This window comes from Dankookia sp. GCM10030260 (genome assembly GCF_042666655.1).
Taxonomy (GTDB): Bacteria; Pseudomonadota; Alphaproteobacteria; order Acetobacterales; family Acetobacteraceae; genus Paracraurococcus.
This window is the reverse complement of the sequence record NZ_JBHTDE010000001.1, coordinates 716,388-825,433: the sequence shown is the minus strand read 5'-3', so window position 1 is coordinate 825,433 and position 109,046 is coordinate 716,388. Positions and strand designations below refer to the sequence as shown.

Genomic DNA, 109,046 nt, shown 5'->3' with positions numbered 1-109,046 from the left:
GTTCAGCCCGCGATTCGGCTCGCCCACCAGCTGCGCCTCGGCGCCCTCGAACAGCATGACGCAGGTGGGCGAGGCATGGATGCCCATCTTCTTCTCGAGCCCGCCGCAGCGCAGCGCGTTGCGCGTGCCGTCGGGCAGCAGCTTCGGCGCGGCGAACAGGCTGATGCCCTTGGTACCTGCCGGCGCATCCGGCAGCCGCGCCAGGATCAGGTGCAGCGTGTTGGCGGTGAGGTCATGCTCGCCCCAGGTAATGTAGATCTTCTGCCCGGTGATGCGGTAGCCGCCCGTCCCGTCTGGCTCCGCCTTGCTGCGGACCTGCGACAGGTCGGAGCCGGCCTGCGGCTCGGTCAGGCACATGGTGCCCGTCCATTCGCCGCTGACCAGCTTGGGCAGCCAGGCCTCCTGCTGGGCCGGCGAGGCGAAGCGGGCGATCGCCTCGATCGCGCCGATGCTGAGCAGCGGGCAGAGGCTGAAGGACATGTCGCCGGCGGTCACCAGCTCGGCGACGGCCAGCCAGAGCGCCTGCGGCAGCTCCTGCCCGCCGGTCTCGATCCCGTTGACCTCGGCCGGGGCCGCCAGGCCCTGCCAGCCGCCCTCGATCCAGGCCTGGTAGGCTGGCTGGTAGCTCGGCGGGGTGCGAACCACGCCGTTCTCGTAGACCGCGCCATGCCGGTCGGCGGCCATCGCATGCGGCCAGAGCAAGTCGCGGGCGAAACGGTCGGCCTCGCCGATGATGGCGGCGATGTCCTCCGCCCCCAGAGGCGCGCTGCCGGCGGCGGTCAGCCCGGGCAGGTCGATGACGCGGGTCAGGCCGAAGATGAGGTCCTCGGCGGCGGTGGTGGCAGTCATGGCGGTGTCTTGACCCCTGCAGCGGCACATGTGGGCGAGCCCCGACGGGGTTCACCATGGACCACGCAGTGCGGCAAGCCAATGGAGTGTAAAGCCGCGTAGACGCCGCCATGTCTTCGCGCCGGGGTTGCTGGAGGAGCCCCGCGTAACGCATCTGGGGAAGTCAACCGCCGGGCCGGCCGAGCGGCCCGGCGGTAGCCGTCCGGTCAGTCGCGGCCGCGAGTGGGACTGCCGCGCCGGGTGCCGCTGCTGGCCCGGCCCCCCTTGGCCGCCGACGGGGTGCGGCCCGCGGCGCCGCGCTTGGGGCTGGCCGGCTTGGCGGTGACACGCTTGGCGCCATTGGCCGCGGCCCCGGTGGCGCGTTTCGGCGCCGCGGCGTTGCGCTTGGTGGCCGCCGGCTTGGTCGCGGCGCCGGCGGTGCGCTTGGTTGTCGTCGTGGTGGCACGCTTCGCCGTCGCACCAGTGGTGCGCTTGGCGGTCGCACCGGTGGCGCGCTTGGCGGTCGTACCGGCGGTGCGCTTCGTCGTCGCACCGGCGGTGCGCTTCGTCGTCGCACCGGTGGTGCGCTTCGTCGCTGCACCGGTGGTGCGCTTCGTCGCTGCACCGGTGGTGCGCTTGGCGGCCGCGCCCGTCGCGCGCTTGGTGGTTGCAGGCTTCGCCGTGCCGGAGGCCCGCTTCGTCGTCGAGGCACGCTTCGCTGGCGTGCCGGCAGCACGCTTGGTGGTCGCCGGCTTCGCAGTCCCGCTGGAGGCGCGCTTCGTGGCCGTCCCGGCGGTGCGCTTCGTCGTGGTCCCCGCAGCGCGCTTGGACGTCGCGGCCGCCGTCCGCCGCGTGGCGGCGCCGCTCCCCCGCGCGGTGCTGCTGCGTGCCGCGCCGCCCTTGGCGCCGTTGCTGCGCGCCGCGGCGGCCTTGCGCGGGGTGCTGGCGCTGCCGCCCTTGCGGCCACCGTCGCTCTGCGCCGCCCGACCAGCCGCGCTGCGGGTGCTGGCGGCGGTGCCGCGCTTGGCCGGAGCCGCCTTCGCGGTGCTGCGCTTCGCCGTGCCGGTGCTTGCCCGGCCAGGCTTGGCCGCCGTGGCGGCGCGCTTCGCGGTCGCGGATGTGCGGCGGGCGCTCGGCGTATCCTCGTTGGCGCGGCGGGCGCGGGGCTTCCGCGGCGTCGCCTCCGCCGCGTCGGTCTCCGGCTTGGCGCGACGGGCGCGACGGCGCGGTGCCGTTGCCTCCGGCGCATCGTCCGGCTGCATCGCCGCGTCCTGCGCCGCCTCCTGGTCGTCCGCCTCCGGCATGGCGTTGCCTTCGGTCTGCGTGTCGCCGTCCTGCATCGGGTCGTGTCCCCAGTTCATCAGTGAATACCGCCAGCGCGTCTGCGCGATGTCGCCGCCCGGCCGCTGTGCCAGATGGCGACGGATGTAGCCGACCACCTTGTGCTGGAAGGCCGCGTCCGGCGCCTCGCCTTCGAGGATGGCGAGGATCCGCCGGCCCGACTGGTGGCCTACCGCCTCCGTCTCGCCGTCCTGTGTCATGCCGACGCCGCGGCTTTCGTCGGTGTCCAGCCAACGGCGCAGCGCGGCCGCCTCCATGTTCACCAGGTCATGGAAGGCCCGCGCCGCGTCATCCTCGGAATCCGCCATACCGTGTCCTTTCCCTGTGGTCTTGTGTCGCGCCGCCGCGGCCTTGGCCGCGACATCGGCGGGCTGGGCGGAGAACTGCCGGCCCGCCGCCAGGTCGCGACGCTTGGCGGCGGTGGTGCGGTCGTACTCGTCGGCCGACAACCGGGCGCGCGCCGCCTTCGGCAGATACCGCTCACCGGTCTCGAGCGAGTCTTCGCCGGAGCGCGTGCCCCAGTCCTCGCGCGTCCATGCCGCCAAGTGGTTGTCGGCCGACTTCGGTCCGAGATAGCCGCCGCCGCGGCGGCGGTATTCGGCGGCGGCGAGTTGCGCCTTGCGCGCCGACCATTGGCCGGGCCTGCCGCCCTTGTCACCCGCGGTGATCGCGGACTTCACGCTGTCCCAGAGTGCGGGATCGGACTTCTGCGCGGCGCCGGCCATTCTGCATCCCGTGTGTGGCGGTTGCGGCTGGCAACGTCACGCCACGGCAAGCGTTCCCGGGCGCGTCCCTCAGCCGATCGCGGCGATGCGCAGCGCGGCCTGCACCGACTCGCCGGGCGCGAGCAGGGACAGCGGGCCGAAACGCGCGAAGTCCGGCCGGTTCGGCGCATCCGGCACATGGCTGACCGGCTCGACGCAGAGGATATGGCTGCCGCCCGGCGCGAAGACCTGCAGGTTGGCGGCCCAGGCGCCTGCGGCCTCCAGCCGCAGCGTCAGGTCCGGGCGGGCGATCTCCGCGGCACCGTCCCAGCCGGCGAAATGCGTGTCGAGCCCTTCATAGTCGCGCTCGGGGCCATCAATGCCGGGGCTCGGCTGGGCGGCGATCGGCAGGCAGCGGGCGTCGCGGGCGAACAGCGTGGTGGCGGCGAAGCGCAGCCGGGTGCCGGCCGGCCGGGCGAAGAAGGGATGCCAGCCGCAGCCGAAGGGGAAGGGCTCCGCCCCGGCATTGGTCAGGCCGAGCGTCAGCCGGGCGCCATCGACGTCCAGCGTCACCTCGAGCCGCGCCTGCCAATGCCAGGGCACGCCGGCGGCCGCGGCATCGCCCTGCTGCACCAGCACGGCATGGCCGGCCCTGACCTCCGCCACCGTCCAGGCGGCGTCGCGCACCAGGCCATGGATCGCGGTGGCGTCGGCCGGGCGGTTGACGGGCAGGTACCAGTCGGTGCCGCCGACCCGCAGCCGGCCCTCGTCCAGCCGGTTGGTCCAGGGCGCCATGATGAAGGCGCCAGCGAAGCTGGCATTGGGGTCCGCGCCGAGCGGCAGGGGCGCCAGCACCTCGATCCCCCGGAAGGCGAGGCGCGCGAAGGCAGCGCCCTGCCCCGGCAGCAGCACCGCCTCCCACCCATCCCCGGCAAGCGCGAGTGCGCCCGATGCCCGCGTGCCGTCCATCAATCGAGGTCGAAGGCGTCGGCCGCCGAGGGCTTGGTGCGGGAATAGTCGATCGCGGTATAGCCGCCGCCCTGGTAGCGCTCGATCACCGGGTTGCCCGAGGTGATGTGGCCGACCTTGTCGCGGTACGCCTCGGCGCTGTCCCGCGGCTGCCAGCCGATGCGGTCGCGGTGGTCGCGGCCCCAGAAGCTGGCCGGGTTGTTCGAGCAGGCCCAGATGACGCAGTGGCCGGAGCGCGGCGCGGTGACCGCGGCCTCGCACAGCCGGACCAGGTCGGCGAAGGACAGCCAGGTCGCCAGCATCCGCGCCTCGACCGGTTCCGGGAAGCAGGAGCCGATGCGGAAATTGACGTTCTCCACCCCGTGCTTGTCCCAGTAGGTGCGCCCCATCAGCTCGCCATAGGCTTTCGAGAGGCCGTAGAATCCATCGGGCCGGAAGGCGCAGTCCACGTCCAGCTTCGCGGCATTGCCCTGCGGGCGTTCGTGGAAGCCGATGGAGTGGTTCGACGAGGCGAAGATCACCCGCGCCGCTTCCCGCCGGGCCGCTTCGTATACGTGATACAAACCCTGGATGTTCGGGCCGAGCACGGTGCCGAAGGGCTGCTCGACGCTGATGCCGCCGAAATGCAGGATGGCACCGCAGCCTTCCGCCAGCCGCAGCAGCCCGACGCCATCGGCCAGGTCCATGCGGGTGAATGTGGCGCCGTCCGGCACCGGGTCCGGGAAGGCGGCGATGTCGGTCAGCCGCAGGGTCCAGCCCAGCGCCGCAAGCTCCCGCGCCAGGACACGGCCGAGATTGCCGGAGGCGCCGGTGAGCAGGACGGGTTTCGCAGGGGCTGCTGGCATCGGATCGGGCTCCTCGGTAGGGGCGCAGAGTGCACCGCGGCCGGGACGCGGTGAAGGGCCGGCCGCGCCACCGCGGGATGCAACCGATGCGTCCTTGTCGACAACCGAACTTTCGGACATATGATTACGGTAGCCGTAACGTCGGCTCCAGGGAGGCTAATCATGGACCGCAGAATATTCCTCGGCGCTGCGGGTGGCGCCGCGGCGCTGGCCGCGCCCGCCATCGCGCAGACCCAGAACCCGGAAATCCGCTGGCGGATGCCGAGTTCCTTCCCCCGCAACCTCGATGTGCTGTACGGCAGCTGCGAGAAGCTGAGCCAGCGCGTCGCGCAGCTGACCGACGGCAAGTTCCGCATCACCCCCTTCCCGGCCGGCGAGATCGTGCCGGCCTTGCAGGTGCTGGATTCGGTGCAGCAGGGCTCGGTCGAATGCGGCCATACCCCGGCGCTGTTTTACTACGGCAAGGAGACCGCGCTGGCCTTCTTTACCTGCGTGCCCTTCGGCATGAACCGCCGGCAGATGGCCGCCTGGATGCGCTACGGCGACGGGCAGAAGCTGGCGGACGAGATGTTCGCCAACTTCAATTGCATCTTCATGAACTTCGGCGACACCGGCACCCAGATGGGCGGCTGGTTCCGGCGGGAGATGAAGTCGCTCGAGGATGTCAAGGGCCTCAAGTTCCGCATCTCCGGCCTCGGCGGCCTGCTCTTCGAACGCCTTGGCGCGGTGCCGACCCAGATCGCACCGGGTGACATCTACCCGGCGCTGGAACGCGGCGTCATCGACGCCGCCGAGTTCATCGGCCCCTACGACGACGAGAAGCTGGGTCTGAACCGCATCGCCCGCTTCTACTATGCGCCGGGCTTCTGGGAGCCCTGCTCGATGGGCGGCTTCATCGCCAACAAGCAGGCCTGGGCGACGCTGCCGGCACAGTACCGCGCCGCGATCGAGGTGGCGCTTGCCGAGATCGACACCGACCAGAATGCACGGTTCGACGCCTGGAACCCGCCGGCGCTGCGCCGCCTGATCGCCGGCGGCGCCCAGCTCCGCGCCTGGCCGCGCGAGATCCTGCAGGCCGCCTGGCGGGAGTCGCACGGGCTGTACGAGGACCTGTCGGCCAAGAACCCGAACTTCAAGAAGGTGTGGGAGAATTACCGGGCCTTCAGGAACGAGCAGTACCAGTGGTTCCGCGTGGCGGAGAACCCCTACGAAACCTTCGCCTTCGCCGAAGCCGCGCGGAGCTGAGGCGCGGCGCCCCGGGCGGTATCCCCCGGGGCCTCGGCGGGCTAGCCTGCCGGCATCGTGCGCGACCAACCCGACCTCCCTGCCCCGGCCGTCAGCTTCAGCCCGAGCGAGGTGCGGCTGATCGTCATGGGGCTGATGCTGGCGCTGTTCCTGTCCAGCCTCGACCAGACCATTGTCGCCACCGCGCTATCGACCATCGCCGGCGACCTCGGCGGCTGGTCGCTGATGCCCTGGGTGGTCAGCGCCTATCTGATCGCCTCCACCGTCACCACGCCGATCTATGGCCGGCTGTCGGACCTCTATGGCCGGCGGCCGGTGCTGCTGGTCTCGATCTCGATCTTCGCGCTCGGCGCCGTCTGCTCGGCCCTCGCCCCGTCGATGGGCGCGCTGGTCGCGGCGCGGGTGCTGCAGGGCCTCGGCGGCGGCGGGCTGCGGGCGATCTCGCTCGCGGTGGTCGGCGACATCCTGCCGCCGCGGGAACGCGGCCGGGTGCAGGGCTACCTGTCCGCCACCTTCGCCACGGCGAATATCGGCGGGCCGGTGCTGGGCGGCCTCTTCGTCGAGTACCTGTCCTGGCAATGGATCTTCTGGATCAACCTGCCGCTCGGCGCCGCCGCCTTCGCCGCCACCTATTTCCAGCTGCGGCGGCTGCCGCGGCCCGACAAGCGGCCGCGGATCGACTGGCTGGGGGCGCTGCTGATCCTGCTGTCCTGCACACCGGTGCTGATCGGGATCACCCTGGTGCAACGCGCCGGGCATTGGGCGGCGCCCGAGGCCTGGGGCTGCTTTGCGCTCGGCGCGGTCTTCCTGGTCTGGCTGATCGCGCAGGAAAGGGTGGCGCCGCAGCCGATGCTGCCGCTGCACCTGTTCGGCAACGCCATCTTCCGCATGGCGATCGCGGTGACCGGCCTGGCCTCCATGGTGATGATGTCGCTGACCGTGCTGGTGCCGCTGCACTATCAGATGGTCGGCGGGCTCTCGGCCAAGGATGCCGGGCTGCGGATGATCGCGATGACGCTCGGCAGCGTCACCGGCAGCTTCCTGGCGGGACAGGCGGTGACGAAGACCGGCAAATACCGCTTCCTGACCCTGATCGGGTCGTCCACCGCCACGCTCATGTGCCTGCTGATCGCCTGGGTGGGGCTAGGCCATTCGCTGCTGCTGGACACCGGCGCGACGCTGCTGCTCGGCATGGCCTTCGGCTGCCAGTTCTCCCCCATCACGGTGACCATCCAGAATGCGGTCGATGCGCGCGACGGCGGCATCGCGGTGGCCTGCATGATGTTCTTCCGGCTGATGGGCGGTGCCTTCGGGGTGGCGATCCTCTCGGCGCTGCTGCTGGGGCGCTTGCCGGAACACGGCGCGGCGGCCGACCCGGCGGAGGCGGCGCAGGCCTTCTCGCTGGTCTTCCTGGCCGCCGCCGGCTTCGCGGCGCTCTGCCTGGTGGCGGCACTGCGGCTGAAGGAGATTCCGCTCCGCGGGCGGGATTGACCCTCGGCATGGCCTGGACGGCGACGGTTCGTGCCTGCTCCGGCGCCTCGCGGCGGTGCGACGCCCAAGCACCCGTTCCACCGTCGCCATGCGCCTGATGCCGAAGGGAACCCGGCATCAGGCGTCAGGGCAGCTCGGCGATCTCCCGCCACGGCATGCCCCGCAGATCGCAGGCTGCGGAGGCGACGATCCCCAGGACCGGTCGGGTCGGCACCCGGCGGCCCACGTAATAGTTCAGCACCTGCCAATAGTGGTGCACCCAGGGCGGCCATTTCGGCTGATCCTGGTAGATCGTCGCATCGAAGACGAAGAAGACCTGGTCGCCAGCCGAGGCAAACTGATGGGTGATGTCGCGGTGCCACCCTTGTGGCGCCGCGAGTACCGTCACGAGACGACACCCGCCGGACGTGGCCAGCACGAGCGGGACGTCCGGCATGCTTTCGACCTCGCCCACCCGGAAGCCCTGACGCTCGAGGAAGCTGGCCACCCGTTCCGCCCCCATGGCGGTGTTCTTCAAGGCCTCCTCGACACCGGACAGGGACTGGGTGCCGGCAACCACCTTGCCGGCAACGCTCACGACGAGCAGCAGCAGAAAAAGGCTAAGCCAGAGCGGCGCGCGCACGACGCGTCCCCCACATGCAGATCCCGAGCACCGCCGCGACGCTCAGCCAGCTGGCGACGGCAGCACCGACCGGCCCATGGATGAGATCGAACTGCTCCTTGTGCAGGACCATCAGGCTGATGCGGGTCACGTTGATGACCACGACGGAAAGCGCGGCGAGGAGGCACCAAGCCGTGGTCCGCAGGGTCCATGCCAGGCCGCGGAACTGCGAGAACATGACCCAGCATAAAACAGCCAGGGAGATGTTGCTGATCGACGAGCAGTAGGGCGCGATCCAGACATAACCCTCACCGTCTGCGAAGCGCACCGTGTTGCCCGCCGTCTCCACCCCGGCGAGCCAGCCGACAAGCTGGGCATCGGCCCCCAGGACCGGCGCGCTCGCGGAGAACAGCAGCACGCGCCCCCAGAACATCGAGCCCGTGATGGCCAGGAGGATCCAGGCCCCGCGATGCGCGGAAGACGGGGGCACGGCAGACCGGGAACGAGCGCGGTCCGGCGCGAAAGGGTTGAGCAGGATGTAGAGTGCGAGCGCGGTCAGCGCGACCCAGCTCAGCGGGGCGATGGGCAGCATGACCGAGGCGAGGACGCCGGCCGCCACCATCAGGTCGAGCCGGCGTGGTGCCTCCCGCGGTCCACGGAGGAACATGACCGGGCAGGCCAAGAAGGCGACCCAGACGATCGCACTCGTATCGAAGGTACCGGCAAGCGCCAGTGCCAAACCTTCTTTCAGGAGCGAGCCCTGCACGCGGCCGGTGATCCCGTTCGCAAAGCCCAGCACGCTCAGCGCGGCGAACAACTCGCCGCGGGAGAGGCTGACCGATGTCGCGACACGGTCAGCCCCTGCGCCGTCGCCCCCGGTTGGGAACGTCGGAGCTGCGGACAGATGCATCAGCGCTCGACGCGCGGTCGTTCAGCGCTGTGCTTGCTGGCCTTGTTCCTGGCGATTGTCTTCCCGCCGCCAGCGGATCAGCTTTCCGGCGCCAGCCGCAGCGGCGATCAGCAGGAAGGGCAGCCCGGCCCCGGCAAGCGGCCCCGGGGCACCGCGACCACCACTGCCGATCCCGTTTCCGCCACCACGGCCGAAGTCGGAGTTTCCCGGCCCCGCAACGGCAGGCGCAGCAGCGACGACGCACAGCAGCGCAGCTGCCGCCAGCACATTTGGTTTAATGACTTTCATCGACCGCAACCCTTAATCGCAGTAGTCTTTTTAGTCCCGGCGGCGACATTCATTCACCGCATCGAATATATCTCAATATCCATTATTGTATCGACTTCGCATCAAAACAGACGATTGGGTGGGCCGCACGTCGGAGAGGGGCGGCTAGAGACCTGTAATTTCGCCGAATTCACGTCGGCATGGGCCGCTGGGGCCACCGTGGAGCACTCGGGTGTCACAAATTAATGTAGCATATGCAGCTAAATCACGGAACCGTTATTACTACTGAGCTTTTAACCACAGGTTGTGTCCCGGACGCCCTCTCACCCCAAAGTCTTCCCATGGACATGGCCCGGCGTTTCGGTCGGTCGCCGCTCACCGATGTCGGGGCGCGGGCACGCGGGAAGGCAAGGCAACTTGTGGTGCGGATGGCGTGAGCGCGTGCACGCGCGGACGCCTGGATCTGCGCTGGAAGAAGGAGGCTGCAGCGGTGCCGCGTTCGCTTCCGGACGGAAACAGCGGTGGCGTCGGCCTTCGTCGGTGCCATCGCCGCCGCCTGCCTGCACGTGGCACTTCTCCGTGCCTGCCTGTTCCATCCGGCCGGGCCATGTCCGACCAGGCCAAGCCCACCGTGCCTCTCGCCCGCCAGCGTCCGATGCCGCCCGTCCGAGCCCGGCATCATCGCTGCCGGCGGCTCCGAGGGCAGGCCTGCCGCCTTCATGTCAGCTGGCCGGGCGGTCCGCGGTAGGGGCAGGGCCAACGGGCAGGTCCACCGACGGTGGGCGCGGTGACGCCCTTCCGGGCCGGGCGAGCGTTGCGCGGCCGGCGCAATGCACTACTCTCCCCGCGCAAGAAGACCGGGGAGCAATGCGTTCATGAATCGCCGATCCATCCTCGGCGCGGCCGCCGCCGCGCCCGCCCTCGCCACGCCCGCCCTTGCCCAGACGCAGAACCCGGAAATCCGCTGGCGGCTCCAATCCAGCTTCCCGAAGAATCTCGACATCCTGTTCTTCGGCGCCGAGACGATCAGCAAGCGCGTGGCGGAGCTGACCGACAACCGCTTCCAGATCCGCGCCTTCTCCGCCGGCGAGATCGCCCCGCCGCTGCAGGTGCTGGACGCGGTGCAGAACGGCACCATCGAATGCGGCCAGACCGCGCTGTACTACTATATCGGCAAGGACCCGGCGCTGAGCTTCTTCACCTCGATGCCGTTCGGCGGGAATTACCGCCAGCAGGGCGCCTGGATGAAGCGCGGCGGCGGCAACGAGTTCTGTGCCGAGATGCTGAAGGAGTTCAACTGCGTCGGCTTCCTCTGCGGCGATACCGGGACCCAGATGGGTGGCTGGTTCCGCAATGAGGTGAAGTCGCTGGCCGACATGCAGGGGCTGAAATTCCGCGTCGCCGGGCTCGGCGGCCGGGTGTTCCAGCGGATCGGCGCGGTGCCCACCCTGGTGCCGGCCTCGGACATCTACCCCTCGCTCGAGCGCGGCACGATCGACGCGGCGGAATTCGTCGGGCCCTACGACGACGAGAAGCTCGGCTTCCATCGCGTGGCGAAATACTATTACGGGCCGGGCTTCTGGGAGCCCTGCGCCCGCGGCCACCTGGTGATCGGCCAGAAGGCCTGGGACCCGCTGCCGGACGCCTACAAATCCGCCATCCAGGTCGCCTGCATCGAGACCGAGCTGGAGATGATCGCGCGCTACGACCACCAGAACCCGCTGGCCCTGCGCCGGCTGGTCGCCGCCGGCGCCCAGCTGCGGGCCTGGCCGCGCGACGTCATGCAGGCCGCCTGGAAGTCGACGCATGAGATGATCGAGGAAATGGCCGCCAAGGATGCGCGGTTCCGGCGGATCTGGGAGAGCTACAAGCCCTACCGCGATGACCAGTTCCAATGGGCGCGGATCGCCGACAACGCCTACGACAACTTCGCCTTCACCGCGGCGGCGCGGTAGGCGGCGCCTCGAACAGCCGGGCCAGCGCCTGCCACATCGGCTTGCGCCGGCCCTCGGCATCCAGCGGCAGGCCGCGATGGATGCCGCCATCCTTGCGGGCGACGTCCTTGTCGGTCGCCAGCCAGCTGTCCTTGTCGGACAGGCCCCAGGTCAGCACCGTGCGGCAGCCTTCCGCCAGCGCCGTGCCGACCACCGCCTCGACCCGCGCCGCCACCGCCGCGTCGCGCGCCGCGAGGTCGAGCGGCACCACCGCCGCTTCCCGCACGTCGAGCTCGGTCAGCAGGACCGACAGGCCGAGGGCGCGCACCTGGCGCAGGAATGCAGCGAAGGGCTCCGGCCGGAACGGCTCGTCCATGATCAGATGCGCCTGGATGCCGAGCGCATCGACCGGCACCCGCGCACCCACCATCCGTCGCAACGTGCGCAGCACGCGCTGGCGCTTCTCCTCGGCGAAGGGCGTGTCGCCTTCGATCCCGTAGTCGTTGTAGGTCAGCCGCAGGGTGCGGTCGCGTTCCCGTGCCAGCTGGAAGGCCAGATCGATGTAGCCGGGGCCAAGCGCCCGCAGCCAGGGCGTGTCGCGCAGGTCGCCGATCGCCGGCGTCGGCGCGACGAAGGGGCCGCCGGCATTGGCCACCGCCTCGTTCACCACGTCCCAGTCGCGGATCACCGGCGCGGTGCGGGCCAGCACGGCATCGACATGCGCGGCGAGCAGGGCGCGGGCGCGCACCGGCCCCTCGGCCAGGGCGGGGGCCAGCCAATCGGGCATCGCCTGGTGCCAGACGAGCGCGTGCCCGCGGACCTGCTGGGCGTTGCGCGCGGCGAAGTCCAGCACTGTACCGAGCGGGGCGAAGTCGAACCGCCCCTCCTCCGGCTGCAGGGCGGCCCATTTGGCCTCCCATTCCGGGACCAGGATGCGGGCTTCGGTCGCCATCTGCCGGGCATAGGCGGCGTCGGCCAGGCGGGCGGTGTTGATGGCGGCGCCGAACAAGATGCCCTGCGCCCGGGCCCGTGCAGCCAGGCCACCCGCCGCCTGCGCCATGGCGCCGCGGCCGAGCAACGCGACCCCCGCGCCGGCAAGGAGGGAGCGGCGGCGCGGGCGCAGCGTCAGGCGGCCTGGGCCAGGGCGGGGGCGGCTTCCTGGAGCAGCGCGGCACGGAACCGGTCCCGCCGCCAGCAGAGCAGCCGCCAGGCGCCGCGCGCCGCGAGCGCCGAGAGCCTGCCGCGCGGTTCAAGCCCGACCGATTTGAAGACCATGCCCATGCCGCGTTCAATATGCCGAAAACGATAAAAATTCATTGCCCGGCCCATATAGCCGGCGATGCAGCGGTCATGGCTGTAGGGGGTCGAGGGATCCTCGTTCGAACAGTGGAAGGCGAAGGCGAGCTCGTCGTCCTCCGACTCGCCGATCCGCCCGGCGGCGACCTTCAGCCGCTGCAGGAATGACAGGTCTTCCCGCGCGAGGTAGCGCTTCATGTGGTCGTAGAAGAGCTTGAAGTGGCGGTACTCGTCGGCCGCGATCAGCCGGCAGACTTCCTTCAGGACGGGCTCCTCGGTCGCCTCGGCCAGGGCGGTGTAGTAGCTGCTGGTCCCGGTCTCGACCATGCAGCGGGCGATCAGCTCGCCGGTGCGGGAGCCGCGGATCGAGGCGTCAGCGTTGATGTCGATCTTGTAGCCGGCGCGATAGCGGGCGAAGGCCTCGGCGTAGTTCCAGCCCGGATCGGCGATCTCACCCCAACGGCCGAGCGCATCGCCGTGCTGGACCTCCTCCAGCGCCCAGTTCTCGGCGGCCAGATGGAAGTCCGGGTCGCCACGGAAGACCCGCTTGAGATAGATCGCATAGTCGTCACCGTTGCGCTCGACCATCGCCGCCGCCTTGACCAGCGGGACGATCTCCGGGTCCACCTTCGACGGATCGAAGCGGTCCCAACTCACCTGCTCGACACGCCAATGCTTCATGCTGTCCCCGCGGCCCGCTGCGGGCCGAACATCCCCCATGATGCGCGCTGGAGGGCCGTCGCGCGAATTCACGGCCATCCTGCCGTCGCTTCCATGTTCGCCAGGGCGGCAGCGGATTCAAGCCATGTGGCATGCCGGGCACAGCGTTGCGAACAAAAAAGCCTCAGTGTGGCGGGGGCGCTATGCCGCCGACACGAAAAGGGCCGGGGCGTCGCCGCCCCGGCCCGGTCGGTTCAACCGCAGCGCCCGGGCTCAGGCCGCCTGGGCGGCGTCCAGCATGGCGCGGGCCGAGCGCAACCGGTCCAGCGCTAGGTCGCGCTTGGCCTCGGTATCCTCAGGGGTCACGGCCTTCAGCGCCGCCTCGGCTTCCACGATGCGGCGCTCGGCGGTCGCGCGGGACAGGCTGGCGAGCGGCGTCGCCTCGTCGGCCAGCACGGTGACACGCTCCGGCGAGACCTCGGCGAAGCCGCCGCCGACGAAGAGCGTCTCGGTCTCGGCCCCGTTCTCCCGCACGCGGATGACACCCCCGCGAAGCGTCACGATCATCGGCGAATGGCCGGGCAGCACGCCCATCTCGCCTTCGGCGGCGGGGATGGTCGCCATCTCGACCTGGCGGGAGAGCAGCAGCTTCTCCGGCGAGACGAGTTCGAGCAGGAAGGTGGCCATGTCCTAGGGTCCTTACTCAGCCAGATCAGCCAGCGGCGCGGGCCGGGGCCCGCGCCAGGGCCGCTTAGGCGGCGGCCTTCAGGGTGTCGCCCTTCTTCACCGCTTCCTCGATCGTGCCGACCATGTAGAAGGCGGCTTCCGGCAGGTGGTCGTATTCGCCGGCGCAGATCGCGGCGAAGCTGCGGACGGTGTCCTCCAGCTTCACGAAGACGCCCGGCGTGCCGGTGAAGACCTCGGCCACGTGGAAGGGCTGGCTGAGGAAGCGCTGGATCTTGCGCGCACGCGCCACGACCAGCTTGTCCTCCTCGGACAGCTCGTCCATCCCGAGGATGGCGATGATGTCCTGCAGCGACTTGTAGGTCTGCAGGATGCGCTGCACCTCGCGGGCGACGCGGTAGTGCTCGTCGCCGACGATCCGCGGGTCGAGCGCGCGGGAGGTGCTGTCCAGCGGATCGACGGCGGGGAAGATGCCGAGCTCGGCGATCGAGCGGTTCAGCGTGGTGGTCGCGTCGAGGTGGGCGAAGGAGGTCGCCGGCGCCGGGTCGGTCAGGTCGTCGGCCGGCACGTAGATGGCCTGGACCGAGGTGATCGAGCCCTTCTTCGTCGAGGTGATGCGTTCCTGCAGCGCGCCCATGTCGGTCGCCAGCGTCGGCTGGTAGCCCACCGCGGAGGGAATGCGGCCCAGCAGCGCCGAGACTTCCGCGCCCGCCTGGGTGAAGCGGAAGATGTTGTCGATGAAGAACAGCACGTCCTGGCCCTGCTCGTCGCGGAAGAACTCCGCGACCGAGAGGCCGGACAGCGCGACCCGGGCGCGGGCGCCCGGCGGCTCGTTCATCTGGCCATAGACCAGCGCCACCTTGGAGCCTTCCGTGTTGCCGTCGCCCAGCTTGATGACGCCGGCATCGACCATTTCATGATACAGGTCGTTGCCTTCGCGCGTCCGCTCGCCCACGCCGGCGAAGACCGACACGCCGCCATGGCCCTTGGCGATGTTGTTGATCAGCTCCTGGATGGTGACCGTCTTGCCCACGCCGGCGCCGCCGAACAGGCCGATCTTGCCGCCCTTGATGTAGGGCGCGAGTAGGTCGATGACCTTGATGCCGGTGACGAGGATCTCGGCCGCGGTGGCCTGGTCCTCGAAGGCCGGGGCCTCGCGGTGGATGGTGTAGGTCTTCTCGTGCGGCACCGGGCCACGCTCGTCGATCGGCTCGCCGATGACGTTCATGATGCGGCCGAGCGTGCCGGCGCCCACCGGCACCGAGATGCCGGCGCCGGTGTCGACCACTTCCTGGCCGCGGACCAGGCCGTCGGTCATGTCCATGGCGATGCAGCGGACGGTGCGCTCACCCAGGTGCTGGGCGACTTCGAGGACCAGCGTGTTGTCGCCGTTCTTGGTGGTCAGCGCGTTCAGGATGGCCGGCAGCTCGCCCGGGAACTGCACGTCCACCACGGCGCCGAGGACCTGGGCGATCTGCCCGACATTGTTCTTCATCGTGCCAATCCCTTGTCTATCGGTTCTGCGATTCACGTTCCGCGCCTGCGGCGCTCCACGATCGCATCACAGCGCCTCGGCCCCGGAGATGATCTCGATCAGCTCGCGGGTAATGTTGGCCTGGCGGGTGCGGTTGTAGTTCAGCGTCAGCCGGTTGATCATGTCGCCGGCGTTGCGCGTGGCATTGTCCATCGCGGTCATCTGGCTGGCATAGAAGCCGGCGGTGCTTTCCAGCACGGCACGGTAGATCTGGATCGCCAGGTTGCGCGGCAGCAGCGAGGCGAGGATCGCCTCCTCGTCCGGCTCGTAGTCGTACAATGCCTGCGGGCCGGTCGCGGCCGCCGCCTCGCCTTCCGGCAGCGGCGCCGGGATTAGCCGCTGGTCGGTCGGGATCTGGCTGATCACGTTCCGGAAGCGGTTGTAGATCAGCGAGCAGACGTCGAATTCGCCGGCCTCCAGCATCTCGGTCACGCGGACCGCGATGGCCTCGGCATCGGTGAACTCGACCCGCTTCTTGCCCATGAAGGTGATCTCGCCGACGAAGCGGCTGGCGAATTCGCGCTTCAGGTAGGAGGCACCCTTGCGCCCCACCGTCAGGATCTTCACCACCTTGCCATCGCCCTCGAGCGCCCGGATGCGGGCGCGGGCAAGACGCCCGACATTGGTGTTGAAGCCGCCCGCCAGGCCACGATCGGCGGTGACGACGACCAGCAGGTGCACCCGGTCGGCGCCGGTGCCGACCAGCATCGGCGGGGCGCCCGGCGTCGATGCGACCGCCGAACCGAGCGAGCCGAGGATCGCCTCGGTCCGCTCGGCATAGGGGCGTGCCGCCTCGGCCTGTGTCTGGGCGCGGCGGAGCTTCGCCGCCGCCACCATCTTCATCGCCTGCGTGATCTTCCGCGTGTTCTTCACGCTGTTGATCCGCATGCGCAGATCCTTGAGGCTCGCCATCGGCTAAGTCCCTTCTGCCTGCGGCCTCAGGCCGCGAAGGACTTGGCGAAACCGTCGAGGAAGGCGACCAGCTTGTCCTCGGTCGGCTTCTTGATCTCGCGGTCGGTGCGGATCGCCTCGAGGATCTCGGGTGCGGCCGACTTCAGCTCACCCAGCATCCGCGTCTCGAAGGGGCCCACCGAGTTCACCGGGATGCGGTCGAGGTAGCCGCGGGTGCCGGCGAAGATCGCCACCACCTGCTCCTCGACCGGCACCGGCTTGAACTGCGGCTGCTTCAGGAGTTCGGTCAGCCGCGCGCCGCGGGCCAGCAGCGCCTGGGTCGAGGCGTCGAGGTCGGAGGAGAACTGCGCGAAGGCCGCCATCTCGCGGTACTGCGCGAGCTCCAGCTTGATCTTGCCGGCGACCTGCTTCATCGCCTTGATCTGCGCGGCGGACCCGACGCGGGACACCGAGAGGCCGACGTTCACCGCGGGGCGGATGCCCTTGAAGAACAGCTCGGTCTCCAGGAAGATCTGGCCGTCGGTGATGCTGATGACGTTGGTCGGGATATAGGCCGAGACGTCGCCCGCCTGAGTCTCGATCACCGGCAGCGCGGTCAGCGAGCCGTTGCCGAAATCGTCGTTCATCTTCGCCGCGCGCTCGAGCAGGCGGCTGTGCAGGTAGAAGACGTCGCCCGGATAGGCCTCGCGGCCCGGCGGACGGCGCAGCAGCAGCGACATCTGGCGATAGGCGACGGCCTGCTTCGACAGGTCGTCGTAGAAGATGACCGCGTGCATGCCGTTGTCGCGGAAATACTCGCCCATGGTGCAGCCGGTATAGGGCGCCAGGAACTGCATCGGCGCCGGGTCGGAGGCGGTGGCGGCGACGATGATCGAGTATTCCAGCGCGCCGTTCTCCTCCAGCGTGCGGACCAGCTGGGCGACGGTGGAGCGCTTCTGGCCGACCGCGACGTAGATCGTGTAGAGCTTCTTGCTCTCGTCGGTCCCGGCGTTGATCGGCTTCTGGTTGATGATGGTGTCGATGATGACGGCGGTCTTGCCGGTCTGGCGGTCGCCGATCACCAGCTCGCGCTGGCCGCGGCCGATCGGGATCAGCGCGTCGATCGCCTTGATGCCGGTCTGCATCGGCTCATGCACCGACTTGCGCGGGATGATGCCGGGGGCCTTCACCTCGACGCGCATGCGGGTCACGTCGGTGAGCGGGCCCTTGCCGTCGATCGGGTTGCCGAGGCCGTCGACCACGCGGCCGAGCAGGCCGCGGCCGGCCGGCACGTCGACGATGTCGCCGGTGCGCTCGACCGTGTCGCCTTCCTTGACGCCGCGGTCGTCGCCGAAGATCACGATGCCGACGTTGTCGTGCTCGAGGTTCAGCGCCATGCCCTTGATGCCGGCGCTGGGGAACAGCACCAGCTCGCCGGCCATCACGTTCTGCAGGCCGTAGACGCGGGCGATGCCGTCACCGACCGAGAGGACGGTGCCGACTTCGGCCACATTCGCCTCGGTGTCGAAGCCAGCGATCTGCCGCTTCAGGATTTCCGAGATCTCTGCGGGACGGATGTCCATGGTCAGGCGGCCCCCTTCATAGCGTACTGCAGTCGCTGCAGCTTGGATTTGATGCTGTTGTCATAGAGCCGGGAGCCGATCCGCAGGATCAGTCCGCCGAGGATCGTGGGATCCACCTGCTCCGAAAGCTTGACGCCGGAGAAGCCGGCTTCGGTCAGCCGCGCACTGAGCTGGGCGCGCTGCGTGTCGCTCAGCGGATGCGCGCTGGTGACCTGGGCGAGCTGCTGGCCACGCCGCGCCGCGAGCAGCGTCCCGAAGGCCTGCGCGACCTCCGGCAGGCGGCCGAGCCGGCGGTTGGCGATCAGCACGCCGATAAGGTTGCGGACCTCGGCGCCGATCCCGACGCGGTCGAGAACGGCGAAGGCGCCCTTCTTCTGCGACACGCTGTCGAGCCGGGGATCGGCGACGAAGGCGCGGAAACCCTCGTCGTCGCGCCACAGCGCGAAGAGGCGTTCGAGGTCGGCGGCGATGCGGTCCACCGTCCCGGGATCCGTCTGGCGACGGTCATCCGCGAGACCCAGCAAGGCGAGCGCATAGCGCCCGGCCAGGCCGGATGGGTTGGACGCAGAGGCGGAAATGGTCTCGGCGGAGGCCACGGGCTTTCCCGGTCCTGTTCCTGAAGGTGCGCGTGCGCGGGTCCGCCACCAAGCTTCACAACCGGTGCGGCGCGAGGCCTTTACCATGGGGTTCACGCCCCCGCAATCTGGCCGGGCCGGGTCAATTCGCCCCGCGACGAAGCCGGGAAAGCCGCGGCCGTGTCAGGCTTCGCCGCGAATCAGGGCCGGAACGGGTGGGGAGGATCGCCGAAACATGGCGCAGCGCGCGGGGGTCTTCTTCGGCTGGCAGGTGGTCGCGGCGGCCTTCGTGGTCGCGGTGTTCAGCTGGGGAATCAATTTCTACGGACCCTCGGTCTACCTGCATGCGCTGCATGCGCGCGAGGGCTGGCCGCTGTCCCTGATCTCGGCGGCGATTACCCTGCATTTCCTGGCCAGCGGCGCGATCGTCACCCGGCTGCCGGGGCTGCACCGGCGCTTCGGGCTGGTCGCGGTGACGCGCACCGGGCTGCTGGCCTGCGCCGCCGGCGCACTGGCCTGGGGCCATGCGACGGCGCCCTGGCAGATGCTGCCGGCGGCGCTGCTGACCGCGCTCGGCTGGGCGCTGACCAGCGGCGTCGCCATCAATGCCATGGTGGCACCCTGGTTCGACCGCCGCCGCGGCGCCGCCTTGTCCATGGCCTTCAATGGCGCCAGCTTCGGCGGGGTGCTGTTCACCCCCTTCTGGGCGGCGCTGATCGCCGCCTGCGGCTTCGCCGGCGCCTCCGCCTGGGTGGCGCTGCTGGTTGCCGCCGTCGGCTGGGTGCTGGCCGGGCGTTGGCTGGGCGCGACTCCGGCGGCGATGGGGCTCTACCCGGATGGCGCGGCGGGGCCGCCGCCTGCGCGCCCGCTCGCCGCGCCGGCCGGGCCGCTCTGGCGGCAGGGGCCGTTCCGCAGCCTGTCGCTGGCCTTCGCCCTCGGGCTCGTTGCGCAGATGGGGCTGCTGACCACGCTGTTCTCCATCCTGGCCCCGGCGCTGGGGGAGGCCGGGGCGGGCGTGGCGATGAGCCTGGCGACCGCCTGCGCCGTGGTCGGCCGGACCGTGGTGGGGGTGGCCTTGCCGCCCGGGCTGGACCGGCGGCTGGCCGGCAGCGCCAACTTCCTGCTGCAGGCGGCGGGCTGCCTGGTGCTGGTCCTGGCCGGCGACGGCGCGGTGGCGCTGGTCGTGGGCGTGCTGCTGTTCGGCCTCGGGATCGGCAACCTACTGTCGCTGCCGCCGCTGATCGCCCAGGCGGAATGGCCGGCCGAGCAGGTGGCCGCGGTGCTCGCCCTGCTGACCGCGGTGAACCAGGCCTTCTACGCCTTCGGCCCGGCGATCTTCGGCGCGGCGCTGCAGGGCTGGGGCGCCGCGGCGCCGCCCGCCCTGGCGGCGGGGCTGCAATTGGTGGCGGCCTGGGTGCTACTGCTGGGGCGGCGCAGCGCGACTGCCGCTCGGCGTTAGGGTGCGGCCGGCGCCGCGCGGATGCGGTCGAGCAGCAGCGCGGCGCCGAAGCGACGGTCACGCAACTCGGCGTTGGTCAGTGGCACCGCCTCGGGCAAGGGTAGCGCTTCCCGACCACCCATCGTGCCGATCGACAGGACGTCGGCCAATGCATCGGCATAGAGGATCGCCGGGTCCACATGCTGCTGCATGCCCGGCTCGAAGCGGTCCCGGGCATTCGCCAGGAAGGTTGCGACCTCGCCCTTCCAATGGTCCACCGCGATGTTGTCGGGCCAGGCGCCGGCCTTCAGCGCATGGGCGTTCGCGGTGCGCAGGTTGGAGGTGATGGCGCGCAGCTCGGACTTCCCCACATCCTCGACCTCATGCGCCCAGTCGAGGTCGTTCACCCGCTCCCCGGCCGCGACACGGCGCAGGCGGTCCGCCTGGGCCTGCGACCAGGCGAGTATGTCGGTGTCGTAGAGGTCGTCGGGCATCGCTCACCCTCCCGCGTCGCAGCCCAGAAAAGATCGCGGCCGGGCGTGAACGCCGGGACGCGTGAATCTGCTCTTAAGACAAAGAGATACAGCGGTGCCGCGTTCACCTTCGAACGCAAACCGCTGTAGCTCAGAGGAACCCCACCGGGTCCACATCCACCTGCACCCGGACATGGCTCGGGACCGGCACCCGCGCCAGCCATTCCCGCAATATCGGCTGCACCGCGATGTCGCGCCTGGTCTTCAGCAGCAGCCGGCGGCGATGGCGGCCGCGCAGCAAAGCGAGCGGCGCCGGCGCCGGGCCCAGCACCTGCACCCCCTCCCCGCCCGGCGCCGCCAGGCCGAGGTCGCGCGCGGTGCGGTCGGCCTCGCGCTCGTCCTCGGCCGAGACGATCAGCGCCGCCAGCCGGCCGAAGGGCGGCCAATGGCCGGGCCGGCGCATCGCCGCCTCCTCCTGCATGAAGCCGGCGAGGTCGCCGGAGATCAGCGCCTGCATCACCGGGTGCTCGGGCGAGAAGCTCTGCAGCAGCACCCGGCCCGGCGCCTCCGCCCGCCCGGCACGGCCGGCGACCTGGTGCAGCAGCTGCACCGTGCGCTCCGCCGCCCGCAGGTCGCCGCCGGCCAGGCCGAGATCGGCATCCACCACGCCGACCAAAGTGAGGTGCGGGAAATGCCAGCCCTTGGCGACGATCTGGGTGCCGATGATCAGGTCCACCTCGCGGTCCTGGATGGCGCGCGCCGCCTCGGCTGCAGCGGCGGGACCCGGCAGGGTATCGGAGGCCATGACCAGCCGCCTTGCGTCAGGCCAAAGCGCGGTCGCTTCCTCCATGACACGCTCCACCCCGGGGCCGACCGCCGTCAGGCTGTTGGCGGTGCCGCATTCGGGGCATTCGGCGGGCGGGGGTTCGGCATGGCCGCAATGGTGGCATTGCAGCAGGCGCTTGGCGCGGTGCTCGACCAGCCAGGCCGTGCAGTTCGGGCAGCGCATGCGGTGGCCGCAATGCCGGCAGAGGGTCAGCGGGGCATAGCCGCGGCGGTTGAGGAACAGCATCGCCTGCTCCCCCCGCTCGATCGTCGCGGTCACCGCCTCGACCAGCGGCGGCGCCAGGAAGCGGCCGCGCTCGGGTGGGGTGCGGCGCAGGTCGATCACCTCGACCGCCGGCAGGGTGGCGCCGCCATGGCGCTCCGGCAGGTCGAGCGCCTGGTAGCGGCCCGCCTCGACATTGGTCAGGCTCTCCAGGCTCGGCGTGGCGGAGACCAGCACGCAGGCGGCCTGGGCCAGCCGGGCACGGACCACCGCCATGTCGCGGGCGTGGTAGACCACGCCCTCCTCCTGCTTGAAGGCGGTCTCGTGCTCCTCGTCGACCACGATCAGGCCGAGTTCCGGGAAGGGCAGGAACAGCGCGCTGCGGGCGCCGACCACCACCGGCGCCGCACCCTCCGCCACCGCCCGCCAGGTGTCGCGCCGGGTGCGGGCGGTAATCTCGGAATGCCACAGCGCCGGCGCCACGCCGAAGCGCTTCTCGAACCGCTCCAGCCACTGGGCCGACAGCGCGATTTCCGGCAGCAGCACCAGGGCCTGCCGGCCGGCGGCCAGGCATTCCGCCACCGCGTCCAAATAGACCTCGGTCTTGCCGGACCCGGTGACCCCGGTCAGCAGCGTCACGCCGAAGCGGTGCGCCGCCACCCGTTCCCGCAACGCGGCGCCGGCGGCGGCCTGGACGGGACCCAGTGCCGGGCCGGGATGCGCCGGATCGGGCCGGGCGAAGCGGCTGGGATGCGGCAGCAGGGCCGGGCGCAGCAGCCCGTTCTCCGCCATGCCGCGCAGCACGCCGAGCGAGACGCCGGCCGCCTGGGCCAGCAGGGCGCCGGCATGCACCTCCCCCATGCGCAGCACATCCAGCACCCGCTGGCGTTCCGGGGTGATGCGCGGCCGGCTGTTGCCGGGCGGCGCCAGCGTCCAGCCGGCCTGCGGCGCCGGCGGCTCGAGCGCGCCCGGGACGCTCATCGCCATGCGCAGCACGGCACCGGGCGGGCTGAGCGTATAGGCCGCCACCCAATCGATGAAGCGGCGCAGGCTGGCGGTCATCGGCGGCGCCGGCAGGACCGAGGCGACCGGCCGCAACCGCCGGTCCGGCACCGGCTTGGCCTCGGTCGCCTCCGGGGCGTCCCAGACCACACCCATTACTTCTCTTTGGTTGAGCGGAACGGAGACGAATTCCCCTGTACGGAGTGCCATGGAAGCAGGCACTGCATAGTCGTAAGCCCCGGCCAGTGGCAGGGGCAGCAATACGGATACGCGTGTCCTAGCCGACACGGTGGGCGTGTCTTTCATACCGCGGTGCTTTCCCGGGTGGGTGAGCATCGGCTATCCTGGCAAACAACAGATGCGCAATAATATGCCGTGGCATCGATTATCGCGCACGACATTAAAGGATTTCCCCAGCCATGAAATTCTTCGTGGACACGGCCGAGGTGTCGGAGATCCGGTCGCTGGCCGAAGCCGGCTTGGTCGATGGCGTCACCACCAACCCTAGTCTGATCGCCAAGTCCGGCCGCAAGATGGCCGAGGTGATCGCCGAGATCTGCGGCCTCACCCCCGGCCCGGTCTCGGCCGAGGTCACCGCGACCGGATACGACGACATGCTGGCCGAGGGCCGGTACCTGCGCGAGATCGCGCCGAATGTCTGCGTCAAGGTGCCGCTGACCGAGGCCGGCCTGCGCACCTGCCGGGCCTTGTCCGGCGAAGGCACCCTGGTGAACGTCACCCTTTGCTTCTCCCCTGCCCAGGCACTGCTGGCCGCCAAGGCCGGCGCCACCTTCATCTCGCCCTTCGTCGGCCGGCTCGACGACATCGCCACCGACGGCATGCTGCTGATCGCCGACATCCTGAAAATATACCGCAACTACCCACACATTAAGACAGAAGTCCTTGTGGCATCCATCCGCCATCCGATCCACCTCATCGAGGCCGCCAAGCTCGGCGCCGAGGTGGCGACCCTGCCGCCGGCGGTCATTCGCCAGTTGCTCAAGCATCCGCTGACCGACAGCGGCCTCGCGGCCTTCCTCGCCGATTGGCAGAAGACCGGGCAGAGCATCCTGTGAACGCGACGCTCCCCGGCGCCAGTCCCCAGTCGGAGGCGGAGATGGACCTGCCGACGGCGGATGCGGTGGTGGCCTTCCTGCACGCGCATCCCGAATTCCTGGCCGAGCGCCCCGACCTGTTCCGCAGCCTGTCGCCGCCGCGCCGCATCCATGGCGAACGCGTCGCCGACCACATGGCGGCGATGCTGACCGCCGAACGCCGCCGGGTCCGCAGCCTGGAGGCCGAGGTGGATGCCGCGGTCACTGCCGGCCGCGCCGGCTACGGCCTGACCATCCGGGTCCGGCTCGCGGTGCTCGCCCTGATGCGCAGCACCGACGTGATCGAGACGGTGACCCAGGAACTGCCCGCCTTGCTGGGCATCGAGACCTGCAACCTGTTGAGCGAGAAGCCGGACCGCCGCGGCATGATCCATTTGCCCCGCGGCGCCGTCGCCCGGCTCATGGGCCCGGGCCGCGACGCCGTGGTCCGCGCCGCGCCGACCGAGACCGAGACGCTGCACGAGGAAGCCGCCTCGCTCGTCGCCCGCGACGCCCTGGTGCGGGTGCCGGTCTGGACCGGGACGCCGACCATCCTCACCCTCGGCGCGCGCGACCCGCATGCCCTGCCGGCGCGGCAGGCGACCGCGACCCTCGCCTTCCTCGGCCGCGCGGTGGCGGCGGCGCTGGCCCGCTGACGCCGGCCGCCGCATGACCGGCGCCGAGGCGCGCGCCCGCTACCTCGACTGGCTGGCGCGCGAGCGGCGCGCGGCGGCCAATACGGTCGAGGCCTATGGCCGCGACCTCGGCGATTTCCTCGGCTTCCTGGCCGGCCATCTGGGCGAGGAGCCGGGGCTGGAGGCCCTGGCCGGGCTGCGCGCGACCGATATCCGCGCCTGGCTCGCCGCCCGGGCCGCCACCGGCGCCGGCGCCGCGACCCGCGCCCGGCAGCTCGCCGCGGTGCGCGGCTTCCTGCGCTTCCTGGCGCGGACTGCGGGGATCGAGCCGGTGGCGCTGGCGACGATCCGCGGCCCACGGCTGAAGCCTCCCGTCCCGCGTGCCCTCACCCCTGGCCAGGCGCTGGAGGCCGCGGCCAAGGTCGGCCAGGTGCACGACCCGGAGCGCGCGATGCGCCCGGCCGAGCAGGCCGCCCGCGACTGTGCGCTGTTTACCCTGCTCTATGGCTGCGGCCTGCGGATCGCCGAGGCGCTGGCGCTCGATATCCGCGATGCGCCGCTGCCTGGCGGCGAATCCGCCCTGCGGGTCACCGGCAAGGGATCCAAGCCGCGGCTGGTGCCGGTGCTGCCGGCGGTGCGGCAGGCGATCGCCGCCTACCTGGCACTGCGCCCCGGCGCGGCGGCGGGGGAGCCGTTGTTCCTCGGGGCACGCGGCGCCCGGCTGGACCCGGCCGTGGCGCAGAAATCGCTGCGCGACTACCGCCGCCTGGCCGGCCTGCCGGAACACGCGACGCCGCATGCGATGCGGCACTCCTTCGCCACCCATCTGCTGGGCGGCGGCGCCGACCTGCGGGCGATCCAGGAGTTGCTGGGCCATGCCAGCCTGTCCACCACCCAGCGCTACACCGCGGTGGATGCCGCCGGGCTGCTGGCGACCTGGAAGAAGGCGCACCCGCGGGCCGATTGAGCGGCGGTTGAAGGCCCGCCGGCCGGGTCCTCAGGCCGCGACGCGGCCCCGGTTGAGCCGCAGCAGGGTGAAATTCAGCCAGCCGGCGAAGCTGACCCAGGCGACATAGGGCACCATCAGCCAGGCGGCGCCCTGGTGGACCGGGGCGAAGGCGACGATCGTGGCGACGATCGCCAGCCAGAAGACCACGAGTTCGGCCAGCGCCAGGTCCATCCGCTTCAGCCCGAAGAACAGCCAGGACCAGGCGGCGTTCAGCCCGAGCTGGAGGAACCAGAGGCCCAGCGGCAGGGCGGCGCCGGCGAAGCCGGCCTCCCGCCAGACCAGCCAGGCGGCGACCGCCATCGAGATGTAGAGGACCGCCCAGGCCGGCGGGAACAGCCAATTGGGCGGGTTCCAGGATGGCTTCGCCAGCCCGGCATACCAGGCCCCCGGCTTGAAGAAGGCGCCGGTGGTGGCGGCGACGAAGCAGGCGCCGAGAAAGCCGAGCAGGCCAAGGGTCGTGGTCAGGTCCATCCTCTCCAGATGGCCCGTAAGCCGGCAGGAGTCGAGGGTGGCGGGGAAGACGGCAAGCAGGGTTGGGCAGGGAAACGCGTTCCCTTCCCGAGCCCCTCCCTTCCTTTCCGTGGGCTTGGCGCCTGCCGCGCGTCGGGTGCCGACTCACAAAAACAGAGGAGGGTTGGACGCCTGCGTCCGACGGCAGGACGCCGCCTCCCTGGCCTTGCCTTTCATGGCGCCTTCGCCAGCCATTCCGCCGCGGCCGCGTCCGCCCCGGAGGGCAGCGGCGCCCCCGGTGCCGCCAGCCAGGCGAGGATGTCCCGCGTCACCACGTCCCGCTGGAGATCGCGCAGCAGCAGGTGCCAGCCCTCGGGGTAGTAGGCGACGCGCTCCGCCTGGTCGTCGCGCATGCCCTGCACCACCCGCCGCGCCACGCGGGTCGGGATGATGCTGTCCTTGGCGCCGAGCAGGATCAGCACCGGCGCCGGACCGGGCCGCAACGCCGTGCGGCAACAGGCCGGCACCGCGGCGACCGCCGCATCCATCAGGTCGACCAGGCCGCTCGCGGCATCGACCCGGGTGAGCTTGAGGGTCAGCGGGTCGCGGCCCCAGCGGCGCAACGCCTCCTCGTTGTCGCTCGCCTTGATGCCGCCGGCGGTGCCGGGGAAGCCGACCAGCGGGATGGTGCGCGACGCCAGCCAAAGCCCCCAGCGCATCGGCCCCGGCATGTCGTCGCGGCCCCAGAAGGCCGGGGCCATCAGCACATAGCCATCGGCCGGCGGCGGCGCCGCGCCGGTGGCGGTCAGGACCAGCACGCCGCCCCCCATGCTCTCCCCCAGCATGACCAAGGGCAGGCCGGGATGCCGGGCACGGACCAGCCTGGCGGCGGCGGTCGCATCGGCCGCCAGGGACGCGGCGCCGGCCCAGATGCCGGGATGCGGCGCGGCGCCGAAGCCGCGCTGGTCGTAGGCATAGACGGCGATGCCGGCGGCGGTGAAGCCGGCGGCGGACTCCGCCATGAAATTGCCGGCGGCGTCGTTGAAGCCGTGCAGTGCCAGCAGCACGGCGCGCGGTGGCCCGTCCGGCAGCCAGCGATGCAGCGGCAGCCGGGCGCCGTCCGGCATCAGCAGCGCGTCGTCGGTGATGGCGGGCGTGGTCACCGCCGGCCCGGCCGGGATCACCACCGGGGTGCAGGCAGCGATCAGGAGCAGCAAGGCCAGGAGGCGGTGGGCGGTCACGCGCGGGCCATCTGCTCCTCGCTCGCCGGCCTATCTGGCCGATGGCGGCGCCGCCGACTATGTTGGGGCCGACCCCGCCTTGTCCATGCCCGCCCTGCCCATGAAGGAAAGCCCGATGCGCGACGGCAACCAGACCGGCTATGCGCCGAAGCCCATCCAGGGCGTCACGCCCGAGCAGCGGATCGAGGTCACCTCCCGCAGCGTGCCCTGCGACGGGGAGGTCGGCGTCGGCGGCCTCGGTCATCCGCGGGTCTGGCTGCCGATGGCGGCCGGGGAGACCCAGGTGACCTGCCCCTATTGCTCCATCACCTATGTGCTGCAGCCGGGTGCGGGGGATGACGGCCATCACTGAGGACGCGGCGCCTCCGGCGGCCGGCCGGGCGCGTGGCCCCGCCGCGCAGCGGCCAGCCGGCAACGCCCTGGCCGAGGCCGCCGCCGCGGCGGAAGCCGTGCCGGTGACGCCGCCCGGGGCGAAGCACCTCGTCCTGGTGGATGGCTCCGGCTACATCTTCCGTGCCTTCCACGCCCTGCCGCCGATGACCCGGCCGGACGGCACGCCGGTGAATGCCGTCTTCGGCTTCACCCAGATGCTGAGCCGCTTCCTGACCGACCATCGGGGCAGCCACCTCGCGGTGGTGTTCGACGCCAGCCGGCTGACCTTCCGCAACGACTTCTACCCCGCCTACAAGGCGCACCGGCCCGATCCGCCGCCCGAACTGGTCCCGCAATTCGCCCTGATCCGGGAAGCCACCGAGGCCTTCGGCGTCGCCCAGGTGGAGCTGCCGGGCTTCGAGGCGGACGACATGATCGCCGCCTATGCCAAGCATTTCTCCGAAGCCGGCGGCGAGGTCACCATCGTCTCCTCCGACAAGGACCTGATGCAGCTGGTGCGGCCGGGCGTGCAGATGCTCGACCCGATCAAGCAGAAGCCCATCCGCGAGGCCGAGGTCTTCGAGAAGTTCGGCGTCACCCCGGACAAGGTGGTGGACGTCCAGGCCCTGGCCGGCGACCCGACCGACAACGTCCCCGGCGTGCCGGGGATCGGCATCAAGACCGCGGCGCAGCTCATCGGCGAATACGGCGACCTCGAGGGCCTGCTGGCGAACACCGCCAAGATCAAGCAGCCGAAGCGGCGCGAGGCGCTGGAGCAGAATGCCGAGAAGGCGCGCATCTCGAAGCGCCTGGTCACATTGGACGAGAACGCCCCGCTGACCCTGGCGATCGAGCAGCTGGAGGTCCGCGCCCCCGACGCCGCCACGCTGACCAAATTCCTGCAGGACCAGGGGTTCCGCAGCGTCGTCGCCCGCATGGGGCTGGGCGACGCGGCCGGCGATGCCGGGACGCGGGCGCGCAACGGCGCCATGGCGGCGGCCCAGGCCGCGGCCGCCCTGCCGGCGGCCGATCCGGGCACCGCGCCCTATGGCAGCTACGAGACGGTGACCACGATCGAGGCGCTGCAGGGCTGGATCGCCGAGGCGACGAAGGCCGGCGTGGTCGCCCTCGACACCGAGACCGACAGCCTGAACGCGCTGCGCGCCAACCTCGTCGGCGTCTGCCTGGCCACCGCGCCCGGCCGCGCCTGCTACATCCCGCTGCGGCACGTCGCCGCCGGCGGCACCCAGGGCGACATGCTGGCGGCAGCCGACGCAGCGCCGGCGCAGATCCCGTTCGATACGGCAATGGACGCGCTGCGCCCGCTGCTGACCGACCGCAGCGTGCTGAAGGTGCTGCAGAACGCGAAATACGACATGGAGGTGCTCTGCCGGGCGGAGAACGGCGGCATCGCCGTCGCCCCGGTCGACGACACCATGCTGATCTCCTACGCCATGGAGGCCGGCAAGCACGGGCATGGGATGGACGAGCTCGCCGTGCTGCATCTCGGCCACAAGCCGATCTCCTTCGACGAGGTGACCGGCACGGGCAAGGCCCGGATCAGCTTCGCGCAGGTGCCGCTCGACCGCGCCACCGCCTATGCCGCCGAGGATGCCGACGTCACGCTCCGGCTCTGGCACCTGCTGAAGCCGCGGCTGCGGGAGGACCGCTCCCTCGCGCTGTATGAGCAGGTCGAGCGCCGGATGGTGCCGGTGCTGCGCGACATGGAGATTGCCGGCATCAAGGTGGACGGCGCGGAACTGGCCCGCATCGGCGAGGATTTCGCCCAGCGCATGGTGACGCTGGAGCAGCAGATCCACGAGCTGGCCGGCCGGCCCTTCAACGTCGGCTCGCCCAAGCAGCTGGGCGAAATCCTGTTCGACGAGATGAAGCTGTCCGGCGGCCGCCGCAGCAAGGCGACCGGTGCCTGGGGGACCGACGCCGCGGTGCTGGAGGAGGTCGCCACCCAGGGCAGCAACATCGGCGCCGTGCTGGCCCGCACGGTGCTCGACTGGCGGCAGCTGGCGAAGCTGAAATCGACCTATGTGGACGGGCTGGCGGCGGCGATCGACCCGCGTGACAACCGCGTCCATACCGATTTCTCGATGGCCAACACCTCGACCGGGCGGCTCGCCTCGACCGAGCCCAACCTGCAGAACATCCCGGTCCGCAGCGCCGAGGGCCAGCGCATCCGCCAGGCCTTCGTGGCGGAACCCGGCCATGTGCTGATGTCGGCCGACTACAGCCAGATCGAGCTGCGGCTGCTGGCGCATCTCGCCGACGTGCCGGCGCTGCGGGAAGCCTTCGCCACCGGCCAGGACATCCACAGCCGGACGGCGGCCGACATCTTCCACCTGGCTCCAGACGCGGTGGACAAGGAAGCCAGGCGCCGCGCCAAGACGATCAACTTCGGCATCATCTACGGCATGTCGGCCTTCGGCCTGGCGGGCCGGCTCGGCATCGGCCCGGGCGAGGCCAAAGGCATCATCGACGCCTATTTCAGCCAGTATCCCGGCATCCGCGACGCCATGGAGCGGCTGAAGGAGGAGGCCCGGCTGCAGGGCTACGTCTCGACCTCCTTCGGCCGCAAGCTCTGGATCCCGGATATCGGCGCCCGCGACATGGTCCGCCGCGCCGGCGCCGAGCGCGCCGCGATCAATGCCCCCTTCCAGGGCGGCGCGGCCGAGGTGATCAAGCGCGCCATGGTCCGCGTGCCCGGCGCGCTGCGGCAGGCCGGCCTCGCGGCGCGCATGCTGCTGCAGGTGCATGACGAGCTGGTCTTCGAGGTGCCGGAGGCCGAAGTGGCGCAGACCTCGGCCCTGGTGCGCGAGGTGATGGAGGGCGTCGTCAGCCTCCGCGTGCCGCTGGCGGTCGAGGTCGGCACCGGTCGGAGCTGGGCCGAGGCGCACTGACGCCCGGCCCGGTGGCTCAGCGCGGAACCTGCGGCTCCACGCCGCCCTGCGGGCCATGGCCGCGCGCCCGCATGCAGTCGCGATAGGCGCGGCCCTGGGCGCGGTTGACCTCGCCCTTCATGCGGTCGACGTTCAGCTGGTTGGGCTCGTAGAATTGCCGGGCCAGCGCCTGGACCTCCGGGCTGTTGCGCGCCTCGGAGCGGCAGGCCTTGGCATCCGGCGACTCGTCCTCCGGCGGCAGCGGCGGACCGGGCGGGCCGAACAGGCTGCAGGCACCCAGCAGCAGCAATCCGGCGATCGGCAGCAGCGGCCTCATACGTGGGCGAGCCAGTCCTCGATAAGCCGCCGGGCGATGGAATCCGCCCGCGGCAGGGCGAAGCCATGCGCCGCCGGGTCCAGGCACTGCGCCCGGCTGAACCAGCGGGCATCGGCTAATTCCTCCGGGTCGATGGTGATCGCCTCGGACAGGCCCTCGGCATGGAAGCCGAGCATGATCGACGACGGGAAGGGCCAGGGCTGGGACGAATGGTAGCGCACCGCGCCGACCTCGATCCCCGCCTCCTCCAGCACCTCGCGCCGCACCGCTTCCTCCAGGCTCTCACCCGGTTCCACGAAGCCGGCGAGCGTCGAGTACATCCTGGTGTTGGGGAAGCGTGTCGAATGACCGAGCAGGCATTCGTCGCCGCGCACCACCAGCATGATGACGGCCGGGTCGGTGCGCGGGAAATGCTGCGCGTTGCAGTTCGAGCACACCATCGCATGCCCGGCCGAGCGCGGCGCGCAGCCATGCCCGCAGATGCCGCAGAAGCGGTGCTTGGTGCGCCAGTGCATCAGCCCGCGGGCATGGGCCAGCACGCTGGCCTCGCCGGCCGGCAGCAGGCCGGCGACGGCGCGAAGGTCGGTGAAGCCGCCCATGCCGTCCGGCAGCAGCGGCAGCGGGTCGTCGGCGTCCGAGCAGTCGACCGCGAAGACCGGGCGTTCGTCCCAGATCCCGAGGAAGGCCCAGGGGCCGCCGGCCATCCGCACCGCCTCGGCCGCGGCGCCGGTCAGCAGCACGGCTTCGGGAGTGCCCTCCTGGACGCCCTTCATCAGGCTGCGGCTGCGCCAGACCGGCGTGAACAGGGTGTCCGGATCGGCCAGGGCGGCGGCGATCCAGTCGGCATCCTCCCGGCGCAGCGCGGCGCGGTCGAGGGGGCTGCCTGTATAGGCGTTGGGCCGGCTGGCGGGGATGGAGAGCATGCGGTGCGGACCCTGCCATGCGGGCGCCGGGCGGGCAACCATGGCCGTGAAACCAGGAAGGGCCCGGACGACTGCCATGGGCGGAGGGTGCCATGCCGGACGATCTCTACCACCGCGACATCCTGGCCTGGTCGACCGCCCAGGCGGAGCGGCTGCGCCGGGTCGCGGCCGGGGGGCGGGTGAACGACCTCGACTGGGCAACCGTGATCGAGGAGGTCGGATCGGTGGGGCGGGGCGAAGCCCAGGCGGTCGATGTCCTGCTGCGCCAAGCGATGGTTCATGCCCTGAACATCGCCGCCTGGCCGGGTCACAGCGCGGCGCGGAAATGGCGGAACGCGATCACCGTCTTGCTTGTCGGCGCGACGCGGCGCTTCAGCCCGAGCATGGCGCAGTACCTCGACGTGCCGGACATCCACGCCGCGGCACGTCGGCAGGTGCTCGACCTCGACATGCGCGCCCTGCCGGAGGCCACCGACCTGCCCCCGGCTGAACGGCTCGACGAGTCGCTCGGCGCCGAGGCCCTGATCGCCCGCCTCGCGCCTCGCTGAGGCGGCCGCGGTCAACCATTCCGGCCCGGGGCATTGTGCAGGCCCCCCCTGGGCATGATATGGTCTCTTCGGAAGGTCGGCGCGGACGGGCTCCTCGCCAACCCGGTCAGGTCCGGAAGGAAGCAGCCGTAACGGGTTCTCGCTCGGGTCGTCAGTCGGCCTTCCACCTTTCGGGGGTTGCTCCCTGAAGGATATGCACGGCCCGGCGGGCCACCGCCTCACAGGATCCCGCCGCACGGATGTCCTCCACCCTGTTCGGTCCCGCCGAGACGCCGGATCCGCCCCCGCCTGAGGCGGCGCTGCTGCGGGAGCCGTTGCCCGAGCCGCCGCCGCCCGAGGGTCCCGGCCTGTTCGGTGATGCCTTCGCGCCGCCGGCACCCGAGGCCGCGGCACCACCGCCACCACCGCCCGTGGCGGCGCCCGTGGCCGACAGCGTCGGCACGCCCTACCGCGTCCTCGCCCGCAAGTACCGCCCGAGCAACTTCGAGGAGCTGATCGGCCAGGACGCGCTGGTTCGCACGCTGCGCAACGCCTTCGCGCAGAACCGCGTGGCGCATGCCTTCATGCTCACCGGCGTGCGCGGCGTCGGCAAGACCACCACCGCCCGCATCATCGCCCGCGCGCTGAACTGCATCGGCCCCGACGGCACCGGCGGCCCGACGCCCGAGCCCTGCGGCGTCTGCCCGGAATGCAAGGCGATCCTGGCCGACCGCCACCCCGACGTGCAGGAGCTCGACGCGGCGTCGAACAACGGCATCGACGACGTGCGGGAGCTGCGCGAGCGGCTGCGCTACCGCCCGGCCCAGGGACGCTACAAGGTCATCATCCTGGACGAGGTCCACATGCTGTCCACGGCGGCGTTCAACGCGCTGCTGAAGACGCTCGAGGAACCGCCGGCCCAGGTGAAATTCATGCTGGCGACCACCGAATTGCGGAAGGTCCCGGCCACCATCCTGTCGCGCTGCCAGACCTTCCACCTCAAGCGCGTGCCGCAGGCGGAACTGCGGGCGCATTTCTCCCGCATCGCCGGGCTGGAACACGTGACCGTCGAGGACGAGGCGCTGGCGATGCTGGCCCGTGCGGCGGACGGCTCGGTGCGCGACGGCCTGTCGCTGCTCGACCAGGCGATCGCCCTCGGCGGACCGGAGGGCAGCGTCACTGCCGAAGCGGTGCGGGACATGCTGGGCCTGGCCGACCGTGCCCTGGTGCTCGACCTGATGGAGCAGCTGATGGCCGGCGACACGCCGGCCGCGCTGTCCCTGATGGACCGGGCGCATGAGCGCGGCGCCGACCCGGCGGTGGTGCTGCAGGACCTGCTGGAGCTGACCCATACCCTGACCCGGCTGCGCAGCGTGCCCGGGCTGAAGGACGACCCCTCGCTGACCGAGGGCGAGCGGACCCGCGGCGCCGCGCTGGCCGGCAAGCTCTCGGTCCCCGTGCTCGCCCGGACCTGGCAGATGCTGCTGAAGGGCCTGGGCGAGGTGAACGAGGCGCCCGACCGCCGCGCCGCCTGCGAGATGGTGCTGATCCGCCTGGCGCATGTGGCGGAACTGCCGACGCCGGGCGACCTGGTGAAGCGGCTGACGGACGGCGCCGGCGGCATCCCGGCCGGCGCGCCGCGCCCCGCGCCGAACGGCGGCGGCGGCGGGATGCGCGCCATGGGCGGCGGCGGGGCCGTGCTGGTCGATGCGGTCGCGGCGGCCGCGAATGCCAACCCGGCCTCCTGGCGGGAGGTGGTGGCGCTCGCCTCCGGCCAGAAGCCGATGCTGCATGCGCATCTGGTGCACAGCGTGCATCCGGTGCGGGTCGCGCCCGGCCGGCTGGAGATTCGCGTCCTGCCGGCCGCCCCGCGCGACCTGGCGGCGCAGTTGACCGAGTTGCTTTCGGACGCCACCGGCAGCCGCTGGACCGTCGCGCTGAGCAATGCGGAGGGCGAGCCGACCCTGGCCAGCCAGGGCCGCGCCGCCGAGGCCGGCCGCCGCGCCGTGGCGCAGAGCCACCCGCTGGTCCAGGCCGTGCTGGCGGCCTTCCCCGGCGCCAGCATCGAGGCGGTGCGCGACGCCGGGGCGGATTCCTACGGCCTCGGCGGCGCCATGGCGCTGCCGGTGCAGGCCGAGGACCAGCCCGAGGCGGAGCCCGGCGACATCCCTTCCGTCGAGTTGGAAGAACCCGCCGACTTCGACGATGTTCCACCCCCCGATGATGAACGATAGGGCGATGCCATGAAGAACCTGGGCAACATGCTGAAGCAGGCGCAGCAGATGCAGACCCGCATGGCCGAGATGCAGGCCAAGCTGGAGGCCACCGTGGTCGACGGCCAGGCTGGCGGCGGCATGGTCAAGGTCTCGCTGTCCGGCAAGGGCGACCTGAAGCGCGTTTCGATCGACCCGAGCCTGATGGACGACCGCGAGGTGCTGGAGGATCTGCTGGTCGCCGCCCATGCGGACGCCAAGCAGAAGGTCGAGGCGCAGATGGCCGACGAGATGCAGAAGGCGACCGCCGGGCTGAACCTGCCGGGCGGCCTGCCCGGCGGCCTGAAGCTGCCCTTCTGACCGGCGCCGCCCGCGCTGCCGCGCGAGCGTGACGGATGGCCGACCACAACCCCATCGACCATCTGATCGGCCTGCTGGCCAGGCTGCCCGGCTTCGGCCGGCGCAGCGCCCGGCGGGCCGCGCTGAAGATGCTGATGCAGCCGGATCAGGCGATGCTGCCCCTGGCCGCCGCCTTGCAGGCCGCCGCCGCGGCGGTGCAGCCCTGCCGGATCTGCGGCAACCTCGACGCCGCCAACCCCTGCGGCATCTGCCGCGACCCGCAGCGCGACCAGGGGCTGATCTGCGTGGTCGAAGGTGTTTCCGAGCTCTGGGCGCTGGAACGGGCGCATGCGCATCGCGGCCTGTATCATGTGCTCGGCGGCACGCTGTCGGCGCTGGGCGGCATCGGGCCGGAGGATCTGGCGGTGCAGCCCCTGCTAGCCCGGATCGAGGCGGGCTCCGAGCCGGTACGGGAGGTGATCCTGGCCCTGCCGGCGACGGTCGATGGCGCGACGACGGCGCATTACCTGACCGACCGGCTGCGCCCGGCCGGGGTGGCGGTGACGCGACTGGCCCAGGGCGTGCCGATCGGCGGTGCGCTCGACGTGCTGGACGAGGGAACGCTGGCGGCGGCGCTGAAGGCGCGGCGGGCGGTGTAGGATGGCGCGGACCCGCCCGACGTAAACTCGCTACGAATCTTACGTCCCAGTATCAGCAAATCGCTCGATCGCAGGCAAAATCGCGGCGGGATTCACTTACCGGCGCCAAGTGAATCGGATCGATCAGTGGTGCCTGCCAGGCAATCTCCGCAAGGCCAAGTCTGATTTGGTATGGCAGCGTCATGCTCATGGTCAGCGTCAACGACTGCTGCAGCGTCTCCGCCGAATGCGTCTCGAACGCCGCATTGGCCGAATGAAGCAGTGCGCGGGGGGGGTGAATCGTCTCCGCAGGCGCCTGCTTTAGCGGCCCGCATATCCGCTTCAAGTCGCCTTTCCTCCGCCAGGGCTTGGTTGCTTGCCAGCGATTGCCGCATTACTGCGCGCAGGTGTGGGATCACAGCGCCCGTTTTGGTCACCGTAAATCTGCCCGTAGACGCGATTGCGCCGCACCTGACAGTGCGCAGCATTCGGGTGGCCGATTCGTTTATGCCGACATGCCGGCTGGCGCCCTCCAACCGGCACGTTGCACTAAACGGCGGCGGTGCGCAGGTTCGCTGCGCGCGCTTCCTGATACAGGCGATTCAAGTCCTCGAGACCGACCTCGGTCTTGCAGTGGACAGCCTCAAACAACTTCATGATGAAATCGATGATGCCCTTGTGAGGATGCCGGCCGTCCGGCCCGAAGCGGGAGAGGAACAGGTCATTGGCGATCTCATAGGACGGCCAGTAGTACAGATCTTGGTTCAGGTGGTCGCCGGCGTCACGCAGCATCTCGTCCAGTGCCGCCCGCAGGATCGCCTTCGAAACCGAGTTCGCGGTGATGCAGGAGACAGGTCGGAAGGTCGCCGCCAGCGGGACCGGGGATAGCGTGAAGAGCAGCTTGGCGTTGGGAATACGCCGTCTGACGATGTCATGAATCCGCTGCAGCGCCGCCTTGGTTTCCATCATGCTGCAGACGCGGAAGCGGTGGCGCGCCGGATCGTAGTGCTGCTGCGGGACCGCCCGCCAGAACACGCCCCCGGTTTGTTCATCGTACCAGACCTCGGAAAGACCAAGGGTGACGACGAAAAAATCCGTATCGAGCATCACCCGGCGGGTCTGCTCACGTATGCTGTCGTTGCAGCCATACTCTTCGGCCTTGTAGCCGTGCCAGAGGCCTTGCGGTGGGTCGACGCCTTCCAAGGCCCACTCGAACTGACCGAGCAGGCTGTGAACATTTACCAAGCCTTCACCCATGGAGGAGATGTAAATGCCTGGGTCCCGGTCTTTGGCGACGTTGTATCCAATCTCGCTCAGATGCCTGGTGATATTGGTGGCGAAGCAGGAGCCAAAGGCGGTGAGCCGTGTGCTGCGGTCGATCGAACGATGCTCCGGCATCCAGCCGCGTAGCAGGAAACGCTCGATGAAGTCCGGAGCCTTGTGATCGGCTAAGTACGGATTGAAATTACAATGCTCGCCCCTGAAGAACGAAGAGCCAATCTTCTTGGTCACCTCACCATCGGGCGCATGCGTAATAAGTTCCTGGGCACCGAAGGCCCCCAAATTCTTCATTTTCTACAAACTCCAAGAGCCTGGTTTCGAAACGGGACAGGCCGCAGAATCACTCGGGTCATCAGTGCGGTGGCCTACCACGGAAGTGCCTCCGCAAGTTCCGTCGGAAACGGCCAAATGCCATCGTCGAAAGATACCGCAGGCCGCACCGGGAAGGCTTCGAACAGCGCCTTGCCCGAGAATGCAATCGGCTCCCACATCTGGTCGGCCGCGACCATCACCTCGGCCCAGGGCGAAGGCTGATCCTTCGGTAGGCCGAAGGCCGCAAGGCGGGTCCGTCCGAAGCCGCGATAGGCATCCGCGAAACGGTGATCCACGGATCCATAGCCGGCCTCGATGTCGAGCCGCTGCATCCCGGGCTCGCCGTCCGACATGTAGAGGCAAGGGATGCCATAGGCGTCCGCCAGCAGCATCCCGTGCAGGCTGCGCGAGATGATGCGCTTGCAGGAAAGCAGTTCCGCCAGCTTGTCCTGGAAACCCTGCCAGGTCGGCTGGTGGTAGGTCGAGATGAAGTGCACCCCCTCGGCCTCACCGCCCCGGTAGCGCATCAGGTGGGACAATGGGTTGGCTGTGACGCTCGGCGTCTCGAGTTCGGAGATGTGCATGATCACGCCGAGTTCGTGCCGCCGCTCCGGCTTGGGATGCAGGATGCGCGGCAGGAACCAGGCTGGATCGCCATATACGTCGGGCGCTGGAATTCCGGCCCGCAACAGAACGCCGCGGCTGTAGGGGCCCCGCGTCGCATGGATGGCATACTCGACATCGGGAGCAGCGAAGAAGGCGGCATCGCGCGGCTCGACCGGCGCACGCTTGGGATCGAAGCCGGTGCCCCACACATGAACCGCCCCGGCGGACTGGCCTTGACCGATGGTGCCGATCGCCACGATGCGTCGGCGTTTCGAATTGAAGGCGCGATGGGTCACCGGCCGGCCGGCGATGGCCGCGACAACAACGGCGCTGGCCGCATCGCCGAAATTGCCCAGGGGCGTCCCGACAGAGGATCGCACCCATGACAACGGAATCGCACCGCCCGCACTCTCGATCTCATCGCTCAGCAAAGGATGGGTAGGGGGATGGCGCGTCATGCCCTGGGCACTGCCACCGAACATCCAATCTGACATTCATCCCCCATCAGCACGCGATTCAACATCGACCAGGACCGGTAGATGCACAACCATTGCTTACAAGTTTCCCATTGCCTTCCGGCTAATATTTGTGGTTCCGGAGCACTCGGCAGGGCAACCTCGCCACGCAACCGACCGGCCGAATTTTCTCGCGGTCATCGGCCTGCCGAACTGTGCCCTGGCTTGATGTACGCTTGATTGCCAGACTCCTCACCGGGGCCGCCGCCGGTCCAGACCATTACGGTTCTATATATATTGCGGATCGCGGGCAGCCACAACCTCAACCCGGTATAAGCGTCCGTTGCCGTATCGCTCAGAGCATCCATGAGGTAGCTAGGAGAGAGCGATCCCTTGTCCGCGCCGGCCCCTGCGCAAGCAGCCGCCATCCTCCTCCGCCGCCGGTTCCGCCAGTGCGCCGGCGCCCCCGGCCTCACCCGGGCCGTGGTGGAAACCGAATATCGGCCGGCGGCGACGTCTCGGCCTCGGCCGACGACAACGCCAAGGTCCTCGAACTGCTCTCCCACCCCGCCCTCTGGCGGCAATCCCCGGATGAGACGACGGCGATCCTCCGCTTCCTCATCGACATGTGCGACGGGCCCTTCATCTTCCGCCGCATCGGCGCGCCGCGGCTGGAACGCGCAGCCGGCGACGATCAGGCGGGGACCTGGCTGCGGCATGCTCGGCATCCGCTTCCATGACGGGCGGGCCGCGCGGAACCTGTACCTGACGGGCAACTACGTCAGCTTCCGCCACGGCGACCGGCATTTCTCCCTGGATGTCGGGGAGGCGATCAGCGAATCCGGCAGCCGGCTCGAGGACGGGGTCCTCCGCGCCCACCGTGCCGGCGACCTGCATTTCGACGTGGACGGCACCCGCCACCGCCTCGGCCGCACCACCCGCACCCATCGCGTCGCGGCCGGCTCCATGCGGGTGCGGGTCGAGGCGGCGCTCGACCTCGACCCGGGGATCGCGGTCGCCGACGTCACCCTCAGCATCGGCCATGACAACCTCAGCCATGGCGAGAACAACGTGCATTACGGCCGCATCGGCCTGCTCGGCCCGGAGGGCGTGGCGCGCTGGCACCGGGCGGAGGCGCCGGGCAGCCTCGTGCTGCCGGCCGAGCGTGCCAGCCATTACGGCATCGGGCAGGAGGAGATGCATGGCTTCGCGCTGGCCATCCACACCCGGCCGCTCGACCCCGGCCGACTGCGCGAGTTGCGCGTGGTGCAGCGGGATGCGGGCCGGCAGCACCGGGTGGTCGCCGCCTACAACCTCCCCGGCCGGCGCCCGGCTGGTGGTGGCCGAGGACAAGCTGCTGACCGCCGGCGGCATCCATGCGGAGGCCGCGGCCTAGGAACGCCTGATGCGCGAAGCCGCCGCGGCACCGCCCGAGGCCTGGCCGCGCGATCTCTCGGTCTCCTACGACTACGGCGTCGAGATCAACGCCTTCGCCGAATGCTTCGCCGTGCTGGCGGCCGGCGAAGCGGCGGCGCCGCGGGGCCTGGCCGCCGAGTCGAAGGGCCTGGCCGACTGCTGCCTCGACGCCTACCGGGCGCAGTTCATGGACGGCTTCTGGCGCGGCGAGAACACGGTCTTTTCCCGCCAGATCGCCTTCGTCATCATGGCCGCCGCCACCATGCTGCGGGCGACGGGGGAGGCCCGCTACCGCGCCGACCTCGCCGCCCTGGTCGAGGTGCTGCTGCAATTCGAACAGCCGCTGCACCACCCCGAAACCGGGGAGGCCGGCGGCTTCCTGATGGGCCTGCGCAGCAGCCGCGACATCCACGTGGATTGCCACAGCGCCGCGCTGCTGGCCCTGGCCCATGCTGCGCCCTGGCTGCCGGAGTTGGATATCGCCGCGGCGATCGACCGCGGGATGGCGGCCTATGCGCTGGTCACCGGGACGATCGAAGGGCTGGGCGAGACCCGCAAGGCCGACACGCTGGGCATCCGCCGGACCGGCGATGGCGGCCGGCCGCGCCTGAGCGATGCCTTCCGGAATTTCCACGCCGGGCTGACGCTCCGGCTGTTCCGGGCGCTGCGCGAAAGCCCCGCGGCCGGGCTGTGGGCGCTGCACGCCAGGCACGCCGGGCGCCTGGCGGTGCTGAAGCCGCTGTTGCTGCGCCAGGTGGCGCTCGGCACGCGCGAGCATGCCGACGGCGTCGAGATCCGCAGCTCCTGGCTGTCGAGCGAGGCGAATTCGGAAACCCAGCCCTGGGTCGTGCTCGGCCAGATCGCCCATCCCCGGGACTGAGGCGAAGGGGTTGCTTAACCCTTTGGTCGTGATGATGCCGGCGCCCGCCGCACCAAAAGGGGAGACAGGCCGCATGCAGGTGATCCGCAGCACCCAGGAACTCGATGCCAGGATCGAGGCGTGCAACCGCGCCGAGGCGGTGTCGGACGACGCCATGCGCGCCGTCTTCGACGGCCTCCGGATGGACCCGCCGGGCGGCCTGCCGCCCGACCCCTTCTCGGAAGCTTATCGCCAGGCGCAATTGGCGCTCTACCGCGACATTGCCGGCCGCGACTACGAGACGGCGAACGAGGTCACCGCCTTCGACATCGAGGCCGCGCTCCGCCGCCCCTTCCCCTTCTCCACCGGCAGCTCGACGACGACCGGCGAGCAGCTGATGGCGATCGGCTGGCTGATCCGCGCCATGGCGCTGCCGCCGGGCTCGCGCATCGTCGAATTCGGACCCGGCTGGGGCAACGCCACGCTGGCCCTGGCGAAGCTCGGCCACCGGGTCACGGCGGTGGATATCGAGCCACGCTTCTGCGAGCTGATCCGCCGCCGCGCCGCGCAGGAAGGCGTCGAGATCGAGGTGGTGAACGACGACTTCCTCTGGGCCGAGCGCTGCGACCGGCGCTTCGATGCCGCGCTATTCTACGAATGCTTCCACCATTGCGCCGACCACCTGCGCCTGCTGCGCGCGCTGCAGGACACGGTGGTGCCGGAAGGCCGCGTCTTCTTCGCCGGCGAGCCCATCACCCAGGATTTCCCGATGCCCTGGGGATTGCGGCTGGACGGCAATTCGCTCTGGGCCATCCGCAGGAACGGCTGGCTGGAGCTGGGCTTCCGCGACGACTATTTCGCGCGTGCCCTGGCCGAATGCGGCTGGCACGGGCTGCGCCAGGCCTGCGCCGATCCCGGCTGGCTGACCCTCTGGGAAGCGCGGCGGCACGACCAGCCGGTGTTCCGTGCCGGTGGCGGCGACACGCGGCTGAACACCGTGGTCGGGCGGCGGGACGGTGATGCGATCCTGCTGGAAGGTGCCGCCGGCACCGGCCTGTTCGGCCCCTACATCACCCTGGCGGAAGGCACCTATCTCGCCCGGCTGCGCTTCCGCGCCGGCCTGCCGGCGCAGGGACGCGCCCGCATGGATGTCGCCTGCGGCACGGGGCGGCACCTGCTGGCCGAACGGCAGGTGGATGGCGGGATGATCGGCGTGGCCGGCGCCTGGCTCGACCTACCCTTCGGCGGCGAGCGGGACATGGAGACGCTGGAAGTGCGCCTGTTCTGCGAGGAGGGCTTCCAGGCGGCGATCGAGGCCGTCGAGATCCTGGTGCGGTAGTCCGCCCGGGCAGAGCAGGACGCTTGCCGCGGCAAGATCGTTCGCTTCCACACGCAGATCTCCCCTTGGCCGGCTATTCCTGCGGGCTTGGCACTTGCCGCGCGGCGAGCAGCGACCCAGGGAAGTGAAGGCGGATCGAGGGAGAATCCTTCCTCCCTGGCCTTGCCTCATTCTCCCCCCACACTCACGCGGCGAGCGCAGCGCGGATCGCCTCCATCGTCGTCTCCAGCCGCGGCCGGGCACCCAATGCCGTAGCAAGCTGGCCCGGCAATTCCATCACCCGCCCCTGCAGCGCGGCGACCTCGGACGGGTCGGGCTGCGCCGCCTGGGCCAGCAGCGCCGCCGGCTCGCCGCCCAGGAAGCGGTCGAGCGGCGTCAGCGCGCCGCCGAGCGAGGGCAGCGCCCAGCGGATCAGCCTGCCCTGCTTGCCGCCGGGCGTGGTCACCGGCAGCATCCGGCAGCCGGCCAGCAGGCCGAAGATCAGGCCGTGGTACCGTGCGGTGACCACCGTCGCGGCCCGGTGGTAGAGTTCGGCGCTGTGCACCACGCCGTGCCGGGTCAGCACCTCCAGCCGGGCGCCGGTCGCATCGGCCAGCCGGGCGCAGAGCGCGCGGTCGTCGTCGCTATGCTGGACGATCACCACCTCCTGCGCCTCGCCCAGGGCGTGGATCAGGCCGATCCAGGCGGCATCCGCCTCTGCCCCGAGCCGGGCGCTGAGCACACTGGGGACGACCAGCGCCAGGCGCCGCGGCTGCGCGGGCGCCGGCGGCCAGGCCCAGGAGGCCAGGCCGAAGCCGAGATCGGCGGCCAGCACCGCCTGGTCAACCCCCACCTCCTCCCGCAGCACCTGCAGGTCGCCCGGGTCGCGCACCGAGACATGCGCGGCGCGCCGCAGCACCGCGGCATAGGCTGTCCGGCCGAGCGGCGTGTGGATGCCCTGCACCCCGATGCCGAGCACCGCCGTGGCGCGGCCGAGATCCTGCGCATGCCGCAGCAGGCCGGCGTAATAGGCGACGTTCTGCGCCTGGGATGCACCACCATCGGCGGTGTCGTACAGCAGGCCGCCGCCGCCCAGCATCACCAGGTCGGCCTCCCGCACCAGGTCGAAGCTGGCGACGGCGCCAGCCAGGATGACCCGGCGGAAGCCGGCCTGGGCGGCGATCCGCCCGGCGACCAGGGTCACCGCATCGTCGCCGATATTGCCGAGCCCGTAGGCCGAGGCGATCAGCGCCGTGCCGCCGGGGTCGGGCGGCAGCGGCGCCGGTGCGGCCGCCCAGGCGCGCAGCCGTGCCGCGTCCTCCAGCCAGTCGAGCCGCACCGAATCGGCCGCGACGCAGAAGGCGCTGCGGACCAGCAGGAAATCCTCCGAGGCGAAGACCGGCCGCCCGGCATCGAGGATCGCCCGCAGCGCCGGCCGGCTCAGCCGGTTCAGCAGCGCCTTGTGCAGGATGGCGAGGTCGGGCAGCGGATCGTCCGGCTGCAGCCCGTAATAGGGCAGCACGTTGCGGTCCGGCCAAAGCTGCTGTGCCGCGGCAAAAAGGTATTCCGGCACCGCGATGCAACGGTCCGTGGGCGCCACGACCGCGGCGATGCGGTCCAGCCCGACATATCTCACGCGCAGGGTCATCCCGTCGCACCACCCTTCCTGGCTGGCCTGCCCGGGCGGCGGCATCACGGCCGCCTGGCGTCCCAGTCTCGTCGGGATGGGGTTGCGAAATCGTAAAGCGGTGACTCCTGCCGCATCAGCAGAATGCCATCCTGTGAAATGCTTGGTCATCGCCCCGGAGCCGCCGCGATTGCCACGGCCAGCCTGTCGTAGCCGATATCATTCGTCCCGGTACTTGGGTCGCGTAGCCGATCACGGTCGACTGGAGATGCGGCTTCCACATCCTGGCCCGCGACAGGCGGAACGCCGGATCGAGGTCGGCCGCCCGCACGAACCTGCCGCGGGCACGGGGCGCCACACGGTTGCCGTGGGAAACCTCGGCCGGCCGCTGCAGCAACGTTTTAGGGGGGGGGGGAGGCGCCGATTGGCGACAACCGCGACGTGGCAAGCCGGCATCGGGCAGGTCAGGTCAGCGCGGAATTCCCGGCCATGGCCAAACGGGGGAGCCCATGAGGGCATCGCTCGCAGCCATGGTACAGCCGAGGCGTCAAGGCGGCCCCGGCCGACGACCCGCGGGTCAAGGCCCGGCGGTTGCCCGCCGGGCCGTCCGGTTCAGGTGCGGTCGGGGTCGACGGCGTCCCGCGCCGCATCCTTCGCGCCACCGACGGTGTTCTGCACCTTGCCTTCGGCCTTGTCGGCCTTGCCTTCGGCCTGCAGCTTGGTGTCGCCGGTGACCTTGCCGGCCATGTCCTTCACGGCGCCCTTGACCTGCTTGGCAGCGCCTTCGATGCGATCCTTGTCCATGACTGGTCCTCCTTCGGCCGGTGCAGGCACGCCCCGGCTTCCGGCAACGAAACGCGACGCCTGCGGAAAAGGTTGCCAGCCCGGGTCAGCGAAACGGAATCGCATACATCAACCCGCCCTGGGTCCAGAGGCCGTTCAAGCCGCGCTTCAGCTTCAGCGGGCTGCCCTGGCCGACATTGCGCTCGAAGATCTCGCCGTAATTCCCCACCGCCTTCAGCGCCGCCAGCATCCAGCCGTTGTCGAGCCCGAGCCGGCTGCCGAATTCGCCGCTGGCGCCGGTCAGCCGCTGCACGGTGGCGTTGGGCTCCTTGGCGCGCGCCTCGGCATTGGCCTGGGTGACGCCGGCCTCCTCGGCTTCCAGCAGGCCCATGTGCAGCCACATCACGATGTTGGCCCATTGGTCGTCGCCGTTGCGGGTGAAGGGGCCGAGCGGCTCCTTGCTGATCGCCTCCTCCAGCACCCGGTAGGCGGCCGGATCTCGCGCGACCGTCAGCGCCCCGGCCAGCGCCGAGGCGTCCTGCGTCATCGCGTCGCAGCGGCCGGCGAAGAAGGCGTCGTACATCGTGTCCACACGCTCGAAGACCACCGGGCTGAACTTGATCCCCCGGGCGCGGAAGACGTCGCTCAGGTTGAGCTCATGCGTGGTGCCCTGGGCGACGCAGATGCTGGCACCGTCCAGTTGCTGCACCTTGTCCACGCCGGCATCGCGGCGGACGGCGAAGCCCTGGCCGTCGTAGAAATTCACCGGCCCCTGGTTGAGGCCGAGCGAGGCATCGCGCAGGAAGGTCTGCGTGCTGTTGCGGTAGAGCACGTCGATCTCGCCGGTCTGCAGCGCGGTGAAGCGCGCCTGGGCGGTGAGCGGGGAGAAGCGGACCTTGGTGGCGTCGCCCAGCACGGCGGCGGCCAGTGCCCGGCAGTAATCCGCATCCAGCCCGCGGTATTCGCCGCGGCTGTCGGGCGCGGAGAACCCCGCGAAGCCCTGGGAGACGCCGCAGTTCAGCGTGCCGCGCTGCTTCACCGCGGCCAAGGTCTGCGCCTCGGCGCCGCCCAGCGCGGCGGCGACGATGGTCGCCGCGAGAAGCCACGCCTTCATCACCTTGCTCCCGGATTGCAACTGGCCAGCGCCGCGTCCACCGCCGCGCCGAAGCGGTCGACGATCATGTCCACCTGGTCGGGCGTGACGATATAGGGCGGCGCCAGGATGGCATGGTCGCCAAGCCGCCCGTCGATCGTTCCGCCCATCGGGTAGCAGGCCAGGCCATTCTCGAAGGCTTCCCGCTTCACCCGCTCGTTCAGCTTCAGCGCCGGGTCGAAGGGCTGCTTCGTCGCGCGGTCGGTGACGAACTCGATCGCCCAGAACAGGCCGCGGCCGCGGATGTCGCCGACATGGCGGTGGTTGCCGAAGCGCTCGACCAGGCGCTGCTCCAGCAGCGCGCCCATGGCCTGGACGTTGTCCAGCAGCCCGTCCTCCGCGATCACCTGCTGCACCGCGACGGCGGCGGCGCAGGCCACCGGGTGCGCCTGGTAGGTATGGCCATGCATGAAGGCGCCGCTGCCGGCGGCCAGCCCCTCGATCACCCTTCCATGCACCAGGATGCCGCCGATCGGCTGGTAGCCGGCGCCGAGCCCCTTGGCGACGATCTGGATGTCGGGCGTCACCGCTTCCTGTTCCCAGGCATGCAGCGTGCCGGTGCGGCCCATGCCGCTCATCACCTCGTCGAGGATCAGCAGCGCGCCGTGCCGGTCGCAGACCGCCCGCACGCCCTCGAAATAGCCGGGCAGCGCGGTGGCGCAGCCGAGCGTCGCACCCACCACCGGTTCGGCGATGAAGCCGATGACCGTGTCGGGGCCGAGCCGCTGGAACTCGGCCTCCAGCTCGGCCACCAGCCGCGCGACATACTGTGCGTCGGTCTCGTCGTCGCCGCGGTCACGGTAGGCGTAGCAGGGCGAGACATGGCTGAAGGCGGGCGAGAGCAGCGGTGCATAGGGCGCCCGGCGCATCGCGTTGCCGCTGGCCGAGAGCGCCCCGAGCGTGTTGCCATGGTAGCTCTGCCGCCGCGCGATGAAGCGGGTGCGCTGGGGCTGGCCCACTTCCAGGAAATACTGCCGTGCCAGCTTGATCGCGGCCTCGTTCGCCTCGGAGCCGGAGGAGCAGAAATAGGCATGCGTCAGCCCGCCCGGCGCATGGCCGACCATGATGTCGGCCAGCCGCTCGGCGCTTTCGCAGGAGAACAGCGCGGTATGCGCATAGCTGAGCTGGTCGAGCTGCGCCTTGATCGCCGCGATCACCCGGGGCTCGCCATGGCCGAGGCAGGCGACCGCGGCGCCGCCGGAGCCGTCGATGACGGCGTGGCCGTCGCGGTCATACAGGTAGATCCCCTCCCCGCGCACGGCGATGGGCGGATCCTGCCGCAGGCTGCGGTGGACGAGGTGGCTCATGCTTCCTCCGGGTCGGGCAGACAGGCGTCGCGCGCGGCGAACATGGATCGAGCGTTCCATGCGGCCAGGCACGATGCAACGCATGTCCCTCTCCAGCGGCGGAGGGACCCGGCGCCCTCGCCCGGGCATTCACCTTCCGCCCGTCCGGAGACCGCGCCATGCGTCCGCTGCTCGCCTTGGTCCTGTCGCTGGCCGCCACGCCGCTGGCGGCGCAGGAGGCCTCCCTCGCCCGACCGCAATTGCTGCTGCGGGAGGTCGTCACCGGCATGCCGCGCGGGGAGCAGCAGGAGGTGCAGGTGCTGACCGCCAGCTTCCGTCCGGGCGACCGCACCGTCTTCCATACCCACCGCCACCCGGTGACCGTCTACGTCCTGGAAGGGACCTTCACGCTGGAAATGGAGGGCCGCCCACCGGCCCTGGTCCGCGCCGGGGAAGCGCTGGTCGAGCCGCACGGCGTGCGGATGACCGGCTTCAACCGCACCCAGGGGCCGCTCCGCGTGGTCATCGTCTATGTCTCGGAGCCGGGGATGCCCTTCCTCGACATGATCCACCCGTGACCAGGGCGCCGGCACCCGGGAGGGCTGCAATCGTGCCGACCTTCCGGGCAGCGCGCCGTCCGGTCCACCGTGCACGACCGGCCTGGGCATGGCGGGTTCAGGCCGGCATCACCGGCACCAATCCGTAGCGACGCATCACCTCGCCCATCGCCGCCTTGTCGGGCGGCTGCCGCGCCAGCAGCTTTGCCATCTCCCGGAAATAGGCCGGCCCCAGCATCGCGGGCGTCAGCAGGCAGAGGCACTTGGCCTGCGCCGGCCCGTCGTTGCGGAAGCCATGTACAACGCCACGGCGGATGAAGAGGCTCTCGCCCGGCCCCAGCGGCACCTCCGCCCCGGCCACCGTGAAGGTTACGACCCCGGCCAGGCCGTAGACCGCCTCGTCCCAATTCTCATGGTAATGCGGCACCGGCATGCGGGCCTGCGGCTGCACTGTCATCTCAAACATGTCGACATCGGCGCCGGTGGCCTCCCGGCTCTGCAGGAAGCGCAGCTCGAGGCCGCCCATGGAGATCAATTCCACCACCCACCCCCCTACTTCAGCATCCAGCGCCAGGCTGCGCGCAGCCTGGCCGCGCCATCCTCGGCGAACCAGGCGCCATGGGCAAAGACCACCCTGACCGGCGCCAGGGCCAGCAGTCGCTCGGCAGCCGCACGGTTCGCCTCGGCATGTCGCCTCATCACCAGCCGGACATGCCGCGGCGTGCCGCCGGCCGGCCCGGCCGCGCCCAGCGCCCGGACCAGCAGCCCCATGGCCCAGGGCAGCCGGGCCGGCTCCATCGCCTGGACCGTGTCGCACAGCACCAGCGTGCGGCTGGCGGCGTGGTGGAAGGCCACCTCGACGAAGCCGGCGCCGGCCAGCGTCTCCTGCGCCACCTGCCCGGCCCAGTCCGCCGGCGGCTCCGGCCCCAGCGTGCCATGCGCCCGCAGCACGGTGCCCTGGCCCCGCGCCCGCTCCACCACCCCGTGCGGCGCCCAGAGCCGCGCTTCCGGGAAGGCCGCCTGCCAAGCCTGCATCTGGGTCCAGTGGGCCGTGCCAGGGGAGACCAGGTGCCGGATCGGGCCGAGCGCCGTCAGCGCCGCTGCCAGGGCCGGGGAGAAGCGGGTCGGCGAATGCAGCCAGAGCCCGCCATCGGCCAGCCGCAGCACCACCATCCGCACCGGGACGGGCAGGCCGAGCACCCGGAGCGGGCCGCTATCCACCACCCAGACGCCATCGGCGACGGGCTTCGGGCGGTCGAGCGGGGGATAAGCGACGTCCTGCGGCATGCCCCCCTGAACATGGTGGCGGCCTCCGGCGTTCCCAGCCGCTATGGCGCCGTCAGCACGCCGACCGTCGCACCGGCCATGCAGCAGGCGATGCTGGCCGCGACCAGGCTCTTCAGCCCCAGCCCGGTGATCTCGGCCCGCCGTTCGGGGCACAGCGCCGACATCCCCGTCACCATGATCCCGACCGAGGCGAAATTGGTGAAGCCGCAGAGCGCATAGGTGAGGATGATGCGGGACCGCTCCGCCAGACCCGCCCCGCCGCTGGCGGCCAGCTGCAGGTAGCTGACGAACTCGTTCACCACGACCTTGATGCCGAGGCTCTCGGCCACCGTCGCGCATTCCGCGGCCGGGACGCCCATGGCCCAGGCCAGCGGCCAGAAGGCGAAGCCGGCCAGGCGCTGCAGGGTCAGGCCGGCCAGCGGCTCCAGCGCCATGTTCAGCAGCGCCACCAGCGCCACGAAGACGACCAGCGAGGCCATGATGCCGAGCAGCAGGGTCAGCCCGTCCGCGGTGCCGCGCACCAGCGCATCCATGGTGCCGTCATAGAGCCGCGGCATCGGCCCCTCCGCCCCGACCGCGGCAGGCTCGCTCTCGGGCAGCATCAGCAGCGCGGCGAGGATCGAGGCCGGCGCCGCGATCAGGCTGGCGGTGAGCAACTGCCCCGCGGCGTCGGGCACCACCGGCGCGATCATGGTCGCATAGACCACCAGCATGTTGCCGCTGATGGTGGCGAGGCCGGCGACCATCGAGACGAAGAGCTCCGCCCGGGTCAGCGTCGCCAGCCAGGGCCGGATCAGCAGCGGCGCCTCGACCATGCCGACGAAGACATTGGCGGCGACCGAAAGGTTGCAGGCGCCGGACAGGCCGAACAGCCGGCGCAGCCCGCCGGCCAGCGCATCCACCACCAGCGGCAGGATGCGCCAGTGGTACAGCACCGCCGACAGCGCGCCGACCAGCAGCACCAGCGGCAGGGCCTGGAAGAACAGGATGAAGCTGCCGCCGGGCGCAAGTTCGGCGAAGGGCAGCGGGCCGCCGCCGAGATAGCCGAAGACCAGCGTGGTGCCGGCCCGCGTCGCCCGCGCCAGGGCATCGACCGCGTCGCCCACGGCGGCGAAGCCGGCGCGCAGCGGCGGGATGTGCAGCAGGGCGCCGGCGACGGCCAGCTGGCTGAACAGCCCCGCCACCACCACCCGCGGCCGCACCCCCCGGCGGCAGCCGCCACAGGCCCAGGCCAGCAGGCAGAGCAGCGGCAGGCCGAGCAGCGCCTGGAATTGCAGCAGGCTCATTCGGCGGCGCGCGCGGCGGCGGCGGGCGGGTCCATCTCCACCGCCTCGATCCGCGCCCCGGCGGCGGTGATCTTCTGCGCCGTGGTCTCGATCTGCTGCACGTCCACCTGCATCTCCGCGAAATGCCGCTTCAGGCTGGCGACCCTTCGGTCGAGCCGCCCGGTCTCCTCGGCCAGCTTCGCCACTTCCCGACGCAAGGCCTGTGCCTCGGCCCGCAGGCGGACGTCGCGCATCAGGGCGCGCATGGCGCCGAGCACCGCCCAGAGCGTGCCGGGGGAGACGAGATAGACCCCGCGCCGCCCGGCCTCGGCCACCAGGGTGCCGAACAGCGCGTGCAGGTCGGCGTGGAGCGCTTCGGAGGGCAGGAAGATCAGCGCGCCCTCGGCGGTCTCGCCGGGGCAGATGTATTTGCGGGCGACGTCGTCGACATGCTTGCGGATATCGGCCGCCATGCGGCGTTCGGCGACCAGGCGGGCAGCCTCGTCCGGGGCGCGGCGCAGCGCCTGCCAGGCTTCCAGCGGGAATTTGCTGTCGATGGCGATCGGGCCCGGTGGGAAGGGCAGCCGGATCAGCGCGTCGCAGCGGGTGCCGTTGGCCAGGCTGAACTGCCAGGCCCAGCCATCGGCGGGCAGGCGGTCGGCCAGCATGTCGCGCAGCTGCACCTCGCCGAAGGCGCCGCGCGCCTGCTTGTTGCCGAGGATGGAGGCGAGGTTGGTCACCTGGCCGCCCAGCGCCTCGATATTCGCCCGCGCCGCGTCGATGACGGCCAGGCGTTCGTGGATGCGCCGGGCGCTGTCCTGGGTGCGGTCGGCGCTGTCGGCCAGCGCCCGGCCGAGGCGCTCGTTCTGCGCCGCGACGGCGGCGTCCAGCCGGTCCGACAGCGCCTCCATCCGGTCGGCGAGGATCAGCATGCCCTCCCCGCCGCCGCGCGGGCGGAAGGCGAGCGCGAGGGTGCCGACCAGCAGCGCGCCGGCGAGCGCGGCGGCCAATGGCACCAGCAGCGGCAGCAGCCAGTCAGGCAAGGCGATCCCCCGAGTCGCGGCCCCGACTCTCGCACCGGGCGAAAATCGCGGGGAGGAAAAAGTACCCCTCCCCGCAGGCCGGGCCTGAACTCGGAGAAATAGATGAGGGGGTCCGGGGGAGAATACCTTCTCCCCCGGCCTTGCTCAGGCCGCCGCGAAAGACCCATCGGGCTGCAACAACACCAGCCGTCCCGTCGCCACGCCGAAATGCGCCCCGCGCAGGGTGAGCCGCCCGGCCGCCACCGCCTCCGCCACGAAGGGGAAGGTCATCAGGTTGGCCAGCGAGATCCGCACCGCCTCGTGCTCCCCGACCTCCTGCCGCGCTTCGGGGATGTCGCAGCGCAGCGCCACGTCGCGGGCGCGGGCGGCGATGCTGATCCAGCCGGCGACGAAGTCCCCGGCCTCCGGCGGCGGGCCTTCCAGGATGGCGCGGACGCCGCCGCAGAGCGCATGGCCCATTACCACCAGCTCGCTCACCCGCAGCACCCGCACGGCGAATTCCACCGCGGCGCTGGTGCCATGGAAGGCGGCGTCCGGCATGTAGGGCGGCACCAGGCTGGCGACGTTGCGCACCACGAACAGCTCGCCCGGCCCGGCCGAGAAGATCATCTGCGGATCGACCCGGCTGTCCGAGCAGGCGATGACCATGGTGCGCGGGCTCTGGCCCTGCGCCGCCAATTCCTCGAACCGCGCCTTCTCGCGCGGCCAGGTCTCGGCGCGGAAGCGGCGGTAGCCGTCGATCAAGCGTTCCATGGTCCAGCCCCAAAGCCCCGCCGCATTTAGTGGCGGAAGTGGCGCATTCCAGTGAAGACCATGGCGAGCCCCGCCGCATCGGCCGCGGCGATCACCTCGGCGTCGCGGATCGACCCGCCCGGCTGGATCACCGCGGTGACGCCGGCGGCCGCCGCCGTCTCCAGCCCGTCGGCGAAGGGGAAGAAGGCGTCGGACGCCACGACGCTGCCGCGGGCCAGCGGCTCGGCCAGGCCGGCGGCCTTGGCCGCGGCCTCCGACTTCCAGGCGGCGATGCGGGAGGATTCCACCCGGTTCATCTGCCCGGCGCCGATGCCGACGGTGGCCAGGCCCTTGGCATAGATGATGGCGTTGGACTTGACGTGCTTGCAGACCCGGAAGGCGAAGATCAGGTCCTCCAGCTCCTGCGCGCTCGGCGCCCGCTGCGTCACCACCTTCAGCCCCTCGGCGGTGATCCGCCCGGCGTCGCGCGACTGGGCGAGGAAGCCGCCGGCGACGCTGCGGAAGGTCAGGCCGGGCGCCGCCGGGTCGGGCAGGCCGCCGGTCAGCAGCAGGCGCAGGTTCTTCTTGCGGGCGAAGACCGCCTTCGCGCCCTCGTCCGCGTCGGGCGCCACCACCACCTCGGTGAAGATCGCCGCGATCTTCTCGGCCGCGGCGGCGTCAAGCGTCCGGTTGGCGGCGACGATGCCGCCGAAGGCGGAAACCGGGTCGCAGAGCAGCGCGCGGTCCCAGGCGGCGGCCAGGCTGTCATCCACCGCCACGCCGCAGGGATTGGCGTGCTTGACGATGACGATGGCGGGGCGGTCGAATTCGGCGACGCATTCATAGGCCGCGTCGGTGTCGTTCAGGTTGTTGTAGGACAGCTCCTTGCCCTGCACCTGGGTCGCGGTGGCGATGCCGGCCCGTGCCGTGCCGTCCAGGTAGAAGCCGGCCTGCTGGTGCGGGTTCTCGCCATACCGCAGCGTCTGCCTGAGGATGCCGGCGAAGGCCAGGCGCGGCGGGAATTCCTCGCCAAGCTGGCCGGCGAACCAGCCGCTGATGGCGGCGTCGTAGGCGGCCGTCCGGGCGTAGGCGGCGGCGGCCAGCGCCTTCCGGGTCGCCAGGCGGGTGCCGCCCGTGGCCGCGATCTCCGCCTGCACCGTGGCGAACTGGCCGGGTTCGGTCAGCACCACCACATGGGCATGGTTCTTGGCGGCGCTGCGGATCATCGCCGGGCCGCCGATGTCGATGTTCTCGATGCAGTCGTCGAAGCCGGCGCCCTTCGCCACCGTCGCCTCGAAGGGGTAGAGGTTGACCGCCACCAGGTCGATCGGGGCGATGCCGTGCGCGGCCATCTGCGCCCGGTGGTCGGCCAGGTCGCGCCGGCCGAGCAGCCCGCCATGCACCTGCGGCACCAGGGTCTTCACCCTTCCGTCCAGGATCTCCGGGAAGCCGGTGTGCTCGCTCACGTCCTTCACCGCGATGCCGGCCTCGCGCAGCGCCTTCGCCGTGCCGCCGGTGGACAGGATCTCCGCCCCCTGCCCCGCCAGGAAACGGGCGAATTCCACCAGGCCGGTCTTGTCGGACACCGACAGCAGGGCGCGGCGAACGGGGACGGGATCGGTCATCGGGGCAACTCCGGGAAGGGCCGCGGCATAGACCAGATCGCCCGCGGCCGGAACCGGCTGCGGGCGCGAATCCGGCCACCGGGCCTCGCCCCGGTGGTCCGCTCTACGCGGGCTTGATCCCGGCGCTGCGCACGACCTTGCCCCAGCGCTCCGCCTCCTGCGCCACGAAGCCGCCGATCTCGGCCGCGCCCGGGGTGCCGAGCGAGACGATCCCCGCCGCCTCCAGCCGTTCCTTCACCACCGCGCCGGCCAGTGCCTCCTGCACCGCCAGGCGCAGCTTCGCGGCGATCTCAGGGTCGAGCCCGGCCGGCGCCGCCAGCAGGAACCAGTTGGTGGCGACCACCCGCGGGAAGCCCTGCTCGGCCAGCGTCGGCACCCCGGGCACCGCGGCGATCCGCCCCTGGGCGGAGATCCCCAAGCCGCGCAGACCGCCCGCCCGGATCGCCGCCGCATTGGCCCCTACGGTGTCCCAGAGGCTCTCGGTATTGCCCGACAGCACCGCCTGCTGCGCCTCCGCCGCGCCGCGGAAGGGCACGTGCAGCATCTGCACCCCGGCCTCCATGCCGAACAGCACGCCGGTCAGGTGGCCGAGCGTGCCGACGCCGGAGGAGCCGAAGCTGACCGCCTCGGGCTTCGCCCTGGCCGCCGCGACATAGTCCTGCATCGAGCGGATCGGCCCGTCGCCCCTCACCGCGCAGGCGATCGGCGCCCCGGCCAGCATGGCGACCCAGGCGAAGCTCTTCGCCGGGTCATAGGCCAGGTTGGGGAACAGCGCCGGGGCGATGGCCAGCGGCCCGGTATTGCTGACCAGCAGCGTGTGCCCGTCCGGCTTCTCCATGGCGCCCGCGGCGGTGCCGACCGACCCGCCGGCGCCGGTCCGGTTGTCCACCAGGAAGGGCTTGCCGAAGGCCTTCTCCAGGCCTTCGGTCAGCGGCCGGACAATGATGTCGGACGCCCCGCCCGGCGCGTAGGGGACGATGATGCGCACCGGCCGGCTCGGCCATGGCCCGGCCTGGGCGCGCAGCAGGCCGGGCGCGGCAAGGCTGCCGGCGGCGGCGGTGAGGAGCATACGGCGGAGCATGGCGGTGCCTTCGATCTGCGCAGGGCCGGCGCGGCGATGCCCGCGCAGGGGGCGGCCCCGCCCCGGATCATCCCCGGGCGGCCGCCACCGCCCCGGGTCCGCAATCGGCGTGCCAGCAGGCGGTCAGGGGGTGGGCGCCGCCTCGGGCAGCAGTCCCTCCGCCTTCAGCGCCTGCCAGAAATCGGCCGGGATCGGCGCCCGCATCAGCGCGGCGTTCTCCCGCACCCGCGCCGCGCCCTTGGCGCCGGGGATGACCGAGGCGACCACCGGGTGCGCGGCGCAGAATTGCAGCGCCGCGGCGCGGATATCGACCCCGTACCGGCCGCAGACCGCCGCCACCCGGTCGCGCGCCATCACCTCGGCCGGCGCCGCCACGGCATAGTTGAAGGTCTTGCCACCGGCGAGCAGGCCGGAATTGAACGGCCCGCCCACCACCACGTGCACGCCGCGCGCGGCGCAGGCCGGGAACAGCGCATCCAGCGCCGCATGGTCGATCAGGCTGTAGCGGCCGGCCAGCAGGAAGACATCCGGGTCGGCCCGGTCCAGCGCCCGCAGGCAGGGCTCGGTCAGGTTCACCCCGAGGCCCCAGGCACGGATCACCCCCTCCTCCCGCAGCCGGGTCAGCGCCTGCGCGGCGCCGTCCATCGCCTGGTCGAACAGGCCTTCCCAGGCCGCGCCATGGGTGTCCTCGGCGATGTCGTGGATATAGGCGATGTCGATATGCGACAGCCCCAACCGCTGCAGGCTGTCCTCGATCGAGCGGCGCGTGCCGTCGGCCGTGTAGTCGTAGACCGGGCGGAAGGGCAGCGCGTCGACGAAGACCTGCACCGTGCGGGGAGCGTTGCGGTCGGGGATCTGCAGCCGGCCGACCTTGGTCGAGAGCACGAATTCCTCGCGCGGCCGCTGCCGCAGCACATGGCCGAAGCGGTGCTCCGACAGGCCGGCGCCGTAATGCGGCGCGGTGTCGTAGTAGCGGACGCCGCTATCCCAGGCGGCCCCCAGCGAGGCCTCGGCGGTCGCCTCGTCGATCGCGGCGAACATGTTGCCGAGCGGCGCCCCGCCGAAGCCGAGCGGACCGGGCGGGGCGAAACGGGTGGTGGCGGACATCGGCGGAGCCTCGGTGGTTCGAGGCGCAACGCCGGGCGGCAGGCCAAGGTTCAGAACGCGGTGCGCAGCCGTAGCCCCAGCACCGCCACCGGGCCGCGATCGGCGTTGTAGGCGGGGTTGCCGAAGACCTGAAGGTCGGCCGTCACATCGGTGCCCGGCGCGGCGCGCCAGCGGTAATAGGCCTCGGCCGCCACTTCGGCCCGGTAACGGAGCCTGCCGTCGCCGGTGATGAAGCCGATCCCGCCGGCCTCGAGGAAACGCCTATGGCCGGGCGACAATCCGCCGACATTGCCGGCCAGGCCGACCGTGTCCGCCGCCCGTCCCCAGCGCTGCCCCGTCCAGGACAGGCCGGCGGAGACCGCCCAGTCCATCTCGGTATACATCCAGTTCTGCGTCCGGCCGTCGTTCCAGGAGGCCCGGGCGAAGGCGCCGAGGTCGTCGCGCAATTCCTGTTCCCAGTTCAGCACCGCCATGGTCTTGGTGGTGGAGGCGCCGGTCGGGCTGACCTCGGTCGCGGTGATGTCGCCCTCGACCAGCGCCTCCCAGCGCTGCGCCCGGGTGCGGGACAGGCCGAGCAGCAGGCGGAGCGCCCCCGGCCGCGCGCCCCAGTCGTAGAAACGGTCGGCCTGGGCCAGCAATTGGAAACCGCGCAATGGCTGCGGGTCGAGCGAGAGCGAATTGATCCGCTTGGCCACCTGGAAGGCGCCGCCGCGCAGACCCCAGGCGCCGGACTCCCATTCCAGCGCCACGCCGTTGGTGAAGCCCTTGGCGTCGTTGGCGAAATCGAAGGCCCCGGCAGAGGCGAAGGCCCAGTTGAGGAATTGGGTGCGCGGGTCATGCGCATAGCGGTTGTCGTCGAAGATATCGAAGACCGGGAATTTGCCGGCGGTGAGGGTGATCCGCTCGCGCGGCAGGCTGCCGGCGAAACGCAGCGGGTCGTGCTCCGCCGGGCTCCGCTCGCCGGACAGGGCGATGGTCTGCCGCAGGAAGGCACGGGCGACATAAAGGGTCGGCATGTCGCTGCCGACCCGGAAGGCCTCGCCGTTCGGGAAGGCCGCCAGGCCGCGGGTGCCGGACAGGCCGAAGCCGCGCGAGACCTGCGGGTCGACGATCACCTCGGCCCCCTGCCAAAGCCGCCGGCCGAGCAGGACATCGAGCGAGAGGGTGTTGCGCCCCTGGGCGCCGGCGCCGAGGCTGTTCTCGCCGCGATAGGGCGCGCGGAAGGCCGGGTGGACTTGCTGCACGAAGGTCGACTGGCCGCGGACCATCCAGCCTGCCGCTTCCAGCGCCTGCTGCCGTGCCGCGAGGTCGGGGAAGATCGCCGCCTCGGCCGGGCCCGGCGGCGGCGCCACGCCAAGGCCACCGCCATGCTGCGCCCAGGCCGGCCAGGCGACCAGCCAGGCGAGCAAACAGGCCACGGATGCAGACCTGTTCATATGAAGAGGTCGATAGAGTTTCTTCAGCAAAATCAAAAGCATACGCGGAACTAGCGACGCCTCCGCGACAAGGCAACCGTGCCTGATTGAACTGCTGTTTAAAGGTAGCAAACCGGTAATATCAACTTTTGGTTGATATTTGATCACGGAATCGGCATCGTGCGCCCCGATCCATTGGCCGGTCCGCCCGGACCAAGTCGTTTCGAGGCATTCTTCGATGGCCCGCCCCGGTGGCGCAGTCCTCATGGCCGTGCGCAACGGCGCCCGGTTCCTGCCCGAACAGCTGGACAGCCTCAGCGACCAGGCCGGCCCACCGCTCTCCCTGCTCTGGCGCGACGACGGCTCCGAAGACGCCTCGGCCGAGGTGATCGGCGCCTGGGCACGGCAGACCGGCGCCGCGGCACGACGGCTGGACCAGCCGGAAGGCCGGCTCGGCGCCGCCCGCGGCTTCCTCGCCCTGCTGGCCGCGGCGCCGGACGACGCGCCCTTCTTCGCCTTCTGCGACCAGGACGATGTCTGGCTGCCGGCCAAGACCGCCCGCGCCGTCGCCGCGCTGGACGCCGTCCCGCCCGGCATTCCGGCGCTGGCATGCGCCCGGCAGCGGCTGGTCGACGCGGCGCTCCGGCCGCTCGGCGAGAGCAGCCTGCCCGGCCGGCCGCCCGGCTTCGGCAACGCCATCGTGCAGAACATCGCCACCGGCTGCACCATCGTGCTGAACCCGGCGGCCCGCGCCCTGCTGCTCGCCGCGCCACCGCCGCCGCCTGGCTCCATGCATGACTGGTGGGCCTATATCCTGGTGACCGGCGCCGGCGGGCGGGTGCTGTTCGACCCCGAACCGGCGCTGCTCTACCGCCAGCACGGCGGCAACACGATCGGCGCCGACCCGCCGCTGCTCGACCGCCTGAGCCGGGCGCTGCGGCGTGGCCCGCGCGGCTTCACCGCGATGGTCGGCGCGCATCTGGACTGCCTCGCGGCGGTCGAGCCGCTGCTGGCGGAGGAGGCACGACGCGTCCTCGTCCTGCTGCGCGGCATGCGCGGGCGCGGCCCGCTCGGCCGGCTGCGGCTGGCGCGCCAGGCCGGGCTCTATCGGCAGAGCCGGGTGCAGGACCTCGCCATGGCGGCCTGGTTCGCCCTGGCGCCGCTGCCGCCCGCGCGCGGCACCGCGCCATGAACGCGGTGGCCGGGACCGCCGCCCCGCCGCGGCCCGTTGCGGCGACCGGGCCGGCGACCGGGGCGGCGCTGACCTCGGTGGTCATCGTCAGCTACCAGACCGGCCCGGCGCTGCAGCGGGCGGTCGCCTCCGCCCTGGCACAGGACCGGCCGGTGGAAGTGCTGCTGGTCGACAACGGCAACCCGCCGGAGACGGCGGCGATGCTGGCCGCCTGGGCGGCGCGCGAGCCACGGCTCCGGCTGCTGACCGGCCAGGGCAATATCGGCTTCGGCGCCGCCTGCAACCTCGGTGCCCGGGCGGCGCGTGGGGACGCCCTGCTGCTGCTGAACCCGGATGGCGAATTGGCCCCGGATGCGCTGGCGCGGCTGCGGCGGCATGCCGCAACGCTGCCGTCCCCCTGGATGATCGGCCCGCGCATCCTGGACGGGGCCGGGCAGGACCAGGCCGGCAGCCGGCGCCGCCTGCTCACCCCGGTCTCCGCCCTGGTCGAGGCGCTGCGGCTGCACCGGCTCTGCCCCGGCCTGCGGCTGAACCTGCACCGCACCCCGCTGCCGGCGCGGATCACCCCGGTCCCGGCCATCAGCGGCGCCTGCATGTTCCTGCGGCGGGAGGCCTATTGGCGCATCGGCGGCTTCGACGAGGGCTATTTCCTGCATGTCGAGGATCTCGACCTCTGCCTGCGGTTCCGCCGCGGCGGCGGCGAGATCCTGTTCGCCCCAGATGTCGTGGTGCGGCATCTCGGCGGCACCAGCGAAGCGCCCAAGGCGGTGGTGGAACGCCACAAGGCGCGCAGCTTCCGGCGCTACTTCCGGCAGAATTTTCCCGGCATGCCCAAGCTGGTGCGGCTGGCACTGGACGGTGCCATCGCGGCGCAGCTCGGGCTGCGGATGCTGCGCGGCCGGCTCTTCTCGTGAACCTCTCTCCTATGTGATCCGTGTGGTCGCATCTGACCGGGTGGTGAAGCGAAACGTAAGCGGCGGCGTCCTATCCAGGACGGGTGAAGGTCGCCCAGGTCATCAACGTCGATTTCGCCCTGCGCCATTTCCTCTTGCCGCTGATGCGCGGCGCGCGGGAACGCGGGCATGAGGTCGTCGGCCTCTGCGCCGAAGGACCGCTGCTCGACCTGCCGCGGAGCGAGGGGTTCCGGATCATCCCGGTGCCGATGGCCCGTTCGCTCAACCCGGTCGCGCAGTACCGCGCCTTCCGCGCCCTGCTGCGCATCTTCCGCACCGAGGGTTTCGACCTGGTGCAGGGCCACATGCCGATCAGCGGCGTGCTGGCGCGGCTGGCCGCCCGGGTCGCGCGCCGCCATGGCAGGCCACGGATCGCCTATACCTGCCACGGCTTCCTGTTCAACCAGCCTGGCCCCTGGTGGCGCCGGGCGCTGTCCTTCGGCCTGGAATTCGCCGCCGGACGGATCACCGACACCTACCTGACCGTCAGCGCGGAGGAGGCCGTGGACGCCCGCCGCCTGGGCATCCACCGCCAGCCGGTGGCGGTCGGCAACGGCCGCGACCCCGCCGCCTTCCGCCCCGACCCGGCGGCGCGCCTGGCGGTGCGGGCGGAGCTCGGCGCCCGGCAGGGCGACTGCGTCATCATCGCCGTCTCCCGCCTGGTGCGGCACAAGGGCTATCCGGAACTGCTGGCCGCGCTGCGGGCGCTGCCGCCGCATTGCGTGCTCTGGGTGGTCGGCGACCGGCTGCCGAGCGACCATGGCGAGGACATGGAACCGCTCTTCGCCGCCGCGGCGGCCGAGCTCGGCCCGCGCTTCCGTCGGCTGGGCTACCGCACCGACGTGCCGCGGCTGCTGGCCGGGGCGGATGTCTTCGCCCTGCCCTCGCATTTCGAAGGCCTGCCGATGTCGGTGATCGAGGCCATGCTTTGCGGACTGCCGGTGGTGGCGACCGATATCCGCGGCCCGCGCGAGATGGTGGTGGCGGGCGAGACCGGCCTGCTGGTGCCGCCCGGCACGGTGGATCCGCTGGCCGCCGCGCTGGAGGCGCTGGCGCAGGATCCGGCCCGCCGCGCCCGACTGGGCGAGGCCGGCCGGCAAAGGGCGCTGCAATGCTACACCGAGCAGAAGGTGGTGGGCCGGACGCTCGACCTGCTGGGGCTCTAGAACGGATCGCGGGCGGGCGTGAACACCCGGGCGCGTACATCCGCCCTGGAAACAACGAGTCGCAGCGGTGCGGCCTTCGCTTTCGAACGCAGACCACTGTAGCGCAGGCCGCCGGTGGGCGCGCGCGCCCGGACGCATGGAGCGGCGCTGACATCAGGCTGCCACGGCGGTGCCGCGTTGGCTTTCGCCCGCAGGCCGCTGTCGCCCCGGTTCAGCCCTCCGTTGCCTCGCCGCCCGCCGCCGGCACCCGGCCGATCGCCCATTGTACGGTGTTGGCGCCCGGCTCGGCGGTGAGCACGATCTGGCTGGTCCGCCGCGGCTCGCCGCCGCCGAGATAGAGGCTCTCCTCCACCGCGACCTTGGCGCCCTTGGCCCGCAGCCGCCAGAACTGGTTCGAGGGCAGCTTCAGCAGCACCGCCGCATCGTCGATCTGCGGCGTGGCGATCACCGCCGGATGCAGGTGGAAGCGCAGCAGGAAGCCCGGCACCGGGGTGCCCGGCTCGGCCATCTCGATCAGGTCCTCGCCGCGCAGGTCGTCGCCGTTGCGGTCGATGTAGAGCCGCCGGCGGTGCTGCGCGCCGAAGGGCTTGCGCCAGCCGTCATGCACCGCGTCCAGCCATTGCGCGCCGTCGGCTTCCTGCCGGTCGCCCTCGACCCGCTCCGGCCGGCGGCCGAGGCCTTCGTCCTTCAACTCGGAGGAGTTGGTATCGGCCAGCACCAGGGTCGAATGCGCCGCGGTGGCGCGCATCGCGTCGCGCCAATCGGTCTCGGCCGCCGGTGCCGCGCCGCAATTCACGATCAGCCGGTCGCGGCCGATCGACATCTCGAAGCTGAGCGTGCCGGCATGGGCGAAGCGGTCGGCGCCGCGCGGCAGGCCGGTGGCGTTGTCGCGCGCCCGCAGCGGCGGCGGCGCGCCGGCATCGGCGATGATCAGGGTGCGGCCGGCCTGCAGCCGGTGGAAGCCGCTCTCCTCCAGCAGCAGCGGCGCGCGGCCGCGGGCCTGGCCCTGGGTCAGCACCAGGTCGACGAGGCCCGGCCCGTCCTCCCGCGTCCCGTTGAACTGGGCGAGGCCGCCATCGCCGTGGCGAAACAGCCGCAGCGCCTGGCCGGCGCGTTCCAGCACGGTGGCCAGCAGCGGCGGCGGGTTCAGCCCGGCGCCATGCAGCAGGTTGCGGATCTCGATCAGGTCCTGCAGCGCCAGCAGCAGCTGCGCCGGGGAGCGTTCGACATGCCCGCCATCGGGGTGGAACTGGCGTTCCAGTTCACCGGGCAGGAAGCGAAGCGCCCGGGTCATCCAGGCTTCCTCCTCCAGCGCCACGGCGGCGGCGATGGCGCCCTTCAGCGTCACCAGGGCGCCGCGATGCATCGCCTCCGCCGGCAGGCTGCCGACCACGCCGCGGGCGTCCTGGGCGAGGCGGACCAGCAGCTTCTTCTGGAACCCGTCCTCCGCCGTGGCGGCAAGGAAATCCCAATGGCCGAGCCAGGCGGAGACCCGGGCGGCGGCGACTTCCGGCGCCTGGGCCAGGGTCTCGGCCGCGCCGCGCGCCAGCCAGTCCTCGGCCAGGTCGCGGGCGCGCATCCGGGCGGTGTCGGTGCCCAGCGCGCGGAGGTCGCGCAGCCAGGCGAAGCCATGCGCGGCGGCGCGCCAGGTGACCGGGCCGGCGGACTCGGTCCAGCCGTCGCCACCCGGCTCGAGCCGCCGGGTGGTGCCCAGCACCTCGAATTCCGCGCGCAGCAGGCGGGCGCCGCGGCCGGCATCGCCGGGCCACAGGTCGCGGAAGGACCGCGCCGGCGCGTCCGGCACCTTCACCGGCTTGAGGCCGGAGATGAAGCGGCGGGTGCCCCGGATCAGCTCGCGCATCGGCCTACCCCCGCCCGCGCCATCAAGGCATCCCCTTGATGGCAGAAATAGCCTGCGCATAGTCCGGCGCGCCGAACACCGCGGTGCCGGCGACCAGCACGTCGGCCCCGGCCGCGATGCAGCGCGGCGCGGTCCGGGCGGTGACGCCGCCATCGACCTGCAGCGCGATCGCCTGCCCGCCCCGGGCGACATGGGCATCGATCATCTGCCGCAGGACCGCGATCTTGCCGAGCTGGCCTTCGAGGAAGGACTGCCCGCCGAAGCCCGGATTGACCGACATCACCAGGATCAGGTCGCAGAGCTCGAGCACGTTCTCGATCGAGGAGACCGGCGTCGCCGGGTTCAGCACCACCCCGGACTGCTTGCCCAGGGCCCGGATGGTCTGCAGCGTGCGGTGGAGGTGCGGCCCGGCTTCCGGGTGGACGCTGATGAGGTCGGCCCCGGCCTCGGCGAAGGCCTGCAGGTAGGGATCGGCCGGGGCGATCATCAGGTGGACGTCGAAGGGGATCGTGGCGTGCCGGCGCAGCGCCTTCACGATCACCGGGCCGAAGCTGATGTTCGGGACGAAATGCCCGTCCATGATGTCGAGGTGCAGCCAGTCGGCGCCGGCGGCGGCGACGGCGCGGGTCTCCTCGCCGAGCCGGGCGAAATCGGCAGCGAGGAGCGATGGGGCGACTCGGACGGGACGGGGCGGCATCATGCACGGTTCTAGCGGCCGGGCCGGAGGGGCGGCAAGGCGGCGCTGACCGGCAATGACGCGGCGGTGATGCCGGCCGCGTGAGGTCAGCCCTGATCCGGCGGCGCGGCGCGGACGCGGCCGAGCCCGGCGAAGCGGGGGCAAGGCAGCGGCGCCGTAGGCGGCCGGCCGCGCGCGGGGCCTGCAGGCCCTTGACAACAACGCCGCGGTGCTGGCCGGAAGGCCGGCACACACCCCCGTCATCGCATGAGAAGGGACCGTCCATGACCGAGTTGCCGCCCCGCAAGCAGGCCGCCGAGCTGCGCTCCGCCCGCTGGTTCGGCCCGGCCGACCTGCGCAGCTTCGGCCACCGCAGCCGCGCCATGCAGATGGGCTACGCGCCGGAGGAATGGACCGGCAAGCCGGTCATCGCCATCGTCAATACCTGGTCCGACCTCAACCCCTGCCACACCCATCTGCGGCAGCGGGCCGAGGACGTGAAGCGCGGCATCCTGATGGCCGGCGGCTTCCCGGTCGAGCTCCCGGCGATCTCGGTCAGCGAGAGCTTCGTCAAGCCGACCACGATGATGTACCGCAACATGCTGGCGATGGAGACGGAGGAGCTGCTGCGCTCCCACCCCGTCGACGGCGCGGTGCTGATGGGCGGCTGCGACAAGACAACGCCCGGCCTGCTGCTGGGCGCGACCAGCATGAACATCCCGGCGATCTTCGTCCCCGCCGGGCCGATGCTGCGCGGCAATTGGGGCGGCAAGACGCTGGGCTCGGGCTCGGACAGCTGGAAGTACTGGGACGAGCTGCGCGCCGGGAAGATCACCCAGGCGGACTGGCTGGGTGTCGAGGCCGGCATCGCCCGCAGCCACGGCACCTGCATGACCATGGGCACCGCCAGCACCATGACGGCGATCGCGGAAGCGGTCGGCATGGTGCTGCCCGGCGGCTCCTCGGTCCCCGCCGCCGATGCCGGCCATATCCGGCTGTGCTCGGAAAGCGGCCGGCGCATCGTGGAGATGGTCTGGGAGGACCTGACGCCGCAGCGCATCCAGACCCGGCCGGCCTTCGAGAACGCCATCGCGGTGGCCATGGCGATGGGCTGCTCGACCAACGCCATCATCCACCTGATCGCCATGGCACGCCGCGCCGGCCAGGATATCGGGCTCGAGGATTTCGAGCGCTACAGCCGCCGGGTGCCCGTCATCGGCAACGTCCGCCCCAGCGGCGACAAGTACCTGATGGAGGACTTCTTCTATGCCGGCGGCATCCGCGCGCTGATGGGCAACATCACCGAGCACCTGCATCTCGGCTGCCTCACCGTCACCGGCCGGACGCTCGGCGAGAACATCGAGGGGGCGAAGGTCTACAACGACGACGTCATCCGCAACACGGCGAACCCGATCTACGGCGAGGGGTCGCTGGCGGTGCTGAAGGGCAACCTGGCGCCGGATGGCTGCGTCATCAAGCCGGCGGCGATGGACCAGAAGTTCCTGAAGCACAGCGGCCCGGCGGTGGTGTTCGACGACTATCCCAGCATGAAGCAGGCGGTGGACGACGAGAGCTACGACTTCACCCCCGACAGCGTGCTGGTGCTGCGCAATGCCGGCCCGCAGGGCGGCCCCGGCATGCCGGAATGGGGCATGCTGCCGATGCCGAAGAAGCTGCTGAAGATGGGGCTGCGCGACATGCTGCGGCTGTCGGATGCGCGGATGTCCGGCACCTCCTACGGCGCCTGCGTGCTGCACGTGGCGCCAGAGAGCTATGTCGGCGGCCCGCTGGCCTTGCTGCGGACCGGCGACGTCGTCACCCTCGACGTCGATGCCCGGACCATCAACATGGACGTGCCGGAGGAGGAGCTGGCGCGCCGCCGTGCCGCCTGGGTGGCGCCGCCGGCGCGCTTCGAGCGCGGCTATGGCTGGGCCTTCACCAAGCATATCGAGCAGGCCGACCAGGGCTGCGACTTCGACTTCCTGCGCACCGATTTCGGCGCGCCCGTCCCCGAGCCGGTGATCTACTGACATGGCCCTTTCCGCCGAGACCCGCGCGAAGCTGACCAGGGTCAGCACCGCGACGCTTGCCACCGCGCTGTTCAAGCGCGGCCTGCGCGGCCAGATGATCCAGGGCGCCCTGCCCCTGCATACGCCGGCCGGGAGCATGGTCGGCGAGGCCTATACCGTGCGCTACATCCCGGCACGGGAGGACCTCAACACCCTCGCCGTCTTCCGCGACCCGGCGCATCCGCAGCGCGTCGCGGTCGAGGAATGCCCCCCCGGCGCCGTGCTGGTCTTCGACAGCCGCAAGGATGCCCGCGCCGCCTCGGCCGGCGCGATCCTCATCGGGCGCCTCAAGATGCGCGGCGTCGCCGGCGTGGTGACCGATGGCGGCTTCCGCGACAGCGCGGAGATCACGGCGCTGGGCATCCCCGCCTTCCACACCCGCCCCTCGGCGCCGACCAACCTGACGCTGAACCAGGCGATCGGCATCAACGAGCCGATCGCCTGCGGCGACGCCCCGGTCTTCCCGGGCGACGTGCTGGTCGGCGATGGCGACGGCGTCATCGTCATCCCCGCGGCGATCGCGGACGAGATCGCCGCCGAGGCGACCGAGATGACCGCCTACGAGGATTTCGTGGCCGAGAAGGTGGCCGAGGGCCGCAGCATCCGCGGCCTCTATCCGGCCACGGATGAGCGGAACCTGGTCGAATTCGCCGAATGGCGCAAAGCCAAGGGCCGCTGACGCAGCCTCGCCGGGAGAAAGCAACCATGCATCGTCGTACCCTGCTGGGGGCCAGCGGCCTCCTCGCCATGCCCGCGCTGCGCGCGCGGGCACAGGTGGAATGGCCGGACAAGCCGGTCACCATCATCGTTCCCTTCGCCGCGGGGTCTTCGTCCGACATCATCGGCCGGTCGATCGCGCAATACCTGCAGCAGACCACCGGCAAGCCCTTCGTCGTCGAGAACCGGCCGGGCGCGACCGGCGAGGTCGGCGCGCGGCAGGTGATCCGCTCGGCGCCCGACGGCGCGACGTTGATGCATGCGCCGATCAGCACCTGGGCGATCAACGTCGCGCTGCGGCCGAACCTCGGCTACGACCCGGTGACGCAACTGACCCGCATCACCCAGACCGTGCGCACGCCGAACGTCCTGGTGGTGAACCCGCAATCGGTGCCGGTGGACGACCTGCCCGGGCTGATCGCTTGGCTGAAGAAGAACGAGAAGACGGCCGCCTACCCCAGCAGCGGCGTCGGCTCGTCCGATCACCTGACCGGGGAGATGTTCAAGCTGGCGACGGGGACGGACATGGCGCATGTCCCCTATTCCGGCGGCGGCCCGGCGATGACCAGCCTCATCGCCGGCACGACGCAGGTGTCGTTCCAGAACCTCGGTTCGGTGATCCCGCATATCCGCGACGGCCGGCTGAAGCCGATCCTGACCACGGCGGAGACGCGCAGCCCGATCCTGCCGGAGGTGCCGACCGCGATCGAGGCGGGGCTGCGCGACTTCGTCGTCTATTCCTGGCAGGGCTTCGGCGGCCCGCCCGGCATGCCGCCGGCCTTGCTGCAGCGCATCCATGCCGCCGCGACCGAGGCGCTGCGAAGTGCGCAGGTGGCGCCGCGGCTGACCGATCTCGGCTTCGACATCGTCGCCAATAGCCCGGCGGAATTCGCCGCCTTCCAGCAGCAGGAGATCGCCCGCTGGACCAAGGTAGTGAAGGCGGGGAACATCACCCCGGACTGAATGATCTAACTGAAGACGACGGTCTTCGACCCGTTCAGGATCACCCGGCTCTCCAGCACCCAGCGCAACGCCCGCGACAGCACCCGCCTTTCGATGTCGCGGCCGTTGCGCACCAGGTCTTCCGGGCTGTCGCGGTGGGTGACGCGTTCCACGTCCTGCTCGATGATCGGACCTTCGTCGAGGGCTGCGGTGACATAGTGCGCCGTGGCGCCGATCAGCTTCACCCCGCGCGCATGCGCCTGGTGGTAGGGCTTCGCCCCCTTGAAGCCGGGCAGGAAGGAATGGTGGATGTTGATGCAGCGCCCCGCCAGCTTCGCCGCCAGCCCGTCCGACAGCACCTGCATGTAGCGCGCCAGGATGACGATATCGGTCCGCGTCTCCTGCACCAGCGCCCAGATCGCCGCCTCCTGCTCCATCTTGCTGTGCCTGGTCACCGGCAGGTGGTGGAAGGCGATGCCGTCGAAATCGAGATGCGCGAAGGTCTCCCGCGCATGGTTCGAGACGATGGCGGAGGGCACCATCGGCAATTCGCCGATCCGCCAGCGATAGAGGATATCGGCCAGGCAGTGGTCGAATTTCGACACCAGCAGCATCACCCGCGGCCGTTCCGCCAGGTTGCGTAGCGTCCAGTCCATCCGGAAGCGCCCGGCGATCGGTGCCAGCCCGGCCCGCAGCGCCACCTCGTCGGCCGTGCCCTCCGGGTGGTCGAACAGGATGCGGGCGAAGAAGCGTTGCGATTCCGGGTCGTCGTATTGCTGCGCCTCGGCGATGTTCGCCCCCGCCTCGAACAGGAAGGTGGAGACCGCGGCGACGATGCCCGGCCGGTTGGGGCAGGACAGCGTCAGGACATGCTGGGTCAACGGCGCCGCCCGCGCTCAGGCCGCGGGTGGTTCGGGGTCGCGGAAATAGGGCTCGACCGGTCCCTGCAGCTTCATCGTGATGGGCTTGCCGCGGCGGTCCACCGACTTGCCGACCGATAGCCGCACCCAGCTTTCGCTGACGCAGTATTCCTCGACATTGGTCTTCTCGACGCCCTTGAAACGGATGCCGACGCCGCGGGCGAGCAATTCCTCGTTGTAGAAGGGGCTGGCCGGATCGGTGGACAGGCGGTCGGGCGGGGTGTCGGTCATGCGGGGGACTCACTGGGCGAACGGGCCGAGGCAGCGTCCTAGCCATCCCATGGCGGAATGTCATCCCCTGGCCCGTCCCGGCCCCTGGCGGAGCCCTGCCGGGCGGGCGAGACTGGCCGGGGAGGCGACGCATGCAACACACCGGAATCCCCGCCGCCGGCTGGCTCCGCTGCCTGTCCGGCATCGTCCGGCGGGAAGCCCTGCGCTTCATCCACCAGCGCGGCCGCTTCTTCTCCGCTCTCGTTCGCCCGCTGGTCTGGCTGGCGATCTTCGCCGCCGGCTTCCGCTTCGTGCTCGGCGTCTCGATCAGCCCGCCCTACGAGACCTACGTGCTGTACGAGGTCTACATCGTCCCCGGCCTGGCCGGCATGGTGCTGCTGTTCCAGGGCATGCAGTCCAGCCTGTCCATGGTCTACGACCGCGAGGTCGGCAGCATGCGCGTGCTGCTGACCAGCCCGCTGCCGCGCTGGTGGCTGCTGTTCTGCAAGCTGCTGGCCGCCGTGCTGGTCGGCATCGCCCAGGTCTATGTGTTCCTGATCGTGGCGCGGTTCTGGGAGGTCGAGCCGCCGCTGATCGGCTATCTCACCGTGCTGCCGGCGCTGGTCCTGGCGGGGATGATGCTCGGCGCGCTCGGGCTGCTGCTGTCGTCCTGGATCAAGCAGCTGGAGAATTTCGCCGGGGTGATGAATTTCGTCATCTTCCCGATGTTCTTCGCCTCCTCCGCGCTCTATCCGCTCTGGCGGGTGCAGGAGGCCAGCCTGCCGCTGTGGTACATCTGCCAGGCCAATCCCTTCACCCAGGCGGTCGAGCTCATCCGTTTCGCGCTCTACGGGAAATTCGATCCGGTCTCCTGCGCCGCGGTGACGGTGGCGCTGCTGGTCTTCGGCGGCGCAGCGGTCCTCGGCTACGACCCGCAGCGCGGCATGCTGGCACGGCGCGCTGCGGCGTGAGGCGCGGTTCGCAACGACGCTGTCCTTAGCGGGGCAGGCGGCGGGGTTTGACGTGTCTGGCGTCCAGCCCCGCTGCAGTCCCTGGCGCCCGGCCTTGCCCGGCTTCGTCGGCGCGGCATTCGGGCGGGGAGCCGCCATTCGCCCGAACCCGGCGGGGCATGTGACCGCGCGGAGGATATCGGGGCCCCGGAGTTCGGTCGGGCACCCTGTGGCGCGATCTTGGCAGCCGAGGCCTGCTCGCGCGAACGCGAAGCATGCGGCCACGGCGCCGGTTGGCCTTGGCGGCGCTGGCGTTGCAGCATGCCGGCAAGCGCCGCGATGCAGGCGCGGGGAGAACGTGCAGGCATGACGCAACGGCGCGCGACGCGCAGCAAGCGGCCGCTCGGCGCCGGGCTGGCCGGCTCGGTCGTGCTGCATGCCGCCGCCGGCGCGCTGACCTTCGCCGCGCTCGCCTGGCGCACGACGCCGGCGCCGCCCGGTGCGGGGCCGGTGGTGCAGATGCTATGGCTGCCGCCGGCGGCAACCGCCGAAGCCGAAGCGCCGGCGGCGGCGAGACCGGGCATCTCGGCGGACATCGCGCCGCTAGGGCCGGCGGCCGATGGCATCGAGCCGGAGGATGCGCTGGCGACGCAGGTCGGCGCGCCGGCCATGCCGGCAGCGCCGGCGCCCACACCCATCGGCCTGCCGCCGCTGCCGATCCCCGAGATGGAAGCGGCGGAACTGCCGGCCGACCCCACGGCGCTTTTCGCGGCACCGACGCAGACCGCAAGCCTGGCGGTGCCGCATCCTGCCCCCGCGGCCGCGCAAGCCGCGGCCTTGCCGCTGCCGCCGCCCTTGCCGCCGGCGCCGCCCCGTGCCGCGGCACGTGCGCCCGTGCCGGCCGCCGCGCAGCAGGCAGCCATCGCGATGCCGGCGCCTGCCGTCGAGCCGACGGCCATCCCCGTGCTGTCCGGCGCGCCACGCTTCCGCCGCCCGCCGGCGCCGCCGCCCTATCCGGACCGTGCGCGCGACGCCGGCATCGAAGGCACCGCGCTGCTGCGCCTGCGGGTCACCGCCGATGGCACGACGCAGGAGATCCGCCTGCTGCGTTCCGCCGGCAACCGCCTGCTGGACGAGGCGGCGCAGGCCGCGGCGCGGCGCTGGGAGATCGCGCCGGCCCTGCAGGGCGGCCGGGCGATCGAGGCCTGGGTCGAGGTACCGGTGCGCTTCCGGCTCGACGAGTAGCGCTCAGAAGACGAAGCGCATCCCGCCATAGAAGGCGCGCGCCAGGTTCGGCGTCACCGTGCGTGGATCGGTCAGCCCGAGGTTGAGCGCGCCCGCCGTTTCCAGGTCATAGAAGGTGCCGAAGCTGGACGACTTCTGGTCAAGCAGGTTGCGCACCACGCCATAGGCCTCGATCCCCGGCGCGAGCTGCACGCTGGTGCGCAGGTTGACCGTGGCGTAAGAAGCCAGCGGCTTCACCAGGTTCGCCTCGTCGCCGCGCAGGTACTGGCTGCCATTGGCGATGACGGTGCCGCCGATGCGCCAGATCTCCGTCGCCCGCCATTCCGCATCGAAGCGCAGCCGCTGGCGCGGGATGCCGGGGATCTGGTCGCCGACCTGCACCGGGATGGCACCATCGGCATCGGCGAAGGGGTTGTTCGGGCTCGGCAACCGTTGCGCGGTGCGGAAGGTCGCGTCGATCAACGCATAGTCGAGCGCCAGCGCCAGCCTCTCGTCGCGCCAGGTCACCCCGGCCTCGATCCCCTGCCGCCGGGTGTCGCCGGAATTCTGGAAGTAGCCGCGGCCCTGGATCTCGCTTTGTACCAGAAGGATGTCGTCGGTCAGGTCGGTGCGGAAGATGCCGAGATTCCAGTTCGCCCGGCCGCCGAACCAGGCCGGCGGCAGCGTGCCGCGCAGGCCGGCCTCCACCGTGCGGCTGACCACCTGCTTCAGCGGCGGGTCCGACAGGAAGAAGGCGCCCAGCGTGCAGGGCTGCAGCGGGTCGGCGCAGGCCAGTTCCGCCGGCGTCGGCGCCCGGTTCGCCTCGGCATAGCCGGCATAGGCGGTGACGCGGTCGAGCACCCGGTAGGTCAGGCCGGCCTGCGGGTTGAAGCGCGAATAGCTGTGGTCGCCGTTGAGCGAGGTGCCGATCTGGTCGCGCAATTGCACCTGCGTGGTGTTGAAGCGGCCGCCGAGCGTCGCCGCCAGGCGCGAGGTCAGCTCCCAGGTGCCGGTGCCGAAGATGCCCCAGGTCGCGTTGGTGGTCTTCAGCTGCACCGGTTGGATGCCGCTGCCCGGCGTGTCGAGGATCAGCCCGCTGGGGGCCACGGTGCGGTCCGCGGTGACGCTGCCGAATTCGGTGCTGCCCGAGAAATCCGTGCTGGCATGGTCGTAGCTGGCGCCGAACACGACGCGCGCCGGACGGCCGAACCACGGCTCGGTCGAGACGAGCTGCGCCGCGCCGCCGGTGCCCGTGGTGTTGGTGCCGGTGCGGTTCACCGCGCCGGGCGCTCTATCGCCCAGCAGGTCGGCGCTCACCGTGCCGCCGGTCGTGGTCCGCAGCGCCTGCTCGGACTCGGTGCAGACCAGGCCGGCGAGATCGTCGTCGTCGCAGCGCTCGGCCTCGGCGATGTCGGCGTTCAGCGTGCGCTGGCGGAAGGTCCGCACATAGGCATTGGCCTCCAGGCTCCAGGCCTCGGCGAGCTCGTAGGTGCCCCGCGCCTGCAGCGTCACCATGCGGTTGTAGGTGCGGTCGGGGTAGGTGAAGACGCTGCGCCGGTCGCCCGACAGCAATTGCACCGGCGCCGGCCCGTTGCCGCCAAGCGCGGTGCTGCCGGCGCCGATCGACAGGTTCAGCGTCGCCCTTTCGCCGCGCGCGCCGATATCGCCGTACAGCCGCCGCAGCCGCGACGGCGAGGCATTGCGCCAGCCATCGTCGCTCAGCCCCTCCATCGCCAGGTAGGCGGCGTAGTTGCCGACCTGCTTGCCGTATTCCACCCCGACGGCGGCGCGGCCGAAGGACCCGCCGGAGATGTCGACGCGGGCGCCGGGCGAATCGAAGCCGGTCTTCATCCGCAGCGCCAGGGCACCGCCGATGGCGTTCAGCCCGAAGACCGGGTTGCTGCCGATCAGGTCGACGGAGCGGATGGCGTTCGACGGGATCAGGTCCCAGTTCACCGTGTCGCCGAAGGCTTCGTTGATGCGCACGCCGTTCTGGTAGACCGCGAGCCCCTGCGGCGTGCCGACCAGCGGCGATGCGGCGAAGCCGCGATAGGAGACATCGGGCGCGAAGCCGTTGCCCTGCGCGTCGTTCACCGTGACGCCGGCGGAGAGCCGCACCAGGCTGTCGACCAGGTCGGGCCGGCCCTCGCGCGACAGGTCGGCGGCGGTCAGGCTGCGCGGATTGCCGGCGATGCGGTCACGCGGCACGCCGCCGGCGGGCAGCGGCGACACGGCGACGGATTCGACGGTGGGCAGCGTGGTCGCCGCGTCCTGCGCCCGCGCCATGCCCGGCGATAGCAGCGCCACGGACAGCGCCACGCATGTCGCGGGGATAGCCCCGCGGCCTTTGACAACGTTCATTTCCCCTCCCGGCCAGGCACGTCTTGCGGCTACGACACACAAGCGTCATCCGCCGGATAGCACGATGGTTCAAGCCGGCGAGGCTTGCCGGGCACACGAAGCCGCGGGATGCTGCGGCAGGGAAAAGCATGCGACCGGATCAACACAGCAGTACCGCAATGGATGGCAGCAGCCATGCCGCACCGGCCCTCGAGGTCGCGCGGCTGTCCTTCGCCTATGGCGCGCGCAAGGTGCTCCACGATGCCGCCTTCCGCGTCATGCCTGGCGAATTCGCCGTGCTGCTCGGCCCGAACGGCGCGGGGAAGTCCACGCTCTTCGCCCTCATCACCCGGTTGTTCGACGCGCCGCCGCCCGGCAGCGTCCGGATCTTCGGCACCGAGATGCGCGAGCAACCGGGCACCGCGTTGGCGCGGCTCGGCGTGGTGTTCCAGCAGCCGACGCTCGACCCGGACATCTCGGTGATCGAGAACCTGCTGTACCACGGCGCGCTGCACGGCCTGCCGCGCGCCGAATCGCGGCGCCGCGCGCTGCACGAACTGGAACGCGTGGAGCTGGCGGACCGCGCCGGCAGCACGGTGCGCGCGCTGTCGGGCGGCCAGCGCCGCCGCGCGGAGGTGGCGCGGGCGCTGCTGACGCGGCCGGCGCTGCTGCTGCTGGACGAGGCGACGACGGGACTCGACATGCCGAGCCGCGCGGCGGTGCGCCAGCATGTGCGCGGCCTCTGCGCCAGCCAGGGGTTGGCCGTGCTCTGGGCCACGCACCTGATCGAGGAGGTGCCGGAAGAGGCGCGCGTGGTGATGCTGGCGGAGGGCCGCGTGCGCGCCGAGGGCACGGTGCCGGAGGTGCTGGACCAGGCAGCGGCGGCGGACCTGCCTGCCGCCTTCGCCCGCCTCATTGCTCCGGCGCGATAGACGGGCGGACCGGTTCAGGCCTGCGGGGCTTTCGCCCCTTCGGTCATCGGACCGCCTAGATGCTCAGGTCGAGCAGGTTGTAGTCGCGCATCCCCGCCTTGGCCGCCGCATCCCAGCGCCAGGTCTCGCCGCCCTCGACATGCGGCCGGTAGCGGTACGGCGTCTCCTGCGGGAAGCGCCGGCCACGCGCATCGATCGCATAGCCGATCACCCGGGCGCGCTCGCGGATGCGCGCATCGTCGTAGACGGCGCGGGCGTTGTGCACGCCGCCAGCCTCGACGCCCAGCACCGAACGCCGGCGGTGGAAGCCGAAATTCAGCGTCACCCGCCAGTCCTTGCTGGTATTGGCGAAGCTGCCATGCACGGTCTGCCGGTTGGTGATGGCGACGTCGCCCGGGGCACAGAGGATCGGCACCGCCTCCGGCAGCCGTTCGGTCCCGGCGGCGGCGACGCGCGCCTTGATGTCGGCACGGCCCAGCTTGTGCGATCCCGGCACGACCCAGACGCCGTTCGCCGCGGTGCAGCCATAGAGCTGCGCCATGAAGTTGAAGCCGTGCGTGCCCTGGTCCAATTCGGGACTGTCCCAATGCGTCACACCATCCTGGTGCCAGGCGACGGAGGCGCCGCGGCCCGGCTCCTTGATGAAGAGCGCCTCGTTGAAGGGGACGAAGTCGTCGCCGTTCACCGCCGCCGCCACCGCGAGCAGCCCGGGATGGCCATAGAGCCGCAGCGCGGCCTCGGAGAATTGCAGCGAGCCGAGGATGAGGTAGACGATCTCCTTCGGCGCGTCGGACGAGGCCTGCGGCTCGAACATCTTCACCGGATGCCGGCCGTTGGCGGCCGCCGTGCCGCCCATGGGGTCACCCAGCGGCCGCGCCCAGAACAGCGTCGGCGCGGCGTTGCCGGCGGCCAGCGCCGGGCGGCCCTGCGCGTCGACCGCGGAGCCGCGCTCGCTGGGCAGCCGCGCCAGGATATCCTGGATGTCGGCCTCGATATCGGCGAGCTCCTCCGGCTGCACCACGCCCTCGAAGACATAGAAGCCGCAGCGCCAATAGGCCGCGACGATGTCGGGATGGATGCGGCCGTCACTGTCGAAGCGGATCGGGCCGCGGTTGCCGAGCGCCATGGCGCGGGCCTCGCCGGCCCGGAGATAGTCCCGCATGGCGGCCTCCTCCGGACCGTAGTCGGTGACCGGCGTCGTCAGCGGCTTGTTCATCGGCGCGTCCTTCCCGTCTTCGGGGGCCCGTCCCCGCGGTCAGCATAGGACCGGCCGGCGCCGCTGTTCAATCGACCGACCGGCGCCCAGCCGACCCGCGCGCCGGAAAACCACGAACCTACGACGCGTTATGTTGCGCAAAAGTTTTGAGTGGTCTTGCATGCCGCTGCAGAGGCCATGATCGGGCAGCCATAATATCTTCATACGATCGTGTTTTTCTTATTATACCGATCTTCGATGTTGTTATAGGTCTTGCCACGGCCTGACCGAGAGGAGGTTGCCTCGATGCCCGGATCATCCCTCCCCCCCACGCGCCGCGCCCTGCTGGCCGCGCCGGTGCTGCTGGCCGCCCCGGCCGCACGCGCCCAGGCGCCGCGCGAGATGCTGAATGTCAGCTATGACCCGACACGGGAATTCTACCGTGAGTACAATGCCGGCTTCGCCAGATCCTGGCAGGCCGGCGGTGGTCAGCCGGTCCGCATCAGCACCTCGCATGGCGGCTCCGGCCGCCAGGCGCGCTCGGTGATCGACGGCCTGCCGGCCGACGTGGTGACGCTGGCGCTGGCCTACGACGTCGATGCCATCGCCGAACGCGGGCTGATCGCGCGCGACTGGATCACCCGCCTGCCGCACAACAGCGCGCCCTACACCAGCACCATCGTCTTCCTGGTGCGGCAGGGGAACCCGAAGGGCATCCGCGACTGGGGCGACCTGGCGAAGCCCGGCACCGCGGTCATCACCCCCAACCCGAAGACCTCCGGCGGCGCCCGCTGGAACTACCTCGCCGCCTGGGCCTGGGCGCTGCGCCAGCCCGGCGGCAACGACCAGGCGGCTGCGGAATTCCTCGGCCGCGTGTTCCGCAACGTTCCCGTGCTGGACACCGGCGCGCGCGGGTCCACCACCAGCTTCGCCCAGCGTGGCCAGGGCGACGTGCTGCTGGCCTGGGAGAACGAGGCGCATCTGTCGCTGCAGGAATTCCCCCAGGCGAAGCTGGAGATCGTCTATCCTCCGCTCTCTATCCTCGCGGAGCCATCGGTGGCCGTGGTGGACCAGAACGTCGATCGCCGCGGCACCCGCGATGTGGCGGAAGCCTTCCTGCGCGGCCTCTACGCGCCGGATGGCCAGGCGCTGGCGGCGAAGCATTTCTACCGGCCGCGCGACGCCGCCCTGCTGGAAGCCAATGCGGCGCGCTTCCCGGCCATGGAGCTGGTCACGGTGGATGCCGTCTTCGGCGGTTGGACCCGGGCGCAGCAAGCCCATTTCGCCGATGGCGGCGCCTTCGACCGTCTCTACCGCCCGGGCCGATGAGCGCGACGCTGCGCCTGCAACGGCCTGCCCGGGCCCGCGCCATCCCGGGCTTCGGCCTAGCCTTCGGCGTCACCCTGGCCTGGCTCTCGGTCATCGTGCTGATCCCGCTGGCGGCGCTGGCGATCCGGCCCTGGGAACTCGGCCCGCTCGGCGTCTGGCATTCGCTCACCGAACCCCGCGTGCTTGCGTCGCTGCGGCTGTCCTTCGGCGCGGCGCTGCTGGCCGCTGCCATCGACCTGCCGCTCGGGCTGCTGCTGGCCTGGGCCATCGTCCGGCTGCGCTTCCCCGGCCGGGCGCTGCTGGATGCGGCGGTCGACCTACCATTCGCTTTGCCCACCGCGGTCGCCGGCATCGCGCTGACCGCGATCCTCGCGCCGAACGGCTGGCTCGGCGCGCCGCTGGCCGCGGCCTTCGGCTGGAAGGTCGCCTTCACCCCCTGGGGCGTGGTGGCGGCGCTGGTCTTCGTCGGCCTGCCCTTCGTCACCCGCACGGTGGAACCCGTGCTGCGCGACCTGGGCGCCGAGCCGGAGGAGGCCGCGGCGACGCTCGGCGCGACGCGGCCGCAGGTGCTGGCGCGGGTGGTGCTGCCGGCATTGCTGCCGGCGTTGCTGGCCGGCTTCGGCCTGGCCTTCGCCCGCGCCGTCGGCGAATACGGCAGCGTCATCTTCATCGCCGGCAACATGCCGATGGTCAGCGAGATCGCCCCGCTGCTGATCGTGGTGCGGCTGGAGCAGTTCGACTATGCCGGCGCCGCGGCGATCGGCCTGGCGATGCTGCTGCTGGCCTTCCCCGTGCTGCTGGCGCTCAACCTGTGGCAGCGGCACTTGCGCCGGGGCCGCGCATGACGGCGCGCCCCGCCATCGACCCGCCGCGCTGGCTGCACCTGCTGCTGGGCGGGCTGGCGCTGCTGGTCGGCGTGGTGCTGCTCGGCCTGCCGCTGGCCGCCGTGTTCACCGAGGCGCTGCGGCGCGGCTGGGACCTGGCCTGGGCGGCGATCGCCGAACCCGACAGCCTCGCCTCCATCCGGCTGACCCTGCTGGTCGCCGCCATCGCGGTGCCGCTCAACACCATCGGCGGGCTGGCCGCGGCTTGGTGCATCGCCAAGCACGACTTCCCCGGCCGCCGCCTGCTGACCGCGCTGATCGAGCTGCCCTTCTCGGTCTCCCCGGTCATCGCCGGCCTGGTCTTCGTGCTGATCTTCGGCCTGCAGGGCTGGCTCGGCCCGTCGCTGCGCGACCACGGCATCCAGGTGATCTTCGCGCTGCCGGGCCTGGTGCTGGCGACGCTCTTCGTCACCTTCCCCTTCGTCGCCCGCACCGTGCTGCCGCTGATGCAGGAACAGGGGCGGCAGGAGGAGGAGGCCGCGGCCACGCTGGGCGCGACCGGCTGGCAAAGCTTCACGCGCGTCACCCTGCCCAACGTCAAATGGGCGCTGCTGTCCGGCGTGCTGCTCTGCAACGCCCGCGCCATGGGCGAATTCGGCGCGGTCTCGGTCGTGTCCGGCCATATCCGCGGGCAGACCAACACCATGCCGCTGCATGTCGAGATCCTCTACAACGAATACCAGTTCGCCGGCGCCTTCGCCGTCGCCGCCCTGCTGGCGCTGCTCGGCCTGGTGACGCTGGCGGCCAAGGCGGTGCTGCAGCGGCTGACCGGCCGCGCCGCGGCGGTCGCGCCATGACGCTGGAGGTCAGCGGGCTGGTCCGCCGCTTCGGCGGCACCGCCGCGCTCGACGGCGTCTCGCTGGCGCTGAGGGACGGCGAATTCGTCGCCGTGCTCGGCCCGTCGGGCTCCGGCAAGTCCACCCTGCTGCGCGCCGTCGCCGGGCTGGAAGGCGCCGATGCCGGCGCGATCCGCATCGCCGGCCGCGACATGGCCGGCGTGCCGGCGCGGGAGCGGCAGATCGGCGTGGTGTTCCAGAACTATGCGCTGTTCCGCCACATGACGGTGTTCGAGAACGTCGCCTTCGGCCTGCGCGTCCGCCCGCGCGTGACCCGCCCCGCCGCGGCCGAGATCGCCCGGCAGGTGCGCGAATTGCTCGCACTGGTGCAGATCCCCGAACTGGAAGGCCGCTACCCCGACCAGGTCTCGGGTGGCCAGCGGCAGCGCGTGGCGCTGGCCCGGGCGCTGGCCATCTCGCCCCGCCTGCTGCTGCTGGACGAGCCCTTCGGCGCGCTCGACGCGCTGGTGCGGCGCGAGGTGCGGCGCTGGCTGCGCGGCCTGCACGACCGGCTGGGCCTGACCACCCTGCTGGTGACGCACGACCAGGAGGAGGCGATGGAGCTCGCCGACCGCGTCGCGGTGATGGAGCGCGGCCGGGTGGTGCAGTTCGACGCGCCGCCGGCTCTGCTCGCCGCCCCCGCCAGCCCCTTCGTCGCCGGCTTCATCGGCCATGCGACGCGGCTGGAGGGCGAGGTGCGCGGCGGCCTGCTGCGCTTCGGCGCGCTGCCCCTGCCGCCGCTGCGCGTCGCCCTGCCGGATGGGCGTGCCACGGCCTTCCTCCGCCCGCGCGAATTGGTCGCGCGACCCGGCGAGGGCGGCGCCGTGGTCAGCCTGATCCGCGCCACGGCCGAGGGCGAGCTGCGCCTGGTGGTGGAGGCCGGCGGGCTGGCGCTGGATGCCGTGCTGGCGCCGGACGGTGCGGATTGGCCCCGACGCGGGGCGGCCTGCCGGCTGCACATCGCCACGGCGCAGGTCTTCGCCGCCGACGGCACGCGGGCGCTGGGCCGGGCGCAGCGTGCCGAAAGGCCGCTCGGCCTCGCGGAGGGATAGGAAGCAAGGTTGGGGAGGGAAAAGTATTCCCTCCCCAACCCCCTCCCTTCCTTTTTCCGAGTCTCGCACCTGCCGCGCGGCGAGTGCCAGGCCCACAAGAAGTGAGGAGGGGCCAGGCTGGATACTTCCTCCCTGGCCTTGCCCCCCGAACTGGACGGCCCGCAGCCATCGGCGTCTAATCGCCTCGTCCAAGCCGAACGGGCGGGAGGAAACGACGATGCCGCAGCGCCGCGCCTTGCTGGCGTCCTGGGGCGCCAGCCTCGTTCCGCCGCCCGCGCGCGCCCAATCCCGCAGCGATGGAACGCCCCGCATGACCCCCGAGATCGTCGCCCAGCTGGCCCCCACCGGGGTGCTCCGCGCCGCCATCAACATGGGCAATTTCCTGCTCGTCACCGGCCGCACCGCGGATGGCGGGCCGGACGGCGTCTCGCCGGAGATGGCGCGGGAGATCGGCCGGCGGCTCGGCGTGCCGGTGACGCTGGTGCCCCATGCGCGGCCGAACGAGATCGCCGATGCCGCCGGCAGCAATGCCTGGGACATCGCCAATATCGGCGCCGAGCCGCAGCGCGCGGCGAAGATCGCCTTCACCGCCGCCTATTGCGAGATCGAGGCGACCTACCTGGTGCCGGCCGGCTCGCCGATCACGGGCATGGACCAGGTGGACCGCAAGGGCGTGCGCATCTGCAGCGGCGCAGGTGCGGCCTATACGCTTTGGCTCGAGCGCAACATCAAGCATGCCGAGCTGGTGCTGGTGCCGGGCGGCGGTGGTGCCGCCTTCCAGAAGTTCCTCGACGAGAAGATGGACGTCTATGCCGGGCTGCGGCCGGGCCTGATCACGGACATCGAGAGATTGCCGGGGGCCCGCATCCTGGACGGCCAGTTCATGGCGGTGCAGCAGGCGATCGGCACGGGGCGGGAGAATGCGGCCGGCGCCGCCTGGCTCAGCGCCTTCGTCGAGGAAGCCAAGGCCTCCGGCCTCGTCGCCGGCTTCATCGAGAAGCACAAGGTGCGCGGCCTGTCGGTGGCGCCCGCCGCAAGCTGACCCGTCAGCCCCTCGCCCTGGGCAGCGCCGCGGCGAGGCGATGCGCCCAGGCGGCGCGGCCGGCATCGTCGCCGAGCAGGTCCTGGCGGACCTCCAGCAGCACGGCGTCGCGGCCCGCCGCGTCGCCATGCACCGGCACGGTGTAGTCGTATTCCAGCTCGATCCGGTAGGGCTCGTTGTCGCCGACGACCAGCGCCGGGTCCGCGGCCAGGGCACGGACCAGGGCGCGGCCGAAGCGGGTGGCATGGCCGTAGAGGATGCCGGCATGCCAGGGCCGCGCCTCGCCCAGGTAGACCGGCGTGAAGCTGTGCACGCCGATCACCACCGCGCCGGGCCGCCCCGCCAGGAAGCCGGCGACGCGGTCGTGGAAGGGGGTGAACCAGGCCGCTTGGCGCCGGGCGCGCTCCGCCGCGTCGATGCCGACATTGCCCGGGATCGGCGTCGCCTCGCTGATCTCCGGGATGCTGGACGACGCCGCCCAGGGCCGGTTCAGGTCGATCAGCAGCCGCGAATAGCCCGCCAGGAACAAGGGGGCGTCCAGCAGGACCGAGAGCCGCCGGGCCAGGTCCGCCGCGCCGATGTCGTAGGCGATGTGCCGCTCCAGCTCCGCCGCCGGCAGGCCGAGCGAGGCATACCCGGCCGGGATGAAATTCGACGCGTGCTCGCAGACCAGCACGAAGGGCGAGGCGCCGCCCTCGTTCAGCGCGGTGACCGCGGGCGGCGCATCCCTCATCCGATCGGCCGGCCCCGGTCGTCGGACAGGCCCTGGCCGAGCGTGGCCGGGCCGCCCGGCAGGTCGGGCACCGCGTTCATCCGGTCGTCCGGCTGCGCCGCCCAGGCCAGCGGCCCCGGCGGCGGGACCTCGTCGGTGATGACCCGGAAGCCGGACAGGGTGCAGGGGCCGAAGGTGGTGGCGATCGCCACGTCGGTCGCATCGCGGCCGCGCGCCATCAGGATGCGGCCGATGCGGGGGACGTTGTGCCGCGCGTCGAAGGTGTGCCAGTGGCCGCCCAGATAGACCTCGAACCAGGCGCTGAAATCGCCCGGCACGTCGAGGATCGGCACCCCGATATCCCCGAGATAACCGGTGCAGTAGCGCGCCGGGATGTTCATGCAGCGGCACAGCGTGACGGCGAGGTGCGCGAAATCGCGGCAGACGCCGCGGCGTTCGGCATGGCCGCTGAAGGCGGTGCGTGTCGGGTCGGCGAATTCGTAGCCGAAGGTGATGCGGTCGTGCACGTAGTCGCAGATCGCCTGCACCCGGGGCCAGCCCGGCGGGGTGCCGCCGAACAGCGACCAGGCGGTCTCCGAAAGCCGGTCGGTGTCGCAGTAGCGGCTGCCGAGCAGGAAGACGAGCGCCTCGTCCGGGAGGTCCTGCACCGCGTGCTGCGTCGCTTCCGGCACCTGCGCGTCGTGGGTGCCGGGGTCGTGCACCAGGAAGTCGCAGGACATGGTCAGCCGCCCGGTCGGGGCCAGGATGCGGGTGCAGATGTTGCCGAAGCTGTCGCGGTACTCGGTCGCGCCGATCGGCCGGTCGAAGGTGATGCGGTGCGGGCCGATCACGTCCGGCATGCGCGAGGGATGGACACTCAGCGCCAGCAGCATGGGCGTCGGCTGGGGACAGTCGTAGGCGATCTCGAAGCCGGCGCGAATCTGCATGGCGCTATCTCCTCTCGGTTGATGAAACGATGCAATCAAAGCGCGGCGGCGCGGGGACGGGCCGCGACCACCGGCTTCGCCTCGCTGGTGACGGCGACATCCACGGTCATCCCGAGGCTGTCGGAGGGGAATCCGGTCCAGGTGCCGGACAGCGGCAGCGCATGCGCGGGATCGCGGGCGACGGCCACCCGGATCAGATCACGATTGCCGACGATCGCGTTGGTGGGATCGAATTCCACCCAGCCGGCGCCGGGCAGGTAGACCCGCACCCAGGCATGGGTGGCGCCGCCGCCGACCCGCGCCTCGCCGCGGCCCTCGACGCCGGGGCTGTAGAGGTAGCCGGAGACGAACCGCGCGGCGAGGCCGAGCGAGCGCGCCGCCTCCATCATCAGCACGGCGAAGTCGCGGCAGGTGCCGCTGCCGAGCCGCAGCGTCTTCACCGGGTCCTGGATGCCGCGCTCGTGGCGCGGGATGTAGCTGAGCTCCGCCTTGATGCCGTGGGTCATCGCCTCCAGCATCTCGAGCGTCCCGGTCGGGCCGTCCCGGCGCAGGAAGCGCCGCGCCCAGCGGTCCACCGCGCGCTCGTCGTCGCGCCAGTGCCGCTCGATCGAGCGCGCCAGGTCGGGCACCTCCTCCATCCCGTAGGCGAAGGGGAAGGTCTTGGCATAGTCCTCGAGCTGGTAGTCGAGCGGGTTGTGCGGCCGGTGGTCGAGCCGCACCTCGCTGTCGAAGCGCAGCTCCTTGGCCCGGCCGCCGAAGCGGGCGATGGCGACGCTGTTGCCGTACACGTCGTGCAGCCAGCGCAGCTCCGCCGGCTTCGGGGTGATGTCGAGCCGCGCCTCGAACAGCCGCTGGTCGTGCCCCTCGCGCGGGCGGAGCATCATGCGGTGCTCGCCGAAGGCCACCGGCTGGCGGTAGCGGTAGGTGGTGACGTGGCGGACGGTGAGGACGGGCATGCGTTCGGGAGCCTCAGCGCCGGGCCGGCGGGCAGTGGAAGGGGTCGAGGCTGGCCTGGATGGCGCGCGTCATGCGGTCCTCTCGACGTCGCGTCATCCGTGACGCGGGGAAAACCCATCGCAGGGCGGAAAGTTCGCGGGCACTGCAGCAATTGCGGCAGCCGCGTCGATCGGTCGTGCCTCGCGACGTGCGCTGCGGCACAGCAGCGGCGCGGCATGGCGCGTAGGAATGGGCCTGGGCGATATGCCCTTCCTCCCGTTCCCTCAAGTCAAACTGCCCGCCGGACTGGGTCCGGCGGGCCTTCTTGCGGGCGCGGACCGGCCAGGCCGGCGCGGCCGTGGATCGCCGGCGGGGATGGGGCTGCAACCACTGCCGATGCCGGGACGATCCAGGGGCATGCGACATTGTATGCACGCTGCGTGCCATGGGCGCCCCAACAGGTGAAGCGTCAAGCGCCATCGCCAGCGGCCTTCCAGGCATCCCGGGCGGGCGCCGGTCGTTAGGGCCGATCATGCGCGCCCCCTTTGCATCGAACGGCCGGCGATCCGTCGCCCTGCTCTGCCTGCTCCTGCCGCTGGCGGGCTGCGAGGCGATGAACCGGGTCACCGTGCTCGACCGGATCTTCGAGCCGCAGCGCTTCGGCCAGCAGGCGCCGCCGCCGCGCCGCGCCGCCGCCCCGGCTCCGCGGCCCCCGGCCGTGCCGCCGCCCGCCGTGGCGCCCCCCGCCGAGCCTCCCACCATCATGGTGATGGAGCCGCGGCCCGACCCGGTGCCGGCCCCCGCGGCCGCCCGCCCCGCGGCGCCGGCGGAGGATGCCGAGGCCCAGCTGCGGCAGACGGTCCGGCAGCATCCCTGGCTGACCCGCTTCTGGTCGGAACTGACCCTGACCGAGCAGGCCCGCATCGCCCGGCAATTGCCGCCCGGGGACGATCCGTCCGGCCGCTGGGATTCGATGGGGCTGGCCGACCGCGCGCGGCTGGCCGGCGGCACGCCGGACGAGCGGCGCTGGGCGAGCGGGCCCTGAGGCCGGGGGCGGCCGGCGGAAACGCTTCCCTTTGCCGCGATTTAGGAATATAGTCCATGAATGCCGCATCCGCCCCTCCTCCCCCTGCCGCAACACCCGTCGCCGCCCTCCGGGGACGTCGGCCGGAGGGGGTTTGTCCGAAACCCGCAGGGGACCGCCCGGGCGGCTTATTCGCTCAATCCTAAAACCCGGCTGCGCGGTTTCCCCTGCGCCGCCAAGTGGTTGCCCTTGGGCCGCTCGGTCCGGGCCTCAACCGGATTGAGGCGGCTTGAGCCCGGTTCAAGCGGATTGAGGCGGCTGCGGCGCCATCCCAGCCTGCTCCGGCCGGGCGCCGCGGCCACGTCGCGGGTTGGCTTCCGGCCGCGCAGCTCGGGGGCGTTTCCCTCATCCAGCCTGGCGGTAATCGGCTGGCCGAGGATGCCGGCCAGCTTCGGCGCCGGCAGGCGCATGGTCATGTCGCCGCCCCGGCGGAGGGCACGACCTCGGGCCGACCGGCCTGGCGGCGCAGCGGGCCACGGCCGGGATGGCATCCCGCCGCCGCCGGTGGGCGAAAAGGCGGCAATGGCATGAGCACGACCTGGCTGATGGTCCGCGCGGTGGTCGAGGATGCCGCGGACATCCCGCGCTTCGATGCCTGGTACGCCGCCGAGCACCTGCCCGACGCGAAGCGCGGCTTCGGCGCGCTGCGCGCCCGCCGCTGCTGGAGCCGTACCGACCCGCAGGTGCATTGCGCCTTCTACGAATTCCCCGATGCCGCGACGGCGGAGGCGGCCATCGCCTCCCCCGCCCTGCGCGCCCTGGTCGCCGAATTCGACCGCGTCTGGGGCACCCGCGTGACGAGGACGCGGGAGCTGCTGGAACTGGCGGGCGAGCTCTAGCCCTGCGCCCGCCGCGGCAGGCTGCCGGCGATCGCCACGCCCAGCAGGTTGCCGGCGGTGGCGATCATGATCACCGCGGCATAGCCGCCGGTCAGGTCGAAGACCCGGCCGGCCACCACCGGCAGGGTGATGGCGGCGACGCACCAGGCGGCATAGAGCCGCCCGGCCAGCCGGCCATACTGCGCCGCGCCCCAGTAGATGCCGATGGCCGCCGCGACGCTGCCGCTGACCAGCCCATAGCCGATGCCGATCATCGCCAGCGTCGCCACCGCCAGCAGCGGCCCGGGGAACAGCACCAGCAGCACGTCGGCGGACAGCGCCAGCACGTGGGCCGCGACCATCACCAGCGGCGCCGGGATGCGGTCCGCCAGCCAGCCGCCGCCGATCCGCGCCGCGGCGATGCAGCCGGTGATGGCGGTGGTGGCCGAGAGCGCCAGCGCCTTGGTGCCGCCATAGGCCTCGACCATGCCGGCGGCCTGGCCCAGCACCGTCAGCCCCGCCGCGGCGGCGAGGAAGAAGACCAGCCAGAGCCGCAGGAAGATGGACAGCTGCCGTGCCGCCGGCGGTGGCGCCACGCCACCGGCCGGCGCCGCCATCCGCATGCCCGACGCCGCGGCGAGCAGCGCGCCGGCGAGCCCCGCCACGGCCAGCGTCACCGCCAGCCCGCCCAGCGTGGCGCGCAGCCCGTATTCCGTCAGCGCCCAGCCGAAGACCGGCGCGCCGATCATCGCGCCCAGCGGGTAGAGGCTGACGATGAAGCCGTTCACCAGCCCGCGCCGCCCGGTGAGCATCAGGTTGACGCCCTGCAGCAGCACCACATAGGCGACGCCGCCGCCGAAGCCGAACAGCGCGCCATAGCCGAGCGCGAGCTGCACGATCCCCTCGGCCGTCGCCGCCAGCACGATGCCGAAGCCGGCCAGCCCGGCAGCGCCCGCGATCAGCAGCGGCGCCGAGGCGAGTCGGTAGAGCAGCGGGCCGGCATTCATCCCCAGGGTGAAGCCGAGGATCGCCAGGCCGAAGACCACGGAAAGCGCCGCGCGGGTCAGGCCGAGCTCGGCCTCCAGCGGGCGGATGAAGACGCTGAAGGCATAGACCGTGCCGAGCGGCAGGTTCAGCGCAACCACCGCGGCGAGCGCCAGGGGCACCCGCCGCGACACCAAGGGTTCAATCAAGGTCGACGACCACCTCGCCGAAGCCGGCGAAGCCACCGGTGACACGCTGATGGCCATCGACGTAGAGCAGCCCGGTGCAGCTGCCGGTGGTGACCACCTGGCCGGCTTCCAGTGCCAGCCCGACGCTGGGCAGGTAGTTGGCCAGCCAGAGCAGCGGGGTGAAGGGATCGCCGGACGGGTTGCCGCCGACCTTCTCGACCTGGACGGTGCCGCCGCAGGTCTGCCTCACCGTCAGGCCCTTCAGGTCCATCTCGCGCCAGCCGGGCACCGCGGCGCCCAGCACCAGCCCGGCATGGGCGATGCTGTCGGCCATCGCCTCGGCCAGCGTCACCTTGGACGTATCGACGTAGCGGCTGGCGACCATCTCCACCGCCGGGAAGGCGGCTTCGATGCCGTCCCGGATCTCCGCCAGCGTGTAGGGCGAGTCGCGCTTCGGGAAGCCGCGGCCGAGGCGGAAGGCGATCTCGGTCTCGATGCCGATCTGCCCGCCCGCCGGCACCGGCCAATGCATCGGTCCGGGGCGGATGAAGCCCGCGTCGAGCATGGCGGCCGAGGTCGGCTTGCCCGGCGGCGCGGCGCATTTCCAGCCGCCGATGCGGGCGCCGAGGCGCTTGAGGATCTCCGCCTGCACCGCGAAGGCGGCGGCCTCGGTCTGCGGCGCGGCGGCGCCGAGCCCGGCGACCTTCGGGCCGCCCTGGCGGACGGCCATCAGGATATCGGCGGCCTGCTGCGTGGTATCTGTCATGGGCTGGTTCCTTCCCGGTGCCGCAGCATGGGCGCGGACGGGCCTGGGATGAAGCCCCCCGCTTGCGACACCTGGCTTGCCGCCATGGGGCGCCGGCCGATAGGTTGGCCGCAACCAAGCGAGGGCAGGATCATGGCAGACGGCATGGATGGCGGCTTCGGCCGCTTCGGCAGCGGCCAGGCGGTGCGGCGGATCGAGGACGGGCCGCTGCTGCGCGGCGCGGGGTCCTTCTCCGACGACCTCTCGCATCCCGGCCAGACGCACATGGTCTTCCTGCGCTCGCCGCATGCGCATGCGCGGATCGTCTCGATCGACACGACGGAGGCCAAGGCCACCCCCGGCGTGCTGGCGGTGATCACCGGCGCCGATCTCGAAGCCGCGGGCCTCGGCCGGCTCGGCATCGAATTGCCCTTCAAGCGGCCGGACGGCTCGCCGCTCGCCGCGCCGCCGCGTCCGGTGCTGGCGGTGGGCGCCGCGCACTTCGCCGGCGAGGCGGTGGTCGCCGTGGTCGGCGAGACGATGGCCGCGGCGCGCGACGGCGCCGAGGCGGTGGTGGTCGAATACGAGGAAATGCCGGCGGTGACGACGGCCGCGGCCGCCGCCGCGCCGGGCGCGCCGCAGGTCTGGCCGGCGGCGACCGGCAACGTCGTCGCGCAGACGCAATACGGCGACCGCGCCGCGGCGGATGCCGCCTTCGCCGCCGCCGCGCATGTCGTGACGCTCGACATCGTCAACCAGCGCCTGGCGCCGGTCTCGATGGAGCCCCGCGTCATGGTCGCCTCCTACGACGCCGCGACCGACCGCATCGCGGTGACGATGAGCACGCAGACGCCGTCCTCCACCCGCGACCAGATCTGCACCGAGGTGCTGAACCTGCCGGCCGAGAAGATGCGCGTGCTGGTCGGCGATGTCGGCGGCGGGTTCGGCATGAAGACCGGCGCCTACCCCGAGGATGCGGTCGTCGCCCATGCCTCGAAGCTGCTCGGCCGGCCGGTGAAATGGGCGGCGACGCGGATGGAGGATTTCCTCTCCGCGACGCATGGCCGCGACACCGACAGCCAGGTCGCCATGGCGCTGGACGCGAACGGCAAGGTCACCGGGCTGCGGGTGCGGACGCTGGCCAACATGGGCGCCTATACCCGCCCCGCCGGCGTCGCCATCCAGCTGCTGATCGGGCCGTGGGTCTCGACCAGCATCTACGACATCCGCACCATCGACTTCGAGTTCACCGCGATCCTCAGCCACACCGCGCCGACCAGCCCCTATCGCGGCGCCGGGCGGCCGGAGGCGATCCACATCATCGAGCGGCTGATGGACACCGCGGCGCGCAAGATGGGGCTGGACCAGGCCGAGCTCCGCCGCCGCAACATGATCGACCCGGCGCTGATGCCCTACACCAACGCCATGGGGCAGACCTACGACAGCGGGAAATTCGCCCAGGTGCTGGATGAGGGCCTGGCGCTGGCCGACTGGAACGGCTTCGCGGCGCGCGAGGCAAGCTCCAAGGCCGCCGGCAAGCTGCGCGGGCGCGGCATCGCCAGCTTCCTCGAATGGACCGGCGCCAATGTCTTCGAGGAACGCGTCACCGTCGCGGTGAAGGGCAGCGGCGAGATCGAGATCTACGCCACCACCCAGCAGATGGGCCAGGGCATCGCCACCAGCTATGCGCAGCTCGCGGTCGACGTCTTCGGCGTGCCGCTGGAGAATATCCGCATCGTGCTCGGCGACACCGACCGCGGCACCGGCTTCGGCAGCGCCGGGTCGCGTTCGCTGTTCACCGCGGGCTCGGCGGTGAAGGTCGCCTCCGACAAGACGGTGGCCACCGCCAAGGACCTGGCGGCGGAGGCGCTGGAAGCCGCCGCCGTCGACCTCGAATACGTCGCCGGCGCCTTCCGCGTCGCCGGCACGGACAAGCAGATCGGCCTGTTCGAGCTGGCGGCGAAGCAGCCGCAGCAGCATATCTTCATCGACAGCACCAGCAGCGTCGGCGGCCCGACCTGGCCGAACGGCACGCATATCTGCGAGGTGGAGATCGACCCCGACACCGGCGATGTCGAGATCGTCTCCTATGCCTCGGTCAACGATGCCGGCCGGGTGGTGAACCCGCTGATCGTCGAGGGCCAGATCGCCGGCGGCGCGGCGCAGGGCCTCGGCCAGGCGATGTACGAGGCGGTGGTCTATGACCCGGAATCCGGCCAGCCGCTGAGCGCCAGCTTCATGGACTATGCCCTGCCGCGGGCCGACATGATCGCCGGCTATGTCACCAAGCTCGACCAGTCGGTGCCCTGCGTGACCAATCCGCTCGGCGTGAAGGGGGTGGGCGAGCTCGGCACCATCGGCGCGACGCCGGCGCTGGTGAATGCGGTGGCCGATGCGCTGGCCCGCAACGGCCATGCGGCGGCGGCCGATACGCTGCAGATGCCGCTGACGCCGCCGCGGGTCTGGGCGCTGCTGCAGGGGTGAAGGAAGGTTGGGGAGGGAAAAGCATTCCCTCCCCAAACCCCACCCTTCCTTTTTGTGGGCTTGGCCCCACCGCGCGGCGGGTGCCAACCCACAACATTAAAGGAGGGTCCAGGGAGGATGCCTCCTCCCTGGCCTTGCTACCCCGCCTTGCGCAGCGGCCGCAGGAAACGCGGCCCGGCCGGGATGAAGCCTGTGGCCAGGCAGAAGGCCGCCAGCTCCGGCGACTCCGGCGCCGCCAATTCCAGCATCCCGCAGCCGGCATTGCGCGCCGCCTGCGCCGCCGCCTTGACCAGCAGCCGGCCGATGCCGCGGCGCCGCTCCTCGGTGCCGACCAGCAGCGTGGTGACCTGGGCGACGGGGCGCGCCTCCTCCAGCCGGCGGTACCAGTGCAGCACCACCAGGCCGCTGGGCGGGCCCCATTCCAGCGCGACCAGCGCGATGCCCGGCCCCTGGCGGATCGCATCAAGCCGTGTTGCCAGCTCGCGCGGGTCGATGACATGCCCGGCGGCGCCCAGCAGCACCGCGAGGCCGGGCGCCTCGGCCGCTGCGGCGGCGCGGATCTCGAGCCCGTGGCGCGAGGTCACGCCGGGGCGCCTTTCCCGGCGTCGTCGCGCCGGGCAAGCGGGCCGGCCAGCAGCGCCGCCAGCGGCAGCAGCCAGGCGATCCGCGCCTGGTAGCGGTCATGCGGCCCGGACAGCGCCCCGGTCGCCGCGGCATTGGCGGTGATGCCGACCAGCACGCAGAGCACCAGCCCAAGCGGGCGCATCCCGGCCGCCCGCCGCCAGGCCAGCAGCGTCCCCGCCGCCCCCAGCAGCAGCACCAGCGGATGCAGCAGCAGGAAGGGCGCCGCGGCCGGCCCCAGCCGCCCCTGCGCCTGCAGCGAGGCGGCGAAGCGGGCCTGCTCGGCCGGCGGGAAGCCCAGCGCCAGCTGCCGGGCGACGGAGGCCTGCAGGTTCTCCGGCCCCAGCGTGTCGCCGACCCGGGCCATGCCGAGCTGCCGCCAGGCATTGCCCGCCGCGGCCCGCAGCACGCCGAGCGGCTCCCGCCGCAGCGTCTCCGCCAGGATCGCGGCGGCCTCCGGCGCCAGGGAAATCGGCCCACCGGGCTGCGCGCCATCGGTCCGTGCCGCCCAGACCGGGCCGCTGCCCGACCAGAGGAAATCGTCGCTGTCGGCGGGCAGCCGCCCGGCCCAGCGGCACAGATGCCAACCGGCCGCGGGGCAGCGGGCTTCGATGGTGCGCGCCGCCGGGCCATCGGCGGTCAGTCGGGCGAGCGCGAAGACCGCGCCATACGGCGAGACCGCCCAGCGCCCCTGGGACCAGGCATTGGTCGCCAGCAGCAGCGCCACGGCGCCGGCCAGCGGCCACGCGCAGCGCAGCGCCGGCCGCAAGGCCCGCCGAACCGCCAGCACCAGCAGCACCAGGGCGGCGGCGACCGGCAGGTGGGACAGGTGCGCGGCGGCGGCGAGCAGCACCAGCAGGGCGAGTGCGGCGCGTTCCACCCGGCCGAGCCCGGCCTCGGCGAAGCCCAGCAGGAAGATCGCCAGCACCAGGGCCGGCGCCAGCCAGTCCGGCAGCAGCAGCGCGGCGAACCAGGGCGCCGCGGTCGCCGCCGCCAGCCCGGCACACAGCAGGACATGCCGGCCCGGCCCGACGCCGCCGAGGCTGCGCTGCACCAGCCAGAGCAGCCAGGACAGCACCAGCCCCTGCGCCGCCAACGGCAGCCAGAGCGTGATCCGCCAGTGGAAGGCATGCAGCAACGGTCCGTAGACCAGCGGCTTGTCCCAGATCGCCCAGCCCTCGACGGTCTGCGCCAGCAGGGCGCCGGTATCGCTGAAGACCAGCGGATAGCGGTTCAGCGCCGCCGGCCAGACCAGCAGCGCCGCCCCCAGGACGATCCCCGCCAGGGCCTTCACGCCGCGGCGAAAAGCTCGATGACGTTGCCCTCGGGGTCGGCCACCCGCAGCAGCCGCGGCGGCGCGCCGGAAGGGCCCGGCGCGTCCAGCACCGCGACCCGGGCGGTCAGCATGCGGCGGTGCCAGCGTTCCAGCTCGGCATCCGCCACCGGGAAGGCGAGCAGGGTCCCGGCCTCGCCGCCGCGGGCCGAGGCGAAGAGCGCATCGCCGCGCGGCCGCAGCACCAGTTCCACCCCGCCCAGGGTGAAGCGCAGGGCATTGCCCGGCTCGGTCGGCTCGAGGCCGAGGATTCGGCTGAAGAATTCGCGCTGGCGATGGGGGTCGCGGCACGCCAGTTCCACCCGCGCCAGGGACCCGACGGTCAAGGCGCGGCGCCCCAGCGCGCGGCGGCGGCATCGTCCTCGGCCTTGGCCTCGACCCAACGTTCCGCGCCGTCGGCGAATTCCTCGCGCTTCCAGAAGGGCGCCCGGGTCTTCAGCCAGTCGATCAGGAAGGCGCAGCTTTCCAGCGCCGCGGTGCGGTGGGAGGAGGCGGTCAGCACCAGGACGATCGGCGCCCCCGGCTCCAGCCGGCCATGGCGGTGGATGACGGTGCAGCCGGTCAGCGGCCAGCGGGCGCAGGCCTCGGCCGCGATGCCGGCGATCGCCCGCTCGGTCATGCCCGGATAGTGTTCCAGCACCAGCGCGGCCAGCCCGTCATCCGCCCGGCAGAGCCCGACGAAGCTGGCCAGCCCGCCGACATCGACCCGCCCGGCGGTCAGCGCGGCGCTCTCGGCGGCCAGGTCGAAGGGCTCGGCCTGGACCCGGACGGTGGTCGTCACCGACCCGCTCACCCGCCGGTCACCGGGGGGAAGAACGCGACCTCGTCGGCGGCGCCGACCGGGGCGTCGGGGCTGGCGAATTCCTGGTTCACCGCGGCGCGGACCTGCTTCGGCTGGGCGAAGGCGGCGGCATGGCCCGGGCTGCGGCCGGCCAGCCAGGCGACCAGCCCGGCGACGTCGCGGATCTCGGCCGGCGGGGAGACCTCCTCCTCCGCCACACCCACCTTCTGCCGCAGCCAGGCGAAATAGAGGACCCGCATGCCGGTCCTCAGCGCTGGGTCGGGACGGTCTGGATCCGGCCGCTGGGGTCGAACAGGGTCGTGGTGTTGCCGTCGATCACCGCGGTGCCGCTGACGCCGCCCGGCGCCGTGTAGCCCTGGATGCGGTCGGTCCCGCCGCTGGTCACCGCGGCGCCGCCCTGCGGCAGCATGATCACCCGGCCATCGGCCCGGCGGGGCGGCGGCGCACTGGCGTTGGGCAGCGGCGGTGCGACAGCCTGGGGGCCGGGGACCGGCTGCGGGTCCAGCCGCGGCCCCGGGGCGGACGCCCCGCTGCGCAGGTTGGGCGGCAGCGGCGCCGGGTTCGGCGGGTCCGTCGGCTGCCACTGCGACCGCCCGGCAGGGGCGGAGGGCCGGTCGAAATCGCCCGGCCGGTAGGTCGGGATGCCGCGCATGGCCGCATCCGGGTTGGCCAGGGTGGAGCGCGGCGCCTCGGGCACCGGCCAGACATCGCCCGACTCGGGCGTCAGCGTCGCCATCTGCACCGGCGCGCCGCTCACCCGGGCGATGGTGGCGCTGCCCTCCGGCAGGGTCGGGCGTGAGCGGCCCCAGGGCATGCCGATCGAGGCGCCGGCATTGGCGATGCCGTCGGTGGCCTTCACGCCGCTGTTGTTCAGCCAGGTGGTCGAGTTGTCATAGGCGCTGCAGGCACCGAGCAGCAGCCCCAGGCCCAGCGTGGCCAGCCTTGCCGAGGTTACGCCAATCCGTCGCATGACCTACTCCTGCTGCCCCGGCTGCGGGGCCCTGTGCCGACACTCTATCGGGAAGATGCGCTGCCCATGTGCCGGTCTCAAGGCCGGGTCTCGGGCAGGCTGGGGCCGGGATCGGCTTCCGCGTGGCGCAGCCCGGCCTCGAGGTAGGTCCGCCCGGTCACCAGGGTCAGCCCGGCGGCGACCCAAAGCATCGCCTCGCCGATCCTGGACACGGGGAGGAAGGACAGGTGCAGCACGCCGGCGGCGGTGTCGCCGCCCAGCAGGGTGCCGAGCGCGCCCATCTGGAACCCGGTCTTCCACTTGGCGAGGCGGGAGACCGGCAGGCCGATGCGCAGGCCCGCCAGGTATTCCCGCAGGCCGGAGACCAGGATCTCCCGCAGCAGGATGATGATGGCGGGATAGAGCGTCCAGCCGGTCAGCCGGTCGTGCCCGGCCAGGACCATCAGCGCGGCGCCGACCAGCAGCTTGTCGGCGATCGGGTCCAGCATGCGGCCGAAGCCGGAGACGGTCTGCCGCTGGCGGGCGATCTTGCCGTCGAAATAATCGGTGATGGCGGCGGCGGAGAAGACCGCGCAGGCCCCGACATCGCCAAGCGGCGTGCGCAGGGCCACCAGCGCCACCAGCAACGGGATGGCGGCGATGCGCGAGAGCGTCAGGAGGTTGGGGAGATCGGTCGGCATGGGGCGGGCAGTCATGGCGGAGCGCCCGCCCCGCGGCAAGCCCGGGACGCCGCGGGAATGGCCCGGGCGGCGACGAGGACGTGACATTCCATCCAGATGGCCATCCAGGTGGCCATCCAGGTGGCCAGCCAGGTGGTCCCCGGGGGCCGCCTAGTTGGTCCCCGGATGGAAGTGGTCGTGGATCTTCCGCGCCACCGAAGGCCCCACCCCCGGCGTGTTCGCCAGGTCGTCCAGCGCCGCGTTGCGTACCCCGCGGGCGCTGCCGAAGTGGTTCAGCAGACGGCGCTTCAGGGCGGGGCCGACGCCGGGGATCTCGTCCAGCTCGCTCTTGATGAGCGACTTCGACCGGCCGGCGCGGTGGGTGGTGATGGCGAAGCGGTGCGCCTCGTCGCGCAGCCGCTGCAGGTAGTACAGCACCGGGTCGCGCGGCGGCAGCTGGAAGGGCGGCTTGCCCGGCTGGTGGAACCATTCGCGGCCGGCATTGCGGTCCTCGCCCTTGGCGATGGCGACCAGCGGCACGTCGTGCACGCCCATCTCGGCGAAGAGGTCGCGCACCGCGTTGAGCTGGCCGAGCCCGCCGTCGATCAGCACCAGGTCGGGCCAGGAGCCCCCTGCCCGCTCCGGGTCCTCCTTCAGGGCGCGGCCGAAGCGGCGCTCGAAGACCTCGCGCATCATGGCGAAGTCGTCGCCGCCCTTGATGTCGCCCTTGATGGAGAACTTGCGGTAGGCCTGCTTCAGGAAGCCCGAGGGGCCGCCGGCGACCATGACGCCATAGGCGTTGGTCCCCTGGATATGGCTGTTGTCGTAGACCTCGATGCGTTCCGGCGTGGCGGGCAGGTCGAAGACCCGGGCGACGCCCTGCAGCAGCGCCTCCTGCGCCGTGCCCTCGGCCATCTTCCGCTCCAGGGCTTCGCGGGCGTTGGTCTCGGCATGCTCGACCGCGGCGCGCTTGTCGCCGCGCTGGGGACGGTGGAGCTCGACCTTGCGGCCGGCCTTGATGCTCAGCGCCTCGGCGATGAGGTCCTGCTCGGGCGGCGCATGGCTGAGCAGCACCAGCGGCGGCGGCGGCAGGTCGTCGTAGAGCTGGCCGAGGAAGGCGCCCATCACCTCCTCCGGCCCCTGATCGCCCTTGCTCAGGAAGAAGGGGCGGTTGCCGTTGTTGCGGCCGCCGCGGAAGAAGAAGACCTGGACGCAGGACTGCCCGGCCATCTGGTGCAGCGCCACCACGTCGGCATCGCCCAGGCCTTCCATGTTGATGCGGTCGCGGCCCTGCACATGGGTCAGGCCGCGGATGCGGTCGCGGATCGCCGCGGCGCGCTCGAATTCCAGCTTCTCGGCGGCCTCCTCCATCTCCTTGGCCAGGGCGTTCTGGATGGAGGGGGTCTCACCCGAGAGGAATTGCTTCGCCTCGGCCACCAGCCCGGCATAGTCCTCCTGGCTGATGCGCTCGACGCAGGGGGCGGAGCAGCGCTTGATCTGGTGCAGCAGGCAGGGCCGGTCGCGGCTGTCGAAGACGGTGTCGCGGCAGGACCGCAGCAGGAACACCCGCTGCAGCGCGGTCAGGGTCTGGTTGACCGACCAGGCGCTGGCGAAGGGGCCCCAGTAGCTGGCGCCCTTGCGGCGCTCGCCGCGGTGCTTGGTGATCTGCGGATAGGGGTGGTCCTCGGTCAGGACCAGCCAGGGATAGGACTTGTCGTCGCGCAGGACGATGTTGTAGCGCGGCCGCAACTTCTTGATCAGGTTGGCTTCGAGCAGCAGCGCCTCGGCCTCCGAGGCCGTGGTGATGACCTCGAGGCTGCGGGTCTCGTGCACCATGCGGCGCAGGCGCTCGGGCAGCCGGGCGACCTGGGTATAGGCGACCACCCGCTTCCGCAGCGCCCGCGCCTTGCCGACATAGAGCGCGTCGCCCTTGGCATCCAGCATGCGATAGACGCCGGGGGTGTGCGGCAGGGTGGCCAGCGCGGTCTCGATGACCCGGACGCCCTGCATCACCGGAGGGTCGGTGGCAGGGTCGGTTGCCTCGAATTCGACTTGACTCATGCGCAGCGATTAGGGCGCCGCGGCTTTTCGCCGCAAGACGGGGTTCTCCACGGATCCTGTGGATAAGTCTGTGGATGCGATGCCATGAGAGCCGCAAATTCGGCCGTCACAGGCCGGTCACATGACAATGCCCAATTTTTTCGCATTTTAATAAGATACTGATCTACAACGGTTTCATCATTTCGGTCTGTTATGGAATAGGTCAACTGTAACATCCGATTTCAACCGCTGGCGCTGTTGCCGATCTCGCGAGCGCAGTGGACAGTTTCCACGGCGAAGCATGTCTCATCCGCGAATACGTTCGATCACGACCCCGACGGCGGCGGCGTCGGGAAAGGCGTCCGGCTTTTCCACGGTGACACGGGCGCGTTGCACACGCGAATCTGACAATGCCGCCTCGGCGATCCGCTCGGCCAGGGTTTCCACCAGAAGTGTGTGGCCCGAGGCCGCGGCCGCGCGTGCCGCCTTCACCACCCGTTCATAATCCACCACCCGGCGCAGTTCGTCCGCGCCGACTCCGTGCGGCGCGGCATCGTCTTCCACCGCCAATTCCACGCCCACGACGACACGCTGCGGCGCCGCCTTCTCATGCGGGTAGACGCCAAGCCGCGCCTGCAGCGACAGGCCGCGGACGAAGACCAGGCGCAGGCCGCGGGCGGCATCCGGGGCGAAGCTCATTCCTCGGGCTCCGCGGCCGGTGGGGTTGGCGACCATTGCAGGTGCTGCCCGCCATCGAGCGCGATCATCTGCCCGGTCATCGCCGGCATGGCGAGGATGGCGAGCACGGCACGGCCGATCTCCTCCGGCCCGGTGCCGTGGCGCAGCGGGACGCTCGCGGCCTGGCGGTCGAACTGCGCCTGGCTCTGCCGCGGGCTGGGCAAGGCGGGGCCGGGGCCGATGGCATTGACCCGGATGCGCGGGGCGAGCGCCAGCGCCATCGACTGGGTCAGTGCCCAGAGCGCGGCCTTCGACACCGAGTAGGAGACGAAATGCGGCGTCAGCGACCAGACCCGCTGGTCCAGCATGTTGAGCACAAGGCCCTCCGCCGCATCCGGCAGCGCCCGGGCGAAGGCCTGGGTGAGCACGAAGGGAGCGCGGAGGTTGGGCTCGATATGCGCGTCCCAGCTTTCCCGGGTGGCGTCGTGCCACTCGTCGCGCTCGAAGGTGCTGGCGTTGTTCACCAGCACGCCGATCGGGCCGAGCGCGGCGGCGGCGGCGGGCAGCAGCGGCGTGACCTGCGTCTCCCGCGCCAGGTCGGCCTGCAGGGTGACGGCACGGCGGCCGAGCGCCCGGACGGCGGCGGCGGTCTCCGCGGCCTCGGCCTGGCTGCCGGCATAGTGGACGGCGATGTCGAAGCCGGCTTCGGCCAGCGCCAGCGCGATGGCGCGGCCAAGGCGCCGGGCGCCGCCGGTGACCAGCGCGGCGCGCGGGATGCTCGAGGGGATCGGGGATGGGGGTGGCACGCCGCGGGTCCTAGCGGAAAAGCCGCCGCCGGGAAACCGGGTGCGGCCGGTTGACCGGGGCGCCTCGGCGCAGGACGGTGCGCGCCGTTCGAACGGAAGGAATCGCCATGCGCATCGCCTGGGGCCTGGTGATGGCACCGCTGCTGGTGGGAACGGCCGTCGCGCAGGGGCTGCCGAACATCCCCGGCCTGGGCAATGCCATCCCCGGCCTGTCCAGGCCGCAGACGGCGGAGGAGAAGCGCGCCTTCTGCGGCCGGGCGGCGAGTGCCGCGGCGAAATGCCTGGCCGCAGGCGGGCTGACGCTGGATACCGTCGGGCTGACCAGCTGCCTGGTGAAGACGCTGCAGCCGCAGGATGCGTTGCAGGTGGCGCAGGTGGCACAGCGCGCCGGCGGCAACGCCGGGTCGCTGCTGGGCGAGTGCGGGATCGAGCTGGGCCGCTGAGGATCCGCCCGGCGCGAGCAGGCATCGCGCCGCGGCATGCGTCCTGCGTCAGGTGCCCGAATTCGGCGTCGCGCTGCTGCCGAAGGGCCGGGCTTCCGCCGGGTCCTCGTCATTGGCGATGTCGCGCGGCGGCGCGTCGGCCTGCTCGCAGCAGGCCTTGATGCTGCCGAGTGTCCGGTCGACCGAGCGCCGCATCCCGGCGTCGACGCTGCCGTGCTCCGCCTGCATCCGCTGCGCCACCTCGGGCTTCGGGGTCAGGCTGAGCGTCAGCTCGATCACCGCGCCGCCCGCGGCCGACGTCACCGCCAGGGCGCCGCCATAATCCTTCATGGTGTGCGAACCCCAGCGCATCCGCCGCGCCTCCGGCTCGGCCTTCAGCCAGCCATCGTTGTGGTAGGGGTGGCCACCGGCCTCGCCCTCCACCGCGACGTCGTCGTGCTGCTCGTGGCGCCCCTGCGGGCCGACATGGGTCACCGTCGGCAGGTAGCGCGGCATGTTGCGCAACTCGGCGAGGAAGGCGAAGACCTCGTCCGGCGGCCGGGCGATCTCGATACGGCCGGTATATTCGCCCATCGGACATGTCCCCCTCGGTTCGCGAGGCGAACGCGGGGGGATGGCGGGGCGTTCCCCGCTACCGTGCCTTGCCGGCCGCCGCCCGCCGGCCGCGGCCGCCGCGCTTCTCCGGATCGTAGCCGCCGCCGCCCGGGCCCATCGGTTTCGGCTTCCAGTCCTGCTTCGGTCGGGCCGGCTTGGCCGCGCCGCTGCGGGGGGTGGCATCCTGCAGCGACCGCCCGGCCAAGTTGGGCTCCAGGCCGAGGTCCAGCGCCTCCAGCCGCTTGACCTCGTCGCGCAGCCGGGCGGCCTCCTCGAATTCCAGGTCGGCGGCGGCGGCGCGCATGCGCTTCTCCAGCTCGGCGATCGAGGCGCGCAGGTCCTTGCCGACGAATTGGGCGGTCTTGTCGCCCTCCACCGCCTCGACCGTCACGTAGTCCTGTTCGTAGACGGACTGCATGACATCGGCGATCTGCCGCTTGATGGTGGTCGGCGTGATGCCGTGCTCGGCGTTCCAGGCCATCTGCTTGGTGCGGCGGCGGTCGGTCTCCTCCAGCGCGCGCTTCAGGCTGTCGGTCATCCGGTCGGCATAGAGCACCACGCGGCCCTCGACGTTGCGGGCGGCGCGGCCGATGGTCTGCACCAGGGAGGTGAAGCTGCGGAGGAAGCCTTCCTTGTCGGCATCGAGGATGGCGACGAGGGTGCATTCCGGGATGTCCAGCCCCTCCCGCAGCAGGTTGATGCCGACCAGCACGTCGAAGCCGCCGCGGCGGAGGTCGCGGATGATCTCGATCCGCTCCAGCGTGTCGACATCCGAGTGCAGGTAGCGCACCCGGATGCCGGCTTCCGTCATGTACTCGGTCAGGTCCTCGGCCATGCGCTTGGTCAGGGTGGTGACCAGGACGCGGCCGCCCTTCCTGATCTGCTCGCGGCATTCGGCCAGCAGGTCGTCCACCTGGCCTTCCACCGGGCGGATCTCGGTCACCGGGTCGATCAGCCCGGTCGGGCGGATGACCTGCTCGGCGAAGGTGCCGCCGGTGCGCTCCATCTCCCAGGGCCCCGGCGTCGCGCTGACGAAGACGGTGTTCGGCCGGTAGGCCTCCCACTCCTCGAATTTCAGCGGCCGGTTGTCCTTGCAGGACGGCAGGCGGAAGCCGAATTCGTCGAGGATGGACTTCCGCGCGAAGTCGCCGCGGTACATCCCGCCGAGCTGGCCGATGGTGACGTGGCTCTCGTCCACCACCAGCAGCGCGTTCTCCGGCAGGTATTCGAACAGCGTCGGCGGCGGCTCGCCGGGCGCGCGGCCGGTGAGGTAGCGGGAGTAGTTCTCGATCCCCTTGCAGGCGCCGGTGGTCTCCAGCATCTCGATGTCGAACTGGGTGCGCTGCGCCAGCCGCTGCGCCTCGAGCAGCCGCCCCGCGCCTTCCAGCTCCAGCAGCCGCTCCTGCAGTTCCTGCTTGATCGAGATGATCGCCTGCTGCAGCGTCGGCCGCGGCGTCACGTAGTGGCTGTTGGCATAGATCGAGACGCGTTCGAGGTCGGCCGTCGTCTCGCCGGTCAGCGGGTCGAATTCGCGGATGCCGTCCACCTCGTCGCCGAACAGGCTGATCCGCCAGGCGCGGTCCTCGAGGTGGGAGGGCCAGATGTCCACCGTCTCGCCGCGGATGCGGAAGGTGCCGCGGGCGAAGAAGCTGTCGTTGCGGCGGTATTGCTGCTCGACCAGGCCCTTGACCAGCACGTCGCGGTCGATCCGGCCGCCGAGCTCCAGCTTCACCACCATCCGGGAATAGGTCTCGACCGAGCCGATGCCGTATATGCAGGAGACCGAGGCGACGATGATGACGTCGTTCCGCTCCAGCAGCATCTGCGTCGCGCTGTGCCGCATGCGGTCGATCTGCTCGTTGATCTGCGCGTCTTTCTCGATGTAGGTGTCGGTGCGCGGGACGTAGGCTTCCGGCTGGTAGTAGTCGTAGTAGCTGACGAAGTATTCCACCGCGTTGTCGGGAAAGAAGCTTTTCATCTCCCCGTACAATTGCGCGGCCAGCGTCTTGTTCGGCGCCAGGATCAGGGTCGGCCGCTGCACCGCCTCGATCACCTTGGCCATGGTGAAGGTCTTGCCGCTGCCGGTCACGCCCAGCAGCACCTGGTCGCGTTCGTTCGCCCGCAGTCCGGCGACCAGCGTCTTGATCGCCGCCGGCTGGTCGCCGTTCGGCTCGAAGGGGGAGACGACCGTCAGGCGCCGCTCCGGCGGCGGGGCGGGGCGCTTGGCGGGAAAGAAGGTGACCGGGGCAAGGTGGTTCATCGTATGCCCTATCTTGGGTGCCCGCCGACCCGCGTCGAGCGCTGGCCGAAGCGTGGCGGCCATGCTGCCATGGCGGAGGCAAACACGGGAGGGACCGGCGCATGGCGTTCCGGCGGCGAAGCATGTTGGCGGCGGCCCTGGCCCTGCCCGGCGGCGCAATGGCGCAGGCCGACTGGCCGCAGCGGCCGATCCGGCTGCTGGTCGGCTTCGCCCCGGGCGGCGCCACCGACATCGCCAGCCGGATCATTGCCGAGCCCCTGGGCGCCCGGCTCGGCCAGCCGCTGGTGATCGACAACCGCGCCGGCGCCGGCGGGATCATCGCCACCGAGGCCGCCGCCCGCAGCGCGCCCGATGGCTACACATTGCTGATGGGCACGATCAGCACCCATGCGATGAACGTCCCGCTCTACGGGGCCCGCCTGCCCTACGACCCGGTGCGCGACTTCGCCCCGGTCTCCGGCGTGGCGACCGGGCCGAACCTGCCGCTGGTGCATCCATCCCTGCCGGTCACCGACCTCGCCGGACTGATCGCCCTGGCCAAGGCGAGGCCTGGGCAGCTCACCTATGGGTCCGGCGGCAACGGCACCTCCAGCCACCTGGCGGCCGAGATGTTCAAGGCGCAGGCCGGGATCGACCTGCTGCACGTGCCCTTCCGCAGCACCACCCCGGCCGAGACCGCGCTGGTGGCCGGCCAGGTGCAGGTGCTGTTCGACCCGGTGATCGCGGCGATGGCGCTGGCCCAGGGCGGCCAGGTGCGGCCGCTGGCGACCAGCGCGCCGCAGCGGCTGCCGGGCCTGCCAACAGTGCCGGCCCTGGCCGAAACCCTGCCGGGCTTCGAGATGGGGATCTGGGTCGGGCTTTTCGCCCCGGCCAAGACGCCGCCCGCGGTCGTCGCGCGGATCGATGCCGCGACCCGGGCAGTGCTGGCCCTGCCCGAAGTGCAGGCGAAGCTGGAGGGCATCGGCGCCCAGATCATGCCGCTGCCGGCCTCGGCCTTCGGGCAATACCTGCAGGCCGAAATCGCGCGCTGGACCGAGGTGGCCCAGGCGGCGCGGATCACGCTGGATTAGGCGCGGGGGGCGGCAAGCCCCCCGCGCCCATCCGGTCAGCGCTTGCTGCTGCGCAGCATCGTGGTGATGACCCAGGTCGCCGCAACGGCGATGCCGATCGCCACCAGCGGGCGCGACCGGGTCACGTCGCGCAGCTGCGCGGCATAATCCATCGCCAAGTCGCGGCCCTGGTCGGCGTAGCGGCTGGCCGAACGGCCAGCCTCGGACGCCGCCGGACCAAGCCGCTTCTCGACCAGGTCCTCGAGGTCGGACCACAGGCGCGAGACTTCGCCGCGGGCATCCTCGCCCCGGTCACGCAGACGCTCGCCGGTGTCGCGCAGGCTGCCGGCGGCGCGGCGACCGTAATTCTCGGCGCTGTCGCGCGCATCGCGTGCGCCCGAGCGCAGGCTGGAAAAATAACTGTCGGCCATCCGATTCTCCGTCCCATTCGGTTCGGCGGCGATAACGGCCGTCGGGCCCCAAGGTTCACCGGCGCCGTTGCCGCCGCCGGTCCATCCTGCGGCAGCTTCCCTGCCGCGACCGGCCCCGGACCTATCCCCAGGCTGACAGGAAAGCCCGAGGATGGTCTAGCGTACTGATTCCAGAGCAGATTCAGGCCTCCGGGCGTTTCCGCCCTGCGGCGATCCGCTCTAGAAGGCCGAATGTCGGAACACCATGCCCAACCCCTCGTCGCGGTCCTCGGCGCCGGCCCCGCCGGCCTCATGGCAGCGGAGGTCGCCGCCCTGGGCGGGGCGCGGGTCGTCGTGCTGGACCGCATGCCCTCCCCCGCCCGCAAGCTGCTGATCGCCGGCCGCGGCGGGCTGAACCTGACGCATTCCGAACCGCTGCCGGCCTTCCTCTCCCGCTACGGCGCGGCGCGCCACCGGCTGGCCCCCTTCGTCGAGGCCTTCCCGCCCGCCGCCCTTTCCGCCTGGGCCGGGGGGCTGGAGCAGGAGACCTTCGTCGGCAGTTCCGGCCGGGTCTTCCCGCGGGTCATGAAGGCCTCGCCGCTGCTGCGCGCCTGGCTCGGCCGGCTCGCCGGTCTCGGCGTCACCTTGCGTTCGCGGCATCGCTGGCTCGGCTGGGAGGATGGCGCGCTGGCCTTCGATGCGCCGGAAGGGCCGGTGCGTCTCTGCCCGGCGGCGACGGTGCTGGCGCTCGGCGGCGCCTCCTGGCCGCGGCTCGGCTCGGACGGCGCCTGGGCCGGGCTGCTGGAGGGGGTGGCGCCGCTGCGCCCGGCCAATTGCGGCTTCCGCATCGCCTGGTCGGAACATTTCCGTGGCCGCTTCGCCGGCGCGCCGCTGAAGCGCATCGCCCTGTCCTACAACGGCACGACGCTGCGCGGCGAGGCGGTGGTGACCGCGGCCGGGATCGAGGGAGGCGCGGTCTATGCGCTCTCGGGCCCGCTGCGGGAAGCGATCGCGGCCGGTGGCCCGGTGACCCTGGCGCTCGACCTGCGGCCCGACATCGAGGCCGCGGCGCTGGCCGCCCGGCTGGACGGGCCGCGCGGCGCCCTGTCGCTGGCCAACCACCTGCGCCGCGCCGGCCTGCCGCCGGTAGCGATCGGCCTGGTGCAGGAAGCCCTGCATGCCGGCGCCACGGCGCCGCTCTCCCGCCTGGTCAAGGCGCTGCCGCTCACGCTGACCGCGCCGATCGGGCTCGACCGCGCCATCTCCTCGGCCGGCGGGCTGGGCTGGGACGCGGTGGACGAACATCTGATGCTGCGCCGCCACCCCGGCGTCTTCGCCTGCGGCGAGATGCTGGACTGGGAGGCGCCGACCGGCGGCTACCTGCTGCAGGCCTGCTTCAGCACCGGCGTCGCGGCGGGGCGCGCGGCATCGAATTGGGCGCGCGGCTGAGCCGCTAGGGCATCAGCACCAGGTCGTCGCGGTGGACGATCTCGTCGCGCCCGCGCCAGCCGAGGATCGTCTCCAATTCCTCGCTGCGATGGCCGGCGATCTGGCGGGCGTCCTCCATGTCGTAGGCGGCCAGGCCGCGCGCCAGCTCGCGCCCCGTCTCGTCCCGCACGCTGACCGGGTCGCCGCGATGGAAACTGCCCTCCACCGCCCGGACGCCGGCCGGCAGAAGCGATGATCCGCGCGCCAAGGCGCGGGCGGCGCCGGCATCCACCACCAGGCTGCCGAGCGGGGCAAGCGAGCCGGCGATCCAGCGCTTGCGGGAGGAGCGCCCTTCGGGCGAGGCGAGGAACCAGGTGCAGCGCGCGCCCTCCTCGATCGCCCGCAGCGGGTTGTCGCGCTGGCCGAGGGCGATCGCCATGGCGCAGCCGGCGCCGGTGGCGATGCGGGCGGCGATCAGCTTGGTACGCATCCCGCCCGAGGAATAGCCGGGCGGCGGGTCGCCCCCCATGGCCATGATCTCGTCGGTGATGCGCTCCACCACCGGCAGATGTGCCGCGGCCGGGTCGCGGCGCGGGTCGGCGGTGTAGAGCCCGTCGATGTCGGACAGCAGGACCAGCACGTCGGCGCCGGTCATCTCCGCCACCCGGGCGGCCAGGCGGTCGTTGTCGCCGAAGCGGATCTCGGCGGTGGCCACCGTGTCGTTCTCGTTGATCACCGGGATGCAGCCGAGCTCGAGCAGGGTGCCGAGGGTGGCACGGGCATTGAGGTAGCGGCGGCGGTCCTCGCTGTCCTCCAGCGTGAGGAGGAGTTGCGCGGCCGCGAGCCCCTGGGCCGCGAGCGCATCCGCCCAGGCCCCGGCCAGGCGGATCTGGCCGACCGCGGCGGCGGCCTGCTTCTCCTCCAGCTTCAGCTTCTTGCGGGTCAGGCCGAGCGCGCGGCGGGCGAGCGCGATGGCGCCGGAGGAGACCAGGATGACCTCCGTCCCGCGGGCGCGCAGGGCCGCGACATCGGCCGCGACGCTGGCCAGCCAGCCGGCGCGCGGCGCCGCGGTCTTCTCCTCCACCACCAGGGCGGAGCCGATCTTCACCACCACGCGCCGCGCACCCGCCAAGGCGGGGAGCACCGGTGCGATGTCGTCCAGGGATTGCATGGGCGGGCGCATAGCATGCCGGGACCGCACAAGGAAAAGGGCGCCCCCTCGCGGGGACGCCCCTCATGGGCTGCCGGGCCCGCAGGCCCGGCAGGATCTCGGCGTCAGGCGAACATCATGTCCGCCGCGGCCAGCTTGGTGACATGCGCCAGGAAGACGCTGTCGCCGGCGGAGTCATAGGTGACCAGCAGGCCGGAGACGCCGCCCTCGGTTGCCGCCTTGGTATGGATGTCGGCGCTGGTCAGGCCGGTGAACTTCAGCTTGTCGATGCCGGCGGTGAAGTCCTGGATCACCGCATGCCCGTCCTTGGCATTGAAGGCGAAGATGTCCTTGCCCGCGCCGCCGGTGAAGTTGCCGGTGCCGGTGCCGGCGTCGAACAGGTCGTTGCCGCCGCCGCCGACCGCGGTCGCCGCGCCGCTGCCGGCATGCAGCACCAGCTTCGCCATGCCCTCGACCGTGACGCTGTCCTTGCCCGAGCCGAAGGTGACGTCGGCGATGGAATAGCGCCCGTCATAGGCGGGGTTGTACAGGCTGCCGTTGCCGACGCGGTCGTAGTCCGCGAGCGGCGAGATGCCCGCGGCGGTCACCGTGACCACGTCGTCCCCGGCGCCGGTCTTGATGGTCATGGTGTTGGCGGCAGCGCCGGCGCCGTTGCTGTGCGCCACCCAGGTGACATGGTCGTTGCCGTCGGCGAGGGTGGCCGTGCCCCGCTTGGCGCTGACCAGCATGACGTCGAGCGCCTGGCTGCCGGCGGCGCGCAGGTCGATGTTGGTCTGCACGAAGTTGTCGAAGGCGAGCTTGCTGGCGAAGCCGGCTTTCCAGGCCGTCGGCGCCATCTCCACGGCCGGGGTGTCGTTCCAGACGCCGGTGGCGCCGAAGGTGTGGTAGTCGGCGCCGCCGAAGGGGAGATGGCCTTCCCAGGCGGTCTTGTTCCAGCTCGGCGCGCTGCCGAACTTGACCGCCGGCGCAGTGTCGCCGGGCGTGGTGCTGGCGACGCTGGCGACCGCCGCCTTGCTGAAGGCGAAGGAGGCGCCGCCGTTCGAGAACAGGTCGGCGGTGCCGCTGGCCAGGGCGGTGCCGTTGAAGCTGACGCCCTCGACGAAGAGGTTGCGGTCCGCGGCCGAACTGCCGCCGTAGGCGTCGTTCAGGAAGGTGACGGTGACCGAATGGGCGCCGGCGGCGAAGTCGCCCTTCACGGTGAGGCTGTCGTTGCCGCTGCCCTGGGTGGCGCCCGCCGTCAGCGTGCCGCCGATCTGCTTGCCGTCGACGGTGACCGTGTACTGGGCGTTCCCCTGCCAGGCGTCCTGGCTGAGCTTCAGGACCAGGCTGTCGTTGCCGCTGCCGATGGTCTGGACGATCGGCTTGGTGCCGCCGCTGCCGCCGGTCCCGGTCCCGGTCCCGGTGCCGCCGCTGCCGCCGGTCCCGGTGCCGCCGCCGGTTCCGCCGGTCCCGGTGCCGGGGCCCGTGCCGTCGGTGAAGGTGCTGTTGGCCTGGCGGTAGTCCAGGTCATAGAGGGTGATGGTGTTGTCGTAGCCGCTGCCGTGCTGGGCATTCGTCGACCACCAGGTCTGCATGCCGATGCCGGGCGCCGAATTCTCGCCGCCATGCGCATAATCGGCCGGGACGTGGTCGGTGGTCGTCCACATCTCCACGCCGTCGACGAAGCCGGTCAGCCGGCCGTGCTGCCACAGCATGGAGTAGGTGTGGGTCTGCTTCACGTCGACCCCGTCCATGTAATAGGACTTGAACTGGTTCGACCCGTCTGCGCCCTTCCAATGGATGGTCGAGTAGGCGGTACCGCCCGGCAGCAGCTCGATCAGGTCGAGTTCCGGGCCCGGCCATACGTCGGTGCCCGGCCACAGCAGCGCATAGGGCCCCGGGGCATCGCCCTGCCCCATCGACAGGGTGAAGCTGTAGAGCCCGTAGCCGTACCCTGAGTTTGCCGGACCCGAGGGCGGGACCATGGCGCCGCTATCCTGGTTGTCGGGCGTGCTGGAAATGGTGATCTGGCCGGCAACGCTGGTGTCGATCCCGGGACCCCAAGTGCGGCTGAGTATGCCCGTCCCGTTGTCGAAGCTTTCGTCCCAAACGGTGGTGAACTGGGTCAGGTCGAGGGTCTCGGCCATGATCAGGCTTCCTGCGTTGCTCGGAGGCGTTCAGCCCTTTGCCTGCGGAAATTGCGCACAGCGAGTGAGAAGCCGACCATCATCAACCCAAGGTTGAGATAGCGGACGCGACTCGTCGGCGGCATTCCGAAAGGGTTCGGGCTATGTCCTCACTGTTACGTGAAGCACAGAAAGGTGATTGATCCGTGCCGAAACACGATATGCGATATTCAATCTACGCGCGCAATCGCGGAACCGTGATCTCCTGATCACGTTTTTCGTTCAAGTTTAGAATGAAAACTGTGGCGGTCGCGCATCAGGCAGACAGCGGATTCAACCACTTGGCGATGGCCGTCGATGCGGTCCTGCACAGGCGGGAAAGCGCCGGCACGTCGCCCGGACGGGCCAGCCTCCTGGCGCCAAGGGCCACGGTGGCGATGGCCACCAGGCATGCCGAAGGCCCGGAGGCGGGACGCCCCCCCCCGGGTGCCTAAGCCGGCAGCGCTGTTGGCTTCAGCCGGCAATCGCCGACGCAGGCCATCGGATGGGCCGCAGCATGCCGGATGAACCGGCCGCGCCGGGGCCAGGGAAGCCGATCTGGCAGGATCGAGACGGGGTCGGCAGGCCCGGTCAGCCAGGGCCGGGCACTCGCGCGCCCTCCCTGGCCGCGTCGCTATTGCCCGGAGTCGAGGGCTTCGATCGGCCGGACCACCGTCCGTGCCGGCAGCACCGGGGCCGCTGCAGGCCGCTCGGCGCGCTCGGTGCGGGCCCGGGCGACGATATCGGCCAGGGCGCGCAGCACCTGCGGCACCTGCTCCCCGGTCGCCCCCGAGATCAGCATGACGGGCACGCCGGCGGCGCGTTCCAGCGCCTTCACCCGGCTGGACCGCGCCTGCGGGGTCATCGCATCGACCTTGTTGAGGCAGAGCAACTCGGGCTTCTCGGCCAGGCCCTGGCCATACTGCTGCAATTCCTCCCGTACCGTGCGCCAGGCGCCGGCGGGATCGGCCTGGCTGCCATCGACCAGGTGCAGCAGCACCGCGCAGCGCTCGACATGGCCGAGGAAGCGGTCGCCCAGGCCCACACCTTCATGCGCGCCCTCGATCAGGCCGGGGATGTCGGCCAGGACGAATTCCTCGGACGCATTCAGCCGGACGACGCCAAGCTGCGGGATCAGCGTGGTGAAGGGGTAGTCGGCGATCTTCGGCCGCGCCGCGCTAACGGCCGCGAGGAAGGTGGACTTGCCGGCATTCGGCAGCCCGACCAGCCCGACATCGGCGATCAGCTTGAGCCGCAGCCAGATCCAGCGCTCATCCCCCGGCCAGCCCGGATCGGCCCGGCGGGGCGACCGGTTCGTCGGCGACTTGAAATGCGCGTTGCCATGGCCGCCGTCGCCGCCCCGGGCGATGACGATGCGCTTGCCGACCTCGTCCAGGTCGGCGAGCACCACGTCCTTCTCGTCCGAGAGGATCTGGGTGCCGACCGGAACCTTGAGGATGACATCGCTGGAGCCGGCCCCGGTGCGGTCCTGGCCGGCGCCGTTGCCGCCCTTGCGGGCCTTGAAATGCTGCGCGTAGCGGTAGTCGATCAGGGTGTTGAGCCCGTCCACCGCCTCGATCACCACGTCGCCGCCCTTGCCGCCGTTGCCGCCGTCGGGGCCGCCGAATTCGATGTACTTCTCGCGGCGGAAGGCGATCACGCCGTCGCCGCCGTCACCAGCCTTCACCCAGACCTTGGCTTCGTCGAGGAACTTCATGGGGGAATGGAACCCTGAAAATGCAAACGGGGGCCGCGAGGCCCCCGTACCAACACGCGAAGGCGGTTGGGCTGATTATTCGGCAGCCTGGGCGATCGGCTCGACCGAGACATGCACCCGGCCCTCGGCCCGGCGGGTGAACTTCACCCGGCCGTCGATGGCGGCGTGCAGCGAATGGGTGCGGCCGACATAGACATGCGGGCCGGCCATCATCTTCGTGCCGCGCTGGGTCACGATGATGTTGCCGGCGGTCACCGCCTGGCCGCCGAACAGCTTGACGCCGAGGCGCTTGCCGGCGCTGTCGCGCCCGTTGCGGGAAGAACCGCCAGCCTTCTTGTGTGCCATCTGTCGATCTCCTTCAGGCGGCCGCGATGTCGCCGATGCGCAGGGTGGTCAGGTCCTGCCGATGACCACGCTTGCGCCGGCTGTTCTTCCGGCGGCGCTTCTTCAACATGATGATCTTCGGCCCGCGGGTCTGTTCGACCACGATGGCGGTGACGCTGGCGCCCGGAACGGTCGGGGCGCCGATGGTCAGCCCGGCCTCGGTACCGAGCGCGAGAACATCATGGAATGTGATGGTGGCGCCGGGCTCGGCTTCCAGCTTCTCGACCGTCAGGACGGCGTTCGGCGTTACCCGGTACTGCTTTCCGCCGGTGCGGATCACTGCGAAGGTCATCGTGCGGCCCCACCTGGTCGTGCCAGGATTACGTGCCGGGACGGCTGCGCCCCGGAAGAGTTCTGGTGAAAGTATCGGCCATGAAGGGCCGCCGGCGACGCCAGGGGCACCGTCGGGAGGCGCGGCTTATAGCGGGACCGGGCCGGCCGCGTCAACGGCGTGATGCGGCCGGGTGCGGCCGTGTCCGCCGCCCCCCGGAAGGGCGTTGCGTGCCGGCGCCGCTGCCCTTATAGGCCGCACCGGCCACGGAGAGGTGGCAGAGTGGTCGATCGCGTCGGTCTCGAAAACCGAAGTAGGTGCAAGCCTACCGTGGGTTCGAATCCCACCCTCTCCGCCAGAATATCGCTTCAAGCCTCTGACAGGATTGAAGCTTTACGGGTTCCTGTTCGCGTCGGCCCCACAATCCTCCCAGCACCGCCGACGCGTCGGGAAGGGCCGCTCCTGGATCGCATCTCAGACATGGTGAAGGAACTACATGGCGGGCCGCGACCCTGCCGTGCGCCGCAACCTTGCAAAACTGCTTAAGCGCCCTGTCCAAGCCGTTCCGGGACGGGACCTCAGGGCTGATTTGGCAGCGCGGCGACCTTTCAGCCCAATGGCGGGTCGCCTGTTCAAGCAAGGCGCAGAGCAGCCGCAGATTGTTCGGTGCGACCTCGCCCATCACCTCGCGGCCGTTGATCGGCCAGCCCCATCGTCGATTGCCGCAGGCGATGTCATCGGCGAACACGTCACCCAACCCCACCCGGCCCGGCCCGGCCCGGCCCGGCCCGGCCCGGCTTCCGCAGCACGTGCCTCGTCGCGTTCGCAATGCCGATGATGGTCATGGCCGACCGGCTCACCGCCGCTTTGGCGGCGACGGCAGCTGTCCACGTCGCGGTGCCCGTCCACGGCCGCGGCGGGCGTGTGAAAGCAGTGATCCGACATGCTGGCCACCACGAGCCAGGCGTCGCAGCCGCGCCCGAGCACCCCCAGGCAGATGGGCAAAGGACGCAGGGTAGTCGGGTTGTCGCTCCTGACTGACCCATCCCGGATCGAACATCGTGAGCGGCCTAAAACAGCGGCGGATCGAAGCGGCGCCGCTCAGAGCCGCGGCGCTGTTCCATGTCATGCGCCGACAGCTCCTCGCGCATCTGCACGGCGAGCACAGCAAGCGCACGTGCATGCTTTTCCACGTCCCAATCCTTCACCTGCGGGTCAAATGCGGTGAAGACAGTCCAGCCGGGTCGCAGGATCGCGCCACCTATGTAGCGGCTCGGTTCAATCACGCCGAACCCTTCAAGCCCTTCCGCTGCTTCCTCGACAGCGGACAGCGGGTGCTCGGCGCCGAGGGCTGCAGCAGCCCCTTCGAGATCAACGTGCGGTTCGTGCAACCCATCGGTGGACGTGCGCACCACCCACTCGCCGAGCCCGGCCGTGGTGCCGGACATGGTGACGGTAGGACGAAGCACCCTGTCGCGCGCTTTGGCACGCCCCGTCACCTCGCCCGCCCATCCGTCGCGGTCCTTCACTTCGACCGCGGCCTCCGTGGTGGTGCGCACCGCCATGCCGACAGGGGATTTCTGCGGCGGTTCGATCGCGCGCGGATCGTCTTCGCTCATGGTCCAAACGACGTCGACAGCAATGTGCCGGATCGGGGTCGGGCGGGGACAGTCGGCTGGTGA

General features: G+C 71.4%; 105 protein-coding genes, 1 tRNA gene and 1 other RNA gene (1 of these 107 only partly in view). 38 read left to right on the top strand and 69 right to left on the bottom strand.

Translation table 11 applies throughout. The annotated features are described in order from the left end of the window. The 4 genes from ACFQS7_RS04010 to ACFQS7_RS03995 all read right to left on the bottom strand — a co-directional run. A protein-coding gene (locus ACFQS7_RS04010; protein ID WP_380065724.1) for an acyl-CoA dehydrogenase family protein crosses the window boundary here: on the bottom strand, nt 1–849 show its 5' portion. The gene continues 801 nt to the left of window position 1, outside the view; the window shows 849 of its 1,650 coding nt (coding positions 1–849); its start codon is at nt 847–849; the stop codon falls past the left edge of the window. A 206-nt stretch (nt 850–1,055) separates the two neighbouring features. Next, nucleotides 1,056–2,894, bottom strand: a complete 1,839-nt coding sequence (locus tag ACFQS7_RS04005) for a DUF3140 domain-containing protein (RefSeq protein WP_380065723.1) — start codon at nt 2,892–2,894, stop codon at nt 1,056–1,058. 69 nt (nt 2,895–2,963) lie between these two features. Next, nucleotides 2,964–3,842, bottom strand: coding sequence for an aldose epimerase (locus tag ACFQS7_RS04000; protein WP_380065722.1), 879 nt, complete (start codon nt 3,840–3,842; stop codon nt 2,964–2,966). Beyond that, complete coding sequence (locus tag ACFQS7_RS03995) at nt 3,842–4,687, bottom strand: NAD-dependent epimerase/dehydratase family protein (RefSeq protein WP_380065721.1); 846 nt, start codon at nt 4,685–4,687, stop codon at nt 3,842–3,844. The genes ACFQS7_RS04000 and ACFQS7_RS03995 overlap by 1 nt, the downstream gene beginning before the upstream one ends. 162 nt (nt 4,688–4,849) lie before the next feature. Here ACFQS7_RS03995 and ACFQS7_RS03990 point away from each other — a divergent pair, with 162 nt between their 5' ends. Together ACFQS7_RS03990 and ACFQS7_RS03985 are read left to right on the top strand one after the other, a co-directional pair. Continuing rightward, on the top strand, nt 4,850–5,932 hold the full coding sequence (locus tag ACFQS7_RS03990; RefSeq protein WP_380065720.1) for a TRAP transporter substrate-binding protein: 1,083 nt from the start codon (nt 4,850–4,852) through the stop codon (nt 5,930–5,932). A 57-nt stretch (nt 5,933–5,989) separates the two neighbouring features. Next, the gene (locus tag ACFQS7_RS03985; protein WP_380065719.1) at nt 5,990–7,423 is read left to right on the top strand and encodes an MDR family MFS transporter; all 1,434 of its coding nucleotides are present in this window, start codon (nt 5,990–5,992) and stop codon (nt 7,421–7,423) included. A 124-nt stretch (nt 7,424–7,547) separates the two neighbouring features. Here the strand turns inward: ACFQS7_RS03985 and ACFQS7_RS03980 are convergent, their stop codons facing one another. The 3 genes from ACFQS7_RS03980 to ACFQS7_RS03970 all read right to left on the bottom strand — a co-directional run bounded on the left by ACFQS7_RS03980 (nt 7,548) and on the right by ACFQS7_RS03970 (nt 9,222). After that, nucleotides 7,548–8,045 carry a hypothetical protein gene (locus ACFQS7_RS03980; RefSeq protein ID WP_380065718.1) on the bottom strand — a complete coding sequence of 166 codons (498 nt, stop codon included), beginning with the start codon at nt 8,043–8,045 and terminating at the stop codon, nt 7,548–7,550. Continuing rightward, nucleotides 8,023–8,841: a hypothetical protein gene (locus ACFQS7_RS03975; RefSeq protein ID WP_380065717.1), complete on the bottom strand. Its 819-nt coding sequence runs from the start codon at nt 8,839–8,841 to the stop codon at nt 8,023–8,025. The genes ACFQS7_RS03980 and ACFQS7_RS03975 overlap by 23 nt, the downstream gene beginning before the upstream one ends. Nucleotides 8,842–8,955: 114 nt before the next feature. Then, nucleotides 8,956–9,222, bottom strand: a complete 267-nt coding sequence (locus ACFQS7_RS03970; RefSeq protein WP_380065716.1) for a hypothetical protein — start codon at nt 9,220–9,222, stop codon at nt 8,956–8,958. A gap of 854 nt (nt 9,223–10,076) precedes the next feature. Here ACFQS7_RS03970 and ACFQS7_RS03965 point away from each other — a divergent pair. Continuing rightward, the gene (locus tag ACFQS7_RS03965) at nt 10,077–11,156 is read left to right on the top strand and encodes a TRAP transporter substrate-binding protein (protein ID WP_380065715.1); all 1,080 of its coding nucleotides are present in this window, start codon (nt 10,077–10,079) and stop codon (nt 11,154–11,156) included. Here ACFQS7_RS03965 and ACFQS7_RS03960 read toward each other — a convergent pair. The 7 genes from ACFQS7_RS03960 to atpH form a co-directional block, all read right to left on the bottom strand. Further along, a complete protein-coding gene (locus tag ACFQS7_RS03960) occupies nt 11,137–12,195 on the bottom strand; it encodes an endo-1,4-beta-xylanase (RefSeq protein ID WP_380065714.1) in 1,059 nt (352 codons plus the stop codon). The two genes, ACFQS7_RS03965 and ACFQS7_RS03960, sit on opposite strands and share 20 nt — an antisense overlap. A 65-nt stretch (nt 12,196–12,260) precedes the next feature. Then, nucleotides 12,261–13,112: a ferritin family protein gene (locus ACFQS7_RS03955; RefSeq protein ID WP_380065713.1), complete on the bottom strand. Its 852-nt coding sequence runs from the start codon at nt 13,110–13,112 to the stop codon at nt 12,261–12,263. A gap of 252 nt (nt 13,113–13,364) precedes the next feature. Continuing rightward, on the bottom strand, nt 13,365–13,778 hold the full coding sequence (gene atpC, locus ACFQS7_RS03950) for an ATP synthase F1 subunit epsilon (protein WP_380065712.1): 414 nt from the start codon (nt 13,776–13,778) through the stop codon (nt 13,365–13,367). A gap of 64 nt (nt 13,779–13,842) precedes the next feature. Then, nucleotides 13,843–15,270: a F0F1 ATP synthase subunit beta gene (gene atpD / locus ACFQS7_RS03945; RefSeq protein WP_380065711.1), complete on the bottom strand. Its 1,428-nt coding sequence runs from the start codon at nt 15,268–15,270 to the stop codon at nt 13,843–13,845. A gap of 66 nt (nt 15,271–15,336) precedes the next feature. Beyond that, complete coding sequence (locus ACFQS7_RS03940; RefSeq protein ID WP_380065710.1) at nt 15,337–16,221, bottom strand: F0F1 ATP synthase subunit gamma; 885 nt, start codon at nt 16,219–16,221, stop codon at nt 15,337–15,339. Nucleotides 16,222–16,247: 26 nt separating this feature from the next. Further along, nucleotides 16,248–17,783: a F0F1 ATP synthase subunit alpha gene (gene atpA, locus ACFQS7_RS03935; protein ID WP_380065709.1), complete on the bottom strand. Its 1,536-nt coding sequence runs from the start codon at nt 17,781–17,783 to the stop codon at nt 16,248–16,250. 2 nt (nt 17,784–17,785) lie between these two features. Beyond that, the gene (gene atpH, locus ACFQS7_RS03930) at nt 17,786–18,379 is read right to left on the bottom strand and encodes an ATP synthase F1 subunit delta (protein ID WP_380065708.1); all 594 of its coding nucleotides are present in this window, start codon (nt 18,377–18,379) and stop codon (nt 17,786–17,788) included. Between the two features lie 214 nt (nt 18,380–18,593). On the opposite strand from atpH, the gene ACFQS7_RS03925 reads away from it, so the two are divergent. Further along, a complete protein-coding gene (locus ACFQS7_RS03925; protein WP_380065707.1) occupies nt 18,594–19,817 on the top strand; it encodes an MFS transporter in 1,224 nt (407 codons plus the stop codon). On the opposite strand, the gene ACFQS7_RS03920 is transcribed toward ACFQS7_RS03925, so the two are convergent. Then, nucleotides 19,814–20,290, bottom strand: a complete 477-nt coding sequence (locus tag ACFQS7_RS03920; protein ID WP_380065706.1) for a DUF29 family protein — start codon at nt 20,288–20,290, stop codon at nt 19,814–19,816. The two genes, ACFQS7_RS03925 and ACFQS7_RS03920, sit on opposite strands and share 4 nt — an antisense overlap. A 130-nt stretch (nt 20,291–20,420) precedes the next feature. Beyond that, nucleotides 20,421–22,655, bottom strand: coding sequence for a primosomal protein N' (locus tag ACFQS7_RS03915; RefSeq protein WP_380065705.1), 2,235 nt, complete (start codon nt 22,653–22,655; stop codon nt 20,421–20,423). Nucleotides 22,656–22,738: 83 nt separating this feature from the next. On the opposite strand from ACFQS7_RS03915, the gene fsa reads away from it, so the two are divergent. From fsa to ACFQS7_RS03900, 3 genes are read left to right on the top strand one after another with little or no spacing between them, the layout of a single operon-like run. Then, nucleotides 22,739–23,395, top strand: coding sequence for a fructose-6-phosphate aldolase (gene fsa, locus ACFQS7_RS03910; RefSeq protein ID WP_380065704.1), 657 nt, complete (start codon nt 22,739–22,741; stop codon nt 23,393–23,395). 41 nt (nt 23,396–23,436) lie between these two features. Continuing rightward, nucleotides 23,437–24,069 carry a DUF484 family protein gene (locus ACFQS7_RS03905; RefSeq protein WP_380065703.1) on the top strand — a complete coding sequence of 211 codons (633 nt, stop codon included), beginning with the start codon at nt 23,437–23,439 and terminating at the stop codon, nt 24,067–24,069. A 13-nt stretch (nt 24,070–24,082) separates the two neighbouring features. Then, nucleotides 24,083–25,015, top strand: a complete 933-nt coding sequence (locus ACFQS7_RS03900; RefSeq protein ID WP_380065702.1) for a tyrosine recombinase XerC — start codon at nt 24,083–24,085, stop codon at nt 25,013–25,015. A gap of 30 nt (nt 25,016–25,045) precedes the next feature. On the opposite strand, the gene ACFQS7_RS03895 is transcribed toward ACFQS7_RS03900, so the two are convergent. Continuing rightward, on the bottom strand, nt 25,046–25,528 hold the full coding sequence (locus ACFQS7_RS03895; protein ID WP_380065701.1) for a TspO/MBR family protein: 483 nt from the start codon (nt 25,526–25,528) through the stop codon (nt 25,046–25,048). A 212-nt stretch (nt 25,529–25,740) separates the two neighbouring features. Continuing rightward, entirely contained in the window at nt 25,741–26,748 is a 1,008-nt protein-coding gene (locus tag ACFQS7_RS03890; protein WP_380065700.1) for an alpha/beta fold hydrolase, read from the bottom strand. Nucleotides 26,749–26,833: 85 nt separating this feature from the next. On the opposite strand from ACFQS7_RS03890, the gene ACFQS7_RS03885 reads away from it, so the two are divergent. Both ACFQS7_RS03885 and polA read left to right on the top strand, forming a co-directional pair. After that, nucleotides 26,834–27,100 (top strand): zinc-finger domain-containing protein, encoded by a 267-nt coding sequence (locus ACFQS7_RS03885; protein WP_380065699.1) that lies wholly within the window; start codon nt 26,834–26,836, stop codon nt 27,098–27,100. Then, nucleotides 27,084–30,032, top strand: a complete 2,949-nt coding sequence (polA, locus tag ACFQS7_RS03880) for a DNA polymerase I (protein WP_380065698.1) — start codon at nt 27,084–27,086, stop codon at nt 30,030–30,032. Before ACFQS7_RS03885 ends, polA begins: the two co-directional genes overlap by 17 nt. A 16-nt stretch (nt 30,033–30,048) precedes the next feature. Here polA and ACFQS7_RS03875 read toward each other — a convergent pair whose 3' ends face one another. Then, the gene (locus ACFQS7_RS03875; protein ID WP_380065697.1) at nt 30,049–30,348 is read right to left on the bottom strand and encodes a phosphoribosylamine--glycine ligase; all 300 of its coding nucleotides are present in this window, start codon (nt 30,346–30,348) and stop codon (nt 30,049–30,051) included. Further along, on the bottom strand, nt 30,345–31,271 hold the full coding sequence (nudC, locus tag ACFQS7_RS03870; protein WP_380065696.1) for an NAD(+) diphosphatase: 927 nt from the start codon (nt 31,269–31,271) through the stop codon (nt 30,345–30,347). The genes ACFQS7_RS03875 and nudC overlap by 4 nt, the downstream gene beginning before the upstream one ends. 92 nt (nt 31,272–31,363) lie before the next feature. On the opposite strand from nudC, the gene ACFQS7_RS03865 reads away from it, so the two are divergent. From ACFQS7_RS03865 to recR, 5 genes are all read left to right on the top strand, one after another. Next, nucleotides 31,364–31,819, top strand: coding sequence for a DUF29 family protein (locus tag ACFQS7_RS03865; RefSeq protein WP_380065695.1), 456 nt, complete (start codon nt 31,364–31,366; stop codon nt 31,817–31,819). 70 nt (nt 31,820–31,889) lie between these two features. Next, nucleotides 31,890–31,987, top strand: an RNA gene (gene ffs, locus ACFQS7_RS03860) — signal recognition particle sRNA small type. Nucleotides 31,988–32,058: 71 nt separating this feature from the next. Next, a complete protein-coding gene (locus tag ACFQS7_RS03855) occupies nt 32,059–34,032 on the top strand; it encodes a DNA polymerase III subunit gamma/tau (RefSeq protein WP_380065694.1) in 1,974 nt (657 codons plus the stop codon). A 9-nt stretch (nt 34,033–34,041) separates the two neighbouring features. Next, nucleotides 34,042–34,371 (top strand): YbaB/EbfC family nucleoid-associated protein, encoded by a 330-nt coding sequence (locus tag ACFQS7_RS03850; RefSeq protein ID WP_380065693.1) that lies wholly within the window; start codon nt 34,042–34,044, stop codon nt 34,369–34,371. Between the two features lie 35 nt (nt 34,372–34,406). Beyond that, nucleotides 34,407–35,009 (top strand): recombination mediator RecR, encoded by a 603-nt coding sequence (gene recR / locus ACFQS7_RS03845; RefSeq protein WP_380065692.1) that lies wholly within the window; start codon nt 34,407–34,409, stop codon nt 35,007–35,009. Nucleotides 35,010–35,061: 52 nt separating this feature from the next. Here the strand turns inward: recR and ACFQS7_RS03840 are convergent, their stop codons facing one another. The 4 genes from ACFQS7_RS03840 to ACFQS7_RS03825 all read right to left on the bottom strand — a co-directional run bounded on the left by ACFQS7_RS03840 (nt 35,062) and on the right by ACFQS7_RS03825 (nt 38,935). After that, the gene (locus tag ACFQS7_RS03840) at nt 35,062–35,334 is read right to left on the bottom strand and encodes a hypothetical protein (protein ID WP_380065691.1); all 273 of its coding nucleotides are present in this window, start codon (nt 35,332–35,334) and stop codon (nt 35,062–35,064) included. 203 nt (nt 35,335–35,537) lie between these two features. Further along, nucleotides 35,538–36,560, bottom strand: coding sequence for a GSCFA domain-containing protein (locus tag ACFQS7_RS03835; RefSeq protein WP_380065690.1), 1,023 nt, complete (start codon nt 36,558–36,560; stop codon nt 35,538–35,540). A gap of 74 nt (nt 36,561–36,634) precedes the next feature. After that, nucleotides 36,635–37,645 (bottom strand): polysaccharide pyruvyl transferase family protein, encoded by a 1,011-nt coding sequence (locus ACFQS7_RS03830; protein WP_380065689.1) that lies wholly within the window; start codon nt 37,643–37,645, stop codon nt 36,635–36,637. Nucleotides 37,646–38,284: 639 nt separating this feature from the next. Next, complete coding sequence (locus tag ACFQS7_RS03825; protein WP_380065688.1) at nt 38,285–38,935, bottom strand: hypothetical protein; 651 nt, start codon at nt 38,933–38,935, stop codon at nt 38,285–38,287. Between the two features lie 112 nt (nt 38,936–39,047). Between ACFQS7_RS03825 and ACFQS7_RS03820 the strand changes: the two genes are divergently transcribed. After that, nucleotides 39,048–39,938, top strand: coding sequence for a hypothetical protein (locus ACFQS7_RS03820; RefSeq protein WP_380065687.1), 891 nt, complete (start codon nt 39,048–39,050; stop codon nt 39,936–39,938). Nucleotides 39,939–40,011: 73 nt separating this feature from the next. Beyond that, nucleotides 40,012–41,256, top strand: a complete 1,245-nt coding sequence (locus ACFQS7_RS03815) for a class I SAM-dependent methyltransferase (RefSeq protein ID WP_380065686.1) — start codon at nt 40,012–40,014, stop codon at nt 41,254–41,256. A gap of 184 nt (nt 41,257–41,440) precedes the next feature. Here the strand turns inward: ACFQS7_RS03815 and ACFQS7_RS03810 are convergent, their stop codons facing one another. The 4 genes from ACFQS7_RS03810 to ACFQS7_RS03795 form a co-directional block, all read right to left on the bottom strand. After that, the gene (locus ACFQS7_RS03810; RefSeq protein WP_380065685.1) at nt 41,441–42,928 is read right to left on the bottom strand and encodes a polysaccharide pyruvyl transferase family protein; all 1,488 of its coding nucleotides are present in this window, start codon (nt 42,926–42,928) and stop codon (nt 41,441–41,443) included. A 546-nt stretch (nt 42,929–43,474) separates the two neighbouring features. Beyond that, the gene (locus ACFQS7_RS03805) at nt 43,475–43,666 is read right to left on the bottom strand and encodes a CsbD family protein (RefSeq protein WP_380065684.1); all 192 of its coding nucleotides are present in this window, start codon (nt 43,664–43,666) and stop codon (nt 43,475–43,477) included. Between the two features lie 85 nt (nt 43,667–43,751). After that, nucleotides 43,752–44,759, bottom strand: coding sequence for an amino acid ABC transporter substrate-binding protein (locus tag ACFQS7_RS03800; RefSeq protein ID WP_380065683.1), 1,008 nt, complete (start codon nt 44,757–44,759; stop codon nt 43,752–43,754). Further along, complete coding sequence (locus tag ACFQS7_RS03795; protein ID WP_380065682.1) at nt 44,759–46,105, bottom strand: aspartate aminotransferase family protein; 1,347 nt, start codon at nt 46,103–46,105, stop codon at nt 44,759–44,761. Before ACFQS7_RS03795 ends, ACFQS7_RS03800 begins: the two co-directional genes overlap by 1 nt. Before the next feature lie 158 nt (nt 46,106–46,263). On the opposite strand from ACFQS7_RS03795, the gene ACFQS7_RS03790 reads away from it, so the two are divergent. Beyond that, complete coding sequence (locus ACFQS7_RS03790) at nt 46,264–46,662, top strand: cupin domain-containing protein (RefSeq protein WP_380065681.1); 399 nt, start codon at nt 46,264–46,266, stop codon at nt 46,660–46,662. Between the two features lie 97 nt (nt 46,663–46,759). On the opposite strand, the gene ACFQS7_RS03785 is transcribed toward ACFQS7_RS03790, so the two are convergent. The 9 genes from ACFQS7_RS03785 to ACFQS7_RS03745 form a co-directional block, all read right to left on the bottom strand. Further along, entirely contained in the window at nt 46,760–47,182 is a 423-nt protein-coding gene (locus ACFQS7_RS03785; RefSeq protein WP_380065680.1) for a cupin domain-containing protein, read from the bottom strand. 11 nt (nt 47,183–47,193) lie between these two features. Next, nucleotides 47,194–47,928 carry a DUF4336 domain-containing protein gene (locus ACFQS7_RS03780; RefSeq protein WP_380065679.1) on the bottom strand — a complete coding sequence of 245 codons (735 nt, stop codon included), beginning with the start codon at nt 47,926–47,928 and terminating at the stop codon, nt 47,194–47,196. Nucleotides 47,929–47,969: 41 nt separating this feature from the next. Further along, entirely contained in the window at nt 47,970–49,214 is a 1,245-nt protein-coding gene (locus ACFQS7_RS03775; protein ID WP_380065678.1) for a NupC/NupG family nucleoside CNT transporter, read from the bottom strand. Next, nucleotides 49,211–50,236: a DNA recombination protein RmuC gene (locus tag ACFQS7_RS03770; RefSeq protein ID WP_380065677.1), complete on the bottom strand. Its 1,026-nt coding sequence runs from the start codon at nt 50,234–50,236 to the stop codon at nt 49,211–49,213. The genes ACFQS7_RS03775 and ACFQS7_RS03770 overlap by 4 nt, the downstream gene beginning before the upstream one ends. A gap of 144 nt (nt 50,237–50,380) precedes the next feature. Next, nucleotides 50,381–50,989: a carbonic anhydrase gene (locus ACFQS7_RS03765; protein WP_380065676.1), complete on the bottom strand. Its 609-nt coding sequence runs from the start codon at nt 50,987–50,989 to the stop codon at nt 50,381–50,383. 26 nt (nt 50,990–51,015) lie between these two features. Further along, complete coding sequence (gene purH / locus ACFQS7_RS03760) at nt 51,016–52,593, bottom strand: bifunctional phosphoribosylaminoimidazolecarboxamide formyltransferase/IMP cyclohydrolase (protein ID WP_380065675.1); 1,578 nt, start codon at nt 52,591–52,593, stop codon at nt 51,016–51,018. Nucleotides 52,594–52,696: 103 nt separating this feature from the next. After that, complete coding sequence (locus tag ACFQS7_RS03755) at nt 52,697–53,674, bottom strand: Bug family tripartite tricarboxylate transporter substrate binding protein (protein ID WP_380065674.1); 978 nt, start codon at nt 53,672–53,674, stop codon at nt 52,697–52,699. 123 nt (nt 53,675–53,797) lie between these two features. After that, nucleotides 53,798–54,781: an aldo/keto reductase gene (locus ACFQS7_RS03750; RefSeq protein WP_380065673.1), complete on the bottom strand. Its 984-nt coding sequence runs from the start codon at nt 54,779–54,781 to the stop codon at nt 53,798–53,800. A gap of 50 nt (nt 54,782–54,831) precedes the next feature. Beyond that, nucleotides 54,832–56,199, bottom strand: a complete 1,368-nt coding sequence (locus ACFQS7_RS03745) for a carbohydrate porin (RefSeq protein ID WP_380065672.1) — start codon at nt 56,197–56,199, stop codon at nt 54,832–54,834. Nucleotides 56,200–56,461: 262 nt separating this feature from the next. On the opposite strand from ACFQS7_RS03745, the gene ACFQS7_RS03740 reads away from it, so the two are divergent. The 3 genes from ACFQS7_RS03740 (at nt 56,462) to ACFQS7_RS03730 (ending at nt 59,507) form a co-directional block, all read left to right on the top strand. Continuing rightward, nucleotides 56,462–57,388 (top strand): glycosyltransferase, encoded by a 927-nt coding sequence (locus ACFQS7_RS03740; protein WP_380065671.1) that lies wholly within the window; start codon nt 56,462–56,464, stop codon nt 57,386–57,388. Continuing rightward, nucleotides 57,385–58,302, top strand: a complete 918-nt coding sequence (locus tag ACFQS7_RS03735; RefSeq protein WP_380065670.1) for a glycosyltransferase family 2 protein — start codon at nt 57,385–57,387, stop codon at nt 58,300–58,302. Before ACFQS7_RS03740 ends, ACFQS7_RS03735 begins: the two co-directional genes overlap by 4 nt. Nucleotides 58,303–58,385: 83 nt before the next feature. After that, a complete protein-coding gene (locus ACFQS7_RS03730) occupies nt 58,386–59,507 on the top strand; it encodes a glycosyltransferase family 4 protein (RefSeq protein ID WP_380065669.1) in 1,122 nt (373 codons plus the stop codon). A 211-nt stretch (nt 59,508–59,718) separates the two neighbouring features. On the opposite strand, the gene ACFQS7_RS03725 is transcribed toward ACFQS7_RS03730, so the two are convergent. Both ACFQS7_RS03725 and rpe read right to left on the bottom strand, forming a co-directional pair. Next, the gene (locus tag ACFQS7_RS03725) at nt 59,719–61,368 is read right to left on the bottom strand and encodes a heparinase II/III family protein (protein WP_380065668.1); all 1,650 of its coding nucleotides are present in this window, start codon (nt 61,366–61,368) and stop codon (nt 59,719–59,721) included. 22 nt (nt 61,369–61,390) lie between these two features. Continuing rightward, nucleotides 61,391–62,068 (bottom strand): ribulose-phosphate 3-epimerase, encoded by a 678-nt coding sequence (rpe, locus tag ACFQS7_RS03720; protein WP_380065667.1) that lies wholly within the window; start codon nt 62,066–62,068, stop codon nt 61,391–61,393. Nucleotides 62,069–62,328: 260 nt separating this feature from the next. On the opposite strand from rpe, the gene araD reads away from it, so the two are divergent. The 3 genes from araD to ACFQS7_RS03705 are packed head-to-tail and all read left to right on the top strand — an operon-like array spanning nt 62,329 to nt 65,793. Then, nucleotides 62,329–64,074 (top strand): L-arabinonate dehydratase, encoded by a 1,746-nt coding sequence (araD, locus tag ACFQS7_RS03715; protein WP_380065666.1) that lies wholly within the window; start codon nt 62,329–62,331, stop codon nt 64,072–64,074. 1 nt (nt 64,075) lies between these two features. Beyond that, nucleotides 64,076–64,792 (top strand): ribonuclease activity regulator RraA, encoded by a 717-nt coding sequence (locus ACFQS7_RS03710; RefSeq protein WP_380065665.1) that lies wholly within the window; start codon nt 64,076–64,078, stop codon nt 64,790–64,792. 26 nt (nt 64,793–64,818) lie between these two features. Beyond that, on the top strand, nt 64,819–65,793 hold the full coding sequence (locus tag ACFQS7_RS03705) for a Bug family tripartite tricarboxylate transporter substrate binding protein (protein ID WP_380065664.1): 975 nt from the start codon (nt 64,819–64,821) through the stop codon (nt 65,791–65,793). Nucleotides 65,794–65,798: 5 nt separating this feature from the next. Here ACFQS7_RS03705 and purU read toward each other — a convergent pair whose 3' ends face one another. Together purU and ACFQS7_RS03695 are read right to left on the bottom strand one after the other, a co-directional pair. Further along, nucleotides 65,799–66,653 (bottom strand): formyltetrahydrofolate deformylase, encoded by an 855-nt coding sequence (gene purU / locus ACFQS7_RS03700; RefSeq protein ID WP_380065663.1) that lies wholly within the window; start codon nt 66,651–66,653, stop codon nt 65,799–65,801. Between the two features lie 15 nt (nt 66,654–66,668). Next, nucleotides 66,669–66,923 (bottom strand): DUF3297 family protein, encoded by a 255-nt coding sequence (locus ACFQS7_RS03695; protein ID WP_380065662.1) that lies wholly within the window; start codon nt 66,921–66,923, stop codon nt 66,669–66,671. Between the two features lie 131 nt (nt 66,924–67,054). On the opposite strand from ACFQS7_RS03695, the gene ACFQS7_RS03690 reads away from it, so the two are divergent. Continuing rightward, a complete protein-coding gene (locus ACFQS7_RS03690) occupies nt 67,055–67,873 on the top strand; it encodes an ABC transporter permease (RefSeq protein WP_380065661.1) in 819 nt (272 codons plus the stop codon). Nucleotides 67,874–68,218: 345 nt separating this feature from the next. Then, nucleotides 68,219–69,097, top strand: coding sequence for an energy transducer TonB (locus ACFQS7_RS03685; protein WP_380065660.1), 879 nt, complete (start codon nt 68,219–68,221; stop codon nt 69,095–69,097). A 3-nt stretch (nt 69,098–69,100) separates the two neighbouring features. Here ACFQS7_RS03685 and ACFQS7_RS03680 read toward each other — a convergent pair whose 3' ends face one another. Next, nucleotides 69,101–71,395 (bottom strand): TonB-dependent receptor, encoded by a 2,295-nt coding sequence (locus ACFQS7_RS03680; protein ID WP_380065659.1) that lies wholly within the window; start codon nt 71,393–71,395, stop codon nt 69,101–69,103. A gap of 200 nt (nt 71,396–71,595) precedes the next feature. On the opposite strand from ACFQS7_RS03680, the gene ACFQS7_RS03675 reads away from it, so the two are divergent. Further along, a complete protein-coding gene (locus ACFQS7_RS03675) occupies nt 71,596–72,348 on the top strand; it encodes an ATP-binding cassette domain-containing protein (RefSeq protein WP_380065658.1) in 753 nt (250 codons plus the stop codon). Nucleotides 72,349–72,403: 55 nt separating this feature from the next. Here the strand turns inward: ACFQS7_RS03675 and ACFQS7_RS03670 are convergent, their stop codons facing one another. After that, on the bottom strand, nt 72,404–73,564 hold the full coding sequence (locus ACFQS7_RS03670; protein WP_380065657.1) for a phytanoyl-CoA dioxygenase family protein: 1,161 nt from the start codon (nt 73,562–73,564) through the stop codon (nt 72,404–72,406). A 285-nt stretch (nt 73,565–73,849) separates the two neighbouring features. Here ACFQS7_RS03670 and ACFQS7_RS03665 point away from each other — a divergent pair, with 285 nt between their 5' ends. The 5 genes from ACFQS7_RS03665 (at nt 73,850) to ACFQS7_RS03645 (ending at nt 78,686) form a co-directional block, all read left to right on the top strand. Then, the gene (locus ACFQS7_RS03665; protein ID WP_380065656.1) at nt 73,850–74,872 is read left to right on the top strand and encodes a sulfate ABC transporter substrate-binding protein; all 1,023 of its coding nucleotides are present in this window, start codon (nt 73,850–73,852) and stop codon (nt 74,870–74,872) included. Further along, nucleotides 74,869–75,717 (top strand): sulfate ABC transporter permease subunit CysT, encoded by an 849-nt coding sequence (cysT, locus tag ACFQS7_RS03660; protein WP_380065655.1) that lies wholly within the window; start codon nt 74,869–74,871, stop codon nt 75,715–75,717. The genes ACFQS7_RS03665 and cysT overlap by 4 nt, the downstream gene beginning before the upstream one ends. After that, nucleotides 75,714–76,553, top strand: a complete 840-nt coding sequence (gene cysW, locus ACFQS7_RS03655; protein ID WP_380065654.1) for a sulfate ABC transporter permease subunit CysW — start codon at nt 75,714–75,716, stop codon at nt 76,551–76,553. The genes cysT and cysW overlap by 4 nt, the downstream gene beginning before the upstream one ends. Next, nucleotides 76,550–77,644 (top strand): sulfate/molybdate ABC transporter ATP-binding protein, encoded by a 1,095-nt coding sequence (locus ACFQS7_RS03650; protein WP_380065653.1) that lies wholly within the window; start codon nt 76,550–76,552, stop codon nt 77,642–77,644. Before cysW ends, ACFQS7_RS03650 begins: the two co-directional genes overlap by 4 nt. Before the next feature lie 310 nt (nt 77,645–77,954). Then, nucleotides 77,955–78,686: a transporter substrate-binding domain-containing protein gene (locus ACFQS7_RS03645; protein ID WP_380065652.1), complete on the top strand. Its 732-nt coding sequence runs from the start codon at nt 77,955–77,957 to the stop codon at nt 78,684–78,686. A gap of 4 nt (nt 78,687–78,690) precedes the next feature. Here ACFQS7_RS03645 and ACFQS7_RS03640 read toward each other — a convergent pair whose 3' ends face one another. From ACFQS7_RS03640 to ACFQS7_RS03630, 3 genes are read right to left on the bottom strand one after another with little or no spacing between them, the layout of a single operon-like run. Continuing rightward, nucleotides 78,691–79,419: an N-formylglutamate amidohydrolase gene (locus tag ACFQS7_RS03640; protein ID WP_380065651.1), complete on the bottom strand. Its 729-nt coding sequence runs from the start codon at nt 79,417–79,419 to the stop codon at nt 78,691–78,693. Continuing rightward, nucleotides 79,416–80,345 (bottom strand): transglutaminase family protein, encoded by a 930-nt coding sequence (locus ACFQS7_RS03635; protein ID WP_380065650.1) that lies wholly within the window; start codon nt 80,343–80,345, stop codon nt 79,416–79,418. The genes ACFQS7_RS03640 and ACFQS7_RS03635 overlap by 4 nt, the downstream gene beginning before the upstream one ends. A 35-nt stretch (nt 80,346–80,380) precedes the next feature. After that, nucleotides 80,381–81,301 (bottom strand): transglutaminase N-terminal domain-containing protein, encoded by a 921-nt coding sequence (locus ACFQS7_RS03630; RefSeq protein WP_380065649.1) that lies wholly within the window; start codon nt 81,299–81,301, stop codon nt 80,381–80,383. Between the two features lie 512 nt (nt 81,302–81,813). On the opposite strand from ACFQS7_RS03630, the gene ACFQS7_RS03625 reads away from it, so the two are divergent. Further along, complete coding sequence (locus ACFQS7_RS03625; RefSeq protein WP_380065648.1) at nt 81,814–82,326, top strand: hypothetical protein; 513 nt, start codon at nt 81,814–81,816, stop codon at nt 82,324–82,326. A 167-nt stretch (nt 82,327–82,493) separates the two neighbouring features. On the opposite strand, the gene ACFQS7_RS03620 is transcribed toward ACFQS7_RS03625, so the two are convergent. Next, nucleotides 82,494–82,781 carry a hypothetical protein gene (locus tag ACFQS7_RS03620; protein ID WP_380065647.1) on the bottom strand — a complete coding sequence of 96 codons (288 nt, stop codon included), beginning with the start codon at nt 82,779–82,781 and terminating at the stop codon, nt 82,494–82,496. Nucleotides 82,782–82,892: 111 nt separating this feature from the next. On the opposite strand from ACFQS7_RS03620, the gene ACFQS7_RS03615 reads away from it, so the two are divergent. Beyond that, on the top strand, nt 82,893–83,204 hold the full coding sequence (locus ACFQS7_RS03615) for a hypothetical protein (RefSeq protein WP_380065646.1): 312 nt from the start codon (nt 82,893–82,895) through the stop codon (nt 83,202–83,204). On the opposite strand, the gene ACFQS7_RS03610 is transcribed toward ACFQS7_RS03615, so the two are convergent. Both ACFQS7_RS03610 and ACFQS7_RS03605 read right to left on the bottom strand, forming a co-directional pair. Then, nucleotides 83,201–84,376 (bottom strand): nitrate/nitrite transporter, encoded by a 1,176-nt coding sequence (locus ACFQS7_RS03610; RefSeq protein ID WP_380065645.1) that lies wholly within the window; start codon nt 84,374–84,376, stop codon nt 83,201–83,203. The two genes, ACFQS7_RS03615 and ACFQS7_RS03610, sit on opposite strands and share 4 nt — an antisense overlap. Then, on the bottom strand, nt 84,369–85,121 hold the full coding sequence (locus ACFQS7_RS03605) for a 2-keto-4-pentenoate hydratase (protein ID WP_380065644.1): 753 nt from the start codon (nt 85,119–85,121) through the stop codon (nt 84,369–84,371). Before ACFQS7_RS03605 ends, ACFQS7_RS03610 begins: the two co-directional genes overlap by 8 nt. Nucleotides 85,122–85,253: 132 nt before the next feature. On the opposite strand from ACFQS7_RS03605, the gene ACFQS7_RS03600 reads away from it, so the two are divergent. After that, nucleotides 85,254–87,584 (top strand): xanthine dehydrogenase family protein molybdopterin-binding subunit, encoded by a 2,331-nt coding sequence (locus tag ACFQS7_RS03600; RefSeq protein ID WP_380065643.1) that lies wholly within the window; start codon nt 85,254–85,256, stop codon nt 87,582–87,584. A 137-nt stretch (nt 87,585–87,721) separates the two neighbouring features. Here ACFQS7_RS03600 and ACFQS7_RS03595 read toward each other — a convergent pair whose 3' ends face one another. The 10 genes from ACFQS7_RS03595 to ACFQS7_RS03550 all read right to left on the bottom strand — a co-directional run bounded on the left by ACFQS7_RS03595 (nt 87,722) and on the right by ACFQS7_RS03550 (nt 95,493). Then, entirely contained in the window at nt 87,722–88,168 is a 447-nt protein-coding gene (locus ACFQS7_RS03595; protein WP_380065642.1) for a GNAT family N-acetyltransferase, read from the bottom strand. Beyond that, nucleotides 88,165–89,499, bottom strand: coding sequence for a hypothetical protein (locus tag ACFQS7_RS03590; RefSeq protein ID WP_380065641.1), 1,335 nt, complete (start codon nt 89,497–89,499; stop codon nt 88,165–88,167). Before ACFQS7_RS03590 ends, ACFQS7_RS03595 begins: the two co-directional genes overlap by 4 nt. Continuing rightward, nucleotides 89,496–89,864 carry a VOC family protein gene (locus tag ACFQS7_RS03585; protein WP_380065640.1) on the bottom strand — a complete coding sequence of 123 codons (369 nt, stop codon included), beginning with the start codon at nt 89,862–89,864 and terminating at the stop codon, nt 89,496–89,498. The genes ACFQS7_RS03590 and ACFQS7_RS03585 overlap by 4 nt, the downstream gene beginning before the upstream one ends. Then, nucleotides 89,861–90,319, bottom strand: a complete 459-nt coding sequence (locus ACFQS7_RS03580) for a molybdenum cofactor biosynthesis protein MoaE (RefSeq protein WP_380065639.1) — start codon at nt 90,317–90,319, stop codon at nt 89,861–89,863. Before ACFQS7_RS03580 ends, ACFQS7_RS03585 begins: the two co-directional genes overlap by 4 nt. 8 nt (nt 90,320–90,327) lie before the next feature. After that, a complete protein-coding gene (moaD, locus tag ACFQS7_RS03575) occupies nt 90,328–90,579 on the bottom strand; it encodes a molybdopterin converting factor subunit 1 (protein ID WP_380065638.1) in 252 nt (83 codons plus the stop codon). An 8-nt stretch (nt 90,580–90,587) separates the two neighbouring features. Further along, nucleotides 90,588–91,310: a hypothetical protein gene (locus ACFQS7_RS03570; RefSeq protein ID WP_380065637.1), complete on the bottom strand. Its 723-nt coding sequence runs from the start codon at nt 91,308–91,310 to the stop codon at nt 90,588–90,590. A gap of 77 nt (nt 91,311–91,387) precedes the next feature. Beyond that, nucleotides 91,388–91,990, bottom strand: a complete 603-nt coding sequence (gene pgsA, locus ACFQS7_RS03565) for a CDP-diacylglycerol--glycerol-3-phosphate 3-phosphatidyltransferase (protein WP_380065636.1) — start codon at nt 91,988–91,990, stop codon at nt 91,388–91,390. 150 nt (nt 91,991–92,140) lie between these two features. After that, a complete protein-coding gene (gene uvrC, locus ACFQS7_RS03560; RefSeq protein WP_380065635.1) occupies nt 92,141–94,030 on the bottom strand; it encodes an excinuclease ABC subunit UvrC in 1,890 nt (629 codons plus the stop codon). A 285-nt stretch (nt 94,031–94,315) separates the two neighbouring features. Beyond that, on the bottom strand, nt 94,316–94,708 hold the full coding sequence (gene folB / locus ACFQS7_RS03555) for a dihydroneopterin aldolase (RefSeq protein ID WP_380065634.1): 393 nt from the start codon (nt 94,706–94,708) through the stop codon (nt 94,316–94,318). Next, on the bottom strand, nt 94,705–95,493 hold the full coding sequence (locus tag ACFQS7_RS03550) for an SDR family oxidoreductase (RefSeq protein ID WP_380065633.1): 789 nt from the start codon (nt 95,491–95,493) through the stop codon (nt 94,705–94,707). The genes folB and ACFQS7_RS03550 overlap by 4 nt, the downstream gene beginning before the upstream one ends. Nucleotides 95,494–95,600: 107 nt before the next feature. Here ACFQS7_RS03550 and ACFQS7_RS03545 point away from each other — a divergent pair, with 107 nt between their 5' ends. Then, on the top strand, nt 95,601–95,936 hold the full coding sequence (locus tag ACFQS7_RS03545; protein WP_380065632.1) for a hypothetical protein: 336 nt from the start codon (nt 95,601–95,603) through the stop codon (nt 95,934–95,936). Nucleotides 95,937–95,984: 48 nt separating this feature from the next. Here ACFQS7_RS03545 and ACFQS7_RS03540 read toward each other — a convergent pair whose 3' ends face one another. Together ACFQS7_RS03540 and uvrB are read right to left on the bottom strand one after the other, a co-directional pair. Further along, nucleotides 95,985–96,509 carry an SRPBCC family protein gene (locus tag ACFQS7_RS03540; RefSeq protein WP_380065631.1) on the bottom strand — a complete coding sequence of 175 codons (525 nt, stop codon included), beginning with the start codon at nt 96,507–96,509 and terminating at the stop codon, nt 95,985–95,987. 58 nt (nt 96,510–96,567) lie between these two features. Next, complete coding sequence (gene uvrB, locus ACFQS7_RS03535) at nt 96,568–98,790, bottom strand: excinuclease ABC subunit UvrB (RefSeq protein ID WP_380065630.1); 2,223 nt, start codon at nt 98,788–98,790, stop codon at nt 96,568–96,570. Nucleotides 98,791–98,912: 122 nt separating this feature from the next. Here uvrB and ACFQS7_RS03530 point away from each other — a divergent pair, with 122 nt between their 5' ends. Then, nucleotides 98,913–99,860, top strand: a complete 948-nt coding sequence (locus ACFQS7_RS03530) for a Bug family tripartite tricarboxylate transporter substrate binding protein (protein WP_380065629.1) — start codon at nt 98,913–98,915, stop codon at nt 99,858–99,860. A 35-nt stretch (nt 99,861–99,895) separates the two neighbouring features. Here ACFQS7_RS03530 and ACFQS7_RS03525 read toward each other — a convergent pair whose 3' ends face one another. Further along, nucleotides 99,896–100,270: a hypothetical protein gene (locus tag ACFQS7_RS03525; protein ID WP_380065628.1), complete on the bottom strand. Its 375-nt coding sequence runs from the start codon at nt 100,268–100,270 to the stop codon at nt 99,896–99,898. 231 nt (nt 100,271–100,501) lie between these two features. On the opposite strand from ACFQS7_RS03525, the gene ACFQS7_RS03520 reads away from it, so the two are divergent. Beyond that, nucleotides 100,502–101,698 carry an NAD(P)/FAD-dependent oxidoreductase gene (locus ACFQS7_RS03520; protein ID WP_380065627.1) on the top strand — a complete coding sequence of 399 codons (1,197 nt, stop codon included), beginning with the start codon at nt 100,502–100,504 and terminating at the stop codon, nt 101,696–101,698. A 4-nt stretch (nt 101,699–101,702) separates the two neighbouring features. Here the strand turns inward: ACFQS7_RS03520 and proB are convergent, their stop codons facing one another. From proB to rplU, 6 genes are all read right to left on the bottom strand, one after another. Further along, nucleotides 101,703–102,848 carry a glutamate 5-kinase gene (proB, locus tag ACFQS7_RS03515; RefSeq protein WP_380065626.1) on the bottom strand — a complete coding sequence of 382 codons (1,146 nt, stop codon included), beginning with the start codon at nt 102,846–102,848 and terminating at the stop codon, nt 101,703–101,705. A 104-nt stretch (nt 102,849–102,952) separates the two neighbouring features. Then, the gene (locus ACFQS7_RS03510) at nt 102,953–104,974 is read right to left on the bottom strand and encodes a carbohydrate-binding domain-containing protein (RefSeq protein WP_380065625.1); all 2,022 of its coding nucleotides are present in this window, start codon (nt 104,972–104,974) and stop codon (nt 102,953–102,955) included. 295 nt (nt 104,975–105,269) lie between these two features. Then, nucleotides 105,270–105,398 (bottom strand): hypothetical protein, encoded by a 129-nt coding sequence (locus tag ACFQS7_RS03505; RefSeq protein ID WP_380065624.1) that lies wholly within the window; start codon nt 105,396–105,398, stop codon nt 105,270–105,272. A gap of 228 nt (nt 105,399–105,626) precedes the next feature. After that, nucleotides 105,627–106,709 carry a GTPase ObgE gene (gene obgE, locus ACFQS7_RS03500; protein ID WP_380065623.1) on the bottom strand — a complete coding sequence of 361 codons (1,083 nt, stop codon included), beginning with the start codon at nt 106,707–106,709 and terminating at the stop codon, nt 105,627–105,629. 75 nt (nt 106,710–106,784) lie between these two features. Then, complete coding sequence (rpmA, locus tag ACFQS7_RS03495) at nt 106,785–107,054, bottom strand: 50S ribosomal protein L27 (RefSeq protein ID WP_380065622.1); 270 nt, start codon at nt 107,052–107,054, stop codon at nt 106,785–106,787. A 13-nt stretch (nt 107,055–107,067) separates the two neighbouring features. Beyond that, nucleotides 107,068–107,385, bottom strand: coding sequence for a 50S ribosomal protein L21 (gene rplU, locus ACFQS7_RS03490; RefSeq protein ID WP_380065621.1), 318 nt, complete (start codon nt 107,383–107,385; stop codon nt 107,068–107,070). A 247-nt stretch (nt 107,386–107,632) separates the two neighbouring features. On the opposite strand from rplU, the gene ACFQS7_RS03485 reads away from it, so the two are divergent. After that, a tRNA-Ser gene (locus ACFQS7_RS03485) sits at nt 107,633–107,722 on the top strand. A gap of 712 nt (nt 107,723–108,434) precedes the next feature. Here the strand turns inward: ACFQS7_RS03485 and ACFQS7_RS03480 are convergent. Beyond that, nucleotides 108,435–108,983: a hypothetical protein gene (locus tag ACFQS7_RS03480; protein ID WP_380065620.1), complete on the bottom strand. Its 549-nt coding sequence runs from the start codon at nt 108,981–108,983 to the stop codon at nt 108,435–108,437. Nucleotides 108,984–109,046: the final 63 nt, after the last annotated feature.

What these genes read in the sequence shown, in the direction of transcription:
- ACFQS7_RS04005 (WP_380065723.1), bottom strand. Translation starts at nt 2,894, where the DNA reads ATGGCCGGCGCCGCGCAGAAGTCCGATCCCGCACTCTGGGACAGCGTG.
- ACFQS7_RS04000 (WP_380065722.1), bottom strand. Translation starts at nt 3,842, where the DNA reads ATGGACGGCACGCGGGCATCGGGCGCACTCGCGCTTGCCGGGGATGGG.
- ACFQS7_RS03995 (WP_380065721.1), bottom strand. Translation starts at nt 4,687, where the DNA reads ATGCCAGCAGCCCCTGCGAAACCCGTCCTGCTCACCGGCGCCTCCGGC.
- ACFQS7_RS03990 (WP_380065720.1), top strand. Translation starts at nt 4,850, where the DNA reads ATGGACCGCAGAATATTCCTCGGCGCTGCGGGTGGCGCCGCGGCGCTG.
- ACFQS7_RS03970 (WP_380065716.1), bottom strand. Translation starts at nt 9,222, where the DNA reads ATGAAAGTCATTAAACCAAATGTGCTGGCGGCAGCTGCGCTGCTGTGC.
- ACFQS7_RS03965 (WP_380065715.1), top strand. Translation starts at nt 10,077, where the DNA reads ATGAATCGCCGATCCATCCTCGGCGCGGCCGCCGCCGCGCCCGCCCTC.
- ACFQS7_RS03960 (WP_380065714.1), bottom strand. Translation starts at nt 12,195, where the DNA reads ATGGCGCAGGCGGCGGGTGGCCTGGCTGCACGGGCCCGGGCGCAGGGC.
- ACFQS7_RS03955 (WP_380065713.1), bottom strand. Translation starts at nt 13,112, where the DNA reads ATGAAGCATTGGCGTGTCGAGCAGGTGAGTTGGGACCGCTTCGATCCG.
- atpC (WP_380065712.1), bottom strand. Translation starts at nt 13,778, where the DNA reads ATGGCCACCTTCCTGCTCGAACTCGTCTCGCCGGAGAAGCTGCTGCTC.
- atpD (WP_380065711.1), bottom strand. Translation starts at nt 15,270, where the DNA reads ATGAAGAACAATGTCGGGCAGATCGCCCAGGTCCTCGGCGCCGTGGTG.
- ACFQS7_RS03940 (WP_380065710.1), bottom strand. Translation starts at nt 16,221, where the DNA reads ATGGCGAGCCTCAAGGATCTGCGCATGCGGATCAACAGCGTGAAGAAC.
- atpA (WP_380065709.1), bottom strand. Translation starts at nt 17,783, where the DNA reads ATGGACATCCGTCCCGCAGAGATCTCGGAAATCCTGAAGCGGCAGATC.
- ACFQS7_RS03925 (WP_380065707.1), top strand. Translation starts at nt 18,594, where the DNA reads ATGGCGCAGCGCGCGGGGGTCTTCTTCGGCTGGCAGGTGGTCGCGGCG.
- ACFQS7_RS03920 (WP_380065706.1), bottom strand. Translation starts at nt 20,290, where the DNA reads ATGCCCGACGACCTCTACGACACCGACATACTCGCCTGGTCGCAGGCC.
- ACFQS7_RS03915 (WP_380065705.1), bottom strand. Translation starts at nt 22,655, where the DNA reads ATGCTCACCCACCCGGGAAAGCACCGCGGTATGAAAGACACGCCCACC.
- fsa (WP_380065704.1), top strand. Translation starts at nt 22,739, where the DNA reads ATGAAATTCTTCGTGGACACGGCCGAGGTGTCGGAGATCCGGTCGCTG.
- ACFQS7_RS03905 (WP_380065703.1), top strand. Translation starts at nt 23,437, where the DNA reads ATGGACCTGCCGACGGCGGATGCGGTGGTGGCCTTCCTGCACGCGCAT.
- ACFQS7_RS03900 (WP_380065702.1), top strand. Translation starts at nt 24,083, where the DNA reads ATGACCGGCGCCGAGGCGCGCGCCCGCTACCTCGACTGGCTGGCGCGC.
- ACFQS7_RS03895 (WP_380065701.1), bottom strand. Translation starts at nt 25,528, where the DNA reads ATGGACCTGACCACGACCCTTGGCCTGCTCGGCTTTCTCGGCGCCTGC.
- ACFQS7_RS03885 (WP_380065699.1), top strand. Translation starts at nt 26,834, where the DNA reads ATGCCCGCCCTGCCCATGAAGGAAAGCCCGATGCGCGACGGCAACCAG.
- polA (WP_380065698.1), top strand. Translation starts at nt 27,084, where the DNA reads ATGACGGCCATCACTGAGGACGCGGCGCCTCCGGCGGCCGGCCGGGCG.
- ACFQS7_RS03875 (WP_380065697.1), bottom strand. Translation starts at nt 30,348, where the DNA reads ATGAGGCCGCTGCTGCCGATCGCCGGATTGCTGCTGCTGGGTGCCTGC.
- nudC (WP_380065696.1), bottom strand. Translation starts at nt 31,271, where the DNA reads ATGCTCTCCATCCCCGCCAGCCGGCCCAACGCCTATACAGGCAGCCCC.
- ACFQS7_RS03865 (WP_380065695.1), top strand. Translation starts at nt 31,364, where the DNA reads ATGCCGGACGATCTCTACCACCGCGACATCCTGGCCTGGTCGACCGCC.
- ACFQS7_RS03855 (WP_380065694.1), top strand. Translation starts at nt 32,059, where the DNA reads ATGTCCTCCACCCTGTTCGGTCCCGCCGAGACGCCGGATCCGCCCCCG.
- ACFQS7_RS03850 (WP_380065693.1), top strand. Translation starts at nt 34,042, where the DNA reads ATGAAGAACCTGGGCAACATGCTGAAGCAGGCGCAGCAGATGCAGACC.
- recR (WP_380065692.1), top strand. Translation starts at nt 34,407, where the DNA reads ATGGCCGACCACAACCCCATCGACCATCTGATCGGCCTGCTGGCCAGG.
- ACFQS7_RS03835 (WP_380065690.1), bottom strand. Translation starts at nt 36,560, where the DNA reads ATGAAGAATTTGGGGGCCTTCGGTGCCCAGGAACTTATTACGCATGCG.
- ACFQS7_RS03830 (WP_380065689.1), bottom strand. Translation starts at nt 37,645, where the DNA reads ATGACGCGCCATCCCCCTACCCATCCTTTGCTGAGCGATGAGATCGAG.
- ACFQS7_RS03820 (WP_380065687.1), top strand. Translation starts at nt 39,048, where the DNA reads ATGCGCGAAGCCGCCGCGGCACCGCCCGAGGCCTGGCCGCGCGATCTC.
- ACFQS7_RS03815 (WP_380065686.1), top strand. Translation starts at nt 40,012, where the DNA reads ATGCAGGTGATCCGCAGCACCCAGGAACTCGATGCCAGGATCGAGGCG.
- ACFQS7_RS03810 (WP_380065685.1), bottom strand. Translation starts at nt 42,928, where the DNA reads ATGCCGCCGCCCGGGCAGGCCAGCCAGGAAGGGTGGTGCGACGGGATG.
- ACFQS7_RS03805 (WP_380065684.1), bottom strand. Translation starts at nt 43,666, where the DNA reads ATGGACAAGGATCGCATCGAAGGCGCTGCCAAGCAGGTCAAGGGCGCC.
- ACFQS7_RS03800 (WP_380065683.1), bottom strand. Translation starts at nt 44,759, where the DNA reads ATGAAGGCGTGGCTTCTCGCGGCGACCATCGTCGCCGCCGCGCTGGGC.
- ACFQS7_RS03795 (WP_380065682.1), bottom strand. Translation starts at nt 46,105, where the DNA reads ATGAGCCACCTCGTCCACCGCAGCCTGCGGCAGGATCCGCCCATCGCC.
- ACFQS7_RS03790 (WP_380065681.1), top strand. Translation starts at nt 46,264, where the DNA reads ATGCGTCCGCTGCTCGCCTTGGTCCTGTCGCTGGCCGCCACGCCGCTG.
- ACFQS7_RS03780 (WP_380065679.1), bottom strand. Translation starts at nt 47,928, where the DNA reads ATGCCGCAGGACGTCGCTTATCCCCCGCTCGACCGCCCGAAGCCCGTC.
- ACFQS7_RS03775 (WP_380065678.1), bottom strand. Translation starts at nt 49,214, where the DNA reads ATGAGCCTGCTGCAATTCCAGGCGCTGCTCGGCCTGCCGCTGCTCTGC.
- ACFQS7_RS03765 (WP_380065676.1), bottom strand. Translation starts at nt 50,989, where the DNA reads ATGGAACGCTTGATCGACGGCTACCGCCGCTTCCGCGCCGAGACCTGG.
- purH (WP_380065675.1), bottom strand. Translation starts at nt 52,593, where the DNA reads ATGACCGATCCCGTCCCCGTTCGCCGCGCCCTGCTGTCGGTGTCCGAC.
- ACFQS7_RS03755 (WP_380065674.1), bottom strand. Translation starts at nt 53,674, where the DNA reads ATGCTCCGCCGTATGCTCCTCACCGCCGCCGCCGGCAGCCTTGCCGCG.
- ACFQS7_RS03750 (WP_380065673.1), bottom strand. Translation starts at nt 54,781, where the DNA reads ATGTCCGCCACCACCCGTTTCGCCCCGCCCGGTCCGCTCGGCTTCGGC.
- ACFQS7_RS03740 (WP_380065671.1), top strand. Translation starts at nt 56,462, where the DNA reads ATGGCCGTGCGCAACGGCGCCCGGTTCCTGCCCGAACAGCTGGACAGC.
- ACFQS7_RS03735 (WP_380065670.1), top strand. Translation starts at nt 57,385, where the DNA reads ATGAACGCGGTGGCCGGGACCGCCGCCCCGCCGCGGCCCGTTGCGGCG.
- ACFQS7_RS03725 (WP_380065668.1), bottom strand. Translation starts at nt 61,368, where the DNA reads ATGCGCGAGCTGATCCGGGGCACCCGCCGCTTCATCTCCGGCCTCAAG.
- rpe (WP_380065667.1), bottom strand. Translation starts at nt 62,068, where the DNA reads ATGATGCCGCCCCGTCCCGTCCGAGTCGCCCCATCGCTCCTCGCTGCC.
- araD (WP_380065666.1), top strand. Translation starts at nt 62,329, where the DNA reads ATGACCGAGTTGCCGCCCCGCAAGCAGGCCGCCGAGCTGCGCTCCGCC.
- ACFQS7_RS03710 (WP_380065665.1), top strand. Translation starts at nt 64,076, where the DNA reads ATGGCCCTTTCCGCCGAGACCCGCGCGAAGCTGACCAGGGTCAGCACC.
- ACFQS7_RS03705 (WP_380065664.1), top strand. Translation starts at nt 64,819, where the DNA reads ATGCATCGTCGTACCCTGCTGGGGGCCAGCGGCCTCCTCGCCATGCCC.
- ACFQS7_RS03695 (WP_380065662.1), bottom strand. Translation starts at nt 66,923, where the DNA reads ATGACCGACACCCCGCCCGACCGCCTGTCCACCGATCCGGCCAGCCCC.
- ACFQS7_RS03690 (WP_380065661.1), top strand. Translation starts at nt 67,055, where the DNA reads ATGCAACACACCGGAATCCCCGCCGCCGGCTGGCTCCGCTGCCTGTCC.
- ACFQS7_RS03685 (WP_380065660.1), top strand. Translation starts at nt 68,219, where the DNA reads ATGACGCAACGGCGCGCGACGCGCAGCAAGCGGCCGCTCGGCGCCGGG.
- ACFQS7_RS03675 (WP_380065658.1), top strand. Translation starts at nt 71,596, where the DNA reads ATGGATGGCAGCAGCCATGCCGCACCGGCCCTCGAGGTCGCGCGGCTG.
- ACFQS7_RS03670 (WP_380065657.1), bottom strand. Translation starts at nt 73,564, where the DNA reads ATGAACAAGCCGCTGACGACGCCGGTCACCGACTACGGTCCGGAGGAG.
- ACFQS7_RS03665 (WP_380065656.1), top strand. Translation starts at nt 73,850, where the DNA reads ATGCCCGGATCATCCCTCCCCCCCACGCGCCGCGCCCTGCTGGCCGCG.
- cysT (WP_380065655.1), top strand. Translation starts at nt 74,869, where the DNA reads ATGAGCGCGACGCTGCGCCTGCAACGGCCTGCCCGGGCCCGCGCCATC.
- cysW (WP_380065654.1), top strand. Translation starts at nt 75,714, where the DNA reads ATGACGGCGCGCCCCGCCATCGACCCGCCGCGCTGGCTGCACCTGCTG.
- ACFQS7_RS03650 (WP_380065653.1), top strand. Translation starts at nt 76,550, where the DNA reads ATGACGCTGGAGGTCAGCGGGCTGGTCCGCCGCTTCGGCGGCACCGCC.
- ACFQS7_RS03645 (WP_380065652.1), top strand. Translation starts at nt 77,955, where the DNA reads ATGACCCCCGAGATCGTCGCCCAGCTGGCCCCCACCGGGGTGCTCCGC.
- ACFQS7_RS03640 (WP_380065651.1), bottom strand. Translation starts at nt 79,419, where the DNA reads ATGAGGGATGCGCCGCCCGCGGTCACCGCGCTGAACGAGGGCGGCGCC.
- ACFQS7_RS03635 (WP_380065650.1), bottom strand. Translation starts at nt 80,345, where the DNA reads ATGCAGATTCGCGCCGGCTTCGAGATCGCCTACGACTGTCCCCAGCCG.
- ACFQS7_RS03630 (WP_380065649.1), bottom strand. Translation starts at nt 81,301, where the DNA reads ATGCCCGTCCTCACCGTCCGCCACGTCACCACCTACCGCTACCGCCAG.
- ACFQS7_RS03625 (WP_380065648.1), top strand. Translation starts at nt 81,814, where the DNA reads ATGCGCGCCCCCTTTGCATCGAACGGCCGGCGATCCGTCGCCCTGCTC.
- ACFQS7_RS03620 (WP_380065647.1), bottom strand. Translation starts at nt 82,781, where the DNA reads ATGACCATGCGCCTGCCGGCGCCGAAGCTGGCCGGCATCCTCGGCCAG.
- ACFQS7_RS03615 (WP_380065646.1), top strand. Translation starts at nt 82,893, where the DNA reads ATGAGCACGACCTGGCTGATGGTCCGCGCGGTGGTCGAGGATGCCGCG.
- ACFQS7_RS03605 (WP_380065644.1), bottom strand. Translation starts at nt 85,121, where the DNA reads ATGACAGATACCACGCAGCAGGCCGCCGATATCCTGATGGCCGTCCGC.
- ACFQS7_RS03600 (WP_380065643.1), top strand. Translation starts at nt 85,254, where the DNA reads ATGGCAGACGGCATGGATGGCGGCTTCGGCCGCTTCGGCAGCGGCCAG.
- moaD (WP_380065638.1), bottom strand. Translation starts at nt 90,579, where the DNA reads ATGCGGGTCCTCTATTTCGCCTGGCTGCGGCAGAAGGTGGGTGTGGCG.
- ACFQS7_RS03570 (WP_380065637.1), bottom strand. Translation starts at nt 91,310, where the DNA reads ATGCGACGGATTGGCGTAACCTCGGCAAGGCTGGCCACGCTGGGCCTG.
- pgsA (WP_380065636.1), bottom strand. Translation starts at nt 91,990, where the DNA reads ATGCCGACCGATCTCCCCAACCTCCTGACGCTCTCGCGCATCGCCGCC.
- uvrC (WP_380065635.1), bottom strand. Translation starts at nt 94,030, where the DNA reads ATGAGTCAAGTCGAATTCGAGGCAACCGACCCTGCCACCGACCCTCCG.
- folB (WP_380065634.1), bottom strand. Translation starts at nt 94,708, where the DNA reads ATGAGCTTCGCCCCGGATGCCGCCCGCGGCCTGCGCCTGGTCTTCGTC.
- ACFQS7_RS03545 (WP_380065632.1), top strand. Translation starts at nt 95,601, where the DNA reads ATGCGCATCGCCTGGGGCCTGGTGATGGCACCGCTGCTGGTGGGAACG.
- ACFQS7_RS03540 (WP_380065631.1), bottom strand. Translation starts at nt 96,509, where the DNA reads ATGGGCGAATATACCGGCCGTATCGAGATCGCCCGGCCGCCGGACGAG.
- uvrB (WP_380065630.1), bottom strand. Translation starts at nt 98,790, where the DNA reads ATGAACCACCTTGCCCCGGTCACCTTCTTTCCCGCCAAGCGCCCCGCC.
- ACFQS7_RS03530 (WP_380065629.1), top strand. Translation starts at nt 98,913, where the DNA reads ATGTTGGCGGCGGCCCTGGCCCTGCCCGGCGGCGCAATGGCGCAGGCC.
- ACFQS7_RS03525 (WP_380065628.1), bottom strand. Translation starts at nt 100,270, where the DNA reads ATGGCCGACAGTTATTTTTCCAGCCTGCGCTCGGGCGCACGCGATGCG.
- ACFQS7_RS03520 (WP_380065627.1), top strand. Translation starts at nt 100,502, where the DNA reads ATGTCGGAACACCATGCCCAACCCCTCGTCGCGGTCCTCGGCGCCGGC.
- proB (WP_380065626.1), bottom strand. Translation starts at nt 102,848, where the DNA reads ATGCAATCCCTGGACGACATCGCACCGGTGCTCCCCGCCTTGGCGGGT.
- ACFQS7_RS03510 (WP_380065625.1), bottom strand. Translation starts at nt 104,974, where the DNA reads ATGGCCGAGACCCTCGACCTGACCCAGTTCACCACCGTTTGGGACGAA.
- obgE (WP_380065623.1), bottom strand. Translation starts at nt 106,709, where the DNA reads ATGAAGTTCCTCGACGAAGCCAAGGTCTGGGTGAAGGCTGGTGACGGC.
- rpmA (WP_380065622.1), bottom strand. Translation starts at nt 107,054, where the DNA reads ATGGCACACAAGAAGGCTGGCGGTTCTTCCCGCAACGGGCGCGACAGC.
- rplU (WP_380065621.1), bottom strand. Translation starts at nt 107,385, where the DNA reads ATGACCTTCGCAGTGATCCGCACCGGCGGAAAGCAGTACCGGGTAACG.
- ACFQS7_RS03480 (WP_380065620.1), bottom strand. Translation starts at nt 108,983, where the DNA reads ATGAGCGAAGACGATCCGCGCGCGATCGAACCGCCGCAGAAATCCCCT.